The sequence below is a fragment of the Mycobacterium sp. NGS50 genome (assembly GCF_059812545.1).
The window spans coordinates 1-112,987 of record NZ_JCALCW010000017.1 but is presented as its reverse complement, the minus strand read 5'-3'; the positions used below and the strand labels follow the sequence as shown (position 1 = coordinate 112,987).

The 112,987-nt window shown below is 68.1% G+C and carries 108 protein-coding genes, 2 tRNA genes and 1 pseudogene; 66 read left to right on the top strand and 45 right to left on the bottom strand.

Annotated features, from left to right (window positions below):
* The 6 genes from AC5Y36_RS14120 to AC5Y36_RS14095 form a co-directional block, all read left to right on the top strand.
* The coding region (locus tag AC5Y36_RS14120) for an enoyl-CoA hydratase (protein WP_500041539.1) at window positions 1-602 on the top strand (602 nt) is incomplete at its 5' end.
* A gap of 98 nt (window positions 603-700) precedes the next feature.
* Window positions 701-1,756: a phosphoglycerate mutase family protein gene (locus tag AC5Y36_RS14115; protein ID WP_500041538.1), complete on the top strand. Its 1,056-nt coding sequence runs from the start codon at window positions 701-703 to the stop codon at window positions 1,754-1,756.
* Between the two features lie 156 nt (window positions 1,757-1,912).
* Entirely contained in the window at window positions 1,913-2,959 is a 1,047-nt protein-coding gene (locus tag AC5Y36_RS14110) for a phosphoglycerate mutase family protein (RefSeq protein WP_500041537.1), read from the top strand.
* 61 nt (window positions 2,960-3,020) lie between these two features.
* A complete protein-coding gene (locus tag AC5Y36_RS14105) occupies window positions 3,021-3,989 on the top strand; it encodes a class I SAM-dependent methyltransferase (protein WP_500041536.1) in 969 nt (322 codons plus the stop codon).
* Window positions 3,947-5,158 carry a class I SAM-dependent methyltransferase gene (locus AC5Y36_RS14100; protein WP_500041548.1) on the top strand — a complete coding sequence of 404 codons (1,212 nt, stop codon included), beginning with the start codon at window positions 3,947-3,949 and terminating at the stop codon, window positions 5,156-5,158. Before AC5Y36_RS14105 ends, AC5Y36_RS14100 begins: the two co-directional genes overlap by 43 nt.
* A 103-nt stretch (window positions 5,159-5,261) precedes the next feature.
* Window positions 5,262-5,966: an esterase gene (locus tag AC5Y36_RS14095; protein WP_500041535.1), complete on the top strand. Its 705-nt coding sequence runs from the start codon at window positions 5,262-5,264 to the stop codon at window positions 5,964-5,966.
* A gap of 77 nt (window positions 5,967-6,043) precedes the next feature.
* Here the strand turns inward: AC5Y36_RS14095 and AC5Y36_RS14090 are convergent, their stop codons facing one another.
* Window positions 6,044-7,312 (bottom strand): outer membrane protein assembly factor BamB family protein, encoded by a 1,269-nt coding sequence (locus tag AC5Y36_RS14090; RefSeq protein ID WP_500041547.1) that lies wholly within the window; start codon window positions 7,310-7,312, stop codon window positions 6,044-6,046.
* Window positions 7,313-7,448: 136 nt separating this feature from the next.
* Between AC5Y36_RS14090 and AC5Y36_RS14085 the strand changes: the two genes are divergently transcribed.
* The gene (locus tag AC5Y36_RS14085; protein WP_500041534.1) at window positions 7,449-8,189 is read left to right on the top strand and encodes an acyltransferase; all 741 of its coding nucleotides are present in this window, start codon (window positions 7,449-7,451) and stop codon (window positions 8,187-8,189) included.
* Window positions 8,190-8,191: 2 nt separating this feature from the next.
* On the opposite strand, the gene AC5Y36_RS14080 is transcribed toward AC5Y36_RS14085, so the two are convergent.
* Entirely contained in the window at window positions 8,192-9,028 is an 837-nt protein-coding gene (locus AC5Y36_RS14080; RefSeq protein ID WP_500041533.1) for a class I SAM-dependent methyltransferase, read from the bottom strand.
* 53 nt (window positions 9,029-9,081) lie between these two features.
* On the opposite strand from AC5Y36_RS14080, the gene AC5Y36_RS14075 reads away from it, so the two are divergent.
* Window positions 9,082-10,428 (top strand): cryptochrome/photolyase family protein, encoded by a 1,347-nt coding sequence (locus AC5Y36_RS14075; RefSeq protein WP_500041532.1) that lies wholly within the window; start codon window positions 9,082-9,084, stop codon window positions 10,426-10,428.
* On the opposite strand, the pseudogene AC5Y36_RS14070 reads toward AC5Y36_RS14075, so the two are convergent.
* Window positions 10,376-12,451 (bottom strand): annotated as a pseudogene (locus AC5Y36_RS14070) (MMPL family transporter); the annotation flags it as partial. The gene AC5Y36_RS14075 and the pseudogene AC5Y36_RS14070 overlap by 53 nt on opposite strands.
* Window positions 12,452-12,723: 272 nt before the next feature.
* Here AC5Y36_RS14070 and AC5Y36_RS14065 point away from each other — a divergent pair.
* Genes AC5Y36_RS14065 through AC5Y36_RS14050 form a run of 4 tightly spaced genes read left to right on the top strand, consistent with a single transcriptional unit; the run spans window position 12,724 to window position 16,123 of the window.
* The gene (locus AC5Y36_RS14065) at window positions 12,724-13,329 is read left to right on the top strand and encodes an SOUL family heme-binding protein (protein ID WP_500041531.1); all 606 of its coding nucleotides are present in this window, start codon (window positions 12,724-12,726) and stop codon (window positions 13,327-13,329) included.
* 11 nt (window positions 13,330-13,340) lie between these two features.
* Entirely contained in the window at window positions 13,341-13,820 is a 480-nt protein-coding gene (locus AC5Y36_RS14060; RefSeq protein WP_500041530.1) for a TspO/MBR family protein, read from the top strand.
* A 4-nt stretch (window positions 13,821-13,824) separates the two neighbouring features.
* On the top strand, window positions 13,825-14,871 hold the full coding sequence (gene fni, locus AC5Y36_RS14055; RefSeq protein ID WP_500041529.1) for a type 2 isopentenyl-diphosphate Delta-isomerase: 1,047 nt from the start codon (window positions 13,825-13,827) through the stop codon (window positions 14,869-14,871).
* 4 nt (window positions 14,872-14,875) lie between these two features.
* Window positions 14,876-16,123, top strand: a complete 1,248-nt coding sequence (locus AC5Y36_RS14050; protein ID WP_500041528.1) for a glycosyltransferase — start codon at window positions 14,876-14,878, stop codon at window positions 16,121-16,123.
* A gap of 19 nt (window positions 16,124-16,142) precedes the next feature.
* Here the strand turns inward: AC5Y36_RS14050 and AC5Y36_RS14045 are convergent, their stop codons facing one another.
* Complete coding sequence (locus AC5Y36_RS14045) at window positions 16,143-16,679, bottom strand: MarR family winged helix-turn-helix transcriptional regulator (RefSeq protein WP_500041527.1); 537 nt, start codon at window positions 16,677-16,679, stop codon at window positions 16,143-16,145.
* A 308-nt stretch (window positions 16,680-16,987) separates the two neighbouring features.
* Between AC5Y36_RS14045 and AC5Y36_RS14040 the strand changes: the two genes are divergently transcribed.
* Complete coding sequence (locus AC5Y36_RS14040; RefSeq protein WP_500041526.1) at window positions 16,988-17,446, top strand: SRPBCC family protein; 459 nt, start codon at window positions 16,988-16,990, stop codon at window positions 17,444-17,446.
* Here AC5Y36_RS14040 and AC5Y36_RS14035 read toward each other — a convergent pair.
* From AC5Y36_RS14035 to AC5Y36_RS13970, 14 genes are all read right to left on the bottom strand, one after another.
* Window positions 17,388-17,813, bottom strand: coding sequence for a DUF2784 domain-containing protein (locus tag AC5Y36_RS14035; protein WP_500041525.1), 426 nt, complete (start codon window positions 17,811-17,813; stop codon window positions 17,388-17,390). The genes AC5Y36_RS14040 and AC5Y36_RS14035 overlap by 59 nt on opposite strands.
* Window positions 17,810-18,811: a DUF5914 domain-containing protein gene (locus tag AC5Y36_RS14030; RefSeq protein WP_500041524.1), complete on the bottom strand. Its 1,002-nt coding sequence runs from the start codon at window positions 18,809-18,811 to the stop codon at window positions 17,810-17,812. The genes AC5Y36_RS14035 and AC5Y36_RS14030 overlap by 4 nt, the downstream gene beginning before the upstream one ends.
* Window positions 18,808-20,334, bottom strand: coding sequence for an FAD-dependent oxidoreductase (locus tag AC5Y36_RS14025; protein ID WP_500041523.1), 1,527 nt, complete (start codon window positions 20,332-20,334; stop codon window positions 18,808-18,810). The genes AC5Y36_RS14030 and AC5Y36_RS14025 overlap by 4 nt, the downstream gene beginning before the upstream one ends.
* Window positions 20,331-20,669, bottom strand: coding sequence for a lycopene cyclase domain-containing protein (locus AC5Y36_RS14020; RefSeq protein WP_500041522.1), 339 nt, complete (start codon window positions 20,667-20,669; stop codon window positions 20,331-20,333). Before AC5Y36_RS14020 ends, AC5Y36_RS14025 begins: the two co-directional genes overlap by 4 nt.
* Window positions 20,666-20,989, bottom strand: a complete 324-nt coding sequence (locus AC5Y36_RS14015) for a lycopene cyclase domain-containing protein (RefSeq protein WP_500041521.1) — start codon at window positions 20,987-20,989, stop codon at window positions 20,666-20,668. Before AC5Y36_RS14015 ends, AC5Y36_RS14020 begins: the two co-directional genes overlap by 4 nt.
* Complete coding sequence (locus AC5Y36_RS14010) at window positions 20,986-21,948, bottom strand: phytoene/squalene synthase family protein (RefSeq protein ID WP_500041520.1); 963 nt, start codon at window positions 21,946-21,948, stop codon at window positions 20,986-20,988. Before AC5Y36_RS14010 ends, AC5Y36_RS14015 begins: the two co-directional genes overlap by 4 nt.
* A complete protein-coding gene (gene crtI, locus AC5Y36_RS14005) occupies window positions 21,945-23,465 on the bottom strand; it encodes a phytoene desaturase family protein (protein ID WP_500041519.1) in 1,521 nt (506 codons plus the stop codon). Before crtI ends, AC5Y36_RS14010 begins: the two co-directional genes overlap by 4 nt.
* Window positions 23,462-24,583, bottom strand: a complete 1,122-nt coding sequence (locus AC5Y36_RS14000; RefSeq protein WP_500041546.1) for a polyprenyl synthetase family protein — start codon at window positions 24,581-24,583, stop codon at window positions 23,462-23,464. Before AC5Y36_RS14000 ends, crtI begins: the two co-directional genes overlap by 4 nt.
* Complete coding sequence (locus AC5Y36_RS13995) at window positions 24,583-24,783, bottom strand: hypothetical protein (RefSeq protein WP_500041518.1); 201 nt, start codon at window positions 24,781-24,783, stop codon at window positions 24,583-24,585. Before AC5Y36_RS13995 ends, AC5Y36_RS14000 begins: the two co-directional genes overlap by 1 nt.
* A 229-nt stretch (window positions 24,784-25,012) precedes the next feature.
* Complete coding sequence (locus AC5Y36_RS13990) at window positions 25,013-25,240, bottom strand: deoxyribodipyrimidine photolyase (protein WP_500041517.1); 228 nt, start codon at window positions 25,238-25,240, stop codon at window positions 25,013-25,015.
* A gap of 99 nt (window positions 25,241-25,339) precedes the next feature.
* The gene (locus AC5Y36_RS13985) at window positions 25,340-26,701 is read right to left on the bottom strand and encodes a TIGR01777 family oxidoreductase (protein ID WP_500041516.1); all 1,362 of its coding nucleotides are present in this window, start codon (window positions 26,699-26,701) and stop codon (window positions 25,340-25,342) included.
* A gap of 33 nt (window positions 26,702-26,734) precedes the next feature.
* Entirely contained in the window at window positions 26,735-27,979 is a 1,245-nt protein-coding gene (locus AC5Y36_RS13980) for a glycosyltransferase family 4 protein (protein WP_500041515.1), read from the bottom strand.
* 85 nt (window positions 27,980-28,064) lie between these two features.
* Window positions 28,065-29,597 (bottom strand): 1,4-alpha-glucan branching protein domain-containing protein, encoded by a 1,533-nt coding sequence (locus AC5Y36_RS13975; RefSeq protein WP_500041514.1) that lies wholly within the window; start codon window positions 29,595-29,597, stop codon window positions 28,065-28,067.
* Window positions 29,594-30,376 (bottom strand): class I SAM-dependent methyltransferase, encoded by a 783-nt coding sequence (locus AC5Y36_RS13970; protein ID WP_500041513.1) that lies wholly within the window; start codon window positions 30,374-30,376, stop codon window positions 29,594-29,596. Before AC5Y36_RS13970 ends, AC5Y36_RS13975 begins: the two co-directional genes overlap by 4 nt.
* Before the next feature lie 207 nt (window positions 30,377-30,583).
* Here AC5Y36_RS13970 and AC5Y36_RS13965 point away from each other — a divergent pair, with 207 nt between their 5' ends.
* The 9 genes from AC5Y36_RS13965 to AC5Y36_RS13925 all read left to right on the top strand — a co-directional run bounded on the left by AC5Y36_RS13965 (window position 30,584) and on the right by AC5Y36_RS13925 (window position 41,143).
* Window positions 30,584-31,375: an electron transfer flavoprotein subunit beta/FixA family protein gene (locus AC5Y36_RS13965; RefSeq protein WP_500041512.1), complete on the top strand. Its 792-nt coding sequence runs from the start codon at window positions 30,584-30,586 to the stop codon at window positions 31,373-31,375.
* A 46-nt stretch (window positions 31,376-31,421) separates the two neighbouring features.
* Complete coding sequence (locus tag AC5Y36_RS13960) at window positions 31,422-32,378, top strand: electron transfer flavoprotein subunit alpha/FixB family protein (protein WP_500041511.1); 957 nt, start codon at window positions 31,422-31,424, stop codon at window positions 32,376-32,378.
* Between the two features lie 85 nt (window positions 32,379-32,463).
* Window positions 32,464-35,202: an AAA family ATPase gene (locus AC5Y36_RS13955; protein ID WP_500041510.1), complete on the top strand. Its 2,739-nt coding sequence runs from the start codon at window positions 32,464-32,466 to the stop codon at window positions 35,200-35,202.
* Window positions 35,203-35,312: 110 nt separating this feature from the next.
* Window positions 35,313-36,056, top strand: coding sequence for an SDR family oxidoreductase (locus AC5Y36_RS13950; protein ID WP_500041509.1), 744 nt, complete (start codon window positions 35,313-35,315; stop codon window positions 36,054-36,056).
* On the top strand, window positions 36,053-36,778 hold the full coding sequence (locus AC5Y36_RS13945; RefSeq protein WP_500041508.1) for an SDR family NAD(P)-dependent oxidoreductase: 726 nt from the start codon (window positions 36,053-36,055) through the stop codon (window positions 36,776-36,778). Before AC5Y36_RS13950 ends, AC5Y36_RS13945 begins: the two co-directional genes overlap by 4 nt.
* Before the next feature lie 14 nt (window positions 36,779-36,792).
* Window positions 36,793-37,449, top strand: coding sequence for a nitroreductase (locus AC5Y36_RS13940; protein WP_500041545.1), 657 nt, complete (start codon window positions 36,793-36,795; stop codon window positions 37,447-37,449).
* A gap of 73 nt (window positions 37,450-37,522) precedes the next feature.
* Entirely contained in the window at window positions 37,523-37,861 is a 339-nt protein-coding gene (locus tag AC5Y36_RS13935) for a cupin domain-containing protein (protein ID WP_500041507.1), read from the top strand.
* A gap of 52 nt (window positions 37,862-37,913) precedes the next feature.
* Window positions 37,914-39,692: a flavin-containing monooxygenase gene (locus tag AC5Y36_RS13930; protein WP_500041506.1), complete on the top strand. Its 1,779-nt coding sequence runs from the start codon at window positions 37,914-37,916 to the stop codon at window positions 39,690-39,692.
* Window positions 39,689-41,143 (top strand): aldehyde dehydrogenase, encoded by a 1,455-nt coding sequence (locus AC5Y36_RS13925; RefSeq protein WP_500041505.1) that lies wholly within the window; start codon window positions 39,689-39,691, stop codon window positions 41,141-41,143. Before AC5Y36_RS13930 ends, AC5Y36_RS13925 begins: the two co-directional genes overlap by 4 nt.
* On the opposite strand, the gene AC5Y36_RS13920 is transcribed toward AC5Y36_RS13925, so the two are convergent.
* On the bottom strand, window positions 41,136-42,272 hold the full coding sequence (locus AC5Y36_RS13920; protein WP_500041504.1) for an NDMA-dependent alcohol dehydrogenase: 1,137 nt from the start codon (window positions 42,270-42,272) through the stop codon (window positions 41,136-41,138). The two genes, AC5Y36_RS13925 and AC5Y36_RS13920, sit on opposite strands and share 8 nt — an antisense overlap.
* 152 nt (window positions 42,273-42,424) lie before the next feature.
* Between AC5Y36_RS13920 and AC5Y36_RS13915 the strand changes: the two genes are divergently transcribed.
* Genes AC5Y36_RS13915 through AC5Y36_RS13890 form a run of 6 tightly spaced genes read left to right on the top strand, consistent with a single transcriptional unit; the run spans window position 42,425 to window position 47,401 of the window.
* Entirely contained in the window at window positions 42,425-43,246 is an 822-nt protein-coding gene (locus AC5Y36_RS13915; RefSeq protein ID WP_500041503.1) for a GNAT family N-acetyltransferase, read from the top strand.
* Window positions 43,243-44,076 (top strand): lysophospholipid acyltransferase family protein, encoded by an 834-nt coding sequence (locus tag AC5Y36_RS13910; RefSeq protein ID WP_500041502.1) that lies wholly within the window; start codon window positions 43,243-43,245, stop codon window positions 44,074-44,076. Before AC5Y36_RS13915 ends, AC5Y36_RS13910 begins: the two co-directional genes overlap by 4 nt.
* Entirely contained in the window at window positions 44,027-44,587 is a 561-nt protein-coding gene (locus AC5Y36_RS13905; RefSeq protein WP_500041501.1) for a sugar O-acetyltransferase, read from the top strand. Before AC5Y36_RS13910 ends, AC5Y36_RS13905 begins: the two co-directional genes overlap by 50 nt.
* A gap of 51 nt (window positions 44,588-44,638) precedes the next feature.
* Window positions 44,639-45,817 carry a cysteine desulfurase family protein gene (locus AC5Y36_RS13900; protein ID WP_500041500.1) on the top strand — a complete coding sequence of 393 codons (1,179 nt, stop codon included), beginning with the start codon at window positions 44,639-44,641 and terminating at the stop codon, window positions 45,815-45,817.
* Complete coding sequence (mnmA, locus tag AC5Y36_RS13895) at window positions 45,814-46,878, top strand: tRNA 2-thiouridine(34) synthase MnmA (RefSeq protein ID WP_500041499.1); 1,065 nt, start codon at window positions 45,814-45,816, stop codon at window positions 46,876-46,878. The genes AC5Y36_RS13900 and mnmA overlap by 4 nt, the downstream gene beginning before the upstream one ends.
* Before the next feature lie 40 nt (window positions 46,879-46,918).
* A complete protein-coding gene (locus tag AC5Y36_RS13890; protein WP_500041498.1) occupies window positions 46,919-47,401 on the top strand; it encodes a VOC family protein in 483 nt (160 codons plus the stop codon).
* Between the two features lie 10 nt (window positions 47,402-47,411).
* Here the strand turns inward: AC5Y36_RS13890 and AC5Y36_RS13885 are convergent, their stop codons facing one another.
* Window positions 47,412-48,095, bottom strand: a complete 684-nt coding sequence (locus tag AC5Y36_RS13885; RefSeq protein WP_500041497.1) for a sensor domain-containing protein — start codon at window positions 48,093-48,095, stop codon at window positions 47,412-47,414.
* Window positions 48,096-48,126: 31 nt separating this feature from the next.
* Between AC5Y36_RS13885 and AC5Y36_RS13880 the strand changes: the two genes are divergently transcribed.
* The 3 genes from AC5Y36_RS13880 (at window position 48,127) to AC5Y36_RS13870 (ending at window position 50,045) form a co-directional block, all read left to right on the top strand.
* Window positions 48,127-49,140, top strand: coding sequence for a uroporphyrinogen decarboxylase/cobalamine-independent methonine synthase family protein (locus AC5Y36_RS13880; protein ID WP_500041496.1), 1,014 nt, complete (start codon window positions 48,127-48,129; stop codon window positions 49,138-49,140).
* 69 nt (window positions 49,141-49,209) lie between these two features.
* Window positions 49,210-49,698, top strand: coding sequence for an SRPBCC family protein (locus tag AC5Y36_RS13875; protein ID WP_500041495.1), 489 nt, complete (start codon window positions 49,210-49,212; stop codon window positions 49,696-49,698).
* A complete protein-coding gene (locus AC5Y36_RS13870) occupies window positions 49,695-50,045 on the top strand; it encodes an ArsR/SmtB family transcription factor (RefSeq protein ID WP_500041494.1) in 351 nt (116 codons plus the stop codon). Before AC5Y36_RS13875 ends, AC5Y36_RS13870 begins: the two co-directional genes overlap by 4 nt.
* Here the strand turns inward: AC5Y36_RS13870 and AC5Y36_RS13865 are convergent.
* A complete protein-coding gene (locus tag AC5Y36_RS13865) occupies window positions 50,002-50,397 on the bottom strand; it encodes an MmcQ/YjbR family DNA-binding protein (RefSeq protein WP_500041493.1) in 396 nt (131 codons plus the stop codon). The two genes, AC5Y36_RS13870 and AC5Y36_RS13865, sit on opposite strands and share 44 nt — an antisense overlap.
* A 58-nt stretch (window positions 50,398-50,455) precedes the next feature.
* Between AC5Y36_RS13865 and ligA the strand changes: the two genes are divergently transcribed.
* Together ligA and AC5Y36_RS13855 are read left to right on the top strand one after the other, a co-directional pair.
* Window positions 50,456-52,570 carry an NAD-dependent DNA ligase LigA gene (ligA, locus tag AC5Y36_RS13860; RefSeq protein ID WP_500041492.1) on the top strand — a complete coding sequence of 705 codons (2,115 nt, stop codon included), beginning with the start codon at window positions 50,456-50,458 and terminating at the stop codon, window positions 52,568-52,570.
* A gap of 127 nt (window positions 52,571-52,697) precedes the next feature.
* Window positions 52,698-53,858 carry a hypothetical protein gene (locus tag AC5Y36_RS13855; protein ID WP_500041491.1) on the top strand — a complete coding sequence of 387 codons (1,161 nt, stop codon included), beginning with the start codon at window positions 52,698-52,700 and terminating at the stop codon, window positions 53,856-53,858.
* 4 nt (window positions 53,859-53,862) lie between these two features.
* On the opposite strand, the gene AC5Y36_RS13850 is transcribed toward AC5Y36_RS13855, so the two are convergent.
* Window positions 53,863-54,522: an ACT domain-containing protein gene (locus AC5Y36_RS13850; protein ID WP_500041490.1), complete on the bottom strand. Its 660-nt coding sequence runs from the start codon at window positions 54,520-54,522 to the stop codon at window positions 53,863-53,865.
* 113 nt (window positions 54,523-54,635) lie between these two features.
* Between AC5Y36_RS13850 and gatC the strand changes: the two genes are divergently transcribed.
* The 5 genes from gatC to gatB all read left to right on the top strand — a co-directional run bounded on the left by gatC (window position 54,636) and on the right by gatB (window position 59,544).
* Complete coding sequence (gatC, locus tag AC5Y36_RS13845) at window positions 54,636-54,935, top strand: Asp-tRNA(Asn)/Glu-tRNA(Gln) amidotransferase subunit GatC (RefSeq protein ID WP_500041489.1); 300 nt, start codon at window positions 54,636-54,638, stop codon at window positions 54,933-54,935.
* Entirely contained in the window at window positions 54,932-56,416 is a 1,485-nt protein-coding gene (gene gatA, locus AC5Y36_RS13840) for an Asp-tRNA(Asn)/Glu-tRNA(Gln) amidotransferase subunit GatA (protein WP_500041488.1), read from the top strand. Before gatC ends, gatA begins: the two co-directional genes overlap by 4 nt.
* Before the next feature lie 89 nt (window positions 56,417-56,505).
* Window positions 56,506-57,537, top strand: a complete 1,032-nt coding sequence (locus tag AC5Y36_RS13835) for an ATP-dependent 6-phosphofructokinase (protein WP_500041487.1) — start codon at window positions 56,506-56,508, stop codon at window positions 57,535-57,537.
* 132 nt (window positions 57,538-57,669) lie between these two features.
* Window positions 57,670-58,005: a hypothetical protein gene (locus tag AC5Y36_RS13830; RefSeq protein WP_500041486.1), complete on the top strand. Its 336-nt coding sequence runs from the start codon at window positions 57,670-57,672 to the stop codon at window positions 58,003-58,005.
* Between the two features lie 36 nt (window positions 58,006-58,041).
* Window positions 58,042-59,544, top strand: coding sequence for an Asp-tRNA(Asn)/Glu-tRNA(Gln) amidotransferase subunit GatB (gatB, locus tag AC5Y36_RS13825; protein WP_500041485.1), 1,503 nt, complete (start codon window positions 58,042-58,044; stop codon window positions 59,542-59,544).
* 63 nt (window positions 59,545-59,607) lie between these two features.
* On the opposite strand, the gene gjpA (AC5Y36_RS13820) is transcribed toward gatB, so the two are convergent.
* From gjpA (AC5Y36_RS13820) to AC5Y36_RS13805, 4 genes are all read right to left on the bottom strand, one after another.
* Window positions 59,608-60,606, bottom strand: a complete 999-nt coding sequence (gjpA, locus tag AC5Y36_RS13820) for an outer membrane porin GjpA (RefSeq protein WP_500041484.1) — start codon at window positions 60,604-60,606, stop codon at window positions 59,608-59,610.
* Between the two features lie 259 nt (window positions 60,607-60,865).
* Window positions 60,866-61,945 (bottom strand): outer membrane porin GjpA, encoded by a 1,080-nt coding sequence (gjpA, locus tag AC5Y36_RS13815; RefSeq protein ID WP_500041483.1) that lies wholly within the window; start codon window positions 61,943-61,945, stop codon window positions 60,866-60,868.
* Between the two features lie 177 nt (window positions 61,946-62,122).
* Window positions 62,123-63,214, bottom strand: coding sequence for an outer membrane porin GjpA (gjpA, locus tag AC5Y36_RS13810; protein WP_500041482.1), 1,092 nt, complete (start codon window positions 63,212-63,214; stop codon window positions 62,123-62,125).
* A gap of 255 nt (window positions 63,215-63,469) precedes the next feature.
* Window positions 63,470-64,591: a PQQ-dependent sugar dehydrogenase gene (locus AC5Y36_RS13805; protein WP_500041481.1), complete on the bottom strand. Its 1,122-nt coding sequence runs from the start codon at window positions 64,589-64,591 to the stop codon at window positions 63,470-63,472.
* Between the two features lie 157 nt (window positions 64,592-64,748).
* Between AC5Y36_RS13805 and AC5Y36_RS13800 the strand changes: the two genes are divergently transcribed.
* Complete coding sequence (locus AC5Y36_RS13800) at window positions 64,749-65,579, top strand: DoxX family protein (RefSeq protein WP_500041480.1); 831 nt, start codon at window positions 64,749-64,751, stop codon at window positions 65,577-65,579.
* 161 nt (window positions 65,580-65,740) lie between these two features.
* Here AC5Y36_RS13800 and AC5Y36_RS13795 read toward each other — a convergent pair whose 3' ends face one another.
* Complete coding sequence (locus tag AC5Y36_RS13795) at window positions 65,741-66,079, bottom strand: PH domain-containing protein (RefSeq protein WP_500041544.1); 339 nt, start codon at window positions 66,077-66,079, stop codon at window positions 65,741-65,743.
* Window positions 66,080-66,386: 307 nt separating this feature from the next.
* Between AC5Y36_RS13795 and AC5Y36_RS13790 the strand changes: the two genes are divergently transcribed.
* The 4 genes from AC5Y36_RS13790 (at window position 66,387) to AC5Y36_RS13775 (ending at window position 71,384) form a co-directional block, all read left to right on the top strand.
* Complete coding sequence (locus AC5Y36_RS13790) at window positions 66,387-68,225, top strand: acetolactate synthase large subunit (RefSeq protein ID WP_500041479.1); 1,839 nt, start codon at window positions 66,387-66,389, stop codon at window positions 68,223-68,225.
* Window positions 68,225-68,740, top strand: a complete 516-nt coding sequence (ilvN, locus tag AC5Y36_RS13785) for an acetolactate synthase small subunit (RefSeq protein WP_500041478.1) — start codon at window positions 68,225-68,227, stop codon at window positions 68,738-68,740. Before AC5Y36_RS13790 ends, ilvN begins: the two co-directional genes overlap by 1 nt.
* A gap of 49 nt (window positions 68,741-68,789) precedes the next feature.
* The gene (gene ilvC / locus AC5Y36_RS13780) at window positions 68,790-69,791 is read left to right on the top strand and encodes a ketol-acid reductoisomerase (protein WP_500041543.1); all 1,002 of its coding nucleotides are present in this window, start codon (window positions 68,790-68,792) and stop codon (window positions 69,789-69,791) included.
* Between the two features lie 120 nt (window positions 69,792-69,911).
* Window positions 69,912-71,384 carry a biotin carboxylase gene (locus AC5Y36_RS13775; protein WP_500041477.1) on the top strand — a complete coding sequence of 491 codons (1,473 nt, stop codon included), beginning with the start codon at window positions 69,912-69,914 and terminating at the stop codon, window positions 71,382-71,384.
* 56 nt (window positions 71,385-71,440) lie between these two features.
* Here AC5Y36_RS13775 and AC5Y36_RS13770 read toward each other — a convergent pair whose 3' ends face one another.
* Both AC5Y36_RS13770 and AC5Y36_RS13765 read right to left on the bottom strand, forming a co-directional pair.
* Complete coding sequence (locus AC5Y36_RS13770) at window positions 71,441-72,892, bottom strand: phytoene desaturase family protein (protein ID WP_500041476.1); 1,452 nt, start codon at window positions 72,890-72,892, stop codon at window positions 71,441-71,443.
* 33 nt (window positions 72,893-72,925) lie between these two features.
* On the bottom strand, window positions 72,926-73,384 hold the full coding sequence (locus AC5Y36_RS13765; protein ID WP_500041475.1) for a DUF4262 domain-containing protein: 459 nt from the start codon (window positions 73,382-73,384) through the stop codon (window positions 72,926-72,928).
* A 233-nt stretch (window positions 73,385-73,617) separates the two neighbouring features.
* Between AC5Y36_RS13765 and serA the strand changes: the two genes are divergently transcribed.
* Together serA and AC5Y36_RS13755 are read left to right on the top strand one after the other, a co-directional pair.
* On the top strand, window positions 73,618-75,204 hold the full coding sequence (gene serA / locus AC5Y36_RS13760; protein WP_500041474.1) for a phosphoglycerate dehydrogenase: 1,587 nt from the start codon (window positions 73,618-73,620) through the stop codon (window positions 75,202-75,204).
* Window positions 75,201-76,217, top strand: a complete 1,017-nt coding sequence (locus AC5Y36_RS13755; RefSeq protein ID WP_500041473.1) for a 3-isopropylmalate dehydrogenase — start codon at window positions 75,201-75,203, stop codon at window positions 76,215-76,217. The genes serA and AC5Y36_RS13755 overlap by 4 nt, the downstream gene beginning before the upstream one ends.
* Before the next feature lie 75 nt (window positions 76,218-76,292).
* On the opposite strand, the gene thpD is transcribed toward AC5Y36_RS13755, so the two are convergent.
* The 6 genes from thpD to AC5Y36_RS13725 all read right to left on the bottom strand — a co-directional run bounded on the left by thpD (window position 76,293) and on the right by AC5Y36_RS13725 (window position 82,331).
* Entirely contained in the window at window positions 76,293-77,183 is an 891-nt protein-coding gene (gene thpD, locus AC5Y36_RS13750; protein WP_500041472.1) for an ectoine hydroxylase, read from the bottom strand.
* On the bottom strand, window positions 77,180-77,578 hold the full coding sequence (locus AC5Y36_RS13745; protein ID WP_500041471.1) for an ectoine synthase: 399 nt from the start codon (window positions 77,576-77,578) through the stop codon (window positions 77,180-77,182). Before AC5Y36_RS13745 ends, thpD begins: the two co-directional genes overlap by 4 nt.
* Complete coding sequence (gene ectB / locus AC5Y36_RS13740) at window positions 77,575-78,852, bottom strand: diaminobutyrate--2-oxoglutarate transaminase (RefSeq protein ID WP_500041470.1); 1,278 nt, start codon at window positions 78,850-78,852, stop codon at window positions 77,575-77,577. Before ectB ends, AC5Y36_RS13745 begins: the two co-directional genes overlap by 4 nt.
* Window positions 78,853-79,090: 238 nt before the next feature.
* Entirely contained in the window at window positions 79,091-79,540 is a 450-nt protein-coding gene (gene ectA / locus AC5Y36_RS13735) for a diaminobutyrate acetyltransferase (RefSeq protein ID WP_500041469.1), read from the bottom strand.
* A 265-nt stretch (window positions 79,541-79,805) separates the two neighbouring features.
* Window positions 79,806-81,065 (bottom strand): MFS transporter, encoded by a 1,260-nt coding sequence (locus AC5Y36_RS13730; RefSeq protein ID WP_500041468.1) that lies wholly within the window; start codon window positions 81,063-81,065, stop codon window positions 79,806-79,808.
* Between the two features lie 39 nt (window positions 81,066-81,104).
* Complete coding sequence (locus AC5Y36_RS13725; protein ID WP_500041467.1) at window positions 81,105-82,331, bottom strand: oxygenase MpaB family protein; 1,227 nt, start codon at window positions 82,329-82,331, stop codon at window positions 81,105-81,107.
* A gap of 132 nt (window positions 82,332-82,463) precedes the next feature.
* Between AC5Y36_RS13725 and AC5Y36_RS13720 the strand changes: the two genes are divergently transcribed.
* The 4 genes from AC5Y36_RS13720 to AC5Y36_RS13705 all read left to right on the top strand — a co-directional run bounded on the left by AC5Y36_RS13720 (window position 82,464) and on the right by AC5Y36_RS13705 (window position 85,083).
* Window positions 82,464-83,258: a fumarylacetoacetate hydrolase family protein gene (locus tag AC5Y36_RS13720; RefSeq protein WP_500041466.1), complete on the top strand. Its 795-nt coding sequence runs from the start codon at window positions 82,464-82,466 to the stop codon at window positions 83,256-83,258.
* Complete coding sequence (gene gltX / locus AC5Y36_RS13715; RefSeq protein ID WP_500041465.1) at window positions 83,255-84,712, top strand: glutamate--tRNA ligase; 1,458 nt, start codon at window positions 83,255-83,257, stop codon at window positions 84,710-84,712. The genes AC5Y36_RS13720 and gltX overlap by 4 nt, the downstream gene beginning before the upstream one ends.
* A 153-nt stretch (window positions 84,713-84,865) precedes the next feature.
* Window positions 84,866-84,937: transfer RNA gene (locus AC5Y36_RS13710), tRNA-Gln, on the top strand.
* A 73-nt stretch (window positions 84,938-85,010) separates the two neighbouring features.
* Window positions 85,011-85,083 (top strand) — tRNA-Glu (locus AC5Y36_RS13705).
* Between the two features lie 73 nt (window positions 85,084-85,156).
* Here the strand turns inward: AC5Y36_RS13705 and AC5Y36_RS13700 are convergent.
* Window positions 85,157-85,660 carry a pyridoxamine 5'-phosphate oxidase family protein gene (locus AC5Y36_RS13700; protein ID WP_500041464.1) on the bottom strand — a complete coding sequence of 168 codons (504 nt, stop codon included), beginning with the start codon at window positions 85,658-85,660 and terminating at the stop codon, window positions 85,157-85,159.
* Between the two features lie 101 nt (window positions 85,661-85,761).
* Window positions 85,762-86,463 carry an IclR family transcriptional regulator gene (locus tag AC5Y36_RS13695; protein ID WP_500041463.1) on the bottom strand — a complete coding sequence of 234 codons (702 nt, stop codon included), beginning with the start codon at window positions 86,461-86,463 and terminating at the stop codon, window positions 85,762-85,764.
* Window positions 86,464-86,509: 46 nt separating this feature from the next.
* Between AC5Y36_RS13695 and leuC the strand changes: the two genes are divergently transcribed.
* From leuC to AC5Y36_RS13680, 3 genes are all read left to right on the top strand, one after another.
* A complete protein-coding gene (gene leuC, locus AC5Y36_RS13690; RefSeq protein ID WP_500041462.1) occupies window positions 86,510-87,928 on the top strand; it encodes a 3-isopropylmalate dehydratase large subunit in 1,419 nt (472 codons plus the stop codon).
* A 17-nt stretch (window positions 87,929-87,945) separates the two neighbouring features.
* The gene (gene leuD, locus AC5Y36_RS13685; protein WP_500041461.1) at window positions 87,946-88,551 is read left to right on the top strand and encodes a 3-isopropylmalate dehydratase small subunit; all 606 of its coding nucleotides are present in this window, start codon (window positions 87,946-87,948) and stop codon (window positions 88,549-88,551) included.
* A 192-nt stretch (window positions 88,552-88,743) separates the two neighbouring features.
* Entirely contained in the window at window positions 88,744-89,385 is a 642-nt protein-coding gene (locus tag AC5Y36_RS13680) for an HU family DNA-binding protein (RefSeq protein ID WP_500041460.1), read from the top strand.
* Window positions 89,386-89,448: 63 nt separating this feature from the next.
* On the opposite strand, the gene mutT1 is transcribed toward AC5Y36_RS13680, so the two are convergent.
* The 3 genes from mutT1 to cofC are packed head-to-tail and all read right to left on the bottom strand — an operon-like array spanning window position 89,449 to window position 93,273.
* Window positions 89,449-90,384, bottom strand: coding sequence for an 8-oxo-(d)GTP phosphatase MutT1 (gene mutT1, locus AC5Y36_RS13675; protein WP_500041459.1), 936 nt, complete (start codon window positions 90,382-90,384; stop codon window positions 89,449-89,451).
* A 54-nt stretch (window positions 90,385-90,438) separates the two neighbouring features.
* Window positions 90,439-92,589: an RNA degradosome polyphosphate kinase gene (locus AC5Y36_RS13670; protein WP_500041458.1), complete on the bottom strand. Its 2,151-nt coding sequence runs from the start codon at window positions 92,587-92,589 to the stop codon at window positions 90,439-90,441.
* Between the two features lie 42 nt (window positions 92,590-92,631).
* Window positions 92,632-93,273 carry a 2-phospho-L-lactate guanylyltransferase gene (cofC, locus tag AC5Y36_RS13665; RefSeq protein ID WP_500041542.1) on the bottom strand — a complete coding sequence of 214 codons (642 nt, stop codon included), beginning with the start codon at window positions 93,271-93,273 and terminating at the stop codon, window positions 92,632-92,634.
* A gap of 189 nt (window positions 93,274-93,462) precedes the next feature.
* Here cofC and AC5Y36_RS13660 point away from each other — a divergent pair, with 189 nt between their 5' ends.
* Both AC5Y36_RS13660 and AC5Y36_RS13655 read left to right on the top strand, forming a co-directional pair.
* A complete protein-coding gene (locus AC5Y36_RS13660; RefSeq protein WP_500041457.1) occupies window positions 93,463-94,473 on the top strand; it encodes an NAD(P)H-dependent glycerol-3-phosphate dehydrogenase in 1,011 nt (336 codons plus the stop codon).
* A 20-nt stretch (window positions 94,474-94,493) separates the two neighbouring features.
* On the top strand, window positions 94,494-95,597 hold the full coding sequence (locus tag AC5Y36_RS13655; protein WP_500041456.1) for a D-alanine--D-alanine ligase family protein: 1,104 nt from the start codon (window positions 94,494-94,496) through the stop codon (window positions 95,595-95,597).
* Window positions 95,598-95,612: 15 nt separating this feature from the next.
* Here AC5Y36_RS13655 and AC5Y36_RS13650 read toward each other — a convergent pair whose 3' ends face one another.
* Window positions 95,613-96,134 carry a DUF3515 domain-containing protein gene (locus AC5Y36_RS13650; protein ID WP_500041455.1) on the bottom strand — a complete coding sequence of 174 codons (522 nt, stop codon included), beginning with the start codon at window positions 96,132-96,134 and terminating at the stop codon, window positions 95,613-95,615.
* A gap of 36 nt (window positions 96,135-96,170) precedes the next feature.
* Here AC5Y36_RS13650 and AC5Y36_RS13645 point away from each other — a divergent pair, with 36 nt between their 5' ends.
* From AC5Y36_RS13645 to AC5Y36_RS13635, 3 genes are read left to right on the top strand one after another with little or no spacing between them, the layout of a single operon-like run.
* Window positions 96,171-97,130, top strand: coding sequence for a thiamine-phosphate kinase (locus AC5Y36_RS13645; protein WP_500041454.1), 960 nt, complete (start codon window positions 96,171-96,173; stop codon window positions 97,128-97,130).
* A gap of 9 nt (window positions 97,131-97,139) precedes the next feature.
* The gene (locus tag AC5Y36_RS13640) at window positions 97,140-97,430 is read left to right on the top strand and encodes a DUF1330 domain-containing protein (RefSeq protein WP_500041453.1); all 291 of its coding nucleotides are present in this window, start codon (window positions 97,140-97,142) and stop codon (window positions 97,428-97,430) included.
* Entirely contained in the window at window positions 97,427-98,107 is a 681-nt protein-coding gene (locus AC5Y36_RS13635; protein ID WP_500041452.1) for a uracil-DNA glycosylase, read from the top strand. The genes AC5Y36_RS13640 and AC5Y36_RS13635 overlap by 4 nt, the downstream gene beginning before the upstream one ends.
* Window positions 98,108-98,125: 18 nt before the next feature.
* On the opposite strand, the gene AC5Y36_RS13630 is transcribed toward AC5Y36_RS13635, so the two are convergent.
* On the bottom strand, window positions 98,126-99,010 hold the full coding sequence (locus tag AC5Y36_RS13630; protein ID WP_500041451.1) for a hypothetical protein: 885 nt from the start codon (window positions 99,008-99,010) through the stop codon (window positions 98,126-98,128).
* Window positions 99,011-99,110: 100 nt separating this feature from the next.
* Entirely contained in the window at window positions 99,111-99,305 is a 195-nt protein-coding gene (gene rpmB, locus AC5Y36_RS13625) for a 50S ribosomal protein L28 (protein WP_500041450.1), read from the bottom strand.
* Between the two features lie 264 nt (window positions 99,306-99,569).
* On the opposite strand from rpmB, the gene AC5Y36_RS13620 reads away from it, so the two are divergent.
* Genes AC5Y36_RS13620 through AC5Y36_RS13610 form a run of 3 tightly spaced genes read left to right on the top strand, consistent with a single transcriptional unit; the run spans window position 99,570 to window position 104,124 of the window.
* Window positions 99,570-101,204 (top strand): DAK2 domain-containing protein, encoded by a 1,635-nt coding sequence (locus AC5Y36_RS13620; RefSeq protein ID WP_500041541.1) that lies wholly within the window; start codon window positions 99,570-99,572, stop codon window positions 101,202-101,204.
* A gap of 2 nt (window positions 101,205-101,206) precedes the next feature.
* Entirely contained in the window at window positions 101,207-103,417 is a 2,211-nt protein-coding gene (recG, locus tag AC5Y36_RS13615) for an ATP-dependent DNA helicase RecG (RefSeq protein WP_500041449.1), read from the top strand.
* Window positions 103,414-104,124 carry an HNH endonuclease family protein gene (locus tag AC5Y36_RS13610; protein WP_500041448.1) on the top strand — a complete coding sequence of 237 codons (711 nt, stop codon included), beginning with the start codon at window positions 103,414-103,416 and terminating at the stop codon, window positions 104,122-104,124. Before recG ends, AC5Y36_RS13610 begins: the two co-directional genes overlap by 4 nt.
* 76 nt (window positions 104,125-104,200) lie before the next feature.
* On the opposite strand, the gene AC5Y36_RS13605 is transcribed toward AC5Y36_RS13610, so the two are convergent.
* On the bottom strand, window positions 104,201-105,031 hold the full coding sequence (locus AC5Y36_RS13605) for an aldo/keto reductase (RefSeq protein WP_500041447.1): 831 nt from the start codon (window positions 105,029-105,031) through the stop codon (window positions 104,201-104,203).
* Between the two features lies 1 nt (window position 105,032).
* On the bottom strand, window positions 105,033-105,866 hold the full coding sequence (locus AC5Y36_RS13600) for an aldo/keto reductase (protein ID WP_500041446.1): 834 nt from the start codon (window positions 105,864-105,866) through the stop codon (window positions 105,033-105,035).
* Here AC5Y36_RS13600 and AC5Y36_RS13595 point away from each other — a divergent pair.
* The 6 genes from AC5Y36_RS13595 (at window position 105,865) to coaD (ending at window position 112,900) form a co-directional block, all read left to right on the top strand.
* Entirely contained in the window at window positions 105,865-106,962 is a 1,098-nt protein-coding gene (locus AC5Y36_RS13595) for an alpha/beta hydrolase (protein ID WP_500041445.1), read from the top strand. The two genes, AC5Y36_RS13600 and AC5Y36_RS13595, sit on opposite strands and share 2 nt — an antisense overlap.
* 55 nt (window positions 106,963-107,017) lie before the next feature.
* Entirely contained in the window at window positions 107,018-107,764 is a 747-nt protein-coding gene (locus AC5Y36_RS13590) for a DsbA family protein (protein ID WP_500041444.1), read from the top strand.
* On the top strand, window positions 107,761-108,387 hold the full coding sequence (locus AC5Y36_RS13585; RefSeq protein WP_500041443.1) for a vitamin K epoxide reductase family protein: 627 nt from the start codon (window positions 107,761-107,763) through the stop codon (window positions 108,385-108,387). Before AC5Y36_RS13590 ends, AC5Y36_RS13585 begins: the two co-directional genes overlap by 4 nt.
* Window positions 108,388-108,400: 13 nt before the next feature.
* The gene (locus tag AC5Y36_RS13580; protein WP_500041442.1) at window positions 108,401-111,784 is read left to right on the top strand and encodes a pyruvate carboxylase; all 3,384 of its coding nucleotides are present in this window, start codon (window positions 108,401-108,403) and stop codon (window positions 111,782-111,784) included.
* Entirely contained in the window at window positions 111,781-112,335 is a 555-nt protein-coding gene (rsmD, locus tag AC5Y36_RS13575) for a 16S rRNA (guanine(966)-N(2))-methyltransferase RsmD (RefSeq protein ID WP_500041540.1), read from the top strand. Before AC5Y36_RS13580 ends, rsmD begins: the two co-directional genes overlap by 4 nt.
* 79 nt (window positions 112,336-112,414) lie before the next feature.
* Window positions 112,415-112,900: a pantetheine-phosphate adenylyltransferase gene (gene coaD / locus AC5Y36_RS13570; protein ID WP_500041441.1), complete on the top strand. Its 486-nt coding sequence runs from the start codon at window positions 112,415-112,417 to the stop codon at window positions 112,898-112,900.
* Window positions 112,901-112,987 lie beyond the last annotated feature (87 nt).

Below are 112,987 nucleotides of genomic sequence, written 5' to 3'. Positions count from 1 at the left end.
CCGTGATCCTGTTCGGTGGCCACGAGATCTTCAGCGCCGGCGACGACGTGCCGGAACTACGCACCCTGACGCCGGCCGAGGCCGACACCGCCGCCGCCGCCCGCCACGAGGCCATCGCCGCCGTCGCGGCGATCAGCAAACCCACCGTGGCCGCGGTGACCGGGTATGCGCTGGGCGCCGGGCTGACCCTGGCGTTGGCCGCCGACTGGCGGGTCGCCGGGGACAACGTCAAGTTCGGTGCCACCGAGATCCTGGCCGGACTCGTCCCCGACGGCGCCGGACTAGCCGGGCTGAGCCGGACCGTCGGGCCGAGCCGCGCCAAGGAGCTGGTGTACAGCGGGCGGTTCTTCGACGCCGAGGAGGCGTTGGCGCTGGGACTGATCGACGACATGGTCGCCCCGGACGGCGTATATGACGCCGCACTGGCGTGGGCGGGCCGCTTCGTCGACAGCCCCGCGGCAGCGCTAGCCGCGGCCAAGAAGGGTATCGACGAGGTCTACGAGCTGGGCGCGACCGACCGGCTGGCCGCCGAACGGCGGCGCTACGTCGAGGTGTTCGCCGCCAGCCGGGGTGGCGGCACAGGTAGCTCGCAGCGTGTCTGAGCACCGCCTCGCGATTCACCGAGAAATCGGCCTTGCCCGGCTGAACGTCGGGTCAGTAATGTGAAATGAATCACAGGATCGCCCCGGGGAGGTTTACCATGCACCGACTTGTCAGCCGTCCGTGGGTCACCGGCGGCGTCGCGCTGGTCAGCGCCGGGATCGTCGCCATCGCACCGGTGCCCGCGCCACTGCCCGCCGTGCGCGCGGTCGGCATCCGACTGGCCGCCGAGGACATCACGCTGGATTGGGTGCGGCACGGGCAGTCGACCGACGACGTCAACAACATTCTCGGCACGCTCCCACCCGGTGCTCATCTCACCGACGAGGGTGTACAACAGGCGAAGGACGTTGCCACTGCCATTCAGCAGGAGTACCCGGATGGCATCGCCGGGATCTACGCCTCTGAGCTCATCCGGACACAGGAGACCGCATACTGGCTGGCCCAACTGCCGGGGATGCCGGACGTGCAGGTGCTGTCGGATCTCAACGAGATTCCCGCCGGCATCTTCGAAGAGCAACCCCGCAACCTGATCAGCGAAGCCTCCTTTTTCACGCCGATGGCCGCGTGGATCCTCGGTAATCTCTTCGTCTCGGAGCCCGGCACCAACTACAACGGGGCGGTGTTCGAGGAGCAGATGAATAGCGCCTTGGACACGATCTACAACAACACCGTTGCGGGCAACGGCCCGATGACCGACGTGGCGTATTCCAGCGGCGGGGATATCGCCATCTGGATCCTGATGAACGTCAAGAACCCGGATATCTGGCCGATTCTGCAGTCGGTCCTCGAAAACGGCGGTCCGCCCCCCAACGCAGGACAGGCCATCCTTGAGGGCAACCCCACCGACGGCTGGACGCTGGTCAGCTGGGACGGGACCGCCGTGCCGGCGACCCCGGACCTGTTGACCGGACTGTTCGTGGACTGGCGTGACATGAACATGGCGGAGCAGTTGGCGCTCTGGAACATTTGGGAAGCGATCCAGGGTGGTGACCAGGCGGACATCACCAGTGCGCTGCAGACCGGTTTCGACCAGATCGTCGCGGCGATGCAGCAGTTCCCGCAGGCTGTCATCGACACCATCACCGGCGCGTTCGGCGACAGCACCAGTGTCGCTGCGGCCTCCGTTGTCGACAGCTTGGCGGCAGCGATCTGACCCGTTCCATCGGAGTCAGGTGCGCCGGAGGCTGAGGGCCGCCACAGCGAGGCGTCGGCAACACGTGTTTACAAATTGACGGAAGCCGGGCGTTTCTAAGCTGTCTATCAGCTAGTGTGAGGGCGATCACACGTGGCCAGCCCGGGGGGAATGGATATGCAGCGACTCGCCACACGTCCGTGGATCACTGCGGGTGTCGCCCTGGCCTGTGCCGGCGTCGTCGCCGTCACGCCGGTGACCGCACCGCTGCCGGGGGTCCTCGCCGCCGCCATCCAGCTCGCCGCCGAAGACATCACGCTGGACTTCGTGCGGCACGGCGAGTCGGTGGACAACGTGGACGGCGTGTTGGGCACGCTGCCGCCCGGAGCACCGCTCACCAACCTGGGACAAAGCCAGGCGATCGCCGACGCGCTGGCGCTCTACAACGGCGGCGACAACGACATCGGCGGGGTGTACGCCTCGGAGTTCCTGCGGACCCAGCAGACCGCGTGGCCGCTGCTGCAGCTGCTGCACGGCGCGAGCGACTACACCAGCATCCCGGCCGGCCCCACCCCGCTCCTGGACCCGAGCCAGATACTGCCCGGGCTCAACGAGCTCAACGCCGGGTTCCTGGACAGCCAGCCGTTGAACCCGCTGACCGAACTCGCCTACGTGGTGGCCCCGGTGATGTGGATGCTCGGCCAGTACTGGGTGCCCCAGATGGGGTCCACCACGGACGTCAACGGCATGGCGTTCGAGGACCGGGTCGACGAGGCCGTGGAGACGATCTACAACAACAGCATGGCCAACGGGGAAACCACCGACGTGGCGTTCTCGCACGCCGGGACGATTGCGGTTTGGGCGCTGATGAACGTCAAGAACCCGGACTTCGGGGTGCTGATCAACGAGTTGCTGAGCACCGGGCAGCCGGTGGCCAATGCGGGCCAGGTGGTTCTGGAAGGCAACCCCACCGACGGCTGGACGTTGGTCAGCTGGGACGGCACCCCGGTCTCGGCCACCCCGGACCTGGCGACGGCGCTGTTCGTCGACTTCCGGGATCTCATCACCGCGCCGCAAATGGCGCTCTGGCACATCTGGGAAGCCCTGCTCGGCGGGGACGCGACCGAGATCACCACTGCGTTCGAAACCGGCTTCAACGACGTCGGCACGGCCCTGCTGCAATTCCCCCAGGCCGTGTTCGACGACCTCGCCGCCGCCTTCTGAGGCGGCATCAACACCAGGGGCGGCGGGCACCCGGTGCGCACCGCTAGGCTAGGGACCCATCATGACCAGTACGGATCCCGCGCCGCAGCCGCACGCCACCGCTGAGCAGGTGGAAGCCGCCCGGCATGACAGCAAGCTCGCCCAGGTGCTCTACCACGACTGGGAAGCCGAAAGCTACGACGACAAGTGGTCGATCTCCTACGACAAACGCTGCGTCGACTACGCCCGCGACCTGTTCGATGCCACCGTGCCCGACGAGGAATTGCGTGACCTGCCCTACGAGACGGCTCTGGAACTGGGCTGCGGCAGCGGCTTTTTCCTGCTGAACCTGATCCAGGCCGGGGTGGCGCGGCGCGGATCGGTCACCGACCTGTCGCCGGGCATGGTCAAGGTCGCCACCCGCAACGGACAGTCGCTGGGCCTGGACATCGACGGCCGGGTCGCCGACGCCGAGGGCATCCCGTACGAAGACGACACCTTCGACCTGGTGGTCGGTCACGCGGTCCTGCACCACATTCCCGACGTCGAACTGTCGCTGCGCGAGGTGATCCGGGTGCTCAAACCGGGCGGGCGGTTCGTGTTCGCCGGCGAGCCCACCACCGTCGGCAACAGCTACGCCCGCACCCTGTCGACGCTGACCTGGCGGGCGGTGACGAACGCCACCAAGCTGCCCGGGCTGACCGGTTGGCGCCGGCCGCAGGCCGAGCTCGACGAGTCGTCGCGGGCCGCGGCGCTGGAGGCGGTCGTCGACTTGCACACCTTCGACCCGGCGGACCTGGAGACGATGGCCCGCAACGCCGGCGCGGTTGACGTCTCGACCTCGACCACGGAGTTCACCGCCGCGATGCTCGGCTGGCCGCTGCGCACGCTGGAGGCCGCGGTGCCGCCCGGCCGGCTGGGCTGGGGCTGGGCGCGCTTCGCGATGTCGAGCTGGATCACGCTGAGCTGGGTCGACGACAACATGTGGCGCCGGGTGATTCCCAAGGGCTGGTACTACAACGTGATGATCACCGGGGTCAAGCCGTCCTAACTCTCGACCAGGTCCACTACCTGCGCTCGGCTGCCGGTGCCGCCGCCCTGCGAGAGGTTGCCGACTTCACCCTGACCGACGCCAGCAAGGTCGCCGACATCGCAGCCGTCAGGGCCCGGTTCGGTGACCGCACACCGGCGTTGGTCGAGACCACGCTGCTGCGTCGCCGTGCGTCGGCGAAGCTGCCTGGCACCGGGGCGTGGCTGTTCACCGACGAGGCCCTGCAACAGGCCAGCGCGGCAGCAGTGGCCGCTCACCGCGCCACCCGCCTGGCCGGCCGTGTCGTCCACGACGTGACCTGCTCGATCGGCACCGAGCTGGCGGCCATGCGCGACACCGCGGCCCGGCTGGTCGGCAGTGACATCGACCCGGTGCGGCTGTCGATAGCCCAGCACAATCTGAGCGCCGCCTCGGCCGGTGACGTGGTGCTCTGCCGCGCCGACGCGCTGGCACCGGTCACCCGCGACACCGTCGTCGTCGCCGACCCCGCACGGCGCCGCGGCGGACAGCGCCGCTTCCATCTGCGCGACTACCAGCCCGCGCTGGATCAGCTGATCGACACCTACCGCGGCCGGGACTTCGCGGTCAAGGTCGCCCCCGGTATCGACTTCGACCAGGTCCGCCGCCTGGGTTTCGACGGCGAGATCGAGGTGACGTCACTGGGCGGGTCGGTACGCGAAGCCTGCCTGTGGTCCGACGGGCTGGCGGCGCCCGGCGTGCGGCGGCGGGCCAGCATGCTGGATCGCGGCGAACAGGTCACCGACACCGACCCCGACGACTGCGAGGTGCGGCCGGTCGGCCGCTGGATCGTCGACCCCGACGGCGCGGTGGTGCGGGCGGGACTGGTCCGCCATTACGGCGCCCGCTACGCGCTGTGGCAGCTCGACCCCGCGATCGCCTACCTGTCGGGTGACCGGCTGCCGGCCGGGGTACGCGGCTTCGAGGTGCTGGAGTGGCTGTCCTACGGCGAGAAAGCGCTGCGCCAGGTGCTGTCCGGCCTGGACTGCGGCGCGCTGGAGATCCTGGTCCGCGGCGTCGACCTCGACCCCGACGTATTGCGGCGCCGGCTGCGTTTGCGTGGCAGCCAGGCACTGTCGGTCGTCGTCACCCGGATCGGGGCGGGGGCGGCCGGGCGAGCAACGGCGTACGTTTGCCGTCCGTCCCGCTAACCAGCCCGGTAAGCTGTCACCAGTGAAATTCGAGCCCCGGCGGCAGGTCCCTGCCCGCTAGACCAAGGGCAAGACCCGACGAGGCGAAGCGAGACATCCAACGATGCGCACTCTGGCGCTGGCCGCCCTCTTGGCGGGAACCATCACGGCCGGCTGGACGGGCATACCGCAGGCGCCCGCCCAGTCGCCCTGCGCCGATCTGGGCGGTGTCATGGACACCGTCGACGCCGAGCAGGTCTGCCGGCTGCACTCGTCGACGCCCGCGTACACGATGGAGCTCAGGTTCCCGGTCGACTACCCCGACCAGCAGGAACTCACCGACTACGTCACCCAGAACCGGGACGGGTTCATCGCGATCGCGCAGACGCCGGGGGCACGCGGCCTGCCGTACGAAATGGAGGCCGCCCCCGAGCAGCATCGCTCCGGGCAGCCGCCGAAGGGGACCCGCAGCGTGGTGCTCAAGATCTTCCAGGACGTCGGCGGACCGCGCCCGTCGACGTGGTACAAGACGTTCAACTACGACGTCGGTGCCGGCCGGACGATCACCTTCGACAGCTTGTTCGCGCCCGGCAGCAAACCGTTGGACGCGATCTTCCCGGTGGTGCAGCGCGAGTTGGGCCGCGAGGCCGGCGTCCCCGGCCTACTGATCCCGCCCGGCGACGGGCTGGATCCGTCGCACTATCAGAACTTCGCCATCACCGATGACGAGCTGATCTTCTACTTCGCGCCCGGCGAACTTCAGCCGCTGAATGCCGGTGCCAGCACGGTTCGGGTGCCGCGCAACACCATTCCGCCGCTGGCGGTGTAACGCCCCACGGCGAGCAGACACAAAAGTGCCCTTTTCGCGTGGAAATGGGGCACATTTGTGTCTGCTCGGCGCGAGGATTACGCCGGAACGAAGCTGTACACCTGCCCGTCGCTGGTGGCTGCCACCACGCGCCGATCCCGGGCCACCGACACCCCCAGCGGAAAGCCGGTGGCCGCCGGCAGCGGATAGCTGCTGATGCTGTGCCCGTCGCGCGGATCGAACACCAGCAGCGACGTCCCGGCCGGGCCCACCGTGGTCCCGCCCATCACCGTGTAGCCGACATCGCCGGCCAGGCTCGACGTCGACAGCGGGGTGACGTCGTCGCGCCGCCACATCCGCTCGCCGTGATCCCCCCCGTCCTTGAACGCGACCAGCCGCGTGTCGGGCCCGCCGCCGGACACGATCAGCCCGCCCGGAGTGACGGCCGGCGGCGTTTGGGCCAGAAAATCCAGCGGCGCAGACCATTTCACTTTGCCGTCGGCGGCGTGCAGCGCCCACAGTTTCTGGTCGCGGCCGTTGACGTAGACCGTCGAACCGTCGGCTGAGAGCACCGGGCTGGCCAGCACCCCGGCGGCCACCGCGTCGGAAGTCCATTCGTGGCTGAGCAGCGGGGAGTGCCCCGGGTGATACTTCAACCCGACCAGCACCGAGGCCTTGGCGTCTGGTTCCCACAGGCTGAGCACCACGGTGTTGTTGGCCGCCGAAAACGCCGGCGCAGAGGCCACCGGGCAGCCGGATTCGGCCGCCGAGCAATCGGCGAGCCCGCGGGTGAAATCCTTCGGGTCGAGGCCGTCGACCAGATCCAGCGGGTTGCCCACCGTCGTGCCCCGATGCGCGTCGAACACCAGCACCTGACCCAGATGCGTCACGACCAGCAGGTGCCCGCCCCCCAGCAGACGCGGCGTGGTCGGCATCCCGATCACCGGCCGGCGCCACCGAATCCACTGGGTGGGCGGAAAGGACAGGATCGCGCCGGGCTGGCCGACGTAGACGTTGTCGAACTGGTCGAACAGGGGGGAGAACAGCCCGCCGCCCTGATGCAGCCGGGTGCACCAGCGCTGCCGGCCGTTGTTGGTGTTCTCCCACTCCATCAGCGAGCAGCCGTCGCGGGTCTGGCCGTTCAACGCCAGCCAGCCCCGCTCGGACAGCGCCGGTCCCGCGCCCAGCGCACCCTTGACCGACCGGGTCCAGGCCAGCGACAGATGTTCGGCGCCGCCCACCGCGGTGAAGCTGCTGTTGGCGGCGTCGGCGTACTGGGCAGACCAGCCGGCCGCCGGCGCGGCGTTCACCCAGCTGTCGGTGTTACCGCAGCCGCTCAGCGTGAGCGCCAGTACCGACGCGGCCAGACAGCGCAACCTGCGGTGGGGATGTCGCCAGAACACCGTCGTAGTCCACCGTCCCTGTTCGAATGCGAGTCTTGCGGCCAGCCCGAGTCCTTACGGTAGCGCGTGGCTCCAATCGGCTCGCGTAGGCTTTCCGGCCATGACGACCATGTGGGGTGCTCCCATCCACAAACGGTGGCGGGGCTCACGACTGCGGGATCCACGTCAGGCCAAGTTCCTCACCTTGGCCTCGCTGCGCTGGGTGCTGGCCAATCGCGCCTATACGCCGTGGTATCTGGTGCGCTACTGGCGGTTGCTGAAGTTCAAGCTGGCCAACCCGCACATCATCACCCGCGGCATGGTGTTTTTGGGTAAGGGCGTGGAGATCCAAGCCACGCCGGAGCTGTCCCAGATGGAGATCGGCCGCTGGGTGCACATCGGCGACAAGAACACCATCCGGGCGCACGAAGGCTCGCTGCGGTTCGGCGACAAGGTGGTGCTGGGCCGCGACAACGTGATCAACACCTACCTCGACATCGAGCTCGGCGACTCGGTGCTGATGGCCGACTGGTGCTACGTGTGCGACTTCGATCACCGGATGGACGACATCAACGTCCCGATCAAGGACCAGGGCATCATCAAAAGCCCGGTGCGGATCGGGCCGGACACCTGGATCGCGGCCAAGGTCACCATCCTGCGTGACACCAGCATCGGCCGCGGCTGCGTGTTGGGGGCCCACGCCGTGGTCAAGGGCGTCATCCCGGACTATTCGATCGCGGTCGGGGCGCCGGCCAAGGTGGTGAAGAACCGCAAGATGGATTGGGAGACCTCGGCGGCCGAGCGCGCCGAGCTGGCTGCCGCGCTGGCCGACATCGAGCGCAAGAAGGCCGCCCAGAGCTGAGCTCAGCCGAATTCGAGCAGGGTGTAGGCGCCGCGGAACGGCTTCGTCGGCGCAAACGTCCACAACGCCGGGAAAACCTTCCCGAAGAACCACCCCCTGCCCGCGGGCATCGGCAGGTCGTGCACCGCTTGGACGCCCGGCATCGTCTGGGTCAACCGTGCGAGCTGAGGTGCCGACAGGCTGAACGGCATCGGCGGCACCCGGTAATGCTTGGATGACCGCATGCCCCGCGGAGCCAGTTTCTTGACGACGGTCGGCGGGAGGTCGAAAAACATCTGGCAGCCGGGGAACCGGGCGGCGCACGCAGCGATCAGGTCCATCGCATGCTCGGGCTGCAGGTACATCAGCAGCCCCTCGGCGGTGATGAAGACGCCGTCGCTGCTGTCGACCTGCGACATCCAGGTGTAGTCCAATGCCGACTGCGCGACGGCGGTGATCCGTGGCGACGACGGCAGGAGTTGTTCGCGAAGCCGCATCACCGGCGGCAAATCCACCGATACCCAACGAAACTGCGGGTTGGGTATCGCGTCGCTCAACCGCCAGAAGCTGGTCTGAAATCCTTCGGCGAGCGCGACGACGGTGGCTGTGGGGTGCTCGGTGAGGTAGGCGATCGCACATCGATCGACGGCCAGCGAGCGCAACGCCATCTCCTGGCCACGACGCCCGAACTTGTCGAAGTCGAAATCGATTGCGTGGGCGAGGCGGATCGCCATCGGGTCGTCGAGGATGGCATCCGGCCGGGCGGCCTGATGGGCCCGCCCGTTCAGCGTCATCAGCGCGGTCTCCGAAACGCCATCCAACATCCTGGCATCGACTTTGGCAGGGGGGGGATAGTCCATCACCGCAAGCCTATCGGCTCGCCGCCCGCCGTGCCGACGGGCACACTGGTGGGATGCCGACCGTGCTGTGGTTTCGTCGAGACCTGCGCCTGGACGATCTGCCGTCGCTGCTGGCCGCCGCCGACGAGGGGGCAGAGGTGCTGGCCTGCTTTGTGCTCGACCCGCGGCTCGAGGCATCCTCAGGTCCGCGCCGGCGGGCGTTTCTGGGCGCCTCACTGCGCGAGTTGCAGGACCGCCTCGACGGGCGGCTGCTGGTGACCCGGGGCCGGCCCGAGGAAGTCCTCGCCGGTCTCGTCGGCGAGATCGGCGCTACCGCCGTGCACGTCTCGGCGGACTTCGCACCCTACGGCCGGCTCCGCGACGCGCGGGTGCAATCGGTACTCGGCGCGGTCCCGCTGGTCGCCACCGGATCGCCCTATCTAGTCTCGCCCGGCCGGGTCGTGAAGGACGACGACACGCCCTACCGGGTGTTCACTCCGTTTCATCGCCGCTGGCGCGAGGCTGGCTGGCGGACACCGGCGCGCTCCGGCACCGCGCAGGTCCGCTGGCTCGATCCCGCGCAGCTAAATGGCCGTGCCGAAATCCCTTCGTCGGAGGTCGACCTCGAGCATCCTGGTGGGGAGTCCGCCGCGTTGAGCCGGTGGGCGGACTTCCTCGACGGCGGGGTGGACCGTTACGCGAAGGACCGCGACCGGCCGGATTTCGACGCCAGCAGCCGGATGTCGCCGCATCTGAAGTTCGGGACGATCCATCCGCGCACGATGGCCGCAGCCTTGGACCTGCGCCGCGAGGGGCCGCAAGCGTATCTGCGCGAGTTGGCCTTTCGCGACTTCTACGCTGCGGTGCTGCACCATTGGCCGCACAGCGCTTGGCGGAACTGGAATTCCGATTTCGACGCCATCGAGACGAACAGCGGCCCCCAGGCCACCCGGCTGTTCGAGGCGTGGCAGGCCGGTCAAACCGGCTTCCCGCTGGTCGACGCCGGCATGCGCCAACTGCGCGAGACCGGTTTCATGCACAACCGGGTACGCATGATCACCGCGTCCTTTCTGGTCAAAGATCTGCACCTGCCCTGGCAGTGGGGCGCGCGGTGGTTTTTGGATCAGCTGGTCGACGGCGATCTGGCCAGCAACCAACATGGGTGGCAATGGTGTGCGGGCTGCGGTACCGACGCCGCCCCGTACTTTCGGGTGTTCAATCCGACGACGCAGAGCCAGAAGTTCGACCCGGCAGGGGATTACATTCGACGCTGGGTTCCTGAGCTGGCCGACGCCGATGACGTCCACCTGGCGAAGGCGAAGGCGAGCCGTCCGCCGGGCTATCCGGCGCCGATAGTGGATCATGCGCAGGAGCGGGCTGAGGCGCTGCGGCGCTACCGGCTTCTGGGCGAACGGGACTGAGGGTTGGGCTCAGGGCTGGCCACCAGATCCGGTCGCCCAGCAGGGTGAACAGCGCGGGAATGACCAAAGTCCGGACGACGAAGGTGTCCAACAGGATTCCGAGTCCCACGATGATGCCCAACTGGGTGAGCACGATCAACGGCAGCACTCCCAGCACGCAGAACACCGCAGCCAGAACAATTCCCGCGCTGGTGATCACGCCGCCGGTCGCCGATACCGCGCGAACCATTCCGTCGCGGGTGCCGTGGCCCGGAGTTTCCTCGCGGGCACGGGTGACCAGGAAAATGGTGTAGTCCACGCCCAGGGCGACCAGAAACAACAACGCCAACAGCGGTGTGCTGTTGTCGAGCGCGGGGAACCCGACCACGTGGATGCTAGCCCAACCACCGAGGCCCAACGCGGCCACCGCCGACAACACGGTGGCCGCCACCAGCACCGGTGGGGCCAGCGCCGCGCGCAGCAACACGTACAGCACCGCCAACACAACCGCCAGGATCGCCGGGATCACCACTGTGCGGTCGTGCACGGCGGCGTCGCGCACGTCGAGTGCCTGCGCATCCGCACCACCCACCAGCGCAGCGGGATCCACCGATCGGACCGACTCACGCAGCGCAGCCACGGTGGTGAAGGCCTCGGCACTTGCCGGGGCGGCATCGAGGACCACCGACCATCGCGTTGACCCGGCGGCCGAATCTCTGGCCGGCCGGGCCGACACCACTCCCGGCGTGGCGGTGATGGCCCGCTGGAGCTGCGGCGTCACGCCGGCCGACGCGATCACCACCGCAGGGTCGGAGGCACCGCCGGGAAAGTGCGCTGCCAAAGTGTCGAAACCGGTGACCGAGTCGGCGTCGATCCGAAACTGCTGGGTTTGCGACAGGCCGACCCGGCAGCCCAGCAGACCGCTGGCGAGCACGGCCAGACCGGTGACCGCGACGGCGCACACCACACCCGGCCGACGCCCGACGGCGGCGGCGACCCGGTGCCAGGCCCCTGTCGCGGTGGGCGCTGCCTGGCCGGGGTGTGGGATCAACGGCCAAAACACACCCCTGCCGCACAGCGACAGCACTGGCGGCAGGACCAGGACGACGAAGACCGCTGCGACGAGCAGTCCGCACGCCGCGCACGCGCCCAAGCTCCGGGTACTCGGGGTTACCGCGAGCAGCAAGGTGAGCAGCGCCAGCACGACGGTGGCGTTGCTGGCCACGATCGCGGGGGCGGCGGCGCGCACAGCGCGGCGGAGGGCGGCGCGATGGTCGGAATCGGCGCGCAGCTCCTCGCGGTAGCGCGAGATCAACAGCAGCGCGTAGTTGGTTCCGGCGCCGAACACCAGAACACTGGTGATTCCGGACGTGGAGCCGTCGAACGTAAGGCCGGTGGCAGCGGCGAGGACCGTTCCGATCACGCTCGCCACCCGATCGGCGAACCCGATGACGATCAGGGGTATCAGCCACAGCACCGGAGAGCGGTAGGTGGCGACGAGCAGCAGCGCAACCACCAACGCCGTCACCGCCAGCAGGGTGACGTTCGCGCCGGAGAAAGCGTCGGCGATGTCGGCGCCGAATGCCGGACCCCCGGTGACGTGCGCGCTCAACGCAGCGGGCAGTCCCTCGGAGGCGGCGGCGCGAAGCGCCGTGACGGTGTCGTTGAGGGCGAACCCGGACAACTCGGCGTCCACCCTGACCGTGGCGAGGGCCGCTTGGGTGTCCGCCGAGGAGACCACGGGCATCGGAGCGCCGTTGACGGTTCGGGGGACCTGCTGCATGCGGTCACGGGCCTGGGCCACCGCGGACAGGTCGGCTGCGGTGAGCGCGGCGCCGTCGGTACGGGTGACCACCAGCATCGCCGACGGATCGGTGCCCCCGGGGAATTGCGCGGCCGCCGCCGCGGCTCTGGCGGATTCGGCCGAACCCGGCAGTGAGACCGGCGACTGCTCGGCGGCATCGTTTCCGCCGGCCAGCACCATCAGCGCAATCGAGGCTGCCGTGAGCACCAGCGACCAAACCCAGCTGCGCGGGCCGGTCACCGTCCTGGACAGACGCTCCCACACCACAACGGCTAACCTTTCATAAAATGAATAGTTCAACTACTGAAACATATGGCAGAATCGTGATGGGCAGCGGTGAGGCGGACCCAAGCCAGGGTAACCAGGGCGCCCAAGCCTGGGAAGGCGCTGAGTTGCGGTCCTAGCGCCCGGCAGCACCACCCGGCACAGACGAAGGGTTTGCCGCCAGGGTGGGTATAGGACGAGTCGGGAAGCGGAACGAGGAGCAGCAGATGCTGGGTGCGATCGCGCGAGTGACTACATCGCTCGCTCGAGTCGGCAGCTCCGTCGTCGGCGTCCGGCACAGCGCCGAGGAGCCCGCCTATCGCGTCACGGGACGCGGGGCCAGCGTCGAAATCCGCCAGTACGGTCAGCGGATCGCGGCGCAAACCGTCGTACGCTCCGAAGCGGAAACAGCCCGACACACCGGATTCCGCCGGCTGGCCGGCTACTTCTTCGGCAGCAACTATCCCAGCGCCGAGACCGCCCTGCCGCTCAGCGCCCGCGGCGGTGAAAGCATCGCGATGACGGCTCCGGTGTCCCAGCAGGCCGGCCAGCGCGGGCAATGGGTGATCCGCTTCTTCCTGCCGGCCGGAACGCCGATGGCAGCGCTGCCCAAGCCCACCGACCCCGCGGTGCAATTGGTCATCGTGCCGCCCGAGGTGATGGCGGTGTGGCGATTCACCGGTGATCGCGGGGCTCGCGCTGTCGCTTCGCGCATCGCGCAGCTGGAGGTCCGGGTCCGCGAAATGGGATTCGAGCCGGCCGGCACGCCCGCCGCCTGGTTCTACGATCCGCCGTGGACGGTGCCGATGCTGCGCCGCAACGAGGTGGCGGTGCCAGTCAAGGCAACCTACTGAGAGGACTGATCATGCGGATCTCCACCGTGCTCGCCACGCTCGCCTCCGTCGCCGTCACTTCCGCGGTCGGCGGTTTGGCGACCGCGCCAGCCGTTGGATCGCCCTGGTATCAGCAGCTGCGCAAACCCGCGTATCAGCCGCCCCGCCAAGTGTTTCCAGTTGTCTGGCCCGCACTCTACGCCGATATCGCGGTCGTCTCGGCGGCCACGATCGACCGACTCGGCGACACCGAGCGGCGCGCCTACCAGTCGGCGCTGGCCGTGAACCTGGTGCTCAACGCGGGTTGGTCATGGCTGTTCTTCAATCGGCGCCGCTTGAGCGCAGCGGCAGTGCTCAGTGCTGCCCTGACGGCTAGTAGCGCGGATCTGACCCGCCGGTCGGTGCAGGCCTGCGGGCCCGGTGCGCTGCCGCTGGCGCTGTATCCACTGTGGTGCGCTTTCGCCACCGTGCTGTCCGGCCACATCGCCCGTCTCAACCGCCGCGGAAGGTGATGTGATGCCGACCGACGACGAGACGATGACGGCGCGAAAGCGACGCCACATCGACGTGTGTCTGCACGAGCCGGTGGACTATCACGGTGTCACCACCGGGTTGGAGCATTACCGGTTGCCCTATCACGCGCTGACGCAGACCAGCCTGACCGACATCGATCTGTCCCAGCACTTGCTGGGCTCGCCGTTGCGGGCGCCGGTGCTGGTGGGTGCGATGACCGGTGGGGCGAAGCTGTCGGCGACGATCAACCGCAACCTGGCCGCAGCGGCGCAGAAACTCGGCATCGGCATGATGCTCGGCTCCCAGCGGATCATGCTCGGTGCAGACCGAGGTGAATCGGCCGCAACCAGCTTCGCCGTGCGCGAGGTCGCGCCCGATGTGCTGCTCATCGGCAATATCGGACTGGCGCAGTTGACAGCCGACAACATGCCGGCCATCGCTGAGGCGCTTGGTAAGGTCGGCGCCAACGCGCTGGCGGTGCATACCAATCCGCTGCAGGAAGCACTGCAGACCAACGGCGACACCGATTTTCGCGGGTCGCGGGAGCGTCTCTACGCGTTCGCCGACACCTTCGGCTATCCGCTGCTACTCAAGGAAGTCGGCCACGGGATCGGGGCGGCCGCGGTCGCGGAGTTAGCGGACGGCTCCGGGAACGTGCCGGTGGCGGCGATCGATGTCGCCGGCGCCGGCGGCACTTCGTGGTCGCGCGTCGAGCAGTTTGTCCGCTACGGCTACCTTCGCTATCCGGCGCTGGCCGACTGGGGCATTCCGACCGCTCGCGCGATCGTCGAAGTTCGGCACGCCCTGCCCCGCATCCCGCTGATCGCTTCCGGTGGCATCCGCACCGGCATGGACGCGGCGAAGGCGCTGGCCCTGGGCGCGGACGCGGTCGCCGTCGCCCGGCCGCTGCTGGGTGCCGCGATCGACTCGGCCGGCGCGGTCCTGGATTGGCTGCAGAACTTCATCGATGAACTCCGGATTTGCTTGCACGGCTGCGGAGCCAGAAATCTGGCTGCGCTACCAGACGTCCGGCTAGGTACGGCTCAGTGATGCGATGGCAGTGATCCTGGCGTACGGTTCGCCGGCACTGGGCCATGCCTACCCGATGAGCGCGTTGCTTGCCGAACTCGTCACCCGCGGTCACCAGGTGCATGTCCGCACCATGGCCGCTCAGGTGGAGACGTTGCGCGCCGAGGGGTTCGACGCCGCCCCGGTGTCCCCGCAAATCGAGGCCATCACCGGTCAGGAGTGGCTGGCGCCCGACCCGCTCGCGGTTCTGGCGATGTCGATCGATGTGCTGTGCCGTCGGGCCGCCCTCGAAGTCGACGACGTCGGTGCGGCCATCGCGCAGGTTCGTCCGGATGCGCTGATCGTCGACGCGAACTGCTGGGGTGCCATGGCGGTCGCCGAGGCCGGCACTGTGCCGTGGCTGGCGTTCTCCCCGTTCACGCCCTACCTGCGGTCACGCGGAATCCCGCCGTTCGGGCCGGGATTGACGCCGATACCGGGTGCACTGGGTGCGGCTCGCGACATGCTGATCAGGCCGGTCGTCAGGCATCTCTTCGACAGACCGGTCCTTCCCCGCGTCAACGCCATCCGTGACGCCGTGGGCGTGCGCCGGGTGTCCTCTGTCGATGACATGATGCGCCGAGCTCCGCTGCTGTTGGTGGTGGGCGGCGAGCCGTTGGAATACCCGCACCCGGATTGGGGCGACGCGGTCCACCTGATCGGCGCGTGTTCCTATGAGCCGCGACCGCAGCGATCCCCGGACTGGATCGACGCGATTGACCGGCCGATCGTGTTGGTCAGCACGTCCTCGATTGCGCAGGCCGATGCCGCCCTGGGACGTACCGCGCTGCTGGCGCTGGCCGACGAGCCGGTGCACGTGGTGGCGACATTTCCGGCCGGCATTCCGCCCGACCTGCCGACCACGGCGAACGCGACGATTCGCCGTTTCGTGCCCCACGGCCTGGTGCTGGACCGCGCGGTCTGTGCCGTGACCCACGGCGGAATGGGAACCACGGTCAAAGCCCTTGATCGCGGAGTGCCGGTGTGTGTGGTGCCCTTCGGCCGCGACCAGGCCGAAGTCGCCCGGCGGGTACAAATGGCGCGCTGCGGCACCCGGCTGCCGTCCAAGCAGCTCAGTCCCGCCAGGTTGCGGGCCCGAGTCCGCGAAGCGATGGGGATGGCCGACGGAGCGCGGCGGGTCGCTGCCGGTTTCGCCGCGACCGGCGGCCCGGCACGGGCAGCGCAGCTGATCGAGCAGCGCGTGCTCGCGTGCGGCACAAATCGGTCCCGCTAGCCGAGCAGCCAGGCGCGGTTCAGGTACCGGTCGGTTCGGCTGGTAGGTCACCGTCGGAACCGGCACCGCTGAGCTCGTGCTCGAATGCCGCCATCGCGCTGAGCATGGCTGCGAACACGCCGTGCGCAGCGACGAGATCCCGGTCGGGCAGCCCAGCAATGGCCTGACGCAGATGAGTGCCCAGCGAGCTGAAGAACGAGCGCCCCAGCTCCATGCCCTGTTCCTCGTACCGAAGCAGCGCCTTGCGGCGATCGCCCGGGACAGATTCACGCCTGATATGCCCGGCTTCGATCATCCGGTCGACCAGATAGGTGATCGCGGCCGGCGAAACGTCCATGCGCTGTCGCAGCTCGCTCATCGTCAGCGGCGCACCGGCAGTCTCGGCGACCATGATGTGCAGCAAGGCATGGCAATCGCTGCTGTTCACCCCGTTGTACCGGGCGAAATAGCGCCCGACGCGGTCAGACTGCGCCGTGAGGGCCCGCATGTCGGCCGACAGCTGCTTCTCCAAGACCGCTCGGCTCTGCGGTGGATTCGTTGCGCCCCGCTTGGTCACCTGACCGTTTTCCTTCTCAGCGATACCACGACCAGCGTATCGGGCGTCGGGGGGACGGGTCCGATGAACTGGTCAGTTCTCGTGCCGTGTGGCGGTAGCAGTACATCACGGCGCGCCCTGGACACTCACAGGCCGACCTCCCACACCGAGCACATAGTTAAGCCTCTTAAATACCTGGGGATGCAGCCGGGCGGGTCACAGTGAGTCGCGCGCGTCGCTGATCGTCGCTAAATGGCTGCAGCGCGCAATGTTTGGTGGGGCGAGGCACGCGGGTAGCCCCCTACCGGTAACCAAGAGGAGTGATCACAATGACGAGCAATATCACCGCAGCGGTCGATGTGCACAAGCCGATCCGCACCGTCTACAACCAGTGGACGCAGTTCGAATCGTTTCCCCAGTTCATGGAGGGGGTCGAACGTGTGCAGCAGCGCGACGACAAGCACCTACACTGGACGATCACCGTCGGACCGTCGACGCGCGAGTTCGACGCCACCATCACCGAGCAACACCCTGATGGGAGGGTGTCGTGGCGATCGGACAGCGGACCCAATCACGCGGGCGTCGTCACGTTCCACCGGATCAGCGACGACACCACCAGGGTCACCGCGCAAATGGACATCGACCCCGACGGGGTGATGGAGAATGTCGCGGACAAACTGGGCATCCTGGATCGTCGCGTGCACGGCGATCTGGAGCGGTTCAAGGAATTCATCGAAGCACAGCCCGCCGAGACCGGTTCCTGGCGGGGCGAGGTGGACCGGCCGTAGCGAGCCTAGGACCGCCGCGCTGTCGTAGCAAGACCAGCAACGACAGCGCGGCGGTGCCGAACGCCAGGTGCTGCGCGGTCGGGGTGGCGCCGACGGGGTAGACCACACCGGCCACGTAGCGGGCGATGAACCCCCCGGCCGGCAACGGCGCCAGGCCTGCGCGGGCGCGAGCCCATTGCTCCAGCCGCGTCAACGGGCACGGCAACCCAAGCCACACCACGGCTGCGCCCCAGAGGACGGCCGGGATGTGCAACGCCGTGGAGCGGGGCCAGCGCAACGCCAAGAAGCCGCCGCTGGGCAGGTACAGCAGATAGCCGAAGTGCGCCCCGACGGTGGCGGCGACCAGCACCGCATAGGCCTTTTTCATGGCCGTTCGGCGGTGCGGAACTGGTAGTGGCGTTCGGCGTAGGCCAAGTCGTCGCGCCACAGCCGGTTCGCGGCGTGGCGCATCAGTGGCGTGATCAGCAAAGCCGCCCGGCGCGCACGGTGGAACCCGGGACGCTCGGACTTCGCGATCACTGCCTCGGTCACTGCAGTGCGCGGAAGCCCGTCGGGACCGGCGCCCAGTGGGGTCGCATGGGTTTCGACGATGCTGCCGGAGCCCTCGCCGTCGATGATGCGCATCACGATGGTGCGGGCATCGGGACAGGTGAACTCGGCGATCACCGGCACCCCCAAGCGGCCCAGCCGGAAGGTCACCGAGACCAGGAAGCGGTCGTCGTGTTCGGTGGGGGTACCCAGAACCTCCAGGCGGGTGAACGAGTACGGATGAAACCATCCGCCGTGCCACGGGTCGAGCCGGTTGGCCACGATGTCCGATGGCTCGCACACCCCGATGACCCGGGTGACGGCGTGCAGGGTGGGACCGTCCGGCCGGGCCGCGATCACCGGGGTAGGCAACGGTGTTTGGCCGCCGAGGTCGTCGAGACGCACCCAGGCCAGCACGCCGTCGTCGTGGCTGGGGAAGGTTTTCCAACCGAACTCGCAGGAGTCGCCGTCCAACGCTAGACCATGCCAGCGGCAGATCAGCGCACCGTCACCGATGACCGCGGTGGCGAGATCGGCGCCGAGGTGCGGGCAGCTACGCGGGCCGACCCGCAACTGCCGCCTGCTGTCTCGCCAGGCCACGAGGCCCGTTGCGGCGACCGTCGCGCCCAGCGGCTGCGCGGCCCGCACGTCGCGACTCGCACCCAAAACGTACCAATTTCCGGTGGGCCGACGCTCGGATCGGCGCAGCGCTGCGTTGATCAGGGCCGGCTGCGCGTCGCGATAGGTGGGACGCTGTGCGCGCCACGCCTGTGATGGAACCGGTTGTAACGGCCAGTCTTTGGGCCATCGATCACGTAGCCGGCCGGGGAGGTTCAACTCACCCTCCGTTGTTCTCGTGCGGCGAGCCACCGCAGCGGTGCGGTCCGTCCGGTGGTCGGAACGGTTTTGAGTGCGTGACCGGCCAGGCCCCAGCGGGACAGCAGTTCATTTGCCGCCACCCAACCGGTGGTGGCCGCTCGCTCCATCAGCGCGACCGGCAAGTCAACGCGCACCGCGTCACCGGCGAGCACCAACCCTGGGATCGGGGAGAGCACGGCGGGCCGATTTGCGTAGGATCCCGGCGCGAACAGCGGACAGTCGCTGCGCTGCAGCACGCGCTCGAAAAGCACTTTGGCCGCGCTGGTTTCGGGGTAGACAGCGTGCAGCTGATCGAGCATCGCGGCGCGCGAGGGCGTGGCGGACAGCGCGTAGGCGTGCATTTCGACCACGGATCCACCGTGTCGACTCGCCCATTGCCGGCTCTGCCGCTCATAGCGTTCCAAGACACTCACGTTGTCCAGCGGTTCATGCCCGGCAGTGCCCAGGAAGGCCGGACGCTGGGTTGCCACCGGCCGGTCGAGCCAGAGTCGGTGCACAGCGAACGGCGGCGCGGTCTGCAGCCGACGCAGGCGCGTCCGCCACAGCTCGTCGCCCAGGCCCGCAGACGCGGCCACAATCTGCTGGAGCCCGCCGATATCGGTGGCCAGCACCACGGCGTCCGCGTCATGGTGCTCACCGGCGTCGGTGTACACCCGAAACGGAGCGCCGGTAGGGGTCTCGATGCGGCGGGCGGCGACACCGAGCGCGAAGCGCACCTCGGTTTCGGCTTCCAGATAGCCACGAAGCGGGTCCCACAGGGCTGTGTCGTAATTCGCGGTGGGGACGTCGAAGACGAGTCCTTCGCTGGAGCCCAGGAAATAGATGTGAAACATCGCGGCCAGCTCCGCGGCCGACAAATTCGACGGCTCGGCGAAGAAACTGCGGGAGAAGACTTCGAACGCCAGGTGCCGGGCAGCGGCCGGAAAATTGATGTCCTGCAGGAACCGCTCGGCGTCGACGTGGTCCAGCTGATGGTAGATGGCCGGGACCGACACCGCCGCAAGGGGTGCCGCAGCACGTGCATCGATACGGACTAGGTCGCGCAGCCGAAACGTGGGGCTGCGCAACGCGAACGCCAGGGCGTTCCACGGCGGGACGCGGGGCAGGCCCCGGAAGCTGTCCAGCCGCCCGGCGCCATCGACAAGCGGGTAGTCGTCGACGGCGGTGAACATTCGGGCGGGCGACTCCGCCCGCGCCAGCAACGCCCGCAGGTTGTAGTACTGGCGAAAGAACGCGTGGAAGCCGCGGTTCATGGCCAAGTCGGTGGCGCCGTCGGTTTCGGTCCAGCCGCCCACCCGGCCACCCAGATAGTGTTCGCGTTCGATCACTTCGACGGCGACACCGCGCTCAGCTAGGCCGGTGGCCGCGGTCAGACCGGCGATGCCACCGCCGATGACGACTGCGCGTGGACGCCTCGACAACGCGCCGGCGTGGGGGAGTCCGGGCGGCGCCGGGTGGATACGTTGCCGACGATCGGTCATCGCGGCTCCCCGGCCGACACGGTTCGCCGGGCTACCCGCTGACGCTCCCAGAGCAGCAATACCGCCGTCACCATGGCGAAACCAAACAAGAAGTCTTCGACCGGGATGTCGAAGAACAGCCGCAGACCGCTGGTGTGGCGCTCGTCGTAGCTGACCACAGGGGCGCTGCGTTTGGTCAGCCAGCCGTCGACCGGGATCTGAAAGCCGAGCACGATCAGCATCGACACCCAGTAGGCGGGATGGCGGAACAGTCCGGTGCGCAGCACGGTCAGTTCGAACGCGGCCACCGCGAGCACCGCCGCGATCGCCGGTGCGGTGTAACCCAGGCCCGTCATCTGCGTTGAGCCCAAACCAGAATGGTGCTCACCGCGTTGTAGGTCAGCAGCGCGCACATCGGGATGACGATGAAGAACAGCACCTCTTCGACGGGCACTCCAAACGGCACGCTGACACCGCTGATATAGGCCGGGTCGTAGCTCCACAGGTGGCAGGCGACCGCGATCTCGTCCCACAGCAGAAAGACGACTGCCACCGGCAAAACGGCCCGAACAGCCCACCCCGGGCGCCGATAGACACCCTCGCCGATCATTTCCAGCGGCGCGGTGATCGCCAGGCAGCCGGCCAGGACCAGCAGGTACTGCCAGCGGTCACTCATGCCGCCCCCCGCTGGTAGGACCCGGCGCCGATCGGTGCGCTGGTACGCGCCAGCCAGGCGCGCACCAGGCCGGCACCGGCAACCCGCAACCGGCGCGCCGTGCCGACCGTCGCGCGCCGGCTGAAGACCGCAAAACCGCTGTCTTCGATGCAATCCAGGATCTCCGAGTACAGCTGCAACGCAGTAGCCACGCAGGGCCGTGAGCGCGGCGCGAGCATGGCGATACCGGGTGTGGCCGATGCGTAGGTGGCGCGGGTCGTTTCGTGCTGGTCCCGGAGGGCGCGGCGCACCCGGGCGTCGGTTTGGCCCCTGCGGTGACACCACATCAGCAGGTCCCGATCGACTCCGCACGCGGCGAGTTCGTCGGCGGGCAGATAGACCCTGTCCCGCACCAGGTCTTCGTCGACGTCCCGGAGGAAATTGGTGAGCTGGAAGGCGCGTCCGAGCGCCGCGGCGTACGGGGCTGCCTCCTCGGCGGGTCCCACCGTGCCCAGGATGGGCAACATTTCCAGCCCGATGGCTTCCGCCGACCCGCGCATGTAGACGTTGAGCGCGGCCCGGTCGGGATAGTCGGTGACCGTTAAGTCCATCCGCATCGAGGTCAAAAAGTCGTCGAAGAGGTCGGCGGCGATGTGGTAGCGGCGGGTGGTGTGCGTGACCGCGGCCAGTACCGGATCGTCGTGATGCTCTCCGCGGGCAAAGAACTGGTCGGCCAACCGCTGCAGCTGTGCAGCGCGCTGGGTGGCGTCGCGATCTGGAGCGAAATCGTCGAGTATGTCGTCGGCATAGCGCGCGAATCCGTACAGAGCATGCACCGGCGGGCGTTGATCGGGCGCCAGCAGGCGGGTGGCTAGGAAGAACGTGCGCCCATGGGCGGCGTTGAGGTCGCGGCAGCGGCGATACGCCTCGCGCAAGTCAGGATCGTCAATTCCGGCCGCGGCCAGTTCACTACGGATCATGCTAGAGAAGCTTTCACGTCGAGATGCACGGGTGATCGGTTGGGGGCGACGGTGATTCGGTCGGCGGCCAGCCGACCCGACAACAGCGCGGTGGGGACGCCGACGCCGGGTACCGTCGAGGATCCGGCCAGCACAGCGTTGCCGATGCCGCGCACGGTGTTGGCCGGTCGGAACGGCCCGGTCTGCCGGAACGTGTGGGCCAGCGCGAACGGGGTGCCGGCCAACATCCCCTGATCGGCCCAGTCCTGGGGATGGGTGACGTGCAGCACCTCGGCGTCTTCTCCCAGTTCCCCAAGCCGCTCGCGCACCGTGTCGACGACCGTTTGGGCGTAGGCCGCACCGTGGGTGCGCCAATCGATTTCAGCGGCGTGAAGGTTGGGCACCGGCGCGAGCAGATAGAGCAGATCGCGTCCGGCCGGCGCCAGGCCGGCATCACCGGCCGTTGGGCGGGAGACCAACAGCGACGGATCCTGCATCAGCTGCCCGTGCCGGATGATGTCGGTGAAGGTCTGTTCCCACGCATCGCCGAACAGGATGGTGTGGTGCGCGGTCGCCGACTGCAACTGCCGGCAACCCACGTGGACGACGACCGCCGAGGGAGACGGCCGCAGCCTGTGCAGGCGGCGCGGTGTGCGCCCCAGCAGGCGGTACGTCTGGGGTAGCTCGGTGGTGAGAACCACCGAATCACAAGCGATGCGTTGGGCCTGCTCGGTGTGAACGGCGGTGACGCGATCCCCATTGCGTTCGAGGCGGGACACGGCCGAGCCGTACACAAACCGAATGCCGGCATCGGCGCCGGCGGCCGCGAGCGCGTCGGGAAGCGCCCGGATGCCACCCACCGGGAAGTACACCCCGGAGATGGTGTCCATGTAGGCGATCACGGCGTAGGCGGCCAGCGCGTCCTGCGGTGCCACTCCGGCATACAGGGATTGGAAGGTGAACACCCGCTGCAGCCGAGGGTCGGTGACGTGCTGTTTGACCATCCGGTCCCACTTGCGAAATCCACCGATCGCGGCCAGGTGCGCGAGTCGGGGCGCCAGCAGCGAGAGCGGGGAGGTGAAGTTTGCTCCGATGAATCCGTCCATCTCGATGCGGTACAAGCGGGTCAGCCAGCGCCGCAACCGCAGATACCCAGCGGCCTGCTCGGGGCCGGCGAAAGCTGCAATGGCAGCGGCCATCCGGTCGGCATCGGCGTGCACATCCAGGGTGCTGCCGTCGGCGAACTGGGCGCGATAAGCCGGATCGACCGGTTGCAGCTGCAGCCGTTCGCTGCGGGAGGCACCGACAGCGGCGAACGTCTCATCAATGATGTCCGGCATCGTCAGCACGGTAGGACCGGTGTCGATCCGGTATCCGTCGACGTCCAACCTCCCGGCCCGTCCTCCGGGCCACGTCTCACGCTCGACCACCGTCACCGCACGACCGCGCCCGGCAAGGTGCAGCGCCGCGGACAACCCGGCCAATCCGGCCCCGACCACCACCACGTGCTCGCCGCCGGCCGGCGTCTGGTGGTTCATGCGACCCGCCCGGTGCAGGCGACGGCCATATTGGCCAGTGCGCTACGGACGAACTCGTCGACGGCCATGTCGTGCAGCCCGCGCTGGGCGGCCGTAACGCTGTCAGCGATGCGGCTTTCGGCCCACTTTACTGCACCGCTCGCGCGGATCAGGCTGCGCCACTGAGCGATTGCTGCGTCGTCGAGATCAGCGCGCTGCATCAGCTCGGCGAGTTCACGCCGGATCGGGCCGTCGGCGAAGTGGTAGGCGGCTACCACGACGATCGTCGGTTTGCGTTCGAGCAGGTCGCCACCGTCGGGTTTGCCGGTGGTGGCGGGGCCGCTGAACGCCCCCAGGAGGTCGTCTCGGAGCTGAAACGCCTCACCGACCAGGTTGCCGTATCGGCCCAATTCCGTGACGGTGCGCTCATCGCAGCCGGCCAGCATCGCGCCGATCTCCAGCGGTCGCCGCACCGTGTAGTTTCCGGATTTGAGCCGTGCCACCTGCAGTGCTGTCTCCAAGGGGGGCACGTGACGCACGTCGCCGGCCAGGTCGGCGAACTGGCCGACCGCCAGTTCGACACGCATGGCGTCGTAGTGCGGTCGGGCGCGCTGCAATCGGCTCGGGTCGAGACCGCTTTCGCGCAGCATCTGATCGGCCCAGATCAGGCACATATCGCCCAACAACACGGCGATGGATTCGCCGAAGCGCCGGGACGAACCCGATGAGCCGCGGGCCCGGTGCCAACGGGCGAATTGCACGTGCACTGCCGGGCGGCCGCGCCGCATGGCCGAGTTGTCCATGACGTCGTCTTGCAGCAGCGCGAAGGCATGCAACAACTCCATGCTGGAGGCGGCGCGCAGCGCGGATTCATCCGGCATGGCGCCGCACAGCCAGCCCAGGTACATCAGCGTCGACCGCAAACATTTGCCACCGGAGACGAAGGTGGCCAAAGCCTCCGCCAAAGCGTCGATGCCGGTGGCGTGGAGTTCGGCGGCCGGTCGCGCGGCGATGAAGTCCGCGACGTTGGCCAGCACACTGCACCGGACTCCGTTTTGCCATCGGTCGAAGGGCTGCCCGAGCTCGTCGAGCTCGAGTGTTGTCCGGGTCGGTAACGAAACCGCACGCGTGTCGTTGATCACCGGCGCGCCCAGCCGATCATCCGCTGCCACCAGATGCGAGCAGCGAACCGGTCGGCCTCGCCATGCGACAGCCGGTCCGGGTGTCGGCCGCCGGTGGGATCGCCGTGCGCCGCGGCCAGCAGCCATCGAAATGTCTGGTCAGGTGCACGGCCCGAAGCCGCGCCGCCGGCGGGCCTGCCGCTGGGTTGGTCTGTCACTTGATCTCCTGCTTCGCGACCGCCACAGCATTCCCGGCTGGAGCTGACTCCAACATCGGCGGTCCAGCTATCAGTTAAGTAGCTTAACAGTTAAGAATCAAGAGGTAATTTTGTGGGCGTCGGCTGCGTCACATCGCCGCCGTGTCGTAAACGATTGTTCGGCAATATGTTTGATATGCGCGCCGCTGTACGCGGGATTCGCGCACAGGTCGCTATCTCTTCGTCTCGGCTACTTCTTGCTGGGGATGATCGCCACCACGATCAGCGTGAGGATGCTGAAGAACAGCCCCAGGATGCCCCAGCCGAACGGGTTGCGGCCCTTCATCGCCGCGATGGCAGCGCAGACGATGGCGGCGATGATGCTGCCGATGGCGACGAAAATGCCCTTGATGCCGCGCAGGATGAACCCCGCGGCCTGGGGATTGTCCTGAGCGGCCAGCAACACGGTGTGCAACATAGCGGTCTCTCCTTCGCCTTCGGCTCTCGCCGGATGCCTGACTACCTGCTGTGAGCCGTTGGTACCCGCATCGGTTGGACGTCAAACGGGTGTGTCTGCCTACCGCTGCGGGCGGTGGCCGAGTAGATGGCGCAGCGCCCCCTCGATATCGGAATGTCGGAAGCGGTGCCGGTGCTGAGTCAGCCGGGCCGGGATGGCCCGTTGGCTGGCGCCGGCCAGTTCGCGGGCGCCCTGGTCGCCCAGGAGCAACCGTGGTCCCACTGCGGGCACCGGCACTATCGTCGGACGGCGCAGCACGCGGCCCAAGGCGCGGGTGTAATCGGCATTGCGAACCGGTTGTGGTGCAACCGCGTTGACCGGCCCCGTCAAATCGGTGTCCCACAGGGCGCGGTGATAGATGTCGACCAGGTCGTCGATTTCGATCCACGGCAGCCATTGGCGGCCGTCGCCGAGACGACCACCCGTACCGGCGGCGAACAGCGGCCGCAGCAGCCGCAGCGTGCCCCCGCGCGGAGATTGCACGATCCCGGTGCGGATGCGGGCCACCCGGATGCCGTCCTGTTCGGCCGGACGAAGCGATTTCTCCCACTCGGCGACGACGTCGGCCAAAAACCCGTCGCCGCGCCCGCTGTCCTCGGTGAGCACTTCGTCGCCGCGGTCATAGCCGTAGAAGCCGACCGCCGAAGCGCAAACGATCGCCGCTGGTCCGCCCGCGGTTCGGGCGGCGAGCTCGGCCAGCCGGCGCGTCGGGCCGATACGGCTGTCGTGGATCGCTTGTCGATGCCGGTCGGTGAAGCGGCCGGCGATGGAGGCCCCGGCCAGATGGATCAGCGCATCGATGCCGGTGAGTAGGTCCGCGGCGGGATTCTCGGGTTCCCATCGCCGCTCGTCGGGTGCGTTCGCAGCGTGCCGGACCAGCCGGATGACCCGGTGGCCGCCGGTGCGCAAAAACGCGGTCAAGGCGGTACCGACCAGCCCGGAGGAGCCGGTGATCGCGATGGTCTGCTTGGCCAGCCCGTGCGCGGCGCCGCGTTGGTGGGCGGCGAGGTCGTCGGCGAGCTGGCGGTGCCGGTAGGCGAACATCGGCTCCAGCAGCCGGGCCGGCAGCGGGGTTTGGACGCGGTCGATCACCCGCGTCCGGGCGTCGTCCAGGGCTTCGAAGTCGTGAACGTGGCGCCAGCGCACCGCCAGCGCCGCCGGCAGTGATGCCAGCCCGTCGGCGACGATGGTGTCGACGAACCGCCGCGGCGGGTCAAAGGCATCGGCCTGGTGCTGGGCGAGCCAGCGCAGTCCGCCGGGCAGCGCCAATTCGGCGCGGCCGTCTCGCAACGATTCCGCCTCGGCGACGATCCGCAGCGGCTGCCATGGCGGCGACAGCCGCAGGAAAGCGCCGGGGCGGGCATGCCAGGCGAAGACGTCGTCAGGCGGCGCGTCGACGATGCTGGAATACGTCAGGGCCATGTCCCGACGCTACCGGTCACGCCGAGCGGGTGCTTATCGGTCCGGCAGCGCGTGCTCGACGATCGGGCGGCGCGGCTGCGGGTCTCGCTCCCGGCGTTTGGCCGCAAGATAGACCTGGGCGGTCTCGTCGGCCACCGTGTGCCAGTCGAAGTCGGAGGACAGCCGCTCCCGCGCGGCCTGCGCTCGGCGCTGAGCAGCAGCCGGATCGTCGAGTACGCCACATACCGCCGCGGCCAGCGCCCCGACATCACGCGGCGGGTAGGACACCCCGGTCTCCCCGTTGATGACAGCCTCGCCCAGGCCGCCGACGTTGGACGTCACCAGGGGGGTGCCGGCCGCGGCCGCTTCGAGGGCCGCCAGGCCGAACGGCTCGTAGTGGCTGGGCAGCACTGCGGCGTCCGCAGAATGCAGCAGCGCCAACAGTTCCTGGTGATCCAGCTTGCCGACGAACCGCGTCGCCTTGAGCACCCGGTGCTTGCGGGCGCACTCCACCAGCCACTGCTGTTGGGTGCCGTCGCCGGCGATGGTCAGCGTCGTGCCCGGATAGGCACGACGGATCCGGGGCAGCGCGGCGATGGCCTCCTGCACGCCCTTCTCGTACTCCAGGCGGCCCACAAAGGCCAGCTTCGGCGGCCCGGTCCGGGGCCGGCGCTTCGCGAACGGCCAATCGGCCGCGTCGATCCCATTGCGGATCACGGTGGTCTCACCCAGGCCCGGACCGAACAGCTCGGTGATCTCGTCGCTCATCGACGTCGAACAGGTGATCAGCGAATCGGATTCGCGAACCAGCCAGGATTCCACCGCATGCACCTGGCGGCTCAGCCGTCCGGAAACCCAGCCCGAATGACGCCCCGCCTCGGTCGCGTGAATCGTGGAAACCAGTGGGACATCGTAGAATTCGGCCAGGGCGATGGCGGGGTGGGCGACCAGCCAATCGTGCGCGTGCACCAGGTCGGGCCGCCACACCCGCTGGCCGCCGTGCGTCTTCAGCGCGAGCCCGGCGCGCACCATGGAGTGGCCCATGGCCAACGTCCACGCCATCATGTCGGGGCCGAAGGAGAATTCGTGCGGGTCCTGCGCGGCGGCGATCACCCGCACACCCTCACTGACCTCGTCGGACAACGGGTGGGTGCTGGGGTCGGTGTCGGTTGGCCGGCGGGACAGGACCACCACCTCGTGGCCGGCCGCCGCCAGTGCGGTGGACAGGTGATGGACATGGCGACCGAGGCCGCCGATGACCACCGGCGGGTACTCCCACGACACCATCAGGATCTTCATGCGGGCATCCACACCTGGTGCGAGCGTGCGCCAAAACGGGATTCCGGTCGGCGTGTCGGTCGGGAACACGCACGCTCGCGCGAAATCAGCAACGCAGCCTCCGGGCGTCCAGGGCGCCGAACAGGCCGTCGGCGCGGTTCCAGCCGTCGGCCAGCCGTTGCGCAGTGTCGCGTCGGCCCGACGCCAACGCCGCTGCGATCTCACGGGTGGCGTGTGCGTGCAGATGCGCCCGGTAGCGGGCGTAGTCGGCGGCAGAATCCTTACTCACCATAAACGGCCAGTCACTGGACACCGTCAGCAGCGTCTCCCGCAGGATCTGATCGGCGATCTGATCGCGGCCGGTGGGCCCGTCCAGCGACGCGTTCTGCGCCAGCGCCTTGTCCACCGTGCTCAACGCGGTGTCCACCACCTCGGCGTTGAGCTGCACCAGATCGGCCACCTTCTCGCCGTTCCACACCTGCCAGTCCTTGCCGGAGCCCCACGAGCCGGCCGGCAACTCGACCGCCGAGCCGACGAACCCGCCGGCGATCGCGTCGGACAAGGTGCCGACCCGCACACCCGCGGCCGGCAGGGCGCGCAGCACGCGCTCCAGCCACAGCGGCCCCTCATGCCACCAGTGGCCGAACAATTCGGTGTCGAAGGCGGCGACCACGTGCGCGGGGCGCCCGATGCGCTCGGATTCGGCGAGCAGCCGGCGCCGGACCACGTCGACGAAATCGGCGACGTGGGTGTCGACCGCGGCTTCGGCGCGGGCCGGCTCGTAGGGCGCCTTGTCCTCGGGGGCCACGCCCCGGCCGGTGACCCGGGACGGCTTGAGGCCGGTCTGGTGGTCGTAGGTGTGGAAGTCGCGGTAGGCGGCGTGACCCGGATAGCCGGACTTGGGCGACCACACCCGGTAGCTGACCTGCAGGTCGCGACCGAATGCCACCACGGCGCTGTCGGAGACTGGCCGTCCCAGCGCGGTGTCACCGTGCAGGGACGGCCCGTCGACCATGAAGTGGCTGATCCCGGCGGCGTCGTAGCCCACCTCCATGCCGGGGGAGTAGGCGCACTCGGGTGCCCAGATCCCCGCCGGGGTGTGGCCCAGCCGGTGCCGGGTGTCGGCCAGGCCCTCGCGCAGCGCGAACTCGCGCAGTCGCGGGGCCAGCAACGGCTGGAACGGGTGGGCCAGCGGGCCGCCGAGCAACTCCACCGTGCCGGTGTCGACCAGCTCGCGCAGCAGCGGGCTGGCACCGTGCCGCCAGTAGGTGGTGAAGTCGTCCAACGCCTGCGCGGCCGCCGCCGATTCGTGAATACCGAAGCTGCGCAACGGTTCCGGCAGCGTCGCGGCTTCGGCCGCGCGCAGCCGCCAGTTGCCCAGCCAGTGGTGCATGCCGTCCAGGCAGTACGCGTCGTCGAGCTGCGCGGCCACCACCGGGGTGACGCCGAGGGTGATCAGCCGGTGGCGGTTTTCGCCGGCCAGCGTGCGCAGGACCCGCAGCAGCGGCAGGTAGGCCGCCGACCAGGACTGATACAGCCATTCCTCGCCGACCGGCCAGCGGCCGTGGTGCGCCAGCCAGGGCAGGTGGGTGTGCAGGACCAGGGTGAACAGGCCGGGAGCCGGGGCCGGGTTGTTCATGGCCGTACCGCGATCGCCACCAGGTCCAGACTGTCATCGATATCTCGGCTGTTGCGTCCGACAATCTCGAAGTCGGCGGTGCTGACGCCGGCGATATCGGCCAACAGTTCAGCCGGCCACGGCGCGTCGGCGACCGCCCGGGCGATCTGCGCATCGATCAGCGAGCCGCCGTGTTTGGCGTCCAGGTCGGCCAGCCGCGGCCCATGGAAAACGCCGTGCACCCCGTCCATGCTGAACCCGCCGTCGGTGATCAGCTCGGTCAGCTCGTCGGCGTTGAGCTCGCGGGTGTGGAACGGGTTGATCGGGGTGTCCCGGCCCGGCGAGAAGGTGATCCGGTTGGGGGTGGACACCATCAGCAGTCCGCCGGGCCGCAGCACCCGGGCGCATTCGGTGATGAACTGCAGCTGATCCCACAGGTGTTCGATGACCTGGAAGTTGACCACGACGTCCACCGAGGCGTCGGGCAGCGGCAGCGCCGCGAGGTTGCCGTGCGTCACCTGCACCCGCGGGTAGCGGGCGGCCACGTGCGCCACGGTGGCCTCGTCGTAGTCCACGGCGATCACCCGCTTAGCTGTTTTCGCAATCAGGTCGGCGCCGTAACCCTCACCGCAGCCCGCCTCGAGCACCACGCGGCCCGCGCAGCGCGGCGCTAGCTGCTCATAGACCACCTCGTGGCGACGGAACCAGTAGTTCTCCTCGGCCAAACCCGGGATGGTGCGTTCCCCGGTCAACGGCAGGGCGTCGTCGTTGGGCGGGCCGTCGGTAGCGAATGTGCTCATTGCAAGAGGCAGGCTATCTCGTGGCGGGCGGTTCGCGAACCGTTCACCCCGACGGGCGGGAAGAACCTGCACTACGACCCGCTATGGTGTACAGGCGAACCGCACAAAGTTACCGGTGAGTAACATAGCCGTGCGGGGGCGTACACCGTGACCCAAGTCCTACGGCCGGGGGCCGTACGACGCGTTCGAGGAGGACGAGCCAGACCCATGACGAACATCGTGGTCCTGATCAAACAGGTCCCAGACACCTGGTCCGAGCGCAAGCTCACCGACGGTGATTTCACCCTCGACCGCGAGGCCGCCGACGCGGTGCTCGACGAGATCAACGAGCGTGCCGTCGAAGAAGCCCTGTTGATCCGGGAGAAAGAAGGCGGTGAGGGCAGCGTGACGGTGCTGACCGCCGGGCCGGAGCGCGCCACCGAGGCGATCCGCAAGGCCCTGTCGATGGGCGCCGACAAGGCGGTGCACCTCAAGGACGACGGCCTGCACGGCTCCGACGTGGTGCAGACCGCGTGGGCGCTGGCCCGCGCGCTGGGCACCATCGAGGGCACCGAGCTGGTCATCGCCGGCAACGAGTCCACCGACGGTGTGGGCGGCGCGGTGCCGGCCATCATCGCCGAATACCTGGGTCTGCCGCAGCTGACGCATGTGCGCAAGGTGACCCTGGAGGGCGGCACCATCACCGCCGAGCGGGAGACCGACGACGGCGTGTTCACGCTGGAGGCGTCGCTGCCGGCCGTGGTCAGCGTCAACGAGAAGATCAACGAGCCGCGCTTCCCGTCCTTCAAGGGCATCATGGCCGCCAAGAAGAAGGAAGTCACCGTGCTCACCCTGGCCGAGATCGGGGTCGAGGCCGACGAGGTCGGGGTCGGCAACGCCGGTTCTACGGTCACCGCGTCGACGCCCAAGCCACCCAAGACCGCCGGTGAGAAGATCACCGACGAAGGCGACGGCGGCACCAAGATCGCCGAATACCTGGTCGCCCAGAAGATCATCTAGCGCGCACAGCGCGTGGAAATCCATCGACAGAAGGCTTGCAGACAACATGGCTGAAGTACTGGTGCTCGTTGAGCACTCTGACGGGGCGCTGAAGAAGGTCAGCTCCGAATTGATCACCGCCGCCCGCGCGTTGGGCGAGCCGGCGGCCGTCGTGATCGGTGCGCCGGGCACGGCCGCGCCGCTGGTCGACGGGCTCAAGGCGGCCGGCGCCGCGAAGATCTACGTCGCCGAGGCCGACACCGCGCAGAACTACCTGGTCACCCCATACGTGGATGTCCTGGCCGCGCTGGCCGAGTCGGCCTCCCCGGCCGCGGTGCTGATCGCCGCCAACGCCGACGGCAAAGAGGTCGCCGGCCGGCTGGCTGCCCGCATCGGGTCGGGTCTGCTGGTCGACGTGGTCGACGTGCAGGCCGGCGGCAAGGGAACGCACTCCATCTTCGGTGGCGCGTTCACCGTCCAGGCGCAGGCCAACGGCGACACCCCGGTGATCACCGTGCGTGCCGGTGCGGTCGAGCCGCAGCCGGCCGACGGCGCCGGCGAGCAGGTCACCGTCGAGGTGCCCGCGGTCGCCGAGAACGCCACCAAGATCACCTCGCGGGAGCCCGCGGTGGCCGGTGACCGTCCCGAGCTGACGGAGGCCGCTGTCGTGGTCGCCGGCGGCCGTGGCGTCGGCAGCGCGGAGAACTTCTCCGTGGTTGAGGAGCTGGCCGACTCGCTGGGCGCTGCCGTGGGTGCCTCGCGTGCCGCGGTGGACTCCGGCTACTACCCGGGTCAGTTCCAGGTGGGCCAGACCGGCAAGACGGTGTCCCCGCAGCTGTACATCGCGCTGGGCATCTCCGGGGCGATCCAGCACCGGGCCGGCATGCAGACGTCCAAGACGATCATCGCGGTCAACAAGGACGAAGAGGCCCCGATCTTCGAGATCGCCGACTACGGCATCGTCGGGGACCTGTTCAAGGTCTCCCCGCAGCTGACCGAGGCGATCAAGGCCCGCAAGGGCTAAATTCTTTGCGCCGAGCAGACGCAGAATCGCACTGCACGAACGCTTTTCGTGCGATTCTGCGTCTGCTCGCGCTGATGGGGCGGTGATGAGCCCCCCGACCTCGCTGCATGGCCGCACCGCCGAGTGCGCGCAGCTGCAGGAACTTCTGGTTGCGGCCCGCGGCGGGCGCAGTCAGGTGCTGGTCCTGCGCGGCGAAGCGGGTATCGGCAAAACCGCGCTGCTGGATTATCTCGTCGAATCCGCCCAGGATTTTCAGGTGATCCGGGCCGCCGGGGTGGAATCCGATATGGAACTCGCGTTCGCCGGACTGCAGCAACTGTGCGCGCCCTTGATGGACCGCGTCGATCGTCTGCCCACACCGCAGCGTGAAGCGTTGGCCATCGCGTTCGGTCGGAGCACCGGGCCCACACCCGACCGCTTTCTGGTCGGACTCGCGGTGCTGGGGCTGCTCGCTGGGGCCGGCGGGCCGGTGCTGTGTCTGGTTGACGACGCCCACTGGCTGGATCGGGTCTCCGCTCAGACGTTGGGATTTCTGGCTCGACGGCTGCTGGCCGAACCGATCGCGCTGGTGTGTGCGTTGCGCCAGCCGGTCGACGCTCTGACCGGGCTGCCGAAACTGATGTTGCGCGGCCTGGCCGGTTCGGATGCACATGCGCTGCTGGAGTCGGCGCTGCCGGGCCGGATCGACCCCCAGGTTGCCGACCGGATCGTCGCGGAGACACACGGAAACCCGTTGGCCCTGCTGGAGCTGCCGCGGGGACTGTCCGCAGCCGAGTTGGCCGGCGGCTACTACCGTCCGGACGTGGTGCCGGTGGCCGGCCAGATCGAACGGCACTATCTGGCCCTGGTCGGTGCGCTGCCGGAAGCCGCCCAACGGCTGCTATTGGTCGCCGCCGCGGAACCGGTGGGAGATGCGACCCTGCTGCTGCGGGCCGCCGAGGTGTTAGGGCTGCCGGCTGCGGCGATGGCCCCGGCCGAAGAGGCGGGCCTGATCGAGGTGGGGGCGCGGGTACGGTTTCGCCACCCGCTGGTGCGCTCGGCGATCTACCGCGCGGCCCGCCACGACGATCGACGGAATGCCCACCGCGCCCTGGCCGAGGCAACCGACCCGGGGCATGATCCGGACCGGCGCGCCTGGCACCGTGCCCACGCGGCGGCCGGCCCCGACGAGTCGGTGGCCGCCGAGCTGGAACATTCCGCCGGACGGGCCGCGCTACGCGGCGGAACTGCCGCCGCGGCAGCATTTTTGACCCGTGCCACCGAACTCACTCCCGACGCCCGAACCCGCGGATCCCGCGCACTGGATGCCGCGGACGCCAAGCGTGCGGTGGCCGAACTCGACGCAGCCGGTGAATTGCTGGCGATCGCCGACCTGGCGCCGCTGGATGCCCTGCAACGCGCCCGGCTGGCACGCATACGTGCGCAACTGGCTTTCACCCGCGGCCGGGGAAGCGGCGACGCGCCCACACTGATCGACTCCGTGCACCAATTCTTCCGCACCGCAAGCAGTTTGGAATTGCTGGATGCGGCGATGGCACAGGAGACCCTGCTGGAGGCGGTCAGCGCGGCGATGTATGCCGGCCGGCAATTCGGGGCCGATGTGCGCGGCCATGTCACCACGAGCCTTGCCGCCGGCCCAGATGTCGACCCGAACCGGCCGGCCGAACTACTGCTGCGGGCCCTGACCACCCGAATCAGCGCGGGGGCAGCGGCCGGGGCAGCACCGATGCGTGCGGCGGTCGCGGCCCTCACCCCTGCCAACTGGTCATGGCAGTCGTTCCCGATCGGATACGAGGCCGCTGTGCACGACCTCTGGGACGACGAATCCTGGTATCGGATTGCCAACGACGCCCTGCGGGTCGCCACCGATACCGGGGCGCTGGCCATGCTGCCGACCGCATTGACCACGCGGGCTGGTGTGCACCTGCAGGCCGGTGAGTTCGCGTCGGCCCGGGCGTTGATCGCCGACGCCGGGACCCTGTTCGCCGCTGCCGACGACAAGCCGGTGCGCTATCACGCTCTGGCGTTGGCGGCGTGGGCTGGCGACGAAGCCGAGGCCGCCGCGCTGATCGAGGCGGCCGCACAGGACGGGGCCGCCCGGTGCGAGGGACGGATAACCGCACTGGCCGGATACGCGACCGCGGTGCTGTACAACGGCCTGGGCCGCTACGAGATCGCATACCGGGCGTTGCGCCGGGCGTGTGAATACGAGGATCTGGGCCTCTACGGGTGGAACCTGGTCGAGCTGGTGGAGGCTGGTGTCCGGTCCGGTGAGCGCGCCACCGCCGCCGACGCGCTGGCAGAGCTGGAGGAGCGCGCCGTGGTCAGCGGAACGGACTGGGCGCTGGGCGCGCTGGCCCGGTCGCGGGCGCTGCTCAGCGACGGACCGGCCGCCGAGGAGCACTACGTCGAGGCGATCGAGCGGCTGGGGCGCACCCGGATCGCCGTACAGCTGGCGCGTGCGCATCTGGTGTACGGGGAATGGCTGCGACGGGAAAACCGCCGGGCCGACGCCCGCACCCACCTGCGGACCTCGCACGAGATGTTCGGCCACTTCGGGGCGCAGGCGTTCGCCGAGCGCACCCGGCGTGAACTGCAGGCGACCGGGGAGAAGGTGGGCAAGCAACCGGCCAGCGCCGGTGACGCCTTGACCCCGCAGGAGCAGCAGATCGCCGAGCTGGCCGCGGCCGGCCTGACCAACAGCGAGATCGGGGCCCAGCTTTTCATCAGCGCGCACACCGTCGAATGGCACCTACGCAAGGTCTTCGCCAAGCTGGGCATCCGGTCCCGCCGGGCGTTACGCGACGCTGCGGCCCTCCGCTAGCCAACCCCCGGCCCGCGGGCAGACTACGGACTTTCCAGGGTTCGCCCGCGGTATGGCTGGTGCCAGTGTTGAGGTACCGCAAATGCAACGGCCGAGAGGATGCACGAAACATGAAGATCACAGTGATGGGTGCCAGCGGACAGATCGGTTCCAAGGTGGTCGAGTTGCTGCGCGGCGCCGGCCACGAGACCGTGGCCGCATCCCGCAATTCGGGCGCCGACGTGCTCACCGGCAGCGGCCTGGCCGAGGCGCTGTCGGGCGCCGACGTGCTGGTCGATGTGGTCAACTCGCCGAACTTCGACGACGACCCGGTGATGGATTTCTTCACCAAATCCACCACCAATCTGGTGGCCGCGGCCAAAGCCGCCGACGTCGGCCACTATGTCGCGCTGTCCATCGTGAACTGCGAGGGGCTGCCCGACAGCGGATACATGCGCGCCAAGGTCGTGCAGGAGCGGATCATCACCGAATCCGGGCTGCCCTACACGATCGTGCGCGCCACCCAGTTCCACGAGTTCGCCGAAGCCATCACGGCGACGTTGACGGCCAACGGTGAGGTGCGGGTGCCGGCCGGGCTGATCCAGCCGATCGCCGGCGCCGACGTGGCCGCCGAAGTCGCCCGCGCGGCGCAGGCCGCGCCTGCCGACGGAATCGTCGACATCGGCGGACCGGAGAAGATGAGCTTCGCGGAGCTGGCCAAGCTGGCGCTGGCCCACCGCGGCCAGACACTCCCGATTGTCGTCGACCCGTCTGCCGTCTACTTCGGCACCCAGGTCGGCGACACCGGGCTGGTCACCGGTGACGGCGCCACGCTGGCCAGCACCCGCCTCGCGGACTGGCTGGCCGGGCAATGACGGAACTCGCTGGGCTGACCGCGTTGGTCACCGGCGGGACCGCGGGCATCGGGCTCGAGTCCGCCCGGCTGCTGGCGCGGCACGGCGCCGCGGTGATCATCACCGGTCGTTCTGCTGACCGCGGTGCCGCGGCCGTCGCCGAACTCGGTGCCGGCGTGCGATTCATTGCCGCTGACCTGTCGGAGCTGGATTCGGTGAAATCCCTTGCGCAGCAATGTGGGAAAGTCGACATCGTGGTGAACAACGCGGCCAGCTTCCCGGGGGCATTGACCGTGGATCAGGACGTCGAATCGTTCGAGTCGACCTTCGACACCAATGTGCGTGGTGCCTACTTCCTGGTCGCCGCGTTGGTGCCGGGCATGTTGCGGCGTGGACGCGGCAGCATCGTCAACGTCACCAGCATGGTCGCCTTCAAGGGCGTTCCCGGCGCGTCGAGCTACAGCGCCTCCAAGGCCGCGCTGGAATCGCTGACCCGAACCTGGGCCGCAGAATTCGGGCCGCACGGGGTCCGGGTCAACAGCGTCGCGCCGGGCCCGACCGCCACCGACGGGGTCGTCGCCGAATGGGGCGACGTCAACGACGAGCTGGGCCGGGCGCTTCCGCTGGGCCGCACCGCGCAGGCGGCCGAGATCGCGCAGGCGGTGCTGTTCCTGGCGTCGCCACGGTCCAGCTTCATCACCGGCTCGACCCTGCACGCCGACGGCGGCGGTGCAGCCGCCTGAGGATCGGAGGAATGATGTCCGGGTTCGACGACGTGGTCAACCGGCGGCATTCGTCGCGAATGTTTCTGCCGGACAAGCCGGTTCCGGCCGAGCTTCTGCACGAGGCATTGACCCTGGCGATGCGGGCACCGTCGAACTCCAACATCCAGCCGTGGCACCTGTTCATCGCCACCGGCGCACGCCGCGACCGCCTGGTCGCGGCGCTGGGCGACGAGGTGAGAGTCAACCGTCCCGCGGTGATCGGGGGACTGCCCGAGTCGCACAACCGGCTACGCCGCGAACTCGGCGCCCTGGTGTATGGCGCGATGGGTGTGGCGCGAGAGGATCGGGAAGGACGGTGGAGCGCCCAACTGCGCAACTGGGAGTTCTTCGGTGCCCCGGTGGCCGGGATCGTCTGCATGCACCAGGATCTGGGGTTCGCCGACGCGGTCGGTGTGGGCGCATTCCTGCAAACCCTGCTGTTGGCCCTCACCGAGCGGGGCCTGGACAGCTGTGTACAGGTCTCTACCGCGATGTACCCCGACATCGTGCGCGAACAATTCGACATCCCCGACGACCTCAGGATCCTGTGCGGGCTGTGTATCGGCTACGCCGACCCCGGATTCCCCGCCAACAACCTGCGGATCCCCCGCAACCCGATCAGCGAGAACGTGGTCTTTCTCGACAACTGAGCCGACGCCATCCACGACCGATAACCCGGCCCGCAGCACCACGTGGCAGGACGCACTCACGGTGATCCAGTGTGTGAAGCCGCCGGCGCTGCCGGCGGACGCCGAGGCGATGACCGTGGTGATCGAGTACCCGCCCGGCGCCCCCCACCGCCATCCCAGCGGACCCGCGTTCGGCTACGTGCTGAACCGGGAAATGGTGTTTGAGCTCGAGGGGGAGGCGCCCCGCGTGCTCAAGGCGGGTGACGCGTTCTGGGAGCCGGGCGGCGACGTCATCCACTACCAGGACGGCAACAACCGCTCCGATATACCGGTGCGTTTCCCGGTGACGATGTTGTGCGTGCCCGATCAGCCCATGCTGATCCTGGTCGACGACGACGAACTGGAGCAGCGCCGCGACCGACGGGTGAGCTAGCCACACGAGGTACCTGCTTGCCAGATGGTGAAAACTATTCCACTATTCACCGATGGCCAGTGACGGCGCCGGATTCGACGCGGAGGAGTTGCGGCAGCGGTACGCCCAAGAGCGTGCGCGGCGGCTGCGGGCGGACGGGATCGCGCAATACGTCGAGATCGCCGGCGAATTCGCCGGATTCGGTGAGGACCCTTGGGCGCAACCGGGTTTCACCCGCGAACCGCTGACCGACGAAGTCGATGTCGCGATTGTGGGGGCCGGATTCGGTGGGCTGCTCACCGGTGCGCGGTTGCGCGAACTCGGGGTGAGCAGTCTGCGGCTGATCGACAAGGCGGCCGACGTCGGTGGCACCTGGTACTGGAACCGCTACCCGGGCATCGCCTGCGACGTCGAGTCGTACGTGTACATGCCGCTGCTGGAGGAGCTGGGTTACCTGCCGACCGAGAAATACGCCAAGGGTGCGGAGATCTTCGCGCACTGCCGCGCCATCGCACACCACTACGATCTCTACCGGGACGCCTGCCTGCAGACCGAAGTACTCGAGATCCGGTGGGAACCGAGCGACTCACGATGGGTGATCTCCACCAACCACGGCGACGCGATGCGGGCCCGGTTCGTCTCGATGGCCAACGGCTATCTGCAGAAGCCGAAACTTCCGGGCATCGACGGCATCACCGAATTCGGCGGCCACGCATTTCACACCAGCCGTTGGGACTATCGCTACACCGGTGCCGATCTGGAGAATCTGGCCGACAAACGCGTCGGCATCATCGGCACCGGCGCCACCGCCATCCAATGCGTGCCGCGACTGGCGCCGGCGGTCGGACACCTGTTCGTGTTCCAGCGCACCCCGTCCACAGTGGACGTGCGGGCAAACGCGCCGACCGATCCGGCCTGGGCTGCCGCCTTGGAACCGGGCTGGCAGCAACGCCGCATCGAGAACTTCCAGATCCTCACCGCGGGCGGTAGCGCCGACGAGGATCTGGTCAACGACGCCTGGACCAGCCTGGCCAAACAGATGCCGATCGCCAAGGAGGGCACCGACCCGCGGGCATCGGCGGCCGAACTGGCCGACTTCGCCAAAATGGAGCAGATCCGGGCCCGTATCGACGCCCTGGTGACCGACCCGGCCACCGCCGAAGGACTCAAGCCCTGGTACGGCTACTACTGCAAACGGCCCTGCTTCCACGACGAGTACCTGCAGACGTTCAACCGGGACAACGTGACTCTGGTCGACACCCACGGGCGCGGTGTTGAACAGATCAGCGCCCGGGGGGTCGTCGTCGACGGCACCGAGTACCCGCTGGACTGCCTGATCTTCGCGACCGGCTTCGAGGTCGGCACCGACTACACCCGACGCACCGGATTCGAGGTGATCGGCCGGAATGAACAGGCGCTGACCGACAAGTGGTCCGACGGGGTGCGCACCCTGCACGGCTTGCACGTCAACGGCTTTCCGAACTGCTTCATCGCCAGCATCGCGCAGTCCGGCTTCACCGTGAACTTCCCGTACCTGATCGAGACCCAGTCGCGGCACACCGCGTGGGTGATCGCCTGGGCATTGCGGAACGGTGTCACCGAGATCGAGGCGACCGCGGACGCCGAAGCGGCCTGGGTGGAAACCGTGGTCGCCCGCTCCGGTGTCATCTCCGGCCGGCGCGAAGCGTGCACCCCGGGCTACTACAACCGCGAAGGCCAGACCAGCGACCGGCTCAATCAGGACAGCTTCTTCTTCGGCAGCCCCACCGAATACGCCGACATTCTGCGCGCCTGGCGTGACGCGGAAAGCCCTGCCGGGATGGACATCACGGCGCCCGAACTCAGCCGATGAGCACCAGCCTGCTGATCGGCGGAGCGTTGGTCCCGGCAGTGCACGGCCGCACCTTCGCGACCGTCAACCCGGCCACCGAGGAGCCGCTGGGGGTGGCAGCCGACGCCGACACCGACGACATGGACCATGCCATCGCCGCGGCGCGCACCACGTTCGACGACACCGACTGGTCGCGGGACACCGCGCTGCGGGTGCACTGTCTGCGTCAGCTGCGCGATGCGTTGAACGCCGAAATCGAGCCGCTGCGTGCGATGACCGTCGCCGAAGTGGGCGCCCCGGTCGCACTGACCTACGGCGGACAGTTGCAGGTCCCGGTCGACGGCCTCGGATTCGTCGCTGATCTCGCTGAAAACTATCCATGGGCAACCGATCTCGGTGACGCCGCGCCGTTCGGCAAACCAACCCGGCGGACCGTCGTGCGCGAACCGCACGGGGTGGTGGGGGCGGTGACCCCGTGGAACTTCCCGCACCAGATCAACTTCGCCAAACTCGGAGCCGCTCTGGCAGCCGGAAACACCGTCGTCCTCAAGCCGGCGCCGGACACCCCGTGGTGCGCCGCCGAGGTCGGCCGCATCATCGCCGAGAAAACCGACTTTCCGGCCGGCGCCGTCAACGTCGTCACCTCGAGCGATCACCGGTTGGGTGCGCAGTTGACCACCGATCCGCGGGTGGATCTGGTGTCGTTCACCGGATCCACCGTCACCGGCCGCTCGGTGATGGCTGCCGCCGCGGCCACCATCAAACGGGTGTTTCTGGAACTCGGTGGCAAATCGGCGTTCATCGTCCTCGACGACGCCGAGTTGGCCGCCGCCTGCGCCTCGGCCGCCGTCTCGGTGGCGACGCACGCCGGGCAGGGCTGCGCCTTCACGACTCGGCTGGTGGTGCCCCGGGAGCGCTACAACGAGGCGGTGGCCGCTGCGGCCGCGGCGATGGCCGATGTCCGTGTCGGTGATCCCACCGATCCCGCGACGCTGTGCGGGCCGGTGATCTCGGCGCGACAGCGCGACCGGGTCGAAGGGTATCTGGGGTTGGCGCCAACCGAGGGCGGCTGGTTCGCCTGCGGGGGCGGCCGGCCGGCCGACCTGTCCAGCGGCTTCTATATCGAGCCGACGGTGATCGCCGGATTGACCAACGAAACCCGGGTCGCCCGCGAGGAGATCTTCGGACCGGTGCTGGTGGTGCTGGCCCACGACGGCGATGCCGACGCGGTGCGCATCGCCAACGATTCGCCCTACGGGTTGTCCGGTGCGGTGATGGGTGCCGACCCCGATCGCGTCAGCTGGGTGGCGTCGCGGCTGCGGACCGGCACCATCAACGTCAACGGCGGAGTCTGGTACGCGGTGGACGCCCCGTTCGGTGGCTACAAGCAGTCCGGCATCGGCCGCGAAATGGGGTTGGCCGGGTTCGAGGAATACCTGGAAACCAAGCTGATCGCCGAAGGCGTCAGGTGATCGAGAAGTCGATGACGCCGCGGACCAGCCGGCCGCCGAGCAGGTCGTCGAAGGCATCGTTGATGTCGTCAAGCCGGTAGCGCCGGGTGATCATCTCGTCGAGCTGCAACCGTCCGGCGTCGTAAAGCTCAGCCAGCAACGGGATCTCGGTCGTCGGGTTGCACGATCCGAATATGGTGCCGCACAGGTTCTTGTTCATCAGGATGAAGTCCTGCAGGTTGAGCCGGATGGCGTCGGTCGACGGTGACGCCATCCCGGTCAGCACACAGGTGCCGCCCTTGCGGGTGAGCGTGAGCGCCCCGTCCACGTCGTCCTCGCCGATCGCCGACGGGGACAGCACGACCGCATCGGCCATCACACCGTGGGTCAGCTCACGAACCAGCTCGATTGCTTCGAGCGTCGTCGGTGCCGTGTGCGTGGCGCCGAATCGTTGTGCTGATTGGCGTTTGAACGCCACCGGGTCGACCGCGACGATGCGGTCGGCGCCGCTGTTGCGGGCACCCTGGATCGCTGCCGTCCCGATCCCGCCGACACCGATGACGACCACCGTGTCGCCGTGGCGCACCTGGGCGCGGTGGGTCGCCGACCCGTATCCGGTGGGGACGGCGCAGGACAGCAGTGCCGCCGGCACCAGCGGCAGACGCCGGTCGATGCGGACCAGCGAATCCGCGGCGACGACGGTGTGTTCGGCGAACGCGCCGATCTTCGAGGTGTGCCGCAGGTCCTGGCCGTCGAGGCTGTGATGACGAAACGTGCCGTCGGTGGGCATTCCGGGTACCAGGGTGCCGGCACCGACATCGCACAGGTACTCCATGCCGGTGCGGCACCAACGGCATTGGCCGCACACGGCCAGGAACGACGTCACCACGTGGTCACCCGGTGTGAACCGGGTGACTCCGGGGCCGACCGCGACGACGACCCCGGATCCTTCGTGCCCGCCGATGGTCGGCGGCATCACCGTCGCTCCGGGCGCCGCCAGATACCCGGTGCGGATGTGGTCATCGGAGTGGCACAGGCCGGCCGCGGCCATCGCCACCAGCACCTCGCCGGCGCGCGGCGGGTCGAGTTCGAAGGTCTCCACCGACCACGCGCCACCGGGCTCGCGGACGATGGCGGCACGGGTCTTCATCGGTTCACCATGGGCAGATTCTCGCGTGAGCAGACACAAAAGTGCTCCTTTCGGGGCCGGAAGCAGCACTTTTGTGACTGCTCGGCCACAATTCACACACCCGTCACCCGCTGATTGCCGCGACGCCGAACGGCTGCGTCACCGTGGCGACTATGAGCACTGCTTCTGTACTCATCGCCGCCGATCCCCTCGCCACATCAACCGACACCCCGCGGTACTCGCTGCTGCTGTCCACCGACTCCTCGCTGATCGAGGCCGCCCAGCGACTGCGCTACGACGTGTTCAGCAGCGAACCCGGCTTCGCGCTGTCCGGCTCCGCCGATGGCCCTGTCGGCCTGGATGCCGACCGGTTCGACGAATACTGCGACCACCTGCTGGTCCGCGACGACGACTCCGGGCAGCTGGTCGGCTGCTACCGGATGTTGCCCCCTACCGGCGCCATCGCCGCCGGCGGGCTCTACACGGCCACCGAATTCGATGTCGCCGCGCTCGACCCGGTGCGCTCATCGCTGGTCGAGATGGGTCGCGCCGTGGTGCGCCCCGGGCACCGCAACGGCGCGGTGGTGCTGCTGATGTGGGCCGGCATCCTGGCCTACATCGACCGGTGCGGCTACGACTACGTCACCGGTTGCATCTCGGTGCCGGTGCACGGCGAAGGCCGGCCCGGCAGCCAGATCCGCGGTGTGCGCGACTTCGTGGCGCGTCGGCATCCCTCGGAATACCTGCTGAGACCCTATCGGCCGGTGGTGATCGACGGCCGGTGCCTCGACGACATCACCGCGCCGCCGCGCCCCGTCATTCCACCGTTGATGCGCGGCTACCTGCGGCTGGGCGCGAAGATCTGCGGCGAACCCGCCCACGACCCGGAATTCGGGGTGGCGGACTTCCCGGCGCTGCTGGCCAAGAGCGACGCCGACACCCGCTATCTGCGCCGGCTGCGTTCGGTGGCGGCGGCCGCCGACCTGGCGCCATGATCCCCGACCATCCGTGGCTGCCGCGGGCATCGTGCACCACCCACTGTGTGCACACCGACGGACAGCGCGCTTCCCGACTGGTGGTGGCGCTGCGGATCGTGTCGGCGGTGCTGCTGGTTCCGATGCTGCCGCTGCTGGCGATGCCGGTGCCGGGCCGGGCGCGCATGCAGCGCGGCGGCTGCCGGCTGGTGCTGCGCTGCTTCGGGGTGCGGGTCACGGTGACCGGCGGGCCGATCCGCAACCTGTCCGGTGTGCTGGTGGTCAGCGGACATGTGTCGTGGCTGGACGTGTTCGTCATCGGCGCCGTGTGGCCCGGATCGTTCGTCGCCCGCGCCGACCTGATCCGCTGGCCGGCGATCGGCATGCTGGCCCGGCTGTTGCGGGTCATCCCGATCGAGCGCTCCAGCCTGCGCGGGCTGCCCGGCGTGGTCGACGCCGTCGCCGACCGGTTGCGTGCGGGGCGCACGGTGGTGGCGTTCCCCGAGGGCACCACCTGGTGCGGGCGCAGCTCGGGGCCGTTCTATCCGGCCCTGTTCCAGGCGGCCATCGACGCCGTGCGCCCGGTGCAACCGTTGCAGCTGAGCTACCGGCACGGTGACGGTTCGCTGTCCACCGTTCCCGCCTTCGTCGGCGACGACACGCTGGGAGCGTCGATGCACCGGCTGGTCATCTCCCGCCGTACCGTGGCGCAGGTGCACGTCGCCTCGCTGCAGCTGCCGGGCAGCGATCGCCGCGACCTCGCCGGGCGCTGCCAGGCGGCGATGGGACAGTATCGAGAACATGGACAGCCAGCGTTGGCGCATGCTGCACGGGGTGCTCTACCGGCCTGAAGACCCCGAACTGGTTGAAAGCCGGCGGCGCTGCCAGCGCCTGGTGGAGGTGTTCAACGCGGCCGGCGCCGACGAGCAGAGGCGGCGGCAGGAGCTGCTGCGTATGCTGCTCGGGTCGCTGGGGGAGGGCTCAGAGCTCCTGCCCCGGTTCCAGTGCGACTACGGGACGAACATCCACATCGGCGCCGACTGCTTCATCAACTACGACGCCATCCTGTTGGACTGCGCCCCGATCCGCATCGGCGACCATGCGCAGATCGGTCCGCGCGTGCAGTTGCTGACCGCCCAGCACCCGGTCGAGGACCACGAAACCCGACGGCAGGGCTGGGAATCGGCGGCGCCGATCACCGTCGGCGACAACGTATGGCTGGGCGGCGGGGTCATCGTGTGCCCCGGAGTGAGCATCGGCGACAACGTGGTGATCGGCGCCGGCAGCGTGGTGACCAGGGACGTCCCGGCGTCGGTGCTGGCCGCGGGCAACCCGTGCCGGGTTATCCGGGCGCTGCCGTAGCCATCGGCCCAGGTCGGCCCGGGTCGACGCCCTCGGTATCCTGGGCAGGTCATGGTGTATCTCGATCACGCCGCCACCACCCCGATGTACCCGCAGGCCATCGAGGCGATGGCTGCCGCGTTGGGCACCGTCGGCAACGCGTCCTCGCTGCACACCACCGGGCGGGCGGCGCGCCGCCGCATGGAGGAATCCCGCGAGAGCATCGCGGCCCACCTGGGGGCGCGCCCGTCGGAGGTGATCTTCACCGCTGGCGGGACCGAGAGCGATAACCTTGCCGTCAAGGGCCTGTACTGGGCGCGCCGCGACGCCGACCCGCGGCACCGGCGCATCATCACCACCGAGATCGAACACCACGCCGTGCTCGACGCGGTGACCTGGCTCGCCGAGCACGAGGGCGCCGAGGTGAGCTGGCTGCCCACCAACCCCGACGGATCGGTATCTCCGGCGGCTTTGCGTGCGGCGCTGCTGGACCACGACGATGTGGCGCTGGTGACGGTGATGTGGGCCAACAACGAAGTCGGCACCATCATGCCGATCGCCGAGATGGCGGCGATCGCCGCCGAGTTCGACGTTCCGATGCACAGCGACGCCGTGCAGGCCGTCGGCCAGCTGCCGGTCTCGTTCGCCGACAGCGGGTGTGCGGCGCTGAGCGTGACCGCGCACAAGTTCGGTGGCCCGCCCGGTGTCGGCGCGCTGCTGCTGCGCCGCGACGCCGTCTGCACACCGCTGCTGCACGGTGGCGGTCAGGAACGCGATATCCGTTCCGGCACACCCGATGTCGCAGGTTCGGTCGCGATGGCGGCCGCGCTGGGTATCGCGGTCGACGGGCTTGACGCCAACTACGCCCGGTTGTGTTCGCTGCGGGACCGGCTGATCGAGCAGGTGCTGGCCGAGATCGACGACACCGTACTCAACGGTGCCCGCGACGCCCGGTTGCCCGGGAACGCGCACTTCACCTTCGCCGGCTGTGAGGGAGATGCGCTGCTGATGCTGCTGGACGCCAACGGTATCGAGTGCTCCACCGGGTCGGCGTGCACGGCCGGGGTGGCGCAGCCGTCGCACGTGTTGATCGCGATGGGCGCCGATCCGGCCAGCGCCCGCGGGTCGTTGCGGCTGTCGTTGGGGCACACCAGCGTCGATGCGGACATCGACGCGGTGCTGCGGGTGCTGCCCGCTGCGGTGGCCCGCGCCCGGCAGGCCGCTCTGGCCAGTGCGGGGGTGTCACGATGAAGGTGCTGGCCGCGATGAGCGGCGGCGTCGACTCGTCGGTGGCCGCCGCGCGCATGGTCGACGCCGGGCACGACGTGGTCGGCGTGCATCTGGCGCTGTCGAGTACCCCGGGAACGCTGCGCACCGGATCGCGGGGCTGCTGCTCCAAGGAGGATGCCGCCGACGCCCGCCGGGTCGCCGATGTTCTGGGAATCCCGTTCTATGTCTGGGATTTCGCCGAGAAGTTCAAAGAAGACGTGATCGACGACTTCGTCGACTCCTACGCCCGCGGTGAAACACCGAACCCGTGTGTGCGGTGCAACGAGAAGATCAAGTTCTCCGCGCTGGCCGCCCGCGCGCTGGCATTGGGCTTCGACACCGTCGCCACCGGGCACTACGCCCGGCTGTCGGACGGCAGGCTGCGGCGCGCCGTGGACGCCGACAAGGATCAGTCCTATGTGCTGGCGGTGCTGACCGCCGAGCAGTTGCGCCACGCTGCGTTCCCGATCGGCGACACGCCCAAGCCGGCGATCCGCGAGGAAGCGGCGCGGCGCGGGTTGGCGGTCGCGGAAAAGCCCGATTCCCACGACATCTGCTTCATCCCGTCCGGGGACACCCAGGCATTCCTGGGAGCCAAGATCGGAGTGCGCCGCGGCACGGTGGTCGACGCCGCCGGTGCGGTGCTCGCCGAGCACGACGGGGTGCACGGCTTTACCATCGGCCAGCGCAAGGGCCTGGGCATCGCCGGCCCCGGCCCGGACGGGCAACCGCGCTATGTGACCGACATCGACGCCGCGACCGGCACCGTCACCGTCGGCGCCGCCGCGGACCTGGACGTGTGGGAGATGGCCGGTCAATCCCCGGTATTCACCGCCGGAACCGCACCTGACGGCGCAATCGACTGCCAGGTGCAGGTCCGTGCGCACGGCGAGACGGTGGCCGCGGTCGTGCACCTAGACGGTGAATCGCTGCGGGTGCGGCTGGCCGAACCGCTGCGCGGTGTGGCCCCCGGCCAGACACTGGTCTGTTACCGACCCGACCCGGACGGCGACGAAGTGATCGCCAGCGCCACCATCGGCTGATCGCCCTGCGCCGTTTCGGCCGGGCTCCTAGGGTGAGTTGATGACACCGAACGACGATGCGGGCGCGGTGTGGCCGGATGAATTGTGCGCGATCGGAGCGATCCGCTTCGCCCGGCGCTCGGCCCGCTTCGCCACAACGGTTGCGTTTTACCGGGATCTGGTCGGGCTGCCGTTGTGTGCGACGTTCGAGGGCAGCTACGGCAGTAACGGCGCGGTTTTCGGCCTACCCGGCACGGCACTCACCTTCGAGGTCGTGGAAGCCTCCGAGCCGGTCGCCGTAGACGCGCATGAACAGCTGTGCCTGTACTTTCCCGATGCGGCCGCACGCGACGCGGCGACGGCACGGCTGCGGGCCGCAGGTGTGACGCCGGTCGCCTCCCACCCCTACTGGGCGGCTACCGGCGCCCAGACCTATCCCGATCCCGACGGGCGCGAAGTGGTGTTCGCGCCGTTCGTGTTCGGGGTCAACGAGCCTGCGCACGGTGAGGCGTCCGGCACCCATTGGAGCAGCGACGACCGCTGATTGGGGGGCCTCAGCCCGGGATGTTGGCCGCCATGTTCGTCAGCACGATCTCGGGCACCGACGCGGGAAACCGGCAATAGGTCACTTCCAGCAACGCGACCGACCTGAGCAGGTAATTGCGTCCGCAGTCGCCGGCCCGGGTGTGCAGTGCCTGGTCGTCGGCGTGCCAGGTGCCGACGAAGCGTGCACCGAACGTTCCCGCGGTACAGCCGTCCACCGTGGTCACCAGGGCGCCGAATGCGCGCCGGGCAGTTGTGGCGTCGAGGTAGGCGGCGGCGGCTTCGGAGATCAACGCCCCCTTCGGAGGGTATTGGAACGTGGTTTTGTGGAACTGTCGGATATCGGGTCCGAAGGTCGCCGTCTCGGCGAAGACGAACCGGCACTCCGCCGGCACACCGGCAGTGAACTCGTCGAGATCCACCGGCGACGTGCTGTCCATGCTGGGGATGATGGTCATCTCCTCGCCGGCGCCGGCGATTCCGCGCATCCTGGCGGTATCCAGCAGAACCTCACCGACGCTGACACCCAGCGGCGACGCGGGCCCGGGCGTCTCGTAGGCCGGTACCTGGGCGAGACCGCCGAGTGTTCGGGTGCACGCCGCGAGCAGCGCCGCGGCCCCGACACCGAGCACCGCACGCCATCGTGTCACCGCTGCTACCGCCTTCCTGTCATCAAGGCTAGCCCCGCCCGCCATCGGTCCGGCGCCCGTCCAATACGGTTGCCGGGTGAGTGCTTTCGCAACCGCCACCGGGATCGGCTCGTGGCCCGGGGTAACCCCGCGTCAAGCTGCCGAGGTGGTCGTCGGTGAGCTCGGCGGCGCGATGGCCCACCTGGTCGAGCTTCCCGCTCGCCGGGTGGGGGCGGATCTGATCGGGCGGGCCGGTGCGCTACTGGTCGACATCGCCATCGACACCACACCCCGTGGCTACCGGATCACCGCGCGCCCGGGCGCCGTGACCCGGCGAGCGGCCAGCCTGCTGGACGAGGATCTCGATGCCCTCGAAGAAGCCTGGGAACGGGCGGGGCTGCGCGGCAGTACACGCCCGGTCAAGGTGCAGGCGCCCGGCCCGTTGACCCTGGCCGCCGAATTGGAACTGCCCAACGGGCACCGCGCGGTCACCGACACCGGGGCACTGCGCGACCTGGCGGCATCGTTGGCCGAAGGCGTGGCGGTGCATCGCGCAGCGTTGGCCCGGCGGCTGGACACCCCGGTAGTGGTGCAGTTCGACGAGCCGTCATTGCCCGCGGCGCTGGCCGGCCGATTGGCCGGGGTCACCGCGCTGTCCCCGGTGCCGCCGGTCGACTCGGCCGTCGCCACCGCGCTGCTCGACGATTGCGCAGGCGCCGTCGGCTCCGAAGTGGTGCTGCACTGCTGCGCCACGGATGTGCCCTGGAATCTGCTGCAGCGCAGTTTGATTCCCGCGGTTTCAATTGACGCGACCCGACTGCGGCCCGTCGATCTGGACGGTATCGCCGAGTTTGTGGACTCCGGTCGCACCGTCGTTCTGGGCGTGATACCGGTCAGCGCCCCGCCCCGGCAACCCTCCGTGGAACAGATCGCCGCCGCGGCGGCCGCGATCACCGACCGGATCGGGTTTCCCCGCTCGGTGCTGGCCGCGCGGGTCGGTATCGCACCGGCGTGTGGGCTGGCCGAAGCGACCGCGGACTGGGCTGGGGTGGCGCTCGAGCTGGCGCGCAAGGCGGCAGCAGGGCTGGCGACGGACCCGACCGCAATCTAAGTTAAGCAACCAAAAGGTTGCGCAACCAGATGGCGTCTGATGTACTGAGACGCAACCAGGAGGTTGCATATGTCATCGGATCGTATTGAGAAGCAGGTCGTGTTGCGGGCGTCGCTGGACCGGGTCTGGCGCGCGATCAGCGACTCCGCGGAGTTCGGGCGGTGGTTCGGTGTACGGATCGACGGCCCGTTTGTCGCGGGTGCGTCGGTGACCGCGACGATCAGCCCGACCACGGTGGACGACGAGGTCGCCAAACTGCAGGAGCCGCACGCCGGGAACCGATCGACCTGGCAGGTCGTCGCGGTCGAACCCCAGCGGCGGTTCGCCTACCGCTGGCATCCGTGCGCGGGCGAGGCGGACATCGAGGAGGAGCCGACCACGCTGGTGGAGTTCACCCTCGCCGAGACCGCCGACGGGGTGCTGCTGACGATCGTCGAGAGCGGTTTCGACGCGCTGCCGGCGGCCCGACGCTCGTCGGCGTTCGAGTCCAACTCCGAGGGCTGGGCGCACCAGGTCGAGTTGGTGCGCAAGTATCTGGCGCTGGGGCAGCGAGTGTGACCGCCCCCGTCTTCGACGCCCTCGGGGACCCGAATCGGCTGCGCATCGTCAACCGGCTGTGCGATGGTGGCCCATGTTCGACATCACAAGTCGCCCAATCGGTTCCGGTCACACGCCAGGCCGCTGCCAAACACCTGCAGCTGATGGAGGCGGTCGGGCTGGTCAGCAGTTCCCGGCATGGCCGGGAACGGATCTGGACGGTGCAGACCCGGCCGCTGGCCGAAGCCAGTGACTACCTCACCGGGCTGTCGCGGCGCTGGGACGCGGCGATCGACCGTTTGCGGGATTACGTCGAAACAGACGTCACTGCTGGTCGAGCTGACGGATCAGCTTCCGTGACGCCGTGAGTCGAAACGACGCGTCGATGAGCTCGCCGACCTCGGTCCAATCGACCGGGGCCGCCGCGAAGTCCATCCCGAGCCAGCCGAACGGTCCCATGTACGCCGGCAAGAAGAACCGCCGGTCCTGTTCCAGCGCCTTCCTTTCGGACTCGTCGACTTTGACCAGCACGGCGTGCGGGTAGGGCACCATCACCCCGTCGACCTTTGCGTTGCCGCCGTACATCGCGAACATCTTGGGCGCACAGAACACCGGGCGTCCCCAGGAGATCTTCTCGAAGGCCTCGGGAAAGCCCATCGCGATGCGGCGGGTGTCCGCCAGGCCCGGGTCGTCGTCGCGGTACATGATCGGGTGCGGCATCGCCCCAGGCTATCCGGCCCGAGTGCGGTCGCCCGCGCAGGACAGATAGCCTGCGGAGGTGAGCCCACAGGCGGACAGCGTCACCCCGGAGATCCGGCGTGAGTGGCAGGACTTGGCTGACGAGGTGCGCGATCACCAGTTCCGCTACTACGTGCGCGACGCGCCGATCATCTCTGACGGCGAGTTCGACGACCTGCTTCGACGTCTGCAGGCACTCGAAGATGCCCACCCGGAACTGCGCACCCCCGAGTCGCCCACCCAACTGGTCGGCGGCGCCGGATTCGCCACCGACTTCGCCGAGGCGGCGCATCTGGAGCGGATGCTGAGTCTGGACAACGTGTTCAGCGCCGACGAACTCGCCGCGTGGGTCGCCCGCATCCACGCAGAAGTCGGGGATACGGACATGCAGGTGCACTACCTGTGCGAGCTCAAGATCGACGGCGTGGCGCTGTCCCTGGTCTACCGGGATGGCCGGCTGGTGCGCGCCGCCACCCGCGGCGACGGGCGAGTGGGAGAAGACGTCACCCTCAACGCCCGCACCATCGAGGACATCCCGCAACGGCTCAGCGCCAGCCACGAGTACCCGGTCCCGCAGGTGCTGGAGGTGCGCGGCGAAGTCTTCTTCCGGCTCGCCGACTTCGAGGTGCTCAACGCCAGCCTCGTCGAAGACGGCAAACCGCCGTTCGCCAACCCACGCAACAGCGCCGCGGGATCACTGCGGCAGAAGAACCCGGCCGTCACGGCGCGACGACGCCTGCGGATGATCTGCCACGGCATGGGGCACACCGAAGGCTTCAGTCCGGCCACGCTGCACGATGCGTACCTCGCGCTGAAGGCGTGGGGGTTGCCGGTCTCCGAACACACCACCCGCGTCGACGACCTTGCCGGTGTGCAGCAGCGCATCGAGTACTGGGCCGAGCACCGCCACGACGTGATCCACGAAATCGACGGCGTCGTCGTCAAAGTCGACGAAATCGCACTGCAGCGCCGGCTCGGCTCCACCTCCCGGGCGCCGCGCTGGGCGACCGCCTACAAGTACCCGCCCGAGGAAGCAACCACCAAACTGCTCGACATCCGGGTCAGTGTGGGACGCACCGGCCGGGTCACCCCGTTCGCCTACATGGCTCCGGTCAAGGTGGCCGGCTCGACGGTGGGTCTGGCGACCCTGCACAACGCCTCGGAGGTCAAGCGCAAAGGGGTGTTGATCGGCGACACCGTGGTGATCCGTAAGGCCGGTGACGTGATCCCCGAGGTGCTGGGTCCCGTCGTCGACGTGCGCGACGGCACCGAACGCGAATTCGTCATGCCCACCCACTGCCCGGAGTGCGGCACCGCGCTGGCCCCGGCCAAGGAGGGCGACGCCGACATCCGCTGCCCCAACACCCGGGCGTGCCCGGCACAGTTGCGGGAGCGGGTCTTTCACGTCGCGGGCCGCGGGGCGTTCGACATCGAAGCCCTGGGGTACGAGGCGGCGATCGCGCTGCTGGGTGCCGGTGTCATCACCGACGAGGGCGACCTGTTCGGGCTGACCGAGGACGCACTGCTGCGCACCGAGTTGTTCACCACCAAGGACGGCGCCCTGTCGGCCAACGGCAAGCGGTTGCTGGCCAATCTCGACAAGGCCAAATCCCAGCCGCTGTGGCGGGTGCTGGTGGCGCTGTCGATCCGTCACGTCGGCCCGACCGCCGCTCGCGCCCTGGCGACCGAGTTCGGCCGTCTGGACGCCGTCATGGCGGCGTCCACCGAGCAGTTGGCCGCGGTCGAGGGCGTGGGTGCCACCATCGCCGCCGCGGTCGCCGACTGGTTCGCCGTGGACTGGCACCGCGACATCGTGGACAAGTGGCGGGCGGCCGGGGTGCGGATGGCCGATGAACGCGACGCGGCGATCCCACGCACCTGCGAGGGGCTGTCGATCGTGGTGACCGGGTCACTGCCCGGGTTCTCGCGTGACGAGGCCAAGGAGGCGATCATCGCCCGCGGCGGCAAAGCCGCCGGCTCGGTGTCTAAGAAGACCGCCTACGTCGTGGCCGGTGATGCACCGGGATCGAAATACGACAAAGCCGTCGAACTCGGCATACCCATCCTGGACGAAGACGGTTTCCGCAGGTTGCTGCGGGACGGGCCCCCGCCGGACGCGGAGACCGAGCCCGATCCGGAGCCGGACGCGGAGTAAGCGGGCCGCTGCATTCGTGTCCGCCGGGCCATTAACGCGTGCGTACAATTCTGGTGTTTGTCGATGACAGCGCGACCGATCGGCCCTGATCCGGGGCGGTCATCCGGCGCTGCTACAGGAGGTTGTTGTGACCCAGGGGCCAGGTCCACACTACGGGGGAGACCCCGCCGGGGGCTGGGCGTCGCCCAACCCGCCCTGGGGACAGGAAGACCGCACCCAGCTGGCGAACCAGTACGACCCCTACCAGCAGCAACAACAGCCGCAACAACAGCCGCAGCAACAGCACCAGCCTTGGCCGCCGGGCCCGCAGCAGTTCGGCCACCCCGGCCCGCCGCCGCAACCGCGTAACCGCAAACCGCTGATCATCGGACTCTCGGTCGGCGGCGCGTTGCTGGGGGTGATCATCCTGGTGATCGCCGTGGTGGCATTCAGCGGCAGCGACGAGAAGAGCAGCGCCGGCGCCGCGGTCAAGGGATATCTGGAAGCGCTGGCCAAGGGTGACGCGGCCAAGGCGTTGAGTTTCAGCAACGACAAACCCGCGAACACCGAATTTCTGACCAACGACATCCTGAAGAAACAGATCGCCAAGTGGCCGATCACCGAGATCAAGATCCTCAGCGACGACGGCAGCTACGGCTTTGGTCGCGTCCACGTCTCGGCCAAATTCGGCGACAAGATCTCCGACGAGGAGATCACTGTCAAGAAGTCCGGCAAGGAATGGATGATCGAGCACGCGGCGATCAAGCTGGACCCCAAGAACGCGATCCTGAACAACGAGGCGATGAAGACGCTGACCGTGTTCGGCCAGCCGATCGGCGACACCCCGGTTTACGTGTTCCCCGGGTGGGTCGACATGGGCAGCGAAAACCCCAACCTCAAGGCCGATCCCAAAAAGCCGTTCCTGCTCAAAGAGCTGTACATGGGGGACGCCTACCTCAGCGACGTCGAGTTCTCGCTCAGCTCCAAGGGCGAGAAGGCGGTTTCGAAGGCGATCTCCAACAAGCTCGCCCAGTGCACCGCCAGCACCTCGTTGCGGCCGCCGGACTGCCCGCAACGCGTCTACAAGTACGAGCTGGTGGACGGCACCGCGTCCTGGGGAACGGCGGATTCCAGCAAGCTGAAGGTCGAGGTCCGCGCCTACTCGTTGGAGGCCAGCATCACCGGTGAGGTGGTGTTCCCGCTGACCGCGCGCACCCGCGACGGCGACACCTGGACCGGCACCGACACCGAAAGCGTTTACGGCAAGGCGGACCTGTCCCAGGATCCGCCGACCGTCAACCTGAACTGAGCCGTCAGCGCAGCAGCGTGGCCACGATTCCGGCCAGGTAGCCCAGTCGCGCGACCTCGGACGGACGAAACAGCGGCCCGCCCGGACGGCCCAGCAACACCGCTGTGTTCGGGTCACCCAGCGGTGCGGCGGCCAGCGCGGTCTCCAGCTGTTGCCATACCGGCGGCACCCAGTCGTCGGCGCCGTTGAGCGCCTGGGCTTGGTTGAGCGGAAGCCACGGCGCGCTGTCGGGTTCGGTCTCCGGCGCACCGGGGCTGCCCACCACCCGGCTGAACCCGTCCTCGGGCCGGCCGTGGACCACCGTGCACCAGCCCACCCGCAACACCCGGGGCGCCTCATCGGCGAGCACCTGCAGCCGGTCGGAGCGGGTGCTGGCCGCGATGTGATCGACGAGTTCCAGATCGCGGTGTGCTTCCAACAGGCCGGTGTGCGGGCGCACGCTGTCCACCCACACCCCGTTGAGGGACTCGGCGGCGGTGATCAGTGTGTCCGGCATGGCCCTGGCCGGCAGTTCGACCACCAGGTCGTCGACGGCGTATCCGGGCCCGCGGTCCACCACGTCCAGCGACAAGATGTCGGCACCCACCGAGCCGAGCGCCACCGCGAGCGACCCGAGGGCACCCGGGCGGTCTTCGAGTTGGACCCGCAGCAGATAGGAAGGCACGGCAACCACTGTTGCATAGCGCCGTTGAGCACGCTGAACGTGAAGCCGGCGTCACACTCGGCGTCGAGCCTGACGTTGGGTACACGTTCGGCGCCCGACTAGGCTTTGCGCTCGTGTCCCAGATCTCCCGAGACGAGGTGGCCCACCTGGCCCGGCTGGCCCGGCTGTCGTTGACCGACGCCGAACTGGACAGCTATGCCGGCCAGCTCGACGCCATCCTGACCCACGTCAGCGCCATTCAGTCGGTCGATGTCACCGGTGTGGAGGCCACCGACAACCCGCTCAAGGACGTCAACGTGACCCGGCCGGACGAGATCGTGCCGAGCCTGACGCAGCAGCAGGCGCTGGCCGCGGCGCCCAACGCCGCCGACGGCCGTTTCGCGGTGCCGCAGATCCTGGGAGACGAACAATGAGTGATCTCACCAGGTCGGACGCGGCGACGCTGGCGGCCCGGATCGCCGCCCGGGAGGTGACCTCGGTCGAGGTCACCCAGGCCTGCCTGGACCAGATCGCGGCCACCGACGAGCGCTACCACGCGTTCCTGCACGTGGCGGCCGGGCAAGCGCTAGAGACGGCGGCCGCCGTCGATGCGGCGCTGGCCGCCGGCGAGCAGCCGGCCTCGCCGCTGGCCGGGGTGCCGCTGGCCCTCAAAGACGTGTTCACCACCGTCGACATGCCCACCACCTGCGGATCGAAGATCCTGGAGGGCTGGCGCGCACCGTACGACGCGACCGTGACCGCGCGGCTGCGCGCGGCCGGGATCCCGATCCTGGGCAAAACCAACATGGACGAGTTCGCGATGGGCTCGTCAACGGAGAACTCCGCCTACGGCCCGACCCGCAACCCGTGGGACGTCGACCGGGTGCCGGGCGGTTCCGGCGGCGGCAGCGCCGCCGCCCTGGCCGCTTTCCAGGCCCCGTTGGCGATCGGCACCGACACCGGCGGTTCGATCCGCCAGCCGGCGGCGCTGACCGCCACCGTCGGGGTCAAACCCACCTACGGCACGGTCAGCCGCTACGGGCTGGTCGCGTGCGCGTCGTCGCTGGATCAGGGCGGCCCGTGCGCGCGCACCGTGCTCGACACCGCGTTGCTGCATTCCGTGATCGCCGGGCACGACCCATGCGACTCCACGTCGGTGGATGCGGCGGTGCCCGACGTGGTGGCCGCCGCCCGGGCCGGGGCGGCCGGTGACCTCAGCGGCGTACGGGTAGGAGTGGTGCGCCAGCTGCACAGCGGAGAGGGCTATCAGGCCGGGGTGCTGGCGTCGTTCAACGCCGCCGTCGAGCAGCTGACTGCCCTGGGTGCCGAGGTGTCGGAGGTGGACTGCCCGAACTTCGAACACGCGCTGGCCGCCTACTACCTGATCCTGCCGTCGGAGGTGTCGTCCAACCTCGCCCGTTTCGACGCGATGCGCTTCGGTCTGCGCGTCGGCGACGACGGCAACCACAGCGCCGAAGAGGTGATGGCGATGACCCGGGCCGCCGGTTTCGGTCCGGAAGTCAAGCGGCGCATCATGATCGGCACCTACGCGCTGTCTGCGGGCTATTACGACGCCTACTACAACCAGGCGCAGAAGGTACGCACGCTCATCGCGCGCGACCTGGATCGCGCGTATGAGTCTGTGGATGTGCTGGTGTCGCCGGCCACCCCCACCACCGCGTTCCGGATCGGTGAGAAGGTCGACGACCCGCTGGCGATGTACCTGTTCGACCTGTGCACGCTGCCGCTGAACCTGGCCGGGCACTGCGGCATGTCGGTGCCGGCTGGGCTCTCGCCCGACGACGGGTTGCCGGTCGGGCTGCAGATCATGGCGCCAGCATTGGCCGATGACCGGCTCTATCGGGTGGGTGCTGCCTACGAGGCGGCCCGCGGAGCGCTGCCGACGGCCATCTAGCTGTCGAGATCGACGTCGGCGTGGAAAAGTTCGAGTAGACCTCGCGCTAACGTCGATCTCGGTGCAGCCCAACCGGCAAGATGGGGGCCATGCGGATCGGAGTTCTCACCGGCGGCGGTGACTGTCCCGGGCTCAATGCGGTGATTCGAGCAGTTGTGCGCACCTGCGACTCCCGCTACGGCTCCTCGGTGGTCGGGTTTCAGGACGGCTGGCGTGGACTGCTGGAGAACAGACGCATCCAGCTCTACAACGACGACCGCAACGATCGCCTGCTGGCCAAGGGCGGCACCATGCTCGGCACCGCCCGGGTGAACCCGGACAAGCTGCGCGCCGGGCTGGACCAGGTCAAACAAACCCTCGACGACAACGGCATCGATGTGCTGATCCCGATCGGCGGTGAAGGCACCCTGACCGCCGCGCACTGGCTGTCCCAGGAGAACGTGCCGGTGATCGGGGTCCCCAAGACCATCGACAACGACATCGACTGCACCGATGTGACGTTTGGCCACGACACCGCCCTGCAGATCGCGACCGAGGCCATCGACCGGTTGCATTCCACCGCTGAATCTCACCAACGGGTGATGCTGGTGGAGGTCATGGGTCGCCACGCCGGCTGGATCGCGCTCAACGCCGGGCTGGCCACCGGGGCACACATGACGCTGATCCCCGAGCAGCCTTTCGACATCGACGATGTTTGCCGGCTGGTCAAAAAGCGATTCCAGCACGGCTCGGCGCACTTCATCTGCGTGGTCGCCGAGGGTGCCAAGCCTGCTGCGGGGTCGATGGAACTGCGGGCCGGCGGCCTCGACGAGTTCGGCCACGAACGGTTCACCGGGGTGGCGGCGCAACTGGCCGTGGAGCTCGAGAAACGGGTGAAAAAGGAAGTGCGCACCACGGTGCTCGGCCATGTGCAGCGCGGCGGCACGCCGACCGCCTACGACCGGGTACTGGCCACCCGATTCGGGGTCAACGCCGCGGACGCCGCACATGCCGGTGAGTACGGGATGATGGTCTCACTGCAAGGACAGAACATCGGTCGGGTGCCGCTGGCCGACGCGGTGCGCCAGCTCAAACTGGTGCCGCAGACCCGTTACGACGATGCGGCTGCGTTCTTCGGGTAGATCGCCTCCCAGCAACCAGGCAGCTTCCTCGACAGGCGAACCCCAAGGTTTCCGGTTAAGCTTTCGCGGGAATTTACGTTCGCCGGATTCGGTAGCGGCAAGTTTGCCGCCTCGCACGGGGTAGGAGGGGACATGAAAATGCTGTCGCACACGGCCTTCGCGCTGCTGGGTACGCCGCTGTGTCTAATCCCCGCCGCCACCGCACGCGCCGAACAGGACGCTGTCAACGCCTACGTCAGTCAGCACGGCGCTGAGGTATGCGGGTTCATGCGTGCCCAGCCGGGTGTGCCCGGAGTCAAGCATGCCGTGGATCACATTCTGGCGACCAGCGGGCTGCCGGAGGACCAAACGGGTCCGCTGCTGGGCGCCTCGGTAACCGCGGACTGCCCGGATTCGGCTGACTCGGTGCGCGAATTCGTCTGGTACGTCCAGCACCACCAGCAGACCAGTTCGGCGCTGGGTTCGTAGCCGGGGCCGCCGCTGGGCGGCATTACACTCAGCGCCATGACCACTGCCGCGGCTGACCTGCTCGACTACGACGATGTCCTCGCCCGTTTCGATCCGGTTATGGGCCTGGAAGTGCACGTCGAGTTGTCGACGGCGACCAAGATGTTCTGTGGCTGCGCCACCGCGTTCGGCGCTGAGCCCAACACCCAGGTCTGCCCGGTGTGTCTGGGACTGCCCGGATCGTTGCCGGTGCTCAACGCCGCGGCCGTCGAGTCGGCCATCCGCATCGGCCTCGCGCTGAACTGCGAGATCGCTTCATGGTGCCGGTTCGCCCGCAAGAACTACTTCTACCCGGACCAGCCGAAGAACTACCAGATCTCCCAGTACGACGAGCCGATCGCATTCAACGGCCACCTCGACGTACCGCTCGATGACGGAACCACCTGGCGGGTGGACATCGAACGCGCCCATATGGAGGAGGACACCGGCAAGCTGACCCACCTGGGCAGCGAGACCGGGCGCATCGAGGGCGCCGTCGAGTCGCTGGTCGACTACAACCGGGCCGGCGTGCCGCTGATCGAGATCGTCACGAAACCCATTGAGGGAGCAGGGGAGCGGGCCCCGCAGATCGCCCGGGCATATGTGACCGCACTGCGGGATCTGTTGCGCGCCTTGGATGTTTCCGATGTGCGGATGGATCAGGGCTCGATGCGCTGCGACGCGAACGTATCGCTGAAGCCCAGCGGTGCCGCCGAGTTCGGCACCCGCACCGAGACCAAGAACGTCAATTCACTCAAAAGCGTCGAGGTTGCGGTTACCTACGAGATGCGCCGTCAGGCCGCGGTGTTGACCTCCGGTGCCAGCGTCACCCAGGAGACCCGCCACTTTCACGAATCCGGCTACACCAGCGCGGGCCGCGCCAAGGAAACCGCGGAGGACTACCGCTATTTCCCCGAGCCCGACCTGGAGCCCGTGGCACCCAGCGCCGAGCTGGTGGACCGGCTGCGAACCACCATCCCGGAGTTGCCGTGGTTGGCGCGCAAGAAGATTCAAACCGACTGGGGCATCTCCGATGAGGTGATGCGCGACCTGGTCAACGCCGGTGCGGTGGAGCTGGTCGCCGCCACCGTCGCTGCCGGGGCGCCCAGCGAGGCCGCGCGAGCCTGGTGGGGAAACTTCCTGGTCCAGAAGGCAAATGAAGCCGGCGTCGAACTCGATGCGCTGGCGATCACCCCGGCACAGGTCGCCGCGGTGGTGACGCTGGTCGATGCCGGCAAGCTGAGCAACAAGCTGGCCCGTCAGGTGGTCGAAGGCGTGCTGGCCGGTGAGGGCGAACCCGAACAGGTGATGGCCGATCGCGGGTTGATGTTGGTGCGCGACGATTCCCTGATCCAGGCCGCGGTCGACGAGGCGCTGGCCGCCAACCCCGATGTCGCCGAAAAGATTCGCGGCGGCAAGGTGCAGGCCGCGGGCGCTATCGTCGGCGCGGTGATGAAGGCTACCAAGGGCCAGGCCGATGCTGCCCGGGTGCGTGAGCTGGTGCTTGCCGCCTGCAGCTGATACGGCAAGTGGCCCCCTTCGGTTGAAAGGGGGCCACTCGGCCGTGATCGTCGGCCCTAGCCGTTACAGCGCACCGAAAAGATCGGCCAGCGGGTTGCCGACCCCGTCCCAGCCCAGGGCTGCGGCGATGATCTGATCCAGGCTCTCGAACGCTCCGAGCGGACCGACGCCTTGGCCGTCGATCACCAGCGGGAAGCCCATCAGGCCGGTCGTCAACCCCAGTCCGTTGATGATCGAGCCGCCGATGCCGGGTGAACTGCCGTCGGAGATCAGCTGGACGAAGCCGTTGACGTCGGTGCCGGTGAGGCCCGGCGACAGCAGGCCGCCGAAGGTGTAGCTGAGCGAGGTGACGTCCAGGGCCGCGGGCAGCAGACCGGCCTCTGTGAGCGACGGCAGCAGACCGTCCAGGTTGAGGGTGGCCCCGTTGAGGAGTCCGCCGAGCATGTTAGCCGGCATGTCGGCCAGGTCCTGCAGGGCGGCGCTCCAGTCGGGATTGGCACCGGACAGGTCGGTGCTGATCTCGGTGATGCTGTTGTACAGGGCCACCAGCGGGCTGAGGCTCGGTCCGAGCGCACCCATCATGACACCGCTCAGCGGCGACGCCAGGAAGGACAGAATCGGAGTGAGCTCGTCGCTGTCGAGCGGGAAGTCGCTCGGCAGATACTGGGGCATCACCAGGGTGACGAGCGCCTGTAGGGCGTCGTTGCTCAGCAGCAGCGGCGACATCGGCAGGTCGGTCGCCGTGCTGGGCTGCGCGATCGCATCGATGACCGCATTCGGGTCGATCGACACACCCTTGACTAGGTCGTAGATCGCCTGCTGGGTCGCGACCAGGGGCGCGGCGGAGACGTTGTCCCACAGCGTGCTGATGTTGGCGCTGGCGGTGTTGAACACCTCCGTCCACGCGGCGAACGGGTCGAAGTCCGCGGTGAGTTGCACGGCCCGCGACTGCAGGCCCGACAGCTCTGGCAGCGGTGCGGCGACCGGGGTGATGGCGACGGCGCCGGCGCCGACCAACGCGACGCCGGCAGCGATCCAGGGACGGGGGGCGATGTGTTGCATGAATCTCCTCGTTACGACGATCGTGATGTCCGTTACAGCCAGCGTAACATTACCTGACGGTAAGTTAAGACGGAAATCCACAATCTTCAGCAATATTCCACGCGATGGGACGCCGGGGCCGGACAAATATGACCACCGGTCATGTGGGGGTTGGCAAAACATTCCACCGGCATGGACGCGATGGTCCAGCCGTCGCCGTGACGAGTTCCTGAAACGAAAAGTGGCCCCCTCCCGAGGAGGGGGCCACTTCGTGTCGGCCTCAGAACAGCGTGGCCAGCATGTCGCCGGTGCCGTCCCAGCCGAGCGCCATCGCGATCGCCTGGCCCATCTCCACCAGCGAGGCGATCGGCCCGACGGCCACGCCGGGCAGGTCGAACAGCAGGGTCGGGTCGCCGAGCGCGTCGGTGGTCGAGCCCAGCCCGATGCCGTCGAACAGCGAACCGGCGGGACTGAGCAGGCCGCCCAGATTCACGCTCAGCTCGGTGATGTAGGTGTCCAGATCCAGGACGGCGATGTGCGGCAAGGTGATGCCCAGGTCGCCCAGCAACGGCATCAGGTCCACCTCGCCATAGCCATTGAGGAAGGCGTTGGTGATGTTTTCCGGCATGCTCATCAAGTCCTGCAGCGCGGCGCCCCAATCCGGAGTCGCGCCGGTCAACGCTTCGGAAATGGCGCTGATGTCGTCGTTGAACTGCAGTACCGGGCTGAGCATGGTGCCCAGCTGGCCCAACACGACGCCGCTCAACGGCGAAGCCGCGAAGTCCAGCAGCGACTGCACCACGGGCGTGGCGCTTTCGTCGAGCCCGATGCCGGTGACAATGCCCGGAAGCGCCGAGTCGAGCAGGCCGAAAAGGCTGTTGTGGGTGATGATCGAACCGATCAGCCCGCCGGCCGTGACCACGTCGTCTAGCGACTGGTAGAGGGTGGAGGTGGCGCCGCCGTCCGGCAGGAACGGTCCGAACAGAGCGCCGGGAAGGGCGTCAGTGGTGTCGGTGGCCGGCGACCCGAACACCGCGGACAGGTTGTCTTCAATGTCCTTGGCGACCTCGTCGAAGCTCAGCGAGCCGTTGAACAGGCCCTCGAGGTAACCGGTCTGGTTGGCCAGCTGCTGGGCGAGTGCCGGGAAGGGGTCGGCGGAGAAGTGGTTCCAGATGTCGGTGGCGTTGGCCTCGGCGGTCTGCCAGACGTCATCCCAGCCGGCGGTGAGCTGCACGGCGCGAGACTGCAGAACCGACGGGGCCGGCAACGGGGGCGCGACGATGGGGGCGGCGGCGATGGCACCGGCGCTGGCGAGGGCGATTCCCGCGGTAAGCCTGGTACGTGGGGCGGCGTGTTGCATTGATCTCCTTATTACGTAACCGTGACGGGTGTCACGGCGGACGTAACCTTACCTGACGGTAAGTTAAGTGGGAAGCCCCACTAAGTTGATGAAATATTGAGGCTGCGCGGGGCATGCCGCGTGGGGGTAGCGCCCGAGGTGAGAGGTGGCGACGTTTCGCGCCGCGCCTGGCGCCGGTCAGAACATCGACAACAGGCTGCTGAACGATTCACCGTTCCAGCCGATGGCCTCGGCCATCGCCTGGGCCAGTCCGATCATCGACGCGATCGGCCCGACGGCCGTGCTGGGCACCTCGAACGCGGCGCAACCGATGCTGCAGTCTCCCAGCGTGTCGGTGAAGCCGATGCCGTTGATCAGGGAGCCGGCGGGACTGAGCAAGCCGCCCAAGTCCAGAACGAGGTTGGCGTCCAACGCGGGCATCTGGATACCCAGATCGCTCATCAGCGTCGCGGCGTTGATGTCGCCGTAGCCGTTGAGGAACGCATTGGTGATGTTGGCCGGCATATTGAACAGTTCCTGCAACGCCGCATTCCAGTCCGGGGTGGGGCCGCTCAGCGCGTCGCCAATGGCGGTGACGTCATTGCTGAACTGCAGAATCGGGCCCAGCGTAACCCCGATGTCCCCCCAGAGCACCCCGCTCAGCGGCGACCCCATGAAGTTGAGCCAGGGCTGGACTTCCGCGGCCGCTTCGTCACCGATGAGCAGCTGCAGTACCGGGATCGACACCGGAACGCACAACGGGCAGATCCCGATGTCGAAGTTGAGCCCATTGGCAAGGATGTCCAGCAGGTCTGCCTTGCCCGGCAGGGGTATGTCGAACAGGTGCACGCCCAGGGCGCTGATGCTGATGTCGCTCGCTGTGGTGTCGAGCGACGGGTAGATGAAGTCAGCAGGGTTCGCCGGGGTGAACGGGGTGACGGCCGCGTCGCCCGCAGCGGTCAGGTTGGCGCTCATCTGGTCGAGGACCTGGGCGATGGTCTTCGAGCCGTTGAACAGATCCTCCAGGTAGCCGGTCTGGTTGACCAGCGCCTGAGTCAGGAAGGGGGCCGGGGCGGGCGCCCAGTGGTCCCAGATGTCGGTGAGGTTGGCCGCCGCGGCATTGAGGACGTCGGCCCAGTTGTTGGGGTCGAACGCGGTCAGTTGCACGTCGCCGACGGGGTGGGCGATGGCGGGCGGCGGGGGCTCAGCCGGTGCGACGGCGATGGCGCCCGCGCTGACCAACGCAACACCAGAGGTGATCCAGGGGAGGGAAACAGCGCCGATCGTCATGGCCGTCTCTTTTCGAACTGTGACGTGTACCACACCCGCCAGTTGAAGTCTAGGCTTCACGGCACCTGAGATCAATCAGGAAAATGTCATGTTCCCGGGGGCGGTGACGGCCAGCTAGTCCAGCCGCAGACGCTGGAGTTCGACCTGGTCAGAGCGTCCGGGAAGCGGAATGTCGTGGATCTCTCGGCTTGCTGCGGGGGTCTTCAAGTCTAAGCGTCTGCTGAACCACAGGGCCGCTGGCGCAGCCGGGTTGCATCAGGTCTTGTCGTCGTTGCTGCGCGGGAAGCCGCCACCGGACGGGAACAGCGGAAACACCACGTCGTCAAGCTTTTCGGCGTCGCCGGCGGTCTTGTTGATCGTGCCGCCCCACACGTTGCCGTCCGGGGAGAGCTTCAGCGCCCAGGCGTGTCCATGGTTGTCCTGGCGCAGCACCTCGGGCTCGCTGGTGACCGCCCCGGTGCCCGGGGCCAGCCGCACGGCCACGGTCTGTTTGGTGTTCACCAGGTTGACCAGCACCGTGCCGTCCAGTGCCGCGCAGCCGGCCACCCCCGGTTTGTCCGGCCAGGTCCACACCGTCGACGTTCGGGAGTCTTTGGTGATGCGCTGGAGGCGGTCGGCGGTGGGGGTGCGGTCGGTGATGTAGAGCGAACCGTCCGCGGGGTCGATGCACATCCCGCCGCCGGCGCCCATGCCGGTCAGCGCGGTGGTCGGCGCTGCCTGGTCGACGGTGGTGGGCTGTTCGATGCGCAGCACCTTGCCGGCGCGCGAGGCGGGATCGTTCGCCGCGCCGGGGTCACCGGCATCCCCGGTGAGCACCACCAGGGTGGTGCGACTGGTGAAGATCAGTGCGCCGGTGTTGCCGGTGGCGCCCTTGGGGATTCCGGTCAGGATGTCTTTGGGGACATCGCCGTCAGCGATGCGGATGACCCGGTTGTCGGTCGGGGTGCTGATGTAGGCGTACATCAGCCGGTCCTGTGAATAGGTGGGCGACAGCGCGATGTCCAGCAGGCCGCCGTCGCCGGACGGGTCCACCGGGATGACCATCTTGACCTTCGGCTCGGCGCTGACCGAGATCTCCTTGACCGCGCCGGTGATCCGTTCGGCGACCAGCGCCGTCTTGCTGTCGTGACCCATGATCAGGCCGCTGGTGCTTTCCAGGCAGCCTTGCATCACGCCGGGTGCCGGGCACTCCTTGGGAAAGGGTGTGGCCGGCAGTGGCGGGGGTGGGGGAGGTGCCGACGAGGCCGGGGGTTTGCGTTGCGGCTCGGTGGTGAATGGCTGCGACTGGTTGTCGTTGAAATGCGCGCAGCCGGTCAGCAGCAGGCCCGCCGCACCCACCATGACGGTCGCTCGCCGCACCGCCCCGCGCATCCGCATGCCCGCCAGATTACGGACACCGCATGTGTGCCCGCCACGATGGCTCCTGCAACACCGGCAAATCGACCCTCGCGACCGGGGTGATCGGCGCGAATTGGCCGGTGATAGCACCGCTCAAATCCCCGATTCCGCCGATACTGCCCTTACCCTGGCAATCGTGACCCGCAAATTGCACTCTCCCTGGCAGCGGCCGGGCGCCTCGGCGTCGTCCAAGGACGAGGGACGACCCAGCGCGGCAAGCCTGGTCGACCCGGAGGACGACCTGCCCTCCGCTGACTATGCGGGAGACTTCGAGACCACGACCATTCCTGCCTACGACTCCCGCAACTCCGGGGTGGTCGGCAGCGGATTGAATCTGCTCGGCGACCCCGAACCGCTGCCCTATGTGCAGGCCGAATCCGGCGCCCGCAATGCCCCGGCGGCGGCGGAGGCCGACGTCGACGATCGGTTGCGGGTCGATGACCGGCGCGGCACCCAGGACCTGGGCCTTTTTCTGTTGCGGATCGGGCTGGGCGCGATCCTGGTGCTGCACGGATTGCAGAAGCTGTTCGGCTGGTGGGGTGGCCAGGGTCTGACCGGATTCAAGAACGCCCTCTCCGACAACGGCTATCAGCACGCCGACATCCTCGGTTATGTGGCTGCCGGCGGCCTGATCGTCGCCGGGGTGCTGCTGGTGCTGGGTTTGTTCACGCCGCTGGCCGCGGCGGGCGCGTTGGCATACCTGCTCAACGGCATACTGGCCGGCGTCTCCGGCGACGGGGGCTGGCGGCACTTCGCGTTCTTCCTACCTGACGGGCACGAATACCACATCATGCTGGCCGTCGTCGCGGCCGCGATCGTGTTGATCGGACCTGGTCGCTACGGGTTCGACGGGGGCCGCGGCTGGGCTCGACGACCCTTCATCGGTTCGACGGTGGCGTTGGTGGCGGGCATCGCCGGCGGCATCGCGTTGTGGGTGCTGCTCAACGGCGCCAACCCGCTGGGTTAAGCGGCGATCGCAAGCGCGGCGTAGCCGGGTGCAGCGGGTCGCCGCCAACTCGACCAGCGGCGATCGCAAGCGCGGCGTAGCCGGGCGCAGCGGGTCGCCGCCAACTCGACCAGCGGCGATCGCAAGCGCGGCGTAGCCGGGCGCAGCGGGTCGCCGCCAACTCAGCTGTACGGGTTGGGTACCCGTCCCGCGCTGGCCTCGGTCAGCAACGGCAGGGTCGAGAACGTCACCGCCGGCAACCGGATCTCGTCACCGCTCTTCAGCACGGCGCGCGCCCAAGCGCTCTTGGTGAACCGCAGCCCGTCGATGTTCGCCCAGCGCACCGACCGGCTGCCCAGCAGCGTGCGAACCGTCACGCCCGTCGCGTCTGCGGTGGTGCGCCACCGCACGATCGATGCAGACAGCAGCGCCGGGATCGCCAGCAGCGGCGCGGTCACCGGCCAGGTCAGCACCGGCACCAGCAGCCCCAGCGCCAGGAAGCCGACCGCCAGGTGCGCCATCGGCGACACCCTGATCAGCACCGGCGGGCTAGACGTCACGCAGGCATCATGTCACCGGTCGTCGGGATCGCGCGCCCAACCCGGTCAGCGCCGCCCGCATTTGACGGCTGACCTGTGCTGACGCTACTGTCGATCACCATGAACAACCGCGACCTGCTCGTAGTACTTACTCGGCGCGTTGGTGGCTGACTAGCCCAGCCGGGTACTACGAGCACCGACGCGCAACCCTCGTGCAGCAGCTGAGCTGACGGGGGTTTTTTGTTGCCCCGGCGCTACAGACGCAAGTCCGACAGACAAAGAGGAAACCGTGAGCGCACCCACCACGCGAGCACCGCAACGGCCGGAAGCCAACGGCTCACCGGCGCAAGCCGGCCCCCACCGGGTTGAGCCGCAGCAGATGACCGGTGCCCAGTCGGTTATCCGGTCATTGGAGGAACTGGACGTCGACGTGATCTTCGGCATTCCCGGCGGTGCGGTGCTGCCGGTGTATGACCCGCTGTTCGATTCGCAGAAGCTGCGCCACGTGCTGGTTCGCCACGAGCAGGGCGCCGGTCACGCCGCCAGCGGCTACGCGCATGCCACCGGGCGGGTCGGGGTGTGCATGGCGACCTCGGGCCCCGGCGCCACCAACCTGGTCACCCCGCTGGCCGATGCGCAGATGGACTCCATCCCCGTCGTCGCGATCACCGGGCAGGTCGGCCGCCAGCTGATCGGCACCGACGCCTTCCAGGAGGCCGACATCTCCGGCATCACCATGCCGATCACCAAGCACAACTTCCTGGTTCGCAGCGGCGACGACATTCCCCGGGTCATCGCCGAGGCGTTCCACATCGCGTCCTCCGGTCGCCCGGGTGCGGTGCTCGTCGACATCCCCAAGGATGTGCTGCAGGGACAGTGCACCTTCGCCTGGCCGCCGCGCCTGGACCTGCCCGGCTACAAGCCCACCACCAAGCCGCACAGCCGGCAGGTCCGCGAGGCCGCCAAGCTCATCGCGGCGGCGACCCGGCCGGTGCTCTACGTCGGCGGCGGCGTCATCCGCGGTGATGCCTGCGAGGAGCTGGCGGAGCTGGCAGAACTGACCGGGATCCCGGTGGTCACCACCCTGATGGCGCGCGGCGCGTTCCCGGACAGCCACCGCCAGCACCTGGGCATGCCCGGCATGCACGGCACCGTCGCCGCGGTCGCCGGCCTGCAGCGGTCGGATCTGCTGATCACCCTGGGTGCTCGCTTCGACGACCGGGTCACCGGGCAGCTGGACTCGTTCGCCCCGGACGCCAAGGTTATTCACGCCGACATCGATCCGGCCGAGATCGGCAAGAACCGGCATGCCGACGTGCCGATCGTCGGTGACGTCAAGGCCGTGATCGCCGAGCTGATCGCGGTGCTGCGCCACGATGAGGTGGAAGCTGAGCTCGATCTCTCGGAATGGTGGAGCTACCTCGACGAGGTGCGTTCCACCTATCCGCTGAGCTACGGCCCGCAAAGCGACGGCAGCCTGAGCCCGGAGTATGTGATCGAGACGCTGGGCCGGATGGCCGGCCCCGACGCTATCTATGTCGCCGGAGTGGGCCAGCACCAGATGTGGGCTGCGCAGTTCGTCAAGTACGAAAAGCCGCGCACCTGGCTCAATTCCGGCGGGCTGGGCACCATGGGGTTCGCCATCCCGGCGGCGATGGGCGCCAAGATGGGTCGCCCGGATGCCGAGGTGTGGGCGGTCGACGGCGACGGCTGCTTCCAGATGACCAACCAGGAACTGGCTACCTGTGCCATCGAGGGCGTGCCGATCAAGGTGGCGCTGATCAACAACGGCAACCTGGGCATGGTGCGCCAGTGGCAGACGCTGTTCTACGGGGAGCGGTACAGCCAAACCGATCTGGCCACCCACTCGCATCGCATCCCGGACTTCGTCAAGCTGGCCGAGGCGCTGGGCTGCGTCGGATTGCGTTGCGAGCGTGAAGAGGATGTCGAAGACGTGATCGCGCAGGCCCGGGCGATCACCGACCGTCCGGTGGTGATCGACTTCATCGTCGGCGCCGACGCCCAGGTGTGGCCGATGGTCGCCGCCGGCACCAGCAACGACGAAATCCAGGCGGCCAAAGGCATTCGGCCGCTGTTCGGCGACGACAACAACGAGGGGCACGCCTGATGGCCAGCAGCGGTTGGAAGACGCACACGCTGTCGGTGCTGGTCGAGGACAAGCCCGGCGTGCTGGCGCGGGTGGCGTCGCTGTTCTCCCGGCGCGGCTTCAACATCGAGTCGCTGGCGGTCGGTGCCACCGAGGTCAAAGACATGTCCCGGATGACGATCGTCGTCTCGGTGGAGGACACCCCGCTGGAGCAGATCACCAAGCAGCTCAACAAGCTGGTCAACGTGATCAAGATCGTCGAGCAGGACGACGACAACTCGGTGGCCCGCGAGCTGGCGCTGATCAAGATCCGTGCCGACGCGTCCACCCGCAACCAGGTAGCCGAAGCGGCAAAGCTGTTCCGGGCCAGGATCATTGATGTTTCCCCGGAGTCGATGATCATCGAGGTCACCGGCAATCCGGGCAAGGTGGATGCGCTGCTGCGGGTCCTCGAGCCCTACGGGGTGCGTGAAATCGTTCAATCCGGTCTGGTGTCGCTGGCCCGCGGTCCGCGCGGCATCGGCATCGCCAAATAACTAGCTCGCCAAGTAACTGACAAGGAGAAAAGCCAAAGTGGCAATTCAGATGTTCTACGACGATGACGCCGACCTGTCGATCATTCAGGGCCGCAAGGTCGGGGTGATCGGGTACGGCAGCCAGGGGCACGCGCACTCGCTGAGCCTTCGTGACTCCGGTGTGCAGGTGAAGGTTGGGCTGAAGGAAGGCTCCAAGTCGCGGGCCAAGGTCGAGGAGCAGGGCCTGGAGGTCGGCACTCCCGCCGAAGTGGCCGCCTGGGCCGACGTGATCATGCTGCTGGCGCCCGACACCGCGCAGGCCGAGATCTTCAAAAATGACATCGAGCCCAACCTGAAGGCCGGCGACGCGCTGTTCTTCGGCCACGGTCTGAACATCCACTTCGGTCTGATCAAGCCGGCCGCCGACATCACCGTCGGGATGGTGGCGCCCAAGGGCCCCGGACATCTGGTGCGCCGGCAGTTCGTCGACGGCAAGGGCGTGCCCTGCCTGATCGCCGTCGACCAGGACCCGACCGGCACCGGCGAGGCGCTGGCGCTGTCCTACGCCAAGGGCATCGGTGGGGCGCGGGCCGGGGTCATCAAGACCACCTTCAAGGAGGAGACCGAAACCGACCTGTTCGGTGAGCAGGCCGTGTTGTGCGGTGGCACCGAGGAATTGGTGAAGGCCGGCTTCGAGGTGATGGTCGAGGCCGGCTACGCCCCGGAGATGGCCTACTTCGAGGTGCTGCACGAGCTCAAGCTGATCGTCGACTTGATGTATGAGGGCGGCATCGCGCGGATGAACTACTCGGTGTCCGACACCGCGGAGTTCGGTGGCTACCTGTCCGGGCCGCGGGTCATCGACGCCGACACCAAGGAGCGGATGCGGGCCATCCTGCGCGACATCCAGGACGGCACCTTCGTCAAGCGGCTGGTCGCCAACGTCGAGGGCGGCAACAAGGAGCTCGAGGGGCTGCGCAAGGAGAACGCCGAGCACCCGATCGAGGTCACCGGTAAGAAGCTGCGCGACCTGATGAGCTGGGTCGACCGCCCCATTACCGAAACCGCCTGATCTTTTGCGCCGAGATCGACGTCAGCGCGGGAAACACCGAGTGGTGCCCACGCTGACGTCGATCTCGGCTGCAGCGCCAATCCCACATCCTCGCGGCCACGGGCAGCGCACACTGGGGACATGGACACCCGCGGAACTGAGCGCGAGCCGCGCCGCCCATTGAACGGCCTGTCGGACATACGAGCGTTCTTTCACACCAACGCCGTACCGCTGTACTTCACCTCGCCGACCCCGTTCAACCTGCTCGGCATCGACCGCAGGGTGCGGAACTTCTTCTACCTCACCTACTTTGACTCCTTCGAGGGCGAGCATCCGCGTGTGTTCGTACCCCGACGGCGCGACCGCATGGATTTCGGGTCCATGGAAGACGTGTGCAACTACCTGCTGCGTGATCCCGAGACACTCGAGTTCATCGCGCACCGCGGTCCCGGGGGCAAGGCCTGCCTGGTGATGCTTGATGAGGCGACCCAGGCGCTGGCACACGACGTGGGGTTGGAGCTGATGCAGCCGACGGCGCAGCTGCGCCATCGGCTTGGCTCCAAGATCGTCATGACACGCCTGGCCGAGAAGGCGGGCGTGACGAGCGTCCCCAACGTGATCGGGCGAGCCGGCTCCTACGACGAACTGTCGGTGCTCGCGCACAGCGCGGGGCTGGGCGAAAACCTCGTCGTCCAGGCTGCTTACGGCGACGCCGGCACGACGACCTACTTTGTGCGCGGTCAACGCGACTGGGACCGTCACGCCGGCGATCTGGTCGGTCAGGAACTCAAAGTGATGAGGCGCATCCGCAATGTGGAGGTGTGCCTGGAGGGCGTCGTAACTCGCCAGGGCACCGTCGTCGGGCCGGCGATGTCGAGTCTGGTGGGTTACCCCGAGCTGACTCCGACCAAGGGTGGCTGGTGCGGCAATGATGTGTGGCGCGGGGTGCTGACGCCCGCGCAGACGCACGACGCCCGCGACATGGTGGCCAAGCTGGGCAGCTGCCTGGAACGCGAGGGGTACCGCGGCTACTTCGAGGTGGATCTCTTGCACGACCTGGACACCGATGAGCTGTACCTGGGCGAGGTGAATCCGCGGCTGAGCGGCGTCAGCCCGATGACGAACCTGACCACCGAGGCCTACGCGGACGTGCCGCTGTTTCTGTTTCACCTGCTCGAGTACCTGGATGTGGACTACGAGGTCGACGTCCACGAGATCAACGCGCGCTGGGAGCGCGGCTACGGCGGCGACGATGTCTGGGGCCAGCTGATGATTTGGGAGACCTCGCCCCGCGTGGAGTTGTTGACCGCGACCCCGCGCACCGGCGTGTACCGCCTCGACGACGGCCGGGCCTCCTTCGCGCGTCCCGCCAACGACTGGGCTTCGCTGATGGACGAGTCGGAGGCGTTCTACATGCGGATCGCGGCCCCCGGCGACGTGCGTTGCAAGGGCGCTGAACTCGGTGTGCTGGTCACCCGCGGGCACCTACAGACCAAGGACTACCGGCTCACTGAGCGCTGCCGGCGCTGGGTCGAGGGCATCAAAGCGCTTTTCCGCTCGACCCGCCTGACGCCGGGCGAGCCGACCGTCCCGCGGCTTGTTGCGCGAGCGTGAGTTTGTTCGCTCGCCGAGATCGACGCTACCGCGTACCGCACTCGAGATATCGCGCGTCAACGGCGGTCTCGCGGTCGCGGCGCGAGCGAAGGCATTTCCCGGATTCCGAACTCACGGCGCAGCGCCGTACGCGCTGCGTAGTAGCCGGCCATGCCGTGCACTCCGGCGCCGGGCGGGGTCGCCGAGGAGCACAGGTAGGTGCCGGGAACCGGTGTGCTCCACGGGTTCAGTCGCGGTGTCGGGCCGGCCAGCGCCCGCCATGCGCTGTTACCCCCGGCTGCGATGTCGCCGCCGACGTAGTTGGCGTTGTGATCGGCCAGTCGCGCCGCCGGCACGCTGCGCGCGGCGATCACCAGATCGCGGAAGCCCGGCGCGAACCGCTCAATCGTGGCGGTCACCGTCTCGGACTGATCGATCGTCGAGCCGGCCGGTACATGCGCATAGGTCCACATCGGGCGTCGGCCCGCCGCGTCGATCCGGGACGGATCGGCCAGATGCGGCAGCGCCGCAAGCACCATCGGGGCCGATGCGTGCCGGCCGGCGGCCACCTCGGCTTCGGCGTGCGCCATCTGGGCCCGGTCACCGCCGAGGTGCAGGGTCGGTGCCGCTGCCACCCGAGGATCGCTCCACGGCACTTCACCGGACAACACGAAGTCGACTTTGGCGACACCGGGCCCGAACCGGTAGCGGCGCAGCGCCTTTGCGTATCGAGGCGGAAGTGTGTCGGCGTAGATGTCCAGCAGTGCCGTGGGTGCGGTGTCGAAAATCGCCACCTTGCCCGGTGGTTCGGTCACCGTCACACCGGCCGTCACTTCGCCGCCGTGTGCGCGCAGGTCGGCGATCAACGCGTCCGTGATCGACTGGCTTCCGCCGACTGGGATGGGCCAGCCGACGGTGTGCCCGAGCGTGGCCAGCATCATCCCCGCCCCCGCGGACGTCAAAGACGGCATCCGCGAAATCGTATGGGCGGCAACACCGGTGTACAGCGCGCGGGCGTCATCGCCGGCCAGCGAAAGATTCCACGCCGGGCTGCCTTGTTCCGCCATGCGGTGCCCCAGCCGGGCCACCGTCAGCAGGCCGGACGGAATCGAGCGTTTGTCGCCCAGCAGAAAGTCGACGACGGCGTCGACGTGCTCCACCAGCGGTCCCAGCAGGCGCCGCCACGACGCGCCGTGCTGCAATTCGGCGCAGGTGCGGTCCAGATCCCGGTAGGCGACCGCGGCGGGCCGACCATGCAGCGGATTGGCGTAGGAGACGTCCGGCACGGCCAGCTGAACGCCGCGCGCGCTCAGATCGAACTCGGTGAAGAACGGCGACGCCAGCCCCAGCGGATGAACCGCCGAGCACACGTCGTGGACGACTCCGGGGAATTCCGGGTCAGCGGCGGTGCGGGCCCCACCACCGAGCGTGGACTGGGCTTCGAGCACCCGCACCGACAGCCCGGCGCGCGCGCAGATGACGGCTGCGGCCAAACCGTTGGGCCCGCTGCCGACGACGGTGACATCCATACCTGGATGGTATTGACCGCGGTGCGGATCCGGTCAGGTCGGTGTGACGCGCACGCCGAGCACCGGTTGGCGGACCCCGCCGTTGGAGAACTCCGGGCACCACGGTCGGTGCCCGTCACGATCGGCCCACACCAGCTGCAGGGCCTGCACATCGCTGCCGTAGAACGCGATCGCCACGTTCATGTGCGCGTCGGGGTGCTGTACGGCGACGACCTCCATCGGAGGCCCGTCGGGGGCCGGGACCAGCTGGCCCGGGGCCGGGCGGGCGCCCTCCAACAGATCCGCGGCTACCCCGTTGAGCAGCCGCGCGGACGGCTGCGGCGGCAGCCCCGTGACCAGCAACTCCGGCAGACCGTGCTCGGTTAGCCCGACTGTGTACGCATAGGGCGCCCGGTCGCTTTCCACGTATTGCACCACCCACCCGTGCTTGTCCACCAAGTTGCGCATGGCGTCGAGCCACTCGTCGACGGTGGTGTCTGGGTCATCACACATCCAGCACATGGGTATTTCTCCTGCGGTCGTCGTAACTACCGACAGGATTCCCTCGGGCACCGACAAGAAACCGATTCCGCCCGACTGGGCTGTGCACAACCAAGCCGCCATGGCTGACGGCGGTGGCCCGCCGCGCCCGGCTGCGCCGCGGTCTGCGGGATTGCCCGGCCCCTCCTCGGGCCAGCAGCGGCCCGCATCGTCGCCGGGCCCAAGACCGCCGCTAGGCTGTCCGGGTGACTCTGCCCGTTGTTTTGATCGCTGACAAACTCGCTGAATCCACCGTCGCCGCACTTGGCGACCAGGTTGAAGTTCGCTGGGTAGACGGCCCGGACCGGCCCAAGCTGCTGGCCGCCGTCCCCGAGGCGGACGCGCTGCTGGTGCGTTCGGCCACCACCGTCGACGCCGAGGTGCTGGCCGCCGGCACCAAGCTCAAGATCGTCGCCCGCGCCGGCGTGGGGCTGGACAATGTCGACGTTGACGCCGCCACCGCGCGCGGCGTATTGGTCGTCAACGCCCCGACCTCGAACATCCACAGTGCCGCCGAGCACGCGCTGGCCCTGCTGCTGGCCACCGCACGCCAGATTCCCGCGGCAGACGCCTCGCTGCACGGCCGGGAATGGAAACGCTCGTCGTTCTCCGGCACCGAGATCTTCGACAAAACGGTCGGCGTCGTCGGATTGGGTCGCATCGGGCAGCTGGTCGCCCAGCGGCTGGCCGCCTTCGGTGCGCACATCATCGCCTACGACCCCTACGTGTCCGCGGCCCGCGCCGCCCAGTTGGGCATTGAGCTGCTGTCCCTCGACGATCTGTTGGGCCGCGCCGACTTCATCTCGGTTCATCTGCCCAAAACGCCGGAAACGGCCGGGCTGTTCGGCAAGGAGGCGCTGGCCAAGACCAAACCCGGCGTCATCATCGTCAACGCGGCCCGCGGTGGGCTGATCGACGAGGCGGCGCTGGCCGAGTCCATCACCAGCGGGCATGTCCGCGGCGCCGGGTTGGACGTGTTCGCCACCGAGCCGTGCACCGATTCGCCGCTGTTCGAGCTGCCGCAGGTGGTTGTCACCCCGCACCTGGGTGCCTCCACCGCCGAGGCTCAGGACCGGGCCGGTACTGACGTCGCCAAGAGTGTGAAGCTGGCGCTGGCCGGCGAGTTCGTGCCCGACGCGGTCAACGTCGGCGCCGGAGTGGTCAGCGACGAGGTGGCCCCGTGGCTGGATCTGGCCCGCAAGTTGGGCCTGCTGGTCGGGGTGCTGTCGGATGCCTTGCCGGTGTCGCTGTCGGTGCAGGTGCGCGGCGAGCTCGCCGCCGAAGATGTTGAGGTGCTGCGGTTGTCCGCGCTGCGCGGGCTGTTCGCGGCGGTCATCGAAGACCCGGTCACCTTCGTCAACGCCCCGGCCCTGGCTGCCGAGCGCGGCGTCGAGGCCGACATCAGCACCGCCACCGAAAGCCCCAACCACCGCAGCGTCGTCGAGGTCAAAGGGGTGGCAGCCGACGGGTCGGCGGTCACCGTGGCCGGCACGCTGTCCGGGCCGCAGCAGGTGGAGAAGGTGGTGCAGATCAACGGCCGCAACTTCGACCTGCGTGCCCAGGGCACCAACCTGGTGGTGAACTACGCCGACCAGCCGGGCGCGCTCGGCAAGATCGGCACGCTGCTTGGTGGTGCCGGGATCAACATCCACGCGGCCCAGCTGTCCGAAGATGCCGAGGGCCCGGCCGCGACGATCCTGCTGCGGCTGGATCAGGACGTGCCCGAGGACGTGCGGGCTGCCATCGGTGCGGCCGTCGGCGCCAACAAGCTCGAAGTGGTGGATCTCACGTGACGCTCAAACTCGCGGTCATCCCGGGTGACGGCATCGGTCCGGAGGTCATCGCCGAAGCCGTCAAGGTGCTCGACGCGGTGCTGCCCGGTGTCGAGAAGACTCACTACGACCTGGGGGCCAAGCGCTATCACGCCACCGGCGAGGTGCTGCCCGACGGGGTGCTCGACGAGTTGCGCGGTCACGACGCGATCCTGCTCGGCGCGATCGGGGACCCGTCGGTTCCGCCGGGGTTGCTGGAACGCGGGCTGCTGCTCAACGCACGGTTCGCGCTGGACCATCACGTCAACCTGCGTCCGGGCCGGCTGTACCCGGGCGTGAGCAGCCCGCTCGCCGGTAACCCGGAGATCGACTTCGTGGTGGTGCGCGAGGGAACCGAGGGCCCCTACACCGGCAACGGCGGCAGCTTACGGGTCGGCACGCCGCAGGAGGTGGCCACCGAGGTCAGCGTCAACACCGCCTTCGGAGTGGCCCGGGTGGTGCGCTACGCATTCGAGACGGCTCGGCAGCGTCGCAAGCACCTGACGCTGGCGCACAAGACCAACGTGCTGAGCTTCGCCGGGGGCCTGTGGTGGCGCACGGTGCAGGAGATCGGCGCGGAATACCCCGACGTCGAAGTCGCCTACACCCACGTCGACGCCGCCACCATCTACCTGGTGACCGATCCGGGCCGGTTCGACGTCATCGTCACCGACAACTTGTTCGGTGACATCCTCACCGACCTGGCGGCAGCCGTCTGCGGCGGCATCGGCTTGGCTGCCAGCGGCAACATCGACGCCACCGGCACCAACCCGTCGATGTTCGAACCGGTGCACGGCAGCGCTCCCGACATCGCCGGACAGGGCATCGCCGACCCGACCGCCGCGGTGATGTCGGTGGCCATGCTGCTCACCCATGCCGGGGAGAGCGCCGCCGCCGCGGCGGTGGATAGCGCCGTCGCCGAACACCTGGCCACCCGAGGTGATGCCAAGCTGTCGACCAGCGCCGTCGGCGACCGGATCCTGGGCCTGCTCTAACCCACCGCGTTGACTCTGCGCTGACCAGGCTCGCTACTCGCACTTTCGTCTGGTGGGCGCAGAGTCAACTGTCGGCTACACCGCGTCGAAGGTGCGACTGGCGATAAACGTCGGTCGCGGCGTCGGCGCCCCGAACGGCTCGACCAGGGTGTTCTCCACGCTGTTGTAGACGATGAACACGTTCGACCGCGGGTACGGGGTGATATTGCTGCTCGACCCGTGCATGCAGTTGCTGTCGAAGAACACCGCCGAACCGGCCCGACCGGTGATCTGGCGGATACCGCGCTCGTTGGCCAGCCAGCTCAGGCTGGTTTCGTCTGGGGTGCCGATCTCCTGGCGGCGCAGCGATGAGCGGTAGTGCTCCGGCGGCGTTTCACCCGGGCACGACACGAACCAGCGATGCGAGCCCGGCATGATCATCAGCGACCCGTTGCAGTCCAGATTCTCGGTAAGCGCCACCGAGACGCTGATCGCGCGGGGAGCGGGCATCCCATCCTCGGCGTGCCAGGTCTCGAAGTCCGAGTGCCAGTAGAACTCCTGGCCGTTGAAGCCCGGCTTGAAATTGACCCGGCTCTGATGCACGTACACGTCGGTGCCGAGCAGCTGGCGGACGGGGCCGACTAGTCGCGGATCAGCGACCAATGCGCTGAACGCCGTACTTACCTTGTGCACTTCGAAGATCGATCGGATCTCCCTGCTGTCGGGCTCCAACACGGACCGCTCGTCGTGCGCCAACGACGGGTCGGTGCGCAGGTTGTCAAGCTCGGCGCGCAGGTCGGCGACGACGTCGGAGTCCAGCAGGCTGTCCATGGCCAAGAACCCGTCGGCATCGAAGCGGTCGATCAGATGCGGGTCGAGCGGACCGCTCACCTGTTCACGCGCCCACACCACCGGATCGTGGCGTGGTGCGATGCCGACCTTGTCGTTGCCTCGGGTGGGGTAGCGGTCGGTGATTGCCGCCGTCATGACGCTCCTTCCTCGATCAACAGCGGGTAAGCCCCGGTTTCGTCGTGCACCTCCTGCCCGGTGACCGGAGGATCGAACACACACACCATCCGCAGGTCGGTATCCGCCCGCACCCGGTGGTGTTCGTGGCCGTCGAGCAGGTACAAGGTGCCGTCGGTCAGCGGAAAGGCCTCACCCGTCTCATCGTTGATCAGCTCGCCTTCGCCGCCGACGCAGTACACCGCCTCGACGTGGTTGGCGTACCACATGGCGGTCTCGGTGCCGGCGTACAGCACCGTCTCGTGCAGCGAGAACCGCTGGCCGTCGCGGGCCAGCAACAGCCGCTGGCTGTTCCAGGTTTTGGCCTGCACGTCGCGGTCGGTGCCCTTGATCTGGCCCAGGGTGCGGACGATCACCGGCTACCTCCCGCGCCGGCGCCGACCAATTCCCGGTGGGCGACCGCCTCGATGGATTCGGCCGCGATGCGCAGGCCCTGGCTGAGGTCGTCGTCGTCGATCACCAGCGGCGGCATCAACTTGACCACTTCACTCTCCGGTCCCGAGGTCTCCAGCAGCAACCCGCGCGCGAAGGCCTCCCGGCACACCGCACCGGCCAGTTCGGGACGATCGAAGGCCACTCCTCGGATCAGGCCGCGGCCGCGTGTCTCGACGCCCTCCAGCGGCTCGACCACCTCGCACAGCGCCCGTTCGACCTGCTCACCCTTACGCAGCACCGACTTCTCCAACCGGTTGTCGGTCCAGTAGTTCAGGGCGGCGGTGGCGGTGACGAACGACGGGTTCTGGCCGCGGAAGGTGCCGTTGTGTTCGCCGGGCTCCCAGACGTCGAGGTCACGACGGAACAACGTCAGCGCCATCGGCAGCCCGTAGCCGCTGATCGACTTGGACAGGCAGACGATGTCGGGAACGATCCCGGCAGCCTCGAAGCTGAAGAACGGCCCGGTGCGGCCGCAGCCCATCTGCACATCGTCGACGATCAGCAGCAGGTCATGGCGGCGGCACAGGTCGGCCAGACCCTGCAGCCACTCCAGGCGGGCCACATTGATCCCACCTTCGCCCTGAACGGTCTCGACGATGACGGCCGCCGGGTCGTTGAGGCCACTGCCGCTGTCCTGCAACAGCGCCTCGAACCAGATGAAATCGGGGGTGGCGCCGTCGAGGTAGTTGTCATACGGCATCGGAGTGGCGTGCACCAGCGGAATGCCGGCACCGCCGCGCTTCATGGAATTGCCGGTGACGCTGAGGGATCCGAGCGTCATGCCGTGGAAGGCGTTGGTGAAACTGATGATGCTTTCGCGCCCGGTCAACTTGCGGGCCAGCTTCAGCGCCGACTCGACGGCATTGGTGCCGGTGGGGCCGGGGAACTGCACCTTGTAGTCGAGCCCACGCGGTTTGAGGACCACCTCTTCGAAGCGCTCCAGAAACGTCGCCTTGGCGACGGTGTTCATGTCCAGACTGTGCACCACCCGGTCGGAGCTCAGGTAGTCCACCAGCGGCGCTTTGAGGTCAGGGTTGTTGTGGCCGTAATTGAGTGCACCGGCACCCGCGAAAAAGTCCAGATATCGGCGACCGTCGGTATCCCAGATGTGCGAGCCAGACGCCCGATCGAACATCACCGGCCACGATCGGCAGTAGCTTCGCACCTCGGATTCGAGGGTTTCGAAAATAGTCATGAAATGGTTTCCTCCGTCCGTGTTTGCCAAAAACATCGGAACGGAACGACAGATCAAGCCTGCGCAAAGATCCGGGAGGTCGAGTCAATATGACCTGCCGTGCGGCGGCCACCAGACGACCTGGCGTCCACCTCACGCAGTTTTGCTTGACCTACCACCCCGCTCGGGACGCCCCGACTCGGTCTGTCGGGGCTCACGTTGCGCGGTTGGCCACGTTACCGAGAATTGGTCGACAATCTCAACCCTCCACACGGGTGTGCCGTACCCGCAGCGGACCGATCCGAAACAATTCCTCCGCCAGATGGGCCCCGGGGAAGGCGTCGGCCCCGAACAGCTCACGGCGCTGAACCGTGGCGTCCCAGCGGCGGGCGAAGCTCAGGAACAGGCGCTGGCTGGCTTCGTTGTCGGGTGTGATCGAAGTCTCCAAATGAGTGACGCCGTCGCCCACCTGGCGCGCGAACAGTTCGTCGAGCATCCGGCCGGCCAGGCCGAAACCGCGGTGGTCGGTGTCCACAGCCACCTGCCAGACCAGCAGGGCGGTCGGCTCGTCCGGGCGGCGGTAGCCGGTGATGTAGCCGCCCGGACGGCCGTCGACCTCGGCGATCACCGAGGTCGAGGCGAAATCCCGGCACCACAGCAGGTACGCGTAGGGCGAGTTGACGTCCAGCGCAGCACTGTCGTGAGCCATTTGCCAGAGCGCCGATCCGTCCGCCACGGTCGGTGTACGCAGAGTGATATGAGGAGATGCGGTCACTTAGCCGACAGTACCGACGCCGAATCCGACGGTCAGCGCGACGGATGGACGCGGCCGGTCGGCACCTGCGCTGCGTTCAGGACCACCACCGGCAACGCGAGTGCGGGGCGGTCGTCGGGGCCCAGCGACAAGGCGGCCGCGGAACTAGCCCCGGTGGTGTTCTGCGCATTGCCGGGGGGAATGGCGTCGGTGCGCCGACTCAGGTGGGAGTGCCCGGCGAGCCCTTGGGTTCGACGGGTTCCGGGTCGGGTAACGGCTTCGCGGGGACCTTGGCAGCGTCGGCGCCCATGGGTACCAACGGCATTGCCGCCAAAGGGAATAACCCGCATAACGCATACGCCAGCGGATAGCCGAACGCCCCGATCAATGCGCCGAACAGCGGGGGAGTCAAACCCGCGGCAAGCCGCTGTGTGGTGTTCTGGGTACCTAGGGCGCGTCCACTCCAGTACGGCCCGGCGATCTCGGCGACCGCTGTGGACGCCAATCCGTTGTCGAGCACGGTGATCACCGCGGCCACCACCATGGCCGTCTCGGCCAATGATGAATGCAGGTGATCGGTGAGACCCACCACCACCATGGCCGCTGAGCCCAGGACGCCGAGGATCCGCATGGGTCCCAGTCGCGAACCGAGCCGATCGGAAATGCGGCCCATCAGGACCCGGGCCGCAGCGCCCAGCAACTGCGACACCGTCACCAGCGCACCGGCCGAAGCCGGTGACCACTGGTGCCCGGCCATCAGCCACACCAGCATGAACGTCGCGATCGTGGCCTGCGGCACCATCAGCAGCGCAGAGGACAAATGAATGCGCCACAACGTCCGCGACCCGCGATAGGGGTTGGCCAATTCGTCTTTGGGTGCCGTCGCCCGCGATCGGCGCGGCGGATCGGAGACCCCGATCCCGCAGGCCACCGCCATCACCGAGCACACGACGGCAAGGCACATCAGCGGCGGAGCCAGGCCGTGCTCGGCCAGATCGGGGATGACAGCGGCGCCCAGCGCGATGCCGAGCGGTTGCGCGGTCTGCCGGATACCCATCACCAGGCCACGCTGCTGCGGGGGGAAGTAGCCGGTCACCAGGCGGCCGCTGGCGGTGTTGGTGCTGGCCGCCGCCATCCCGCCGAAGAACAGGCACGCACCCACTGGCACAAGTGATTCGAACGAGGCCGCGGCGTAGCAGGCTGCGGCGGTCAGGGCCATCCCCAACGCCAGCACCACCCGTTCGCCGATGCGGTCCAGCAGGGCCCCCCAGCCATACAGGGTCAGCACCATGCCGAAGCTCGGCATCGACGAAAGCAGGCCGGCGACGGCCAGATTGGTTGCGTGCTTGCTCTCCAACATCGGGATGACGAACGCGATCCCGTTGATGAACATGAACGAGGACGTCGTTGCCAACAACGCGACGATCACAATCGACCAGCGCGCCGCGATGCTGATCGACGCCGCAGGCGCTCGAGTCACCTGTCGATGGTGTCACATCGTGCAGGTGACACGGGGTAATCAGCCTGCGGCGGCCGCCATCGCGTCGTGCCGTCGATAGGTGCGGTCACCGCCGGTCTCGACGAAGCCGCGTGCGATGAACCGCCGCCGGGTCCACTGGCCGATCTGCTCATGCAGGCGGGTCACGCCCGGTATCAGCCGCTGATAGTCCAGCACCCGGTTGACCGCGGAAATACCGAGCACCGCGGCCTGCAACGGCTTGCTGTCCGGCAAACCCAGCCGGTCGGCGTTGGCCCGGCCCAGCACCAGCCGGCTGTAGGACGACAACACCGCCCGGGCGATCGTCATCGCGGGGTCGTCGCCGGGCTGGCTCCCATGCAATGCCTGGGCCAGTGCGGTGGAGTCGTCGTCCGGCAAGAACTCGGTGTCGGCCTGCAGCCAGAACAGTCGCCAGGTGTCGGCCTCGTCGACCGGGACCAGCTCGGGGTGCAGACCCATCAGCAGGCCGACGTAGCGCCACAGGTGAAAAACCGAGGCGCGTTCCCGGGAGGAGAACCGGATGCCCATCGCCTGGCAACCCACCAGATTCGCCAGCGAGAACAGCATGATGGTGCCGGCGAGCTGCGCCTGGTTGACCGGATAGTCCCAGTTGTCGAAGTCCCAGTCGTCGCGACGCGCCATCCCGGCGCGCACGATGGCGTGCATCAGGCGCACCCGCAAGATCCCTTTGAAGCCCGGCGCGAAGCGGTCCAGCCCGCCAGGCGACGTCACATCGATGAACCAGGTCGCGGTCTCGTTGAGTCGTCGCGGCGCCATTCGCCGCAGGTCACCGGTCCCGACCAGCGGCTTGTCCGCCTTGGATGCCAGATACCCGCCGGTGAGCGCCAGCCCCGGCAGGGCCAGCCCGATGCCCCAAACGCCGGTTCGCATCGTCACCCGCACCGCCAGCTCCAGCCGGGCCCGATCCAGCCAATAGGGGCGGTCATCGACCTGCGCGAAGAAGTCGGTCAGCTCTGCGGGTGGGTCGGCTACCGCCTCGATACCGTGTTCGACCGCGGTCTCGAACATGCGCCGGCCCTCGCCGGTCGGCAGCCGCTGGATCATCGCCACCACGTTGTCGGCCAGCGGATCACCGAGCTGGGCGAAACGGCGGAACGACTCGCGCTGGGCGTTGCTGGCGCGGAGATCGCCGGTCGCCAGCACCCGCAGGAACACGCTGAACGGAAATTCGGCGAGGAAGGGCGGGTCGGGCAGCCTGTCGTCGGTGTGTGCCTTGTCGATTCCCATCTGCGGGGATGCTCCCATCTGCCGTACGCGCTCTGCGGGACAGTCTTAACCAGATCAAGGCGTGCGGGTGGGATTTTCCGCGCGTGGCTCTCGCGGGCGGCGCACCGAAACGCACCCAGTACCCTTTGATGAATGCGCCTTGGCCGAATCGCCAGCCCGGATGGTGTTGCTTTCGTCAGTATCGAGGGCGACCCCGGAGAGATGACCGCCCGCGAGATCGCTGAGCACCCTTTCGGCACCCCGACCTTTACCGGCCGGTCGTGGCCGTTGGCGGACGTGCGGCTGCTGGCCCCGATGCTGGCCAGCAAGGTCATCTGCATCGGCAAGAACTACGCCGCCCACATCGCGGAGATGGGCGGGCAGGCGCCGGCTAACCCGGTGATCTTCCTCAAGCCGAACACCTCCATCATCGGGCCGAACGTGCCGATTCAGCTGCCCGCCAATGCTTCACCGGTGCACTACGAGGGCGAGTTGGCGGTCGTGATCGGCCGCCCCTGCAAGGATGTGCCGGCTGCCCGGGCCGCCGAGAACATCCTGGGTTACACCGTCGGCAATGACGTTTCGGCCCGTGACCAGCAACAGTCGGACGGGCAATGGGCGCGGGCCAAGGGCCACGACACGTTCTGCCCGGTCGGGCCGTGGATCGTCACCGACCTCGACCCGTCTGACATCGAGGTACGCACCGAGGTCAACGGCGAGGTCAAACAACTCAGCCGCACGTCGCTGATGATCCATGACATCGGCGCCGTCGTGGAATGGATCTCCGCGGTGATGACACTGCTGCCCGGCGACCTGATCCTCACCGGTACGCCCGACGGCGTGGGTCCCATCGAGGATGGCGATACCGTCGCCGTCAGCGTCGAGGGCATCGGCACACTGACCAATCCCGTTGTCCGTAAAAGACTCACGCAGCAAGGAGGGGCATGACAGTCAGGGTCAGGTTCTGCCCGTCGCCCACCGGCACACCGCACGTCGGGCTCATCCGCACCGCGCTGTTCAACTGGGCGTATGCCCGGCACACCGGTGGCACGCTGGTCTTCCGGCTGGAGGACACCGACGCCGAACGGGACAGCGAGGAAAGCTATCTGGCGCTGCTGGACGCCCTGCGTTGGCTGCATCTGGATTACGACGAAGGCCCCGATGTGGGCGGGCCCTACGGTCCGTACCGCCAGTCACAGCGGCGCGACATCCATCGCGACGTGGTCGACCGGCTGGTGGCCGCCGGGGAGGCCTACGAAGCATTCTCCACGCCCGAGGAGGTCGAAGCGCGTCACGTCGCCGCTGGGCGCAACCCGAAGCTGGGGTACGACAACTTCGACCGCGACCTGACCGAGGCGCAGCGCGCCGCGTTGCTGGCCGAGGGCCGTAAGCCGGTGTTGCGGTTACGGATGCCCGATGAAGACCTGAGCTGGAATGACCTGGTGCGTGGTCCCACCACGTTTCCGGCCGGCAGCGTGCCGGACTTCGCGTTGACCCGGGCCAGTGGAGATCCGCTGTACACGTTGGTGAATCCGGTTGACGACGCGCTGATGAAGATCACCCATGTGCTGCGCGGTGAGGATCTGCTGCCGTCCACTCCGCGTCAGATCGCGCTGTATCAGGCTCTGATTCGGATCGGTGTCGCCGAGCGGGTTCCTGAATTCGCACACCTGCCCAGTGTTTTGGGGGAGGGCAACAAGAAGCTGTCCAAGCGCGATCCGCAGTCCAACCTGTTCGCCCACCGCGACCGCGGCTTCATCCCCGAGGGGCTGCTGAATTACCTGGCCCTGCTGGGCTGGTCGATCGCCGACGACCGCGACATATTCGGCCTCGAGGAGATGGTGGCCGCATTCGATGTCGCCGACGTCAACTCCAACCCGGCCCGCTTCGACCAGAAGAAGGCCGACGCGATCAACGCCGAGCACATCCGGTTGCTCGACGCGGGTGATTTCACCGCCCGGCTGCGGCACCATCTCACCGCCCGAGGCCGCGACACCACGCTTCATGACGCAGCGTTCGCGACGGCGGCGGAGCTGGTGCAGACCCGCATCGTCGTGCTCGACGACGCATGGGACCTGCTGAAGTTCTTCAACGACGGCGAGTACGCGCTGGACCCGCGAGCCGCGGCCAAAGAACTGGGTCCCGACGCCGTCCCGGTGCTCGACGCGGCGATCGCCGCGCTGACCGAGGCGGACTGGACCACCGCGGGCATCGAGGCCGCTCTCAAGGCCGCGCTGCTGGACGGTCTGCAGCTCAAACCGCGTAAAGCCTTCGGCCCGATCCGGGTGGCGGCCACCGGCGCGTCGGTCAGCCCGCCGCTGTTCGAATCGTTGGAGTTGCTCGGACGTGACCGCAGCCTGCAGCGGTTGCGCGACGCCCGCGCGCAGGCCGTGGGCGGGTGAGTGAGGCGGCTGCGCGAGACGCCTGAAATCTTTGGTAGTCTGCACGTCGGCCGACAACGGCTGGCAGCAGCGGTGACGCGGCGCCCCCGAAGCTTCCCGGAAGCCTTCTGGAGGACCTCGTAACGGCTCCGACCAGCGGTTTTAGCCAGCCAATGGGGTATGGTGTAATTGGCAACACAGCTGATTCTGGTTCAGCCATTCTAGGTTCGAGTCCTGGTACCCCAGCAAAATCGGTCCGCCGCAAGCGATTAGGCGGGCCGTTTGGGTTGGGCTATGCTGACAACCCGGAAATGTTCTAGCCCCCGTCGTCTAGCGGCCTAGGACGCCGCCCTCTCACGGCGGTAGCGTGGGTTCGAATCCCATCGGGGGTACAGATCGTCGAGTGGATGCAGCGAGTCCCTCATTTCATTGCGAAATGAGGGACTCGTGCTTTCCGGGGGCTGTCTAGACCGCGACGGACGGGGCGGTCGAGCCGCTCAGCGGCATGGCCGGCAGGCCGAGCTTGCCGTGGTCCCAGGAGCGGGTGCGCTGCGACACAATGCGCACCGCGACACGCTTGTTCATCATCGCGTCCACGCCGGGCTTCATCTCGTCGGTGTAGGGCCCGGTGTAGCGCTCCCACACACTGACCCCGACCCGGAAGATGGTGTCCGGGTCATCGACGATCTCAGCAACCCCTTCGAAGGACACCCCGCGCAACGTGTCGTAGGTGTGGCCGCCCTCGATCAGGAAGCTCACCCGCGGATCGCGGATCAGGTTGACCGCTTTCTGCGACTTGGCCTTGGTCTCCAGCCAGATCTCCCCGTCGAGCACCGCGTACCACATCGCGGTCAGGTGCGGTTGTCCGTCGCGCCCGACGGTCGCCAGCGTCCCGGTGCGGCTGTTGGCGACGAACTCGCTGATCTCGGCTTCGGACATCACGATCTGTGCGCGCTGATTGGTTCCCATCGGCTCAGTGTCTCAGGTGGTCCCGATCTCCTGCCGAGCAGACGCAGATGTGCCCTTTTGGGCGCCAAAATGGGCACATCTGCGTCTGCTCGCGCCGTCGCCTACAGGCGCTGGGCGAGCGCGTCGGCGGCCGCCAGCAGATCGGCGGCCCAGCGCGTCCCCGGCTGTCGTCCCATCCGGTCGATCGGTCCCGACACCGACACCGCCGCGATCACCTCACCGTGGCGGTTTCGCACCGGCGCTGAGACGCTGGCAACACCGGGCTCACGCTCCGCGGCGCTTTGCGCCCACCCACGCCGGCGAACCTCCGCCAGCGCCCGGTCGCTGAATTTCGCTTCCGGCAGCACGGCGTGGCGGGTGGCGGCATCGGCGTAGGCCAGCAGCACCTTGGCCCCGGAGCCGGCCGTCATCGGCAGCCGCGACCCGACCGGAACGGTGTCCCGCAGTCCGGCAGGCGGTTCCAGCGCGGCGATACAGACCCGTGCGTCGCCTTGACGGCGATACAGCTGGACGCTTTCGCCGGTGATCTCGCGCAGCCCGGGCAGCACCGCGGCGCCGGCGGTCAGCAGCGGATCGTTGACGTGGGCAGCAAGCTCGGCGATGGCCGGGCCCACACACCAGCGACCGTCATTGTCGCGGGCCAGCAACCGGTGCAGTTCGAGGCCGGCCGCCAATCGATGCGCGGTCGCGCGGGGCAGCCCGGTGCGTTCACACAGTTCGGCCAGCGCGCACGGCGATTCGGCGATCGCGTGCAGCACACCCACCGCTTTGTCGAGCACGCCGATGCCGCTATGCTGTTCCATATACAGATACTAACGTCTCAGAATATGAGACAGTGCAGATTGTGGGATGGCAATGACGCAGCAGCCGCGCACCCTGGCCGAGAAGGTGTGGGACGACCACGTAGTGGCGTCCGGGGGTGAGTCCGAACCCGACCTGATCTACATCGACCTGCACCTGGTGCACGAGGTCACCAGTCCGCAGGCCTTCGACGGTTTGCGACTGGCCGGGCGTCCGGTGCACCGGCCCGACCTGACGATCGCCACCGAGGACCACAATGTGCCGACCGTCGACATCGACAAGCCGATCGCCGACCCGGTTTCCCGCACCCAGGTCGAGACGCTGCGGCGCAACTGCGCCGAATTCGGTATCCGGTTGCACCCGATGGGCGATATCGACCAGGGCATCGTGCACATCATCGGACCGCAGCTGGGGCTGACCCAGCCCGGTATGACGATCGTGTGCGGGGACAGTCACACCTCCACCCACGGCGCGTTCGGCGCACTGGCGATGGGTATCGGCACCTCCGAGGTCGAACACGTACTGGCCACCCAGACGCTGTCGCTGCGGCCGTTCAAGACCATGGCGGTCACCGTAGACGGGGAATTGCCTCCCGGTGTGACGGCGAAGGACATCATTTTGGCGGTGATCGCCAAGATCGGAACCGGCGGCGGGCAGGGCTACGTCATCGAATACCGGGGCAGCGCGATCGAAGCGTTGTCGATGGAAGCCCGGATGACCGTCTGCAATATGAGCATCGAGGCTGGCGCGCGGGCGGGCATGGTGGCACCGGATGCCACCACCTACGAATTCCTCAAGGGCCGCCCGCACGCCCCGACCGGGGCGCAGTGGGACGCCGCGGTGCGGGCCTGGGAGAAGCTGCGTACCGACGACGGTGCCGAATTCGACACCGAGGTTTACCTGGACGCGGCCTCGTTGAGTCCGTTTGTCACCTGGGGCACCAATCCGGGCCAAGGGGTGCCGCTGTCGGCGTCGGTGCCTGACCCGGAGCTGATGACCGACGACGGTGAGCGGCAGGCCGCTCAGAAGGCGTTGGCCTACATGGGCCTTGAAGCGGGTGTCCCGATGCGCGAGATCGCGGTCGATGCGGTGTTCGTGGGGTCGTGCACCAACGGCCGCATCGAGGATCTGCGGGTGGTGGCCGACGTGCTGCGCGGCCGGAAGATCGCCGACGGGGTGCGGATGTTGGTCGTACCGGGCTCGATGCGGGTCCGGGCGCAGGCCGAAGCCGAGGGTCTTGGTGAGGTTTTCACCGCCGCCGGCGCCGAATGGCGGCAAGCCGGCTGCTCGATGTGCCTGGGGATGAACCCGGACCAGCTCGCCCCCGAGGAGCGTTGCGCCTCGACATCCAACCGCAACTTCGAGGGTCGGCAGGGCAAGGGCAGCCGCACCCACCTGGTGTCCCCGGCGGTCGCCGCCGCCACCGCGGTACGCGGCACGCTGTCCGCTCCGGCCGATTTGAACTGACATAACAGGAGACGAGCATGGAAGCCTTTCGCACCCACACCGGTATCGGCGTCCCGTTGAGGCGGTCGAATGTCGACACCGATCAGATCATTCCGGCGAGCTATTTGAAGCGCGTCACCCGAACGGGATTCGAGGATGGATTGTTCGCCGCTTGGCGGGCTGATCCGTCCTTTGTGCTCAATCTGAGCCCCTTCGATCGAGGTTCGGTATTGGTCGCCGGTCCCGATTTCGGCACCGGATCCTCGCGCGAGCACGCCGTCTGGGCGTTGATGGACTACGGATTCCGAGTGGTGATCTCCTCGCGGTTCGCCGACATCTTCCGCGGAAACGCGGGCAAGGCGGGTCTGCTGGCGGCCGAGGTCGGTCAAGACGGCGTGGAACTTCTCTGGAAGGCGATCGAGGAGAGCCCAGGCTTGGAAATCACTGTCAATCTTCAAGATCGAATTGTCACCGCAGGAACGGTAGTGCTGCCGTTCAAGATTGACCACTACACAGCCTGGCGACTGATCGAAGGACTCGACGATATCGGCCTTACGCTGCGGAAACTCGATCAGATCGAATCCTTCGAAGCCGCCCGGCCGGCCTGGAAACCGCTGACATTGCCGGTGCCCGGGAGGGCCTGACGCGAGGGGAATTCCGACTCTGTTCGGGGGTCTTCTACCTAGCCCGGCGACGGGTCAACGGCGGCAATCGGATTGCCGAAATCACCAATAATCCCGCTTGAAATTGCGCGTGGCTCTTGGAAATCAGGCACCCTAGGGTTTACCGTGTGCACTAGTCGGCTCAAAGAGGGCCACTGGTTTCGGAGGGATTGCATGAACAAAGCAGAGCTCATCGACGTACTCACGGAGAAGTTGGGCTCAGACCGCCGCTCAGCAACAGCTGCCGTCGAGCACGTCGTCGACACCATTGTGCGCGCAGTGCACAAGGGTGAAAGCGTTACCATTACCGGCTTCGGTGTGTTCGAGCAGCGGCGCCGTGCGGCCCGTGTGGCGCGCAATCCCCGCACCGGTGAAACGGTCAAGGTGAAGCCGACTTCCGTTCCCGCGTTCCGTCCGGGTGCGCAATTCAAAGCGGTTGTCTCTGGTGCACAGCGCCTCCCGGCTGACGGTCCCGCCGTCAAGCGCGGCGTTGTCGCGGGCGGCGCCAAGAAGGCGGCCAAGAAGGCCCCCGCCAAGAAGGCTGCGGTGAAGAAGGCCGCGGCGAAGAAGGCTGCTCCGGCCAAGAAGGCGGCGGTCAAGAAGGCTCCGGCCAAGAAGGCGGCGGTCAAGAAGGCTCCGGCCAAGAAGGCGGCGGTCAAGAAGGCTGCTCCGGCCAAGAAGGCGGCGGTCAAGAAGGCTCCGGCCAAGAAGGCCCCGGCGAAGAAGGCTGCTCCGGCCAAGAAGGCTGCGGTCAAGAAGGCTCCGGCCAAGAAGGCCCCGGCCAAGAAGACCGCCGCAAGGCGTGGCCGCAAGTAGGTCAGCAGCGCATCAGGCACCGATGCCCTTCGGGAGACTTGTCCCCGAAGGGCATCGGTCTGCTTAGGACGCGGTGATGCCCAGCGGGCTGCCGATGTGGTCGGCGGCCACCAGTTTCCCAGCCGACAGCGACAGCACCCAGGTGCTGCCCTTGCGGTTGCGGGACTTCTCCGGCCGCACGCCGTCGCGCTCACACCACCAGGCGATCAAGTCCGGAATCACTTTGCCCTGGGTGCAGATCACCGGTGTGCCCCCCAGGCGGGCGATCTCGAGCACTCGGCGCCGGGCGTGCTTCGGGTTGTTGGCGTACGCCTCTTCGGTCAGGGTCGGCTCAACGCTGATCACCGCGTCGAGTTCTTGGGCCAGCGGTTCCAGCGTCTGCTGACAACGCAACCGGTCGGCGGCATAGACGTCGGTGGCCCCGAATGCCAGAAGCTGCCCGACGAGTGATTCGGCCTGCGCGCGGCCCTTCTTGTCCAGCGGACGTTTGGTGTCCTCGCCGGAAAAACGGGCCCGACGTCCCGCGCTGCCATGCCGCACAATCAGTACGGTCTGTGTGTTGGCGGGTTGCTTGGCGAAGCGCCGCAGTATCTTTCGATCGTGTGGGTAAGAGACCTTGTCCATCGCCTCGGACACCGGCAGCCAGATCAGGTCATCCACTTCCGAATTTGCGCTGAAATCCCCGCCGACGCTGCGGGCCGCCCAGTAGCGGACTCTTTTGACGCGGCGGTCGATCGGATAGGTCAGTGAGCCGAGGTGCCGCCCCAGATGTGCGTGGTGTCCGGTCTCCTCGAGAATTTCGCGCACCGCGGTCACCGGCTCGGTCTCGCCGGGATCCACCTTGCCCTTGGGCAGCGACCAGTCGTCGTAACGGGGGCGGTGGATCACCGCCACCTCAACCACCGCCTGACCCCGCCGGCGCCGCCACAGCGCCGCGCCGGCAGCGCAGACCAGCTCATCCGGCGCGGCCTCGGCACCCGACGGGACGTTCTTCGGCACCTTCACTCCTGCAGCTCAATTCGGGCGTCGTGCACGGCCAAGATCAGGTGTGGATCAGGGGCTGCGGTGCGACTCCATAAGCGACACCTGGTGGTCACGTACCGTCTCGCCATTCTGTGGCGAAGCGGTCCATTGTCCGTCGGGCCGCAGCTCCCAACAACGCGTGGCCGGGTCCATCGCGGAGGTGAGGATGTCGTTCAGCTGCGCGGCCAGCCGCGGATCCTTCACCTGTGCCATCACTTCGACGCGACGATCCAGGTTGCGGTGCATCATGTCGGCGCTGCCGATCCAGAACTCGTCGATCGCGCGGAAGTGGGTGATCCGAGAGTGTTCCAGGAAGCGGCCGAGAATCGAGCGCACCACGATGTTCTCGGAGAATCCCTCCACACCCGGGCGCAACGCACAGATTCCGCGGACCACGACCTCGACCGGCACCCCCGCACGGGATGCGCCATAGAGTGCGTCGATGACCTGCTCGTCGACCAGCGAGTTGAGTTTGAGCCGGATCCGGCCATTGCCGTTGAGTCGGTGTTCGGCGACCTCGCGCCCGATTCGTTCGATGATCCCGGCACGCACACCCAGCGGAGCCACCAGCAGATTGCGGTAGGACGACTTCCGTGAATAACCGGTGAGCGAGTTGAACAGGTCGGTCAGGTCGGCGCCGATGTCGGGGTCAGCCGTGAGCAGCCCGACATCCTCGTAGAGGCGCGCGGTCTTGCTGTTGTAGTTGCCGGTTCCGATGTGGCAGTACCGGCGGATCGTCGAGCCCTCGCGGCGCACCACCAACGCGGTCTTGCAGTGTGTCTTCAAACCGATCAGCCCGTACACCACGTGCACGCCGGCCTGCTCCAACTGGCGGGCCCACTTGATGTTGGCCTGTTCGTCGAAGCGGGCTTTGATCTCGACCAGCGCCACCACCTGCTTGCCGGCCTCGGCGGCGTCGATCAGCGCGGTCACGATCGGCGAGTCGCCCGAAGTGCGATACAGCGTCTGCTTGATCGCGAGCACAGCGGCGTCGGCGGCGGCCTGTTCGATGAACCGCTGCACGCTGGTGGAAAAGGAGTCGTACGGGTGATGGACCAGCACATCGCCTTCGCGCAGCGTCGCGAAGATGCTTTTCGGCGTTTCCCGTTCGGCGAACGCCGGATGCGTGGCCGGCACGAAGGTTCGGTCCTTGAGCGCCGGCCGGTCGACGCCGTAGACCTGCCACAGTGACGACAGGTCCAACAGTCCGGGTACCTCGATGACATCGCCGGGATGCACGTCGAGTTCACGCAGCAGCAATTCCAGCATGTGCTCGGTCATGTCGTCGGACACTTCGAGTCGCACCGGTGAACCGAAGCGCCGCCGGGCCAGTTCCCTTTCGAGCGCTTGCAGCAGATCCTCGTCGCGGTCCTCTTCGACCTCGAAATCCGCGTTGCGGGTGATCCGGAACACGTGGTGCTCAACGATCTCCAGACCCTGGAACAGCACCGGAAGGAACGCCGCGATCAGTTCTTCCATGGGCAGAAAGCGCGCGGCGGTGCCGTCGCCGTCGCGGGGCCCCAACTCGACGAAGCGATCGACGTTGTCGGGCACCTTGACCCGCGCGAAATGCTGGCCGCCGTCCTCGGGCCGCTTCACCGTCACCGCCAGGTTCAGACTCAATCCGCTGACGAACGGGAACGGGTGCGCCGGGTCGACCGCCAACGGCGTCAGCACCGGGAACACCTGATCGTGGAAGTACTCCGAGAGCTGCTTGCGTTCGGCCTCGTCCAGATCCAGCCAGGTGACGATGTGAATGCCCTCGGCGGCCAGCTCGGGACGCACCGAGTCGAGAAAGACCCGCGCGTGACTGGTCGCGATCTGCTGGGTCTGCTCGCCGATGCGGCGCAGCTGTTCACGCGGAGTCAAACCGTCGGCGGAGCGGACGGACAGCCCCATCTCGTCGCGGCGTTTGAGACCGGCGACGCGGACCATGAAGAACTCGTCGAGATTGGAGGCGAAGATCGCCAGGAACTTGGCCCGCTCCAGCAGCGGCAACGACGTGTCGGCTGCCAGCGCCAGCACCCGCGAGTTGAAGTCCAGCCAACTCAGCTCCCGGTTGAGGTAGCGGTCCTCGGGAAGCTCGTCGCCGGCATCGGTGCTGGCGGTGGGCGCGGGCGGCGCGGCCGGTGTGGTGTCACCGGCGTGCCACTCGGTCTCGGCTGCTTCGATTTCGGTCACCTAAGAATCATTGCCTATAAGCCATGGGGCTGCCACCGCAGATCAGTGTGCGGCCAGGGCGCCGGCGGTCGCGGCTCCCAAACCGAGGCGCCGCGCGGTGGCCAGGTCCTCGGGCGTATCGATGTCGCAACGCAGCCCCGGCCACGCACCGGTCAATTCAATGGCCCCGGACCGGCGATGCCGGGCCGCCGAATCCCGGCCGAACCGCGGGTCCAACCCGGCGCCGAACGCGAACAGCGCCGCGGTTCCCGTTGCGTGGCGGTCAGCCACGAAACTGCGCTGGTGGGCGCTCGCGGCGGTCATCGCCTCAGCCAATTCCCAGGACTGCAGTGCCGGCAGATCACCTTGCAGCACAACCAGGTTGGCGACCGACCCGGCGAGCCGGCCGGCCGCGGCCAGGATGGCGTTGTTCAGCGGGTCGGGATGCCCGTCCGGTGTCGGGTCGGCCAGCACCTGTGCGCCCAGCCGCGCCGCCGCAGCGGCGGCGTCATCGTCTGGGGTCACCACGGTGACGCTGTGCAGCGACCCGACCGCTATCGCGGCGGTAACAGTGTCGACCAACATCGCCAGCGCCACGGCCTCGCGGGTGCGCGCCGGAAACACCGGCGCCAACCGGGTCTTGGCGGCACCCAGCCGCTTTACGGCGATGATCACACCGACCTCACCGATCTCGCCGCTCACCATGCCCACTTTGCCAGCGCCGGGTTCGGCGCGGTTCACCCACCTACTAGTCGAGGTGTCTGCTGAGATCGACGTCCAAACTTCGCAAACCCCGATCTCTGGGGGCTGTAGATCAGTTTGGACGTCGATTTCAGCGGACCCGCCCGGTGGACGGTTAAGGTGGCGACCTGATGGCATCGGAGGTGTGGCGCAATGAGCGGTAAGGACGGCCCCGTCGCGGTGATGGGCGCGGGCGCGTGGGGTACCGCGCTGGCCAAGGTGCTGGCCGATGCCGGCAGCGATGTCAGGCTGTGGGCGCGCCGCCCCGAGGTGGCTGCGACCATCAACGACACCCACTGCAACGCGGACTACCTGCCGGGTGTCGCTCTGCCGCCACAGATCCGGGCCACCGCCGAGCCCGGCGAGGCGCTGGCTGGTGTGACCACCGTGCTGCTCGGGGTCCCGGCGCAGACATTGCGCGCCAACCTTGGGCAGTGGACTCCGCTGATCACCGAAGGCGCCACGCTGGTCAGCCTGGCCAAGGGCATCGAATTGGACAGCCTGATGCGGATGAGCCAGGTCATCACGGCAGTGACCGGCGTGGACCCCGCACAGGTGGCGGTGCTGTCCGGACCGAATCTGGCCAGCGAGATCGCCGCCGGGCAACCCGCCGCCACCGTCATCGCCTGCAGCGACTCGGGTCGCGCCGTGGCGCTGCAGCGGATGCTCAACGCCGGATACTTCCGCCCGTACACCAACGCCGACGTGATCGGCACCGAGATCGGCGGCGCCTGCAAGAACGTCATCGCGTTGGCGTGCGGGATGGCGGTCGGTGTCGGCCTGGGCGAAAACACCGTCGCCGCGATCATCACCCGCGGATTGGCCGAGACGATCCGGCTGGGGATGGCGCTCGGGGCCAAGGGCGCCACGCTGGCGGGCCTGGCCGGGGTAGGGGACCTGGTCGCCACCTGCACCTCGCCGCGGTCGCGGAACCGGTCCTTCGGTGAGCGGCTGGGCCGGGGTGAACCGATGGCGGCGGCACTGCAGGCCCGTGACGGCCACGTCGTCGAAGGCGTGACTTCCTGCCAGTCGGTGTTGGCGCTGGCCGCCAGCTATGACGTCGAGATGCCGCTCACCGACGCCGTGCACCGGGTCTGCCACCGGGGTCTGTCGGTCTATGAGGCGGTGGCGCTGCTGCTGGGGCGCAGCACCAAGCCGGAGTGAGCCGGTAGCCTCTCTAGGTTGTGAGTGCCCCCAGTCGTACCCGGGTGGCCGTCGTGTTCGGCGGCCGCAGCAGTGAGCACGCCATTTCGTGCGTGTCGGCGGGCAGCATCCTGCGCAACCTGGATCCGCAGCGCTTCGAGGTGGTCGCGGTCGGCATCACCCCGGGCGGCTCCTGGGTGCTGACCGACGGTGACCCGGCGTCGCTGGCGATCACCGATCGGCAACTGCCCGGCGTCACCGCCGCCTCCGGCACCGAGCTGGCGCTGGCCGCCGACCCGCAACGCGCCGGCCAGCTGCTGGGCGTGGGCGCCGGCGAGGTGCTGGCCTCGGTTGACGTGGTGTTCCCGGTGCTGCACGGCCCCTACGGGGAGGACGGCACCATCCAGGGACTGCTCGAGCTGGCCGGGGTGCCCTACGTCGGTGCCGGGGTGCTGGCCAGCGCTGCCGGGATGGACAAGGAGTTCACCAAGAAGCTGCTGGCCGCCGAGGGACTGCCGATCGGTCCGCACGCCGTGTTGCGGGCATCGCAGCCCACGCTGGACCAGCGGCAACGTGAGCAGCTGGGGCTGCCGGTCTTCGTCAAACCCGCGCGCGGCGGTTCGTCGATCGGGGTCAGCCGGGTGACGAACTGGGATGAGCTGCCCGCCGCGATCGCCGACGCTCGCCGCCACGACCCGAAGGTGATCATCGAGGCCGCGATCGACGGACGCGAATTGGAGTGCGGGGTCCTGGAATTCCCGGACGGCACCGTGCAGGCCAGCACGGTCGGGGAGATCCGGGTGGCCGGGGTCCGCGGCCGAGAGGACTCCTTCTACGACTTCGCCACCAAGTACCTCGATGACGCCGCCGAGCTGGATGTGCCCGCCAAGATCGACGACGAAGTCGCCGATGCCGTGCGGGCGCTGGCGATCCGGGCGTTTCGGGCCCTCGACGGCCAAGGACTGGCCCGGGTGGATTTCTTCCTGACCGACGCGGGGCCGGTGCTCAACGAGGTCAACACCATGCCCGGCTTCACCACGATCTCGATGTACCCGCGGATGTGGGCGGCCAGCGGCGTCGATTACCCGACTCTGCTGGCCACGATGGTGGACACCGCGGTGGCCCGCGGCGTGGGATTGCGCTGAGATCTCGGCGGGAAATCAGCCCACCGGCGCCGGGTTGATCGGCACCGCTGTGACGGTGTCACCTATCAACCGGGACAGCTGTTGGATCGGCGCCGGGCCAGATCCGGGCGGCAGCGTCAGCGCCAGATAGACCGGCCGGTCCACCGCGTACCAGGTCGACCGGTCCTCGTCGCGCAGCTGGAACCACTGCACGGCATCGACGGCCTGGATCGGTGAGCCGACCACGAACTCGTCGGGACGGTCCAATCCGCACCGCAACACGACCGGGTCACCGTCTCCGCGCCAGGCCGCGGCGCCCTCGGGTGCGGGTTGAGCGATGGTGGCGCGTTCATAGTCGCCGAGTCGCTGGGGCAGCGCGTCCAGCAGGGTGTGGCAGATCGGGTCGCCGGCGTGCGGGGCCGGTACCGCGGCCAGCACCATCGGTGCTTGCGGTGGGTGATGGGTCGCCGCGAACGCCAGCACGACGCCGATCAGGACAACGGGCAGCACCAGCGCGGCGATCAGCGCGGCGCGCGGCGGACCACCGTCCTCGCTCATCGTCTGGCCTCCACGTCCGTTGCCTAGACTCCACCTGTGACTCGGGATCCTGGCCCCACCATGGGCCGGTTGGGAGAGTTTCCCATGATCGACCGGTTGGTGGCGGGCCGGCACCAACCGGACAGCACTGTGTTGGGGCCCGGTGACGACGCCGCGGTCGTGGCTGCCGGCGACGGGCGCACCGTGGTGTCCACCGACGTCCTGGTCGAAGGCCGGCATTTCCGGCTGGACTGGTCAACCCCGCATGATGTGGGTCGCAAGGCGATCGCCCAGAACGCCGCCGATATCGAGGCGATGGGTGCGCGCCCCACCGCGTTCGTCGTCGGCTTCGGTGCGCCCGCTGACACCCCCGCCGAACAGGTCAGCGCGCTCGCCGACGGGATGTGGGCAGAAGCCGGGGGGATCGGTGCGGGCATCGTCGGCGGCGATCTGGTCCAGTGCCCGCAGTGGGTGGTGTCGGTGACCGCACTGGGGGAATTGGACGGCCGCACACCGGTGCTGCGGTCTGGCGCGCGGGCCGGGTCGATGGTGGCCATCGCCGGAGAACTGGGACTGTCAGCAGCCGGATATTCTCTGTGGCGCAAAGGTATCGACGGGTTCGAGGAGCTCAAGCACCGGCATCTGGTGCCGCGACCGCCCTACGGTCTGGGCCGCGCGGCGGCAGAGGCGGGTGCGCTGGCGATGACCGATGTATCCGACGGCCTGATCGCCGATCTGCGGCACGTTGCGCGGGCGTCGGGGGTGAGTGTCGACCTGAGCTCGGGCGCGCTGGCCACCGATTGTCAGGTGGTGCGCGCGGCCGCCGACGCGGTCGGCGACCAGCCCTTGTCGTGGGTGCTGACCGGGGGAGAGGACCACGCCCTGGTGGCGGTGTTCGCCGGCCCCGTTCCGGGCGGATGGCGGGTCATCGGCCGAGTGCTCGACGGTCCAGCCGCGGTACTGGTGGACGGCCGTGAATGGGACGGCTCTGCGGGCTGGGAGTCCTTCGACGTTTAGGGTGGCGCGGTGACCGTCTACGCGATCGCTCAACTCACATTCACCGACCGCTCCGCCTACGACCGGTACCAGGCGAACTTCATGGAGGTGTTCGGCCGCTACCGTGGCGCGCTGCTGGCAGCTGATGAGTCTCCCCGGGTGGTGGAAGGCCAGTGGAACCGGGACAAGGTGGTGCTGATGTCGTTCCCCAGCGAAGAACTATTCCGCGATTGGGCTGAATCGGCCGACTACCAGCATATTTCGAAGGATCGGCGGGCAGGCGCCGATACGGTGGTGCTGCTGGCGGAAGGTCTGGCGTGACTCCGCGTCCGTTGAGTGAAATCGTCGAACCGGGTTGGGCGGCGGCGCTGCAACCGGTCGCCGACCAGGTGGCCGCTATGGGGCAGTTTCTGCGCGAGGAGATCGCTGCTGGACGCAACTATCTGCCGGCTGGGCCGAACGTGTTGCGTGCCTTCACTTCTCCGTTTGACGATGTCCGTGTGCTGATCGTCGGCCAGGACCCCTATCCGACACCGGGGCATGCGGTGGGGCTGAGCTTTTCGGTCGCCGCGGATGTGCGTCCGCTGCCACGCAGCCTGGAGAACATCTTCGCCGAATACGCCACCGATCTGGGTCATCCGCGACCGTCGTGCGGAGATCTGACCCCGTGGGCGCAGCGCGGCGTGCTGCTGCTGAACCGGGTGCTCACCGTGCGCCCGGGTAACGCCGCTTCGCATCGGGGCAAGGGCTGGGAGGCGGTCACCGAATGTGCGATCCGGGCACTGGTGGCCCGTGGGCGGCCGATGGTCGCGATCCTGTGGGGCCGCGACGCGTCGACACTCAAGCCGATGCTGGGTCCTGATGCGGCGGTGATCGAATCGGTGCACCCGTCGCCGCTGTCAGCCTCGCGCGGATTCTTCGGGTCCCGGCCGTTCAGCCGCGCGAACGAGCTGCTGGTGCAGCGCGGCGTCGACCCGATCGACTGGCGGTTGCCGTAGCGGAGACTGTTCCACCTGTCACGGTGTGAGCAGGCGCGCACCGTGGTCGGCGAGGAACGGGCTGATCAGGTCGACCACCACCCAGTGCCGGTCGGGGGCGACAGCGATGATGATGCCCAGGTTTTCGGTGACACCGCCGAGTTCGGCGGTGACCGGCGACCCACGCACCCAGGGATAGATGGCGTCGTCCGGATCGTCGGCTGCGATCACGACGCGTTCAATGCCAGCGGGTAGGTCGGCCAGCGCAGGTGTGGTGGCGGGGTTCAGCACGTGCCCGGTAGCCACGTGGCCGAAGCTATCGATCCATCTCGCTGGCGCGCGCCACGCCAGCTGGGCGGCCTCGACGATCCCAGATGACGCGCTTGCCCCATTGATCCTGCTGTCGACCGGCAGCACCCAGCTGCCCGGCCCGGCGCCGAATACCGCCAGCGGCGAAGTCGGGATCGTCCAGGGATGGTCGGTGTTTGTCGGTTGGCCATCGCCGCGGTCCAAGATGGTGATCTCACCGACCTTGATCTGTTGCCAAGACGGACGCAGGGTTTTCGTGACGAACACCGCGGCGTGCGCGTCGCCGTGTGCGCACTGGGCGGCGGTAACGAAGCCGGGGCGTCGGTTGCCGCCGGGCCGCGGGTAGTCGATGGAGAAGCCGGTAAGGCAGAGCCTGGAGTCATCGGTGACGTCCTCACCCACCCTGATGGGTGCCCCTGGACCCAATACCGACACCGGGCCGGGCACCAGGGTGCCCTCGTTGATGGTGGGCGGAAAGGCGTCGAATGACTGTGTGGCCGGGTAGCCTGCGGCCGGTGTACTTGCTGGCTTATCCGTGGCCGCTGATCGGCAGCCCGCAATGTTCAGCCCGACCATGAGCACCAGCGTCGTGACCGTCACCCGATACCGGGTCATTAACGCACTCTAAACCGCCGCGACGGAGGTGAAGATACGCAAAATCGGCCACCGTCGACGTGACGGTCGAGGACACGCGTACCCGCGGTGAGACGGAACCCTAGCCGCGGGTGACTTTGCCGGCCTTGATGCAGGACGTGCAGACGTTGAGACGCTGCTTGTTGCCGCCGGGGCGGGTCACCGCATGTACGGTCTGGATGTTCGGGTCCCAGCGACGGCTGTGCCGACGGTGCGAATGCGACACCGACTTACCGAAGCCGGGGTGCTTCCCGCAGATATCGCACACGGCAGCCATGACTGAACTCCTCGAAACGTCTGCTTGAGGGCCGATAAACTCTCGCCCTGCTCTTCCTCGGACCGTCCCGGCCCGCATCGTCGCAGTGCGGCGACCCTGGGGGTGTGACCCGACAACCTGATCAGGATAGCTGTCGCGGTGGGTAACTGGCAAAACGATACACAGCTGGCGATATGTGGTGGGTGCTGTCGGCTGTACTGGATAGGCTGGCGCCCACCGGAGGTGCGAGGAGGTGGGTGACAGGTGGGTCGGTCGGAACGGCAGTTGGATGCGGCTGCCCTGCGCGACTGGGCCCACACCGCGGTCGGTGACCTGATCCGCCACACCGACGAGATCAACCGGCTCAATGTGTTCCCGGTCGCTGACGCCGATACCGGCACCAACATGCTGTTCACCATGCGTTCGGCGCTGGCCGAGGCCAACACCGAAGCCGGCACCGGTGACGTGGTTCGCGTCGCGGCAGGGCTGTCCATCGGTGCCATTCACGGTGCTCGCGGCAACTCCGGGGTGATCCTGTCCCAGATTCTGCGGGGTATCGCCGACGTCACCGCCGACGCCGCCGCCGCCCGCGGTGGTGAGCTGCGTCACATCGACGCCGCGGTGCTCGGAGCGGCGCTGAACCACGGCGTCGACCTGGTCGTCGCGTCCCTGGGAGGCCAGGAGGTTCCCGGAACCATCGTTTCGGTGCTGCAGGCCGCCGCCGGGGCGGTCGAACGCTGCGCCGGCGGCGGCGGGGATCTGCCCGCCGCGCTCAGCGCCGCGGGCGAGGCGGCCGTCATCGCGCTGGATAAGACCCCCGAACAGCTCGATGTGCTGGCCAACGCCGGTGTGGTGGACTCCGGCGGACGGGGCCTGTTGGTGCTGTTGGACGCGCTCAACTCGACGGTCACCGGCTCGGCGCCGCCGCGCGGAGTCTACGAACCCGCGCCGCGCGCGCCCCAGCCCGAGGCCGCTACCGAGGCGCGCGGTCCGCAGTTCGAGGTGATGTACCTGCTGCACGGGTGCGACGACGCCGCGGCGGATGCGCTGCGGGACCGGCTCGGCCAGATCGGGGAGTCGGTGGCTATCGCTGCCTCGAGTGCAACCGGCGGGTATTCGGTCCATGTGCACACCGACGACGCCGGCGCGGCCATCGAGGCCGGACTGGCGGCCGGGCAACCGAGCCGCATCCAGATTTCGGCGCTACTGGCGGGCACCGGGCCGGCACCGGGCAGTTGGGCCCGGGAGCGGGCGGTGCTGGCCGTCGTCGACGGCGACGGTGCCGTCGAGCTGTTCGGTGGCGAAGGGGCGTGCGTATTGCGTCCGGATCCGGATGCGCCGGACCCGACGACGGTGGTCAGCGCCCAGCAGTTGTTGCGGGCGGTGGTGGAGACCGGCGCCGCCCAGGTGATGGTTTTGCCGAACGGGTATGTCGCCGCCGAGGAGTTGGTGGCCGGGTGCACCGCCGGTATCGGCTGGGGCGTCGACGTGGTGCCGGTACCGACCGGGTCGATGGTGCAGGGTCTGGCGGCGCTGGCCGTGCATGAGCCGGGCCGGCCGGTCGTCGACGACGGGTACACGATGGCCCGGGCGGCCGGCGCCGCACGGCACGGGTCGGTGCGCATCGCGACCGAGGAGGCGTTGACCTTCGCCGGCACCTGCCTGCCGGGTGACGGCCTGGGCATCGCCGGCGACGAGGTGCTGATCGTGGCCGAGGATGTCGGGGGGGCGGCCATCGGGCTGATCGACCTGCTGTTGGCCGCCGGTGGTGACCTGGTGACCGTGCTGATCGGTGCGGAGATCCCGGCATCGGTAGGCGCGGTGCTGGAAACCCATGTGCACGACCGCCATCCGGGTATCGAGCTGGCGACCTATCGCACGGGACACCGCGGTGACGCCTTGCTGATCGGGGTCGAATAGCCGTGGTGGGGCTGGCGGACCGGCTGGACTACATCGTCGGTGGTGATGCCGCCGGCAAGCTCGATGAGGTCTTCGGGATCCACACCGTCGGTGCGCTCTTGCGGCACTATCCACGCAGTTATGTCGAAGGCGCGGCGGTCCGCGGCGTCGACGACGCGCGGCCCGAGGCCGGTGAGCACATCACGCTGGTGGACACGATCACCCAGGCCGTGATGAAGGATATGACCAAACGCAAGGGGAAGTACCTGGTGATCACCATCGGCACCGGCCGAAATAAGGTGACTGCGACCTTCTTCAACGCCGAGAAACTGCAATACAAGCTCAAGAAAAACGTGCGGGTGATGCTGTCCGGACAGGTCGGATTTTTCAAGCAGACGATGCAACTGACGCACCCCGACTTCCTCATAATGGACGAGCCGGGCACGAAGCGGAACTTCGGAAGTGACTCGCTGCGCAACATAGCCAAGGCGTCGGAGGCCGTCAGTGGGGAAGTGCTGCAGTCGGAGTTCGAGCGGTCGTGTTACCCGATCTATGCGGCCAGCACCAAACTGCAGAGCTGGGACATCTTCGCCTGCGTGCGTCAGGTGCTCGAGGTGCTCGACCCGATCGACGACCCGCTGCCGGAAGCACTGCTCACCGAGCATGACTTGATCTCCGAAGACGAGGCGCTGCGTGCCATCCATCTCGCCGAAAGCGGCGCGTTGCGTCAACGTGCCCGCGAGCGGCTCACGTTCGACGAAGCCGTCGGTCTGCAGTGGGCGCTGGTGGGTCGCCGGCATGGCGAGCAGGCGCAATCCGGGCCGGTGGCCCCGCACCGCCCTGGCGGGCTCGCGCACACGTTGTTGCAGCAGTTGCCGTTCGAGTTGACTGCGGGTCAACGTGACGTGCTCGAAGTGTTGTCCGCCGAGCTGGGCGCTGCCCGCCCGATGAACCGTCTGCTGCAAGGTGAAGTCGGATCCGGAAAGACCATCGTGTCGGTGGTGGCGATGCTGCAGATGGTCGACGCCGGGTATCAGTGCGCATTGCTGGCGCCGACCGAAGTGCTTGCCGCCCAGCATCTTCGGTCAATCAGTGACGTGCTGGGGCCCCTGGCGCAGGGCGGCCGGCTCGGCGGCGCCGACGACGCCACCTCGGTGGTGCTGCTCACCGGATCGATGACAGCGGCACAGAAGAAACAGGTCCGCGCCGAGATCACCAGCGGCGCGGCCGGGATTGTGGTCGGTACCCACGCGCTGCTGCAGGACGCGGTGGAGTTCGAGCGGCTGGGCATGGTGGTGGTCGACGAGCAGCACCGGTTCGGTGTCGAGCAGCGAGACCAGTTGCGCGCCAAGGCTCCTGAAGGCATTACGCCGCACCTTCTGGTGATGACGGCGACGCCGATTCCGCGCACCGTGGCATTGACCGTCTACGGCGATCTGGAAACCTCGACGCTGCGGGAACTGCCGCGCGGGCGTCAACCGATCACCACCAACACCGTTTTCGCTGCCGACAAGCCGACCTGGCTGACGCGGGCGTGGCACCGCATCCGTGAAGAGGTCGCCGCCGGACGGCAGGCCTACGTGGTGGCACCCCGCATCGACGACACCGAAGCGTCCGAAGGAGAGGGCAGGCCGTCCGCGACCGCCGAGGACCTGTTCGCTCGGCTGGGCCGAAATGAGCTGTCCGGCTTGCGGCTCGGCCTGATGCACGGTCGCCTGACCGCCGAGCAGAAGGATGCGGCGATGGCAGCGTTTCGGGCGGGCACGGTCGATGTGCTGGTGTGCACCACCGTCATCGAGGTCGGCGTCGACGTTCCCAACGCCACGGTCATGTTGGTGATGGACGCCGACCGCTTCGGTATCAGCCAGCTGCACCAGTTGCGCGGCCGGATCGGGCGCGGTAGCCACCCCAGCCTGTGCCTGCTGGTCACCTGGGTCTCCGAAGGGTCCAAATCCGGGCGCCGGCTGCAGGCCGTCGCCGGCACCCTGGACGGGTTCGAGCTGGCCGATCTGGACCTCAAGGAGCGCCGCGAAGGTGATGTGTTGGGCCGCAGCCAGTCCGGCCGCGCCCTCACGCTGCGCCTGTTGTCGCTGGCCGACCACGCGGACATCATCGAGGCGGCGCGGGAGTTCTGCACCCGGGCCTACCAGCAGAACCCGCACGATCCCGGGCTGGCCCTGGTCGCCGCACCCTTCACCGACTCGGAAGCGATCGAATACCTGGACAAGTCATGAAACCCAAAACACTGTGCTGGCTGTTGGCGCTGGCCGTGGTGGCGGTGCTGGTCGCCTATCAGGCCGTGCAAACCGCCGGTGATCACGCCGACGCGTTTCGCGCCAGCGCAGGCGTCCCCACGGTGCAGGCCGGCTCCGACGTGCTGGCCGGCATCACCGTCGTCGCGGTTCGAAAACACAACCGCAACTACCAGCGCAGCGCGTTCGGAGACGCCTGGGACGACGAGAACGACGCCCCGGGTGGGCACAACGGGTGCGACACCCGTGACGACATCCTCAACCGTGACCTGGTGGACGCCACCTACGTGCGGACCAAGCGTTGCCCCAATGCGGTCGCCACCGGCACCCTGCACGATCCGTACACCAATGCCACGGTCGATTTCCGGCGCGGCCCGAAAACCGGAGAGTCGGTGCAGATCGACCACATCGTGCCGCTCGCGCTGGCCTGGGACATGGGGGCCAGCGCGTGGCCGTTTCCCAAGCGGCTGCGGTTCGCCAACGATCCGGCCAACCTGCTGGCCGTGCAGGGACAGGCCAACCAGGACAAGGGCGACGCGCAGCCGGCGCTGTGGATGCCGCCCAACGCGGCGTTCCACTGCCAGTACGCGATGCAGTTCATTGCGGTTTTGCGCGGATATGAGTTGGCGGTGGACGCGCCCTCGGCCGATGCCCTGCGTAAGGCGGCGGCCACCTGCCCGGCCGGGTAGGAGAGTTGCGTGAGCAGACGTAAAAGTGCCCCAAAACCAGCGTTTTGGGGCACTTTTACGTCTGCTCGGCGGGGGACTAGACCCCGCTGTAGGTTTCCGGGTCCTCCCGGAACCGGGTGCCGTCGTCCAAGCCGCTCAGCGCATCCATGTGCTCGGCGGCCAATTCGAAGTCGAACACATCCAGGTTGGCGGCGATGCGCTCGGCGTCGGTGGAGCGGAACACCACCGCGGTACCCAGCTGCAGGTTCCACCGCAGCAGCACCTGCGCCGGGGTGCGGCCGTACTCCCCGGCGACCGAGCTGACCGTCGGATTCTCCAGCAGGGCGCCCACCCCCAGCGGGCTGTAGGCCTGGGTGACGACGTTGTGCTCGGCGTTGACGCCACGCAGCTCCGCCTGGTTGAGCAGCGGATGCAACTCGATCTGGTTGACCGCCGGCGTCTCGAAGGTGAGGTCGATGACCGTGGTCAGGTGTTCTTCGGTGAAGTTGCAGACGCCGATCGAGCGGGCGTGCCCGTCGCCCCGCATCTGGATCAGGCCGCCGTAGCTGTTCACGTATTCGCCGAGTGCCGGGGCCGGCCAGTGGATCAGGTACAGGTCGACGTAGTCCAGGCCCAGCCGCTCCAGGCTGGCCTTGCAGGCGTCCTGCGAAGCGGTGAACCCCTGCTCGGCGTTGGCCAGTTTGGTGGTGACGAACAGTTCGGCGCGCGGAATGCCCGAGGACGCGATCGCCCGCCCGACACCAGCCTCGTTGCCGTAGACCGCGGCGGTGTCGATCAACCGGCAGCCGAGCTGCAGCGCCGTGGACACCGCGCGTTCGGCGTCGGCGTCCGACAGTTCGCCGACACCGATACCGAGCACCGGCATGGTGTTGTCGTCGTTGAGTCCGATGGAGGGGACGGACGTCATCTCACCTGCCTGTGAAGTTGAAGGTTCGTGGATCGGGGCCCAGTCGGGTGCCGTTGTCGAGGGAGGATATCGAAGCCATCTCCGCTGCGCCGAGTTCGAAATCAAACACGTCGAAGTTGCTCACGATCCGCTCGGGGTGCACCGACTTGGGGATCACGATATTACCGAGTTGGATATGCCAGCGAACCAGCACCTGCGCCGGAGTCCGGCCGCACCCGTCGGCGACGGCGGTGACGGTCGGATGGGTCAGCAGGCTGCCGCGTCCCAGCGGCGCCCAGGCTTCGGTGGCGATGCCCCACTGGGCATGCGCCTCCCGCAGTGCCGTCTGTGGGTATTGCGGATGCAGTTCCACCTGGTTGACCACCGGCACGATGCCGGTTGCGTCGATGAGAACCGTCAGGTGCTCGGGTTCGAAATTGCTCACCCCGATGGACCGGACCCGTCCCTGGTCGCGCAGGCTGGCGAAGGCCTTGAAGGTGTCGACAAAAGTGTTGAGCTGCGGACATGGCCAGTGCACCAGGTACAGATCGAGGTATTCCAAGGCGAGCCGGTCCATGCTGGCGTCGAAGGCGGCCATGGTGGCGTCGTAGCCCTGATCGGCGTTCCACAGTTTGGTGACCACATACACCTGGTCGCGAGCCAGGCCCGACTCGGCGATCGCGCGGCCGGTCGCGCGTTCGTTGCCGTACAGTGCGGCGGTGTCGATGTGGCGGTAGCCGGCCTGCAGTGCCGTCGACACTGCTTGCTCGGTGTCCTCCGACGGAATCTTGAAAACGCCGAATCCGACAGCAGGAATCGAATTACCGTCGTTGAGCGTGACCAAGGGAGCAGCCATGACACAGAGTCTGCCAGGCGTCGATGGTGCGCCCGGGGCGCGCCGGGCCGAACGCCTGCTCGGTGCCGCCACCAGTGTGGGACTCAAAGTCATGCCGTGGCTGCCGGCCGGGGCCAAGTGGCTGATGGCCGGCGGACGGTCGGTGACCATCGACGGCAACACGCTGGACCGCACGGTGCAGGTGACGCTGGCCGGCCAGCGTGCCATGGGCGTCAAGGGCCTGATGAGCGCCGATCCGATCACCTCGCGGGCCCGGATGCGGCAGACCTGCCTGGCACTGGGCGGGGGGCCGATGAACGTCGCGGTGACCGAGCTGAGGCTGCCCGGGCCCGCCGGTGAGATCGCGGCACGGCACTACCGTCCGCCCGGCAACCGGCCGGCTCCGCTGCTGGTCTTCTACCACGGCGGCGGGTTCGCCATCGGTGACCTGGACACCCACGATGCACTGTGCCGGCTGACCTGCCGCGACGCCGGCATCCCGGTGCTGTCAATCGACTACCGGCTGGCCCCGGAGCACCCGGCTCCGGCCGCGGTGGAGGACGCCTTCGCCGCATTCCGGTGGGCGCACGCACACACCGCCGAATTGGGTGGGATCACCGGGCAGGTCGCGGTCGGCGGCGACAGCGCCGGCGGCAACCTGGCAGCCGTGGTGGCCCAGCTGGCGCGGGACGACCGCGGGCCGGCGCCGGTGCTGCAGTGGTTGCTGTACCCGGTCACCGATTCCACCGCGCACACCCGGTCACGCACCCTTTTCGGTGACGGCTTCCTGCTGACCAAGAACGACATCGACTCGTTCCAGCATTGGTACCTGGACGGCTCCGATGTGGAGGCCGGTGATCCGCGGATCTCGCCGCTGCTGGCCGATGACCTGTCCGGGCTGGCGCCGGCGTTGATCGCGACCGCCGGGTTCGATCCGCTGCGAGACGAAGGCGAGCAGTACGCGGCCGCGCTGCGTGCCGCCGGAACCACCGTCGACCTGCGCAGCATGGGATCGCTGTGCCACGGCTTCGCCAACCTCTTCCCGCTCGGTGGTGCCAGCACCACCGCGACGGCGCAGCAGATCTCGGCGCTGCGCGCGCACCTGAGCCGGGCATGACCGGGCCCCGTGCGTCGCCGGTACCCTAGAGCCGTCAACCGAACGTGAGGAACCCGTGGCCAACAAACCCAAACGCCCCGAGCGCTTCGACCTGAACGCCGCCGGGCGCCGCCGCAACATCATCATCCAGGTCTTGCTGGTGCTCGTCGTGGTGATCTTCGCGGTCAGCCTGGTCGGCTACATCATCCACAAGAAGCCGCCCACCGGTGATCGGGCGGTGCGGGTGACCTCGGAGAAGCTGGTCAAAAACGAGGCCGGTGACCCCAAGGCCGTCGTGACGTTCTACGAGGACTTCCTGTGCCCGGCCTGCGGCAACTTCGAGCGCATGTTCGGGCCGACGGTGTCCAAGCTCATCGACATCGGCGCCGTCGCCGCGGACTACCACATGGTGGGCCTGCTCGACAGCGCCTCAACCGACCACTATTCGTCGCGGGCAGGCTCGGCGTCCTATTGCGTCGCCGACGCGTCGATCGACGCGTTCCGGCGGTTCCACACCGCGCTGTACACCAAGGAGATCCAGCCGCAAGAGGTCGGCGGAAACTACCTGGACAACAAGCGGTTGACCGAGTTGGCCCGCCAAGCCGGTGTGGTCGGTGACGTTCCGGGCTGTATCGAGAGCGGCAAGTACACCAAGATGGTCGCCGGGATGGCCAAAGAGGCCCACATCCGCGGCACCCCGACCGTCCGCATCAACGGCACGGACTACCGGTGGTCGACGCCGCAGGCGCTGGTCGCCAAGATCAAGGAAATCGTCGGCGACGTACCAGGTCTCGACGCAGTGGTGGCCCCGCAGGCATCGTGACCGTCGCACCGCCCGAATCCAGCACCCCGGTCCCCACCGGCTCCGCTTCGGAGAACGCGGTTCACCCGCTGAGCGCCTGGTGGGTGCTGATCGCCGGGGTGGTCGGGCTGGTCGCGTCGATGACGTTGACCGTGGAGAAGATCCGGCTGCTGGCCGACTCGTCGTACACGCCGTCGTGCAACTTCAACCCGGTGTTGTCCTGCGGGTCGGTGATGGCCACCGCGCAGGCATCGGTACTCGGATTCCCCAACCCGCTGATCGGCATCGTGGCGTTCACCGTGGTCATCGTCAGCGGCGTGTTGGCTGTGACCAAAGTGGAGCTGCCTCAGTGGTATTGGGCGGGTCTGGCGTTGGGCACCCTGGTCGGCGCGGGCTTCGTGCACTGGCTGATCTTTCAGAGCCTCTACCGCATCGGGGCGCTGTGCCCGTACTGCATGGCGGTGTGGTCGATCACCATCCCGCTGCTGGTGGTGTTCACATCGATCGCAGATCGGCCGATCCGGGGACACAGAATTTTGCAGATTTTGCACCGGTGGCGATGGACAATAACTGCGCTATGGTTCGTCGGGTTGATCGTGTTGATTCTCATTCGGTTTCAGAACTACTGGTCGACATTTTTCTAGGTAAGGGGCGCAGGTGATTTCGAAGGTTTTGGTCGCCAACCGCGGCGAGATCGCCATCCGCGCATTTCGGGCCGCATGTGAGCTGGGTGTGGGCACCGTCGCGGTGTACCCGTACGAGGATCGCAACTCGATGCACCGGCTCAAAGCCGACGAGTCGTATCAGATCGGCGAGGAAGGCCACCCGGTGCGGGCCTACCTGTCGGTCGACGAGATCGTCGAAACCGCCCAGCGCTGCGGCGCTGACGCGGTGTACCCGGGCTACGGGTTCCTCTCGGAGAACCCCGAACTGGCTGCCGCCTGCGCGGCCGCGGGCATCACCTTCGTCGGGCCCAGCGCCGACGTGCTCGAACTGGCCGGCAACAAGGCCCGCGCGATCGAGGCTGCCCGCCAGGCGGGTCTGCCGGTGCTGTCGTCCTCGGCGCCGTCGTCGTCGGTCGATGAACTGATGGCCGCCGCTGCCGAGATGGCCTTCCCGCTGTTCGTCAAGGCCATCGCCGGTGGCGGCGGACGCGGAATGCGCCGGGTGGCCGAGATCGATGCGCTGGCCGAGGCCATCGAGGCCGCCAGCCGGGAGGCTGAATCGGCGTTCGGAGATCCCACTGTCTACCTCGAGCAGGCGGTGATCAACCCACGTCATATCGAGGTGCAGATCCTCGCCGACACCTACGGCAACGTCATCCACCTCTATGAGCGCGACTGCAGCGTGCAGCGCCGCCACCAGAAGGTCGTCGAACTGGCGCCCGCGCCGAACCTGGATCCCGCTGTGCGGGAGAAGATCTGCGCCGACGCCGTCGCCTTCGCGCGCCATATCGGATACAGCTGTGCGGGCACGGTGGAATTTCTGCTCGACGAGCGGGGTCATCACGTCTTCATCGAGATGAATCCGCGGATCCAGGTGGAACACACCGTCACCGAGGAGATCACCGACGTCGACCTGGTCTCCAGCCAGTTGCGGATCGCGGCGGGGGAGTCGTTGGCGGATCTCGGCCTGTCTCAGGAGGCGATCAACCCGCACGGCGCGGCGCTGCAATGCCGGATCACGACCGAGGATCCGGCCAACGGCTTTCGCCCCGACACCGGCCGGATCGCCGCCTACCGCAGCCCCGGCGGAGCCGGTATCCGGTTGGATGGTGGCACCAACCTCGGCGCGGAGATCAGCGCCCACTTCGACTCGATGCTGGTCAAACTGACCTGCCGGGGCCGCGATTTCAGCACCGCGGTGAACCGGGCCCGCCGCGCCATCGCGGAGTTCCGGATTCGCGGGGTATCCACCAATATCCCGTTTCTGCAGGCGGTTCTCGACGATCCGGATTTTCAGGCCGGCCACGTCACCACGTCGTTCATCGACGAGCGTCCGCAACTGCTGACCGCCCGCTCCTCGGCGGACCGCGGCACCAAGATCCTGAACTACCTGGCCGATGTCACCGTCAACAAGCCGCACGGCTCGCGCCCGTCGACGGTGTACCCGCACGACAAACTGGCCGACATCGACCTGGATGCCGCGCCGCCGCCGGGATCCAAGCAGCGGCTGGTCGAGCTGGGCCCGGAGGGCTTCGCCCGCTGGATGCGCGACAGCCCCGGTGTGGGCGTGACCGAGACGACGTTCCGTGATGCGCACCAATCGTTGCTGGCGACCCGGGTGCGCACCAGCGGGCTGGTGCGGGTCGCGCCCTACATCGCCCGGATGACCCCGCAGCTGCTGTCGATGGAGTGCTGGGGCGGGGCCACCTACGATGTGGCGCTGCGGTTCTTGAAAGAGGACCCGTGGGAGCGGCTGGCCGCGCTGCGCGAAGCGATGCCCAACATCTGCCTGCAGATGCTGCTGCGCGGGCGCAACACCGTGGGCTATACGCCCTACCCCGAACTGGTGACGTCGGCGTTCGTGGAGGAGGCCACCGCCACCGGGATTGACATCTTCCGCATCTTCGACGCGCTCAACAACGTCGACTCGATGCGTCCGGCGATCGAAGCGGTACGCGAAACCGGTTCGGCGGTGGCCGAAGTCGCGATGTGCTACACCGGCGATCTGACCAACCCGGCCGAGGACCTCTACACCCTGGACTACTACCTGCGGTTGGCCGAACAGATCGTCGACGCCGGTGCGCACGTGCTGGCCATCAAGGACATGGCCGGACTGCTGCGGGCCCCGGCGGCCACCGCGCTGGTGGGCGCGTTGCGCAGCCGATTCGATCTGCCGGTGCACGTGCACACCCACGACACACCGGGCGGCCAGCTGGCCACCTACGTCGCGGCCTGGAAAGCCGGGGCCAGCGCCGTCGACGGCGCGGCCGGGCCGCTGGCCGGCACCACCAGCCAGCCTGCACTGAGTTCGATCGTGGCCGCCGCCGCGCACACCGAATACGACACCGGGCTGTCGCTGGAGGCAGTGTGCGATCTGGAGCCGTATTGGGAAGCGATGCGGAAGGTGTACGCGCCGTTCGAATCCGGCCTGCCGGGCCCGACCGGCCGGGTGTATCGACACGAAATCCCGGGCGGCCAGTTGTCCAATCTGCGCCAGCAGGCGATCGCGCTGGGGCTGGGTGACCAGTTCGAGAGCATCGAAGAGAATTACGCCGCCGCCGACCGGATCCTGGGCCGGCTGGTCAAGGTCACCCCGTCGAGCAAAGTGGTCGGGGATCTGGCGCTGGCGCTGGTGGGCGCCGGAGTCAGCGCCGACGAATTCGCCGCCGACCCGGCCCGGTTCGACATCCCCGATTCGGTGATCGGGTTCCTGCGCGGCGAGTTGGGCGACCCGCCCGGCGGCTGGCCCGAGCCACTGCGCAGCCGGGCGCTGGCCGGCCGTGGCCCGGCGCGACCGGTCGAGGAGTTGTCCGCCGACGACGAGGAGGTTCTGGCGGCGGCCGGGCCGAAGCGGCAGGCGCGGTTGAATCGGCTGTTGTTCCCCGGTCCGACAAAGGAATTCGAGTCCCACCGCGAGCTGTACGGAGACACCTCACAGCTATCGGCCAACCAGTTCTTCTACGGGCTGCGTGAAGGCGAAGAACACCGGGTGCAGCTCGAGCGCGGCGTGGAGCTGCTGATCGGGCTCGAAGCGATCTCGGAGCCCGACGAGCGCGGCATGCGACGGGTGATGTGCATCATCAACGGGCAACTGCGTCCGGTGCTGGTGCGCGACCGCAGCATCGCCAGCACCGTTCCGGTCGCGGAAAAGGCCGATCGGACCAATGCCGGTCACGTCGCCGCCCCGTTCGCCGGCGTGGTCACCGTCGGGGTCTCCGTCGGCGACGCCGTCGAAGCCGGGCAGACGATCGCCACCATCGAGGCGATGAAGATGGAGGCCGCGATCACCGCGCCGGCTGCCGGTACCGTGCAGCGCATCGCCGTCTCGGCCACCGCGCAGGTCGAGGGTGGGGACCTGCTGGTGGTGGTGAGCTGACCCGCATCGTCGGCGGTGCTGCGGGGGGACGGCGTATCGCGGTCCCCCCGCGCGGCACCCGGCCCACCACCGACCGAGTGCGTGAGGCACTGTTCAACGTGCTCTCGGCGCGCATCGACTGGGCGGGTCTGCGGGTGTTGGATCTGTATGCCGGGTCCGGGGCGCTCGGTTTGGAGGCGTTGTCGCGGGGTGCGGCCACGGCGCTGTTCGTCGAATCCGACCAACGGGCGGCAGCCGTCATCTCCAGCAATATTGCTGTGGTCGGCTTGCCCGGGGCGGTGCTGCGGCGCGGCAGCGTGGCGTCGGTGCTGTCGTCCGGTGCCGGATCCCCGGTGGACCTGGTGCTGGCCGACCCGCCCTACGACGTGGACGCCGCCGACGTCGACGCCCTCCCGGCGCTGTTGGTCCGACACGGCTGGGTGGTGTCGGGCAGCGTCGTGATGATCGAGCGCGCGGCGTCGAGCCCGGCGGTGAGCTGGCCGGAGGGCTGGGAGCTGTGGCCGGCGCGGCGGTACGGCGACACCCGTCTCGAGCTGGCCGAAGTCAGCTGAGCGGGAACCGCAAGGGCGGCGCAGCCGGGCTCGGCGGGTTGGCGTCATCGGGCTGAGCCTGCTGCTAGCGTCGTGACCCATGAGTGGCGCGGTATGCCCGGGCTCGTTTGATCCGGTGACCCTGGGGCACGTCGACATCCTGGAACGCGCGGCCGCCCAGTTCGATGAGGTGGTGGCCGCGGTACTGGTCAACCCGAGCAAGAAGGGCATGTTCAGCCTCGACGAACGCATCGAGATGATCGAAGAGTCCACCGTGCATCTGCCGAACGTGCGCGTCGAGTCCGGCCGCGGCCTGGTCGTCGACTTCGTGCGCGAGCGCGGTTTGACCGCGATCGTCAAGGGCCTGCGCACCGGCACCGACTTCGAATACGAGCTGCAGATGGCGCAGATGAACAAGCACATCGCCGGGGTGGACACGTTCTTCGTGGCGACCACGCCGCGGTATTCGTTCGTGTCGTCGTCGTTGGCCAAAGAGGTGGCGACGATGGGTGGCGACGTGTCGGACCTGCTGCCCGAACCGGTCAACCGGCGACTTCGGGCCAAGCTGGATTCAGCGGCCCGCTAAGCCGCGCCCAATGTCGGCTTATGTCACGCTTCCGGCCGCGGAGCGTGCGTCAACCCGACATTCGGCGCCAGGCCTCGGCGGCGCGGG

What these genes read in the sequence shown, in the direction of transcription:
- AC5Y36_RS14105 (WP_500041536.1), top strand. Translation starts at nt 3,021, where the DNA reads ATGACCAGTACGGATCCCGCGCCGCAGCCGCACGCCACCGCTGAGCAG.
- fni (WP_500041529.1), top strand. Translation starts at nt 13,825, where the DNA reads ATGCCGACCGACGACGAGACGATGACGGCGCGAAAGCGACGCCACATC.
- AC5Y36_RS13595 (WP_500041445.1), top strand. Translation starts at nt 105,865, where the DNA reads ATGACACAGAGTCTGCCAGGCGTCGATGGTGCGCCCGGGGCGCGCCGG.
- AC5Y36_RS13975 (WP_500041514.1), bottom strand. Translation starts at nt 29,597, where the DNA reads ATGAACAACCCGGCCCCGGCTCCCGGCCTGTTCACCCTGGTCCTGCAC.
- AC5Y36_RS13865 (WP_500041493.1), bottom strand. Translation starts at nt 50,397, where the DNA reads ATGCCGCACCCGATCATGTACCGCGACGACGACCCGGGCCTGGCGGAC.
- AC5Y36_RS14025 (WP_500041523.1), bottom strand. Translation starts at nt 20,334, where the DNA reads ATGACCGATCGTCGGCAACGTATCCACCCGGCGCCGCCCGGACTCCCC.
- gjpA (WP_500041482.1), bottom strand. Translation starts at nt 63,214, where the DNA reads ATGACGATCGGCGCTGTTTCCCTCCCCTGGATCACCTCTGGTGTTGCG.
- AC5Y36_RS14095 (WP_500041535.1), top strand. Translation starts at nt 5,262, where the DNA reads ATGCGCACTCTGGCGCTGGCCGCCCTCTTGGCGGGAACCATCACGGCC.
- AC5Y36_RS13960 (WP_500041511.1), top strand. Translation starts at nt 31,422, where the DNA reads ATGGCTGAAGTACTGGTGCTCGTTGAGCACTCTGACGGGGCGCTGAAG.
- gltX (WP_500041465.1), top strand. Translation starts at nt 83,255, where the DNA reads ATGACAGTCAGGGTCAGGTTCTGCCCGTCGCCCACCGGCACACCGCAC.
- AC5Y36_RS13910 (WP_500041502.1), top strand. Translation starts at nt 43,243, where the DNA reads ATGATCCCCGACCATCCGTGGCTGCCGCGGGCATCGTGCACCACCCAC.
- gjpA (WP_500041484.1), bottom strand. Translation starts at nt 60,606, where the DNA reads ATGCAACACATCGCCCCCCGTCCCTGGATCGCTGCCGGCGTCGCGTTG.
- rpmB (WP_500041450.1), bottom strand. Translation starts at nt 99,305, where the DNA reads ATGGCTGCCGTGTGCGATATCTGCGGGAAGCACCCCGGCTTCGGTAAG.
- AC5Y36_RS13770 (WP_500041476.1), bottom strand. Translation starts at nt 72,892, where the DNA reads ATGGATGTCACCGTCGTCGGCAGCGGGCCCAACGGTTTGGCCGCAGCC.
- thpD (WP_500041472.1), bottom strand. Translation starts at nt 77,183, where the DNA reads ATGACGGCGGCAATCACCGACCGCTACCCCACCCGAGGCAACGACAAG.
- AC5Y36_RS13650 (WP_500041455.1), bottom strand. Translation starts at nt 96,134, where the DNA reads ATGAGCGAGGACGGTGGTCCGCCGCGCGCCGCGCTGATCGCCGCGCTG.
- AC5Y36_RS13905 (WP_500041501.1), top strand. Translation starts at nt 44,027, where the DNA reads ATGGACAGCCAGCGTTGGCGCATGCTGCACGGGGTGCTCTACCGGCCT.
- AC5Y36_RS13695 (WP_500041463.1), bottom strand. Translation starts at nt 86,463, where the DNA reads ATGGAACAGCATAGCGGCATCGGCGTGCTCGACAAAGCGGTGGGTGTG.
- AC5Y36_RS13885 (WP_500041497.1), bottom strand. Translation starts at nt 48,095, where the DNA reads ATGGCGGGCGGGGCTAGCCTTGATGACAGGAAGGCGGTAGCAGCGGTG.
- mnmA (WP_500041499.1), top strand. Translation starts at nt 45,814, where the DNA reads ATGAAGGTGCTGGCCGCGATGAGCGGCGGCGTCGACTCGTCGGTGGCC.
- AC5Y36_RS14020 (WP_500041522.1), bottom strand. Translation starts at nt 20,669, where the DNA reads ATGACGGGCCTGGGTTACACCGCACCGGCGATCGCGGCGGTGCTCGCG.
- AC5Y36_RS14015 (WP_500041521.1), bottom strand. Translation starts at nt 20,989, where the DNA reads ATGAGTGACCGCTGGCAGTACCTGCTGGTCCTGGCCGGCTGCCTGGCG.
- AC5Y36_RS13765 (WP_500041475.1), bottom strand. Translation starts at nt 73,384, where the DNA reads ATGTGTGATGACCCAGACACCACCGTCGACGAGTGGCTCGACGCCATG.
- AC5Y36_RS13875 (WP_500041495.1), top strand. Translation starts at nt 49,210, where the DNA reads ATGTCATCGGATCGTATTGAGAAGCAGGTCGTGTTGCGGGCGTCGCTG.
- AC5Y36_RS13805 (WP_500041481.1), bottom strand. Translation starts at nt 64,591, where the DNA reads ATGCGGATGCGCGGGGCGGTGCGGCGAGCGACCGTCATGGTGGGTGCG.
- AC5Y36_RS14035 (WP_500041525.1), bottom strand. Translation starts at nt 17,813, where the DNA reads ATGAAAAAGGCCTATGCGGTGCTGGTCGCCGCCACCGTCGGGGCGCAC.
- AC5Y36_RS13930 (WP_500041506.1), top strand. Translation starts at nt 37,914, where the DNA reads ATGGCCAGTGACGGCGCCGGATTCGACGCGGAGGAGTTGCGGCAGCGG.
- AC5Y36_RS13830 (WP_500041486.1), top strand. Translation starts at nt 57,670, where the DNA reads ATGAAAATGCTGTCGCACACGGCCTTCGCGCTGCTGGGTACGCCGCTG.
- AC5Y36_RS13945 (WP_500041508.1), top strand. Translation starts at nt 36,053, where the DNA reads ATGACGGAACTCGCTGGGCTGACCGCGTTGGTCACCGGCGGGACCGCG.
- gjpA (WP_500041483.1), bottom strand. Translation starts at nt 61,945, where the DNA reads ATGCAACACGCCGCCCCACGTACCAGGCTTACCGCGGGAATCGCCCTC.
- ilvC (WP_500041543.1), top strand. Translation starts at nt 68,790, where the DNA reads ATGTTCTACGACGATGACGCCGACCTGTCGATCATTCAGGGCCGCAAG.
- AC5Y36_RS13970 (WP_500041513.1), bottom strand. Translation starts at nt 30,376, where the DNA reads ATGAGCACATTCGCTACCGACGGCCCGCCCAACGACGACGCCCTGCCG.
- AC5Y36_RS13835 (WP_500041487.1), top strand. Translation starts at nt 56,506, where the DNA reads ATGCGGATCGGAGTTCTCACCGGCGGCGGTGACTGTCCCGGGCTCAAT.
- crtI (WP_500041519.1), bottom strand. Translation starts at nt 23,465, where the DNA reads ATGAACCACCAGACGCCGGCCGGCGGCGAGCACGTGGTGGTGGTCGGG.
- gatB (WP_500041485.1), top strand. Translation starts at nt 58,042, where the DNA reads ATGACCACTGCCGCGGCTGACCTGCTCGACTACGACGATGTCCTCGCC.
- AC5Y36_RS13605 (WP_500041447.1), bottom strand. Translation starts at nt 105,031, where the DNA reads ATGACGTCCGTCCCCTCCATCGGACTCAACGACGACAACACCATGCCG.
- AC5Y36_RS14075 (WP_500041532.1), top strand. Translation starts at nt 9,082, where the DNA reads ATGCCGACCGTGCTGTGGTTTCGTCGAGACCTGCGCCTGGACGATCTG.
- cofC (WP_500041542.1), bottom strand. Translation starts at nt 93,273, where the DNA reads ATGGTGAGCGGCGAGATCGGTGAGGTCGGTGTGATCATCGCCGTAAAG.
- AC5Y36_RS13725 (WP_500041467.1), bottom strand. Translation starts at nt 82,331, where the DNA reads ATGGGAATCGACAAGGCACACACCGACGACAGGCTGCCCGACCCGCCC.
- AC5Y36_RS13965 (WP_500041512.1), top strand. Translation starts at nt 30,584, where the DNA reads ATGACGAACATCGTGGTCCTGATCAAACAGGTCCCAGACACCTGGTCC.
- AC5Y36_RS13980 (WP_500041515.1), bottom strand. Translation starts at nt 27,979, where the DNA reads ATGAAGATCCTGATGGTGTCGTGGGAGTACCCGCCGGTGGTCATCGGC.
- AC5Y36_RS14060 (WP_500041530.1), top strand. Translation starts at nt 13,341, where the DNA reads ATGCGGATCTCCACCGTGCTCGCCACGCTCGCCTCCGTCGCCGTCACT.
- AC5Y36_RS13795 (WP_500041544.1), bottom strand. Translation starts at nt 66,079, where the DNA reads ATGGCGCACCTGGCGGTCGGCTTCCTGGCGCTGGGGCTGCTGGTGCCG.
- AC5Y36_RS13920 (WP_500041504.1), bottom strand. Translation starts at nt 42,272, where the DNA reads ATGAAGACCCGTGCCGCCATCGTCCGCGAGCCCGGTGGCGCGTGGTCG.
- AC5Y36_RS13890 (WP_500041498.1), top strand. Translation starts at nt 46,919, where the DNA reads ATGACACCGAACGACGATGCGGGCGCGGTGTGGCCGGATGAATTGTGC.
- AC5Y36_RS14050 (WP_500041528.1), top strand. Translation starts at nt 14,876, where the DNA reads ATGGCAGTGATCCTGGCGTACGGTTCGCCGGCACTGGGCCATGCCTAC.
- AC5Y36_RS13600 (WP_500041446.1), bottom strand. Translation starts at nt 105,866, where the DNA reads ATGGCTGCTCCCTTGGTCACGCTCAACGACGGTAATTCGATTCCTGCT.
- AC5Y36_RS13720 (WP_500041466.1), top strand. Translation starts at nt 82,464, where the DNA reads ATGCGCCTTGGCCGAATCGCCAGCCCGGATGGTGTTGCTTTCGTCAGT.
- AC5Y36_RS13700 (WP_500041464.1), bottom strand. Translation starts at nt 85,660, where the DNA reads ATGGGAACCAATCAGCGCGCACAGATCGTGATGTCCGAAGCCGAGATC.
- AC5Y36_RS13990 (WP_500041517.1), bottom strand. Translation starts at nt 25,240, where the DNA reads ATGTTGCACACCGTGTTGCTGGCCGCTCAGGACAATCCCCAGGCCGCG.
- AC5Y36_RS13660 (WP_500041457.1), top strand. Translation starts at nt 93,463, where the DNA reads ATGAGCGGTAAGGACGGCCCCGTCGCGGTGATGGGCGCGGGCGCGTGG.
- ectA (WP_500041469.1), bottom strand. Translation starts at nt 79,540, where the DNA reads ATGGCTCACGACAGTGCTGCGCTGGACGTCAACTCGCCCTACGCGTAC.
- coaD (WP_500041441.1), top strand. Translation starts at nt 112,415, where the DNA reads ATGAGTGGCGCGGTATGCCCGGGCTCGTTTGATCCGGTGACCCTGGGG.
- AC5Y36_RS13610 (WP_500041448.1), top strand. Translation starts at nt 103,414, where the DNA reads ATGAAACCCAAAACACTGTGCTGGCTGTTGGCGCTGGCCGTGGTGGCG.
- AC5Y36_RS14010 (WP_500041520.1), bottom strand. Translation starts at nt 21,948, where the DNA reads ATGATCCGTAGTGAACTGGCCGCGGCCGGAATTGACGATCCTGACTTG.
- AC5Y36_RS13940 (WP_500041545.1), top strand. Translation starts at nt 36,793, where the DNA reads ATGTCCGGGTTCGACGACGTGGTCAACCGGCGGCATTCGTCGCGAATG.
- ectB (WP_500041470.1), bottom strand. Translation starts at nt 78,852, where the DNA reads ATGACTATTTTCGAAACCCTCGAATCCGAGGTGCGAAGCTACTGCCGA.
- AC5Y36_RS14080 (WP_500041533.1), bottom strand. Translation starts at nt 9,028, where the DNA reads ATGGACTATCCCCCCCCTGCCAAAGTCGATGCCAGGATGTTGGATGGC.
- AC5Y36_RS13680 (WP_500041460.1), top strand. Translation starts at nt 88,744, where the DNA reads ATGAACAAAGCAGAGCTCATCGACGTACTCACGGAGAAGTTGGGCTCA.
- AC5Y36_RS14110 (WP_500041537.1), top strand. Translation starts at nt 1,913, where the DNA reads ATGCAGCGACTCGCCACACGTCCGTGGATCACTGCGGGTGTCGCCCTG.
- leuC (WP_500041462.1), top strand. Translation starts at nt 86,510, where the DNA reads ATGGCAATGACGCAGCAGCCGCGCACCCTGGCCGAGAAGGTGTGGGAC.
- AC5Y36_RS13915 (WP_500041503.1), top strand. Translation starts at nt 42,425, where the DNA reads ATGAGCACTGCTTCTGTACTCATCGCCGCCGATCCCCTCGCCACATCA.
- AC5Y36_RS14115 (WP_500041538.1), top strand. Translation starts at nt 701, where the DNA reads ATGCACCGACTTGTCAGCCGTCCGTGGGTCACCGGCGGCGTCGCGCTG.
- AC5Y36_RS13955 (WP_500041510.1), top strand. Translation starts at nt 32,464, where the DNA reads ATGAGCCCCCCGACCTCGCTGCATGGCCGCACCGCCGAGTGCGCGCAG.
- AC5Y36_RS13985 (WP_500041516.1), bottom strand. Translation starts at nt 26,701, where the DNA reads ATGGCCCTGACGTATTCCAGCATCGTCGACGCGCCGCCTGACGACGTC.
- AC5Y36_RS13775 (WP_500041477.1), top strand. Translation starts at nt 69,912, where the DNA reads ATGGACACCCGCGGAACTGAGCGCGAGCCGCGCCGCCCATTGAACGGC.
- AC5Y36_RS13925 (WP_500041505.1), top strand. Translation starts at nt 39,689, where the DNA reads ATGAGCACCAGCCTGCTGATCGGCGGAGCGTTGGTCCCGGCAGTGCAC.
- gatA (WP_500041488.1), top strand. Translation starts at nt 54,932, where the DNA reads ATGAGTGATCTCACCAGGTCGGACGCGGCGACGCTGGCGGCCCGGATC.
- AC5Y36_RS13950 (WP_500041509.1), top strand. Translation starts at nt 35,313, where the DNA reads ATGAAGATCACAGTGATGGGTGCCAGCGGACAGATCGGTTCCAAGGTG.
- AC5Y36_RS13900 (WP_500041500.1), top strand. Translation starts at nt 44,639, where the DNA reads ATGGTGTATCTCGATCACGCCGCCACCACCCCGATGTACCCGCAGGCC.
- leuD (WP_500041461.1), top strand. Translation starts at nt 87,946, where the DNA reads ATGGAAGCCTTTCGCACCCACACCGGTATCGGCGTCCCGTTGAGGCGG.
- AC5Y36_RS14085 (WP_500041534.1), top strand. Translation starts at nt 7,449, where the DNA reads ATGACGACCATGTGGGGTGCTCCCATCCACAAACGGTGGCGGGGCTCA.
- AC5Y36_RS13630 (WP_500041451.1), bottom strand. Translation starts at nt 99,010, where the DNA reads ATGACCCGGTATCGGGTGACGGTCACGACGCTGGTGCTCATGGTCGGG.
- ilvN (WP_500041478.1), top strand. Translation starts at nt 68,225, where the DNA reads ATGGCCAGCAGCGGTTGGAAGACGCACACGCTGTCGGTGCTGGTCGAG.
- AC5Y36_RS14040 (WP_500041526.1), top strand. Translation starts at nt 16,988, where the DNA reads ATGACGAGCAATATCACCGCAGCGGTCGATGTGCACAAGCCGATCCGC.